The sequence below is a fragment of the Citrobacter sp. MGH104 genome (assembly GCF_001034485.1).
Classification (GTDB): domain Bacteria; phylum Pseudomonadota; class Gammaproteobacteria; order Enterobacterales; family Enterobacteriaceae; genus Citrobacter; species Citrobacter freundii.
The window spans coordinates 3,420,384-3,534,349 of sequence record NZ_KQ089818.1 but is presented as its reverse complement, the minus strand read 5'-3'; the positions used below and the strand labels follow the sequence as shown (position 1 = coordinate 3,534,349).

The window sequence follows — 113,966 nt, the reverse complement described above, 5'->3', positions numbered from 1 at the left end:
CATTGTTGAGAGCACCAGAGTTCGCGCTGATATGGCCGCTGATATCCGCATTACGGGCGGTCAGTTTGCCGTCAGGTGTCAGCATAAAGGTCGGCGGGTTACCGCCGCTGGTGATGCTCGGCGCTGTCAGATATTTGAGGAATACCTCGTTCATAAATATCTGGTCACCCTGCATCACGAAGGCGGGAGTTTCATTGCCATTCGCCGGATTGATAAACGCGATACGGTCAGCGGCCACCAGAAACTGGCTCACCTTTCCCTCTTCCGTGTCCTCCATACTCAGGCCCAGACCAGCCACATAGTGCTTCCCGTCTTCGGTCTGCTCTATCTTCACTCCCCACATGGCATTCCATTTGCCGTTCGCGTCCTGCCATTCTTTCGAAAACTCATCCAGCTGGCTGGCGTTGTCTTCCGTCAGCTCCACCTTCTCCAGCAGTTCTTTCCCCAGGTGGCTTTCGGTGATTTCCCCTTTGAAGAAATCCAGGTAGCCCGCCGCATCATTGCTGGCCTGGCCTTTAGCCTCCACGAACGCCGATTTCCCGACCTGGTTCACAGCCCGGATATAGAAGTAATAATCCTTGCCGGGTTTGATACCGCTGCTGGCCGCAATCCAGTACAGCGCCGTGCCGAGATAACACGCATCGGTTTCCACCTGGCGGATATCGGCAATCTGCGTATCCGTAAACCAGAACTCATACTGCACCGTAGGGTCGTATACCGCCTGGCGCGGGGTGGCGGTTATCTGGAAATAGCCGGGGGTCAGCTCAACATAAGACGGTACAGCCGGCGCGGCGATGCTGAAATCCGTGCTGGCGGGGTCGCCCTGCTGGCCCTGGCTGTTCACTGCCCGGACCGTCAGGGTGTAACGCCCCGGCGTCAAGTTGCGGAAGGTGTGCTCCGTTTCGCTCAGGGTCAGGCTGCTGGTCAGGCGGTCGCTGTTATCTTCCGCTTTCACCGTCAGACGCAGAGAGAAGTTAACGCCTTTCACCACGCGCGGCGTATCCCAGCGCGCCCGCGCCTGATACTGCCCGTCCTCTGCCAGAATCTCCGTGGTGAGATGCTGCACGGCGGGCGGTGTGTTCGTGATGCTGGTTCCGGGCAACGGATCAAACTTCGCCCCGTTGTCCACGATGCTCTCTTTCTCCGGAACATGCTGCACGGCGGTGATGGCATACGTCCCGTCATCGTTCTCCCGTATAGCCACGCAGCGGAACAGGCGCTGGCGCAGGGTCGGCAGTTTCAGCCCCCACACGCTGTACGCCGCCCCCCCCTCGGGCAACTGGCTGACGGTCACACGGTCCGGGGCGGGGTGCGCGGTGATCGAGACGGTAACAGGCTGGCCATCGCTGCCCACCAGGTTCAGCACCACATTGCCGCCTGCGGGTATCTCCACCTCACGGTCCAGCGTAAGCGTCCGGGACAGGCTGTCGACCGACAGGACGCGTCCGCCCACGGTCACGCCGGCATAATCACTGTCGCAGACCTCGATGATATCGCCGGGTACATGTCGCAGCCCCTCAGCCCCTACGGAAAAATCCACCGTCTGCGTTTCCAGCAATTCGGTGGTGATAGCCCACAGTCCGGCGCGGTGCGCCTGCCCCCGGCTGGTACAGGCGAATGCATCCATCTTCAGCACGTTGCGACCGTAGCGCCGGATGGCAGCATCGTTTTCCACCAGTTCGGTGGATGTTTCCCAGCCGTTGTCCGGGTCGGTGTAACGGACCTCAGCGGCATTGTGGCGCTCTTTCAGGGCGCTGAAGCTGTAGACGAACGGCGCACCGTCAGCAGGCATCACCACATTACTCTGCGTATAGGTCCAGACTTTATCTGCGGGGCGGTCCTGCACAAACGTCAGGGTACTGCCGTTCCAGACCGGCATGCAGCGCATCAGGGAACAGAAATCCCCCAGCACGTCCCACGCCTTACGCTGGTCCGTCAGATACGCATTGCAGGTGATGCGCGGCTCTGTCCCGCCGAAGCCATCCGGTACGGACTGATCACAATATTGCGCGATGGCGTACAGCGCCCACTTGTCCACATCGGCAACACCAATGCGACTTCCCATGCCATAGCGCGGGTGGGTCAGCATATCCAGCACACACCAGGCCGGATTGTCTGTCCAGGCGGGTTTAAACGTCCCGTCCCACAGCCCGGAATACGTCCGTTTTACCGGATCATAATTCGACGGCACCTGTACGATACGCCCGCGCAGGAGATAGTTTCGCGTGACCTGCTGGCTGCCAAACTGCTCCGCGTCCACTTTTACCCCGATAACGGCGGTGTTCGGGTAGCGCTGTTTCACATCGATGATTTCGGTATAACCCGACCATACCGTTTTGTTCTGCAGCAGGTCTGACGTGCTGTCATCGGTGAGACGCAGCATGCGGACTTCAAACGGGCGCGGCGGCAAATTATCAATCACCACGGACGCCAGAAACTGCGTGGTCGTTTTCCCCGTAATGGTGATATCCCGTTCCACCTGCCACTGGCCATCCCGGCGAAACTGGATCAGTATCTGTACACTGGAAGGATTACGATCGCCTTTGGTGCTGGTACTGACCAGCGACTGCACACCAAAGGTAAAGCGCAGGCGGTCCAGCGTTTTAGTGGTAATGGTGCGGGTCACAGGCTCTGACTTCTTCACCTCCACATTCAGCAGGGTTTCCGCACCGGAGTCTTCGAACCCCTCCATCGCGGTCTGCTCATCCTCCCCCACGCGGTAAACCACAGTGACACCGTGAACCATCGCATTACCGTCGCTGTCGAGGACCGGCGTTTTGTTAATTCTGACACTTTTCAGCCCGTCCACCGGACCTTCAATCGGTCCCTCGCAGATGGCATCAACAACGGTCAGCATCTGGCTGGATTTCAGGTCGTCAGGAGCCTCATGCGGCGTTTTACTGCTGCCACCACCCTTACCCATAATCTGTTCCCTCTGAAACGAAAAAACCGCCCGGAGGCGGTTCTGTGCAAATATAAATATGCTGCAATAATGTCAGCGACCGATGATCACCACCTGCCCGCCGCCACCTTCATCCCGTGTGCTGATTTCCTGGGAAATTGTGCGGGAGCCGACCAGCATTTCACCGTACAACACCGGCAGGGCATTACCCTGTGCCACCATGTTGTCCAGTGACGAAAAATACGTGTTCTGTTTGCCGTTATCGGTCTGCCTGGACGAGGGGATTTTTGCCTGCAGCGTCAGCATCTGCGCCACACCGCCCAGCATCATCGCTGCCCCCATAGAAAACAGGATCGAGGATGCCGAAATAGCACCGGCAGATAACGCGGATCCCCACAGAGCGAGGCTTCCCCCCGCCGTAAAAAATGATGCGCCGATTGCCACAGCACCCAGCACCACCTGGAACAGACCACCGGATTTTGCCCCTGCCATACGCGGGACAATATGAATAATGGCCCCGTCCGGCAGCGGCTCATGCAGACGGGCTGACAGGCTGGTTTCATCCACATCCAGACCTGCAATGCGTATCTGATACCAGCCATCATTCATTTTCTGCCGGAACCCCGGAACCTGCATGGCCAGCGCGTAAATAGCCTCGGCCCCCGTTTTTATACTGAGGCTGAAGCGGCGACCAAATCGTTGTAAATCCCCGTGAAGGCAGACTCGAGCCATGCCCGGTGTCGCCATATCGAGTGTGTGCGGCGTTGCCATTTGTCGGTATACCTCTCGCGTTTACTGAGCTGATCAGGAATATGGTGCAACAGCTCGCCATTGCCGCAGTAAATCGCGGCATGGTTGGCAACCGATGAACCAAAGCAACAAATCAGAATGTCTCCGGGCTGGGCCTCTGTGGCATTCACCCGGTAAAAACCGGTCGCGGCCAGATTATCCAGATACAGATTATCTCCCTGCTTCCACCAGTCCTCCTTCCGCACAAAATCCGGCATCTCAATCCCCGCCAGATGGTACGCATCGCGGAACAGGGTGTAACAGTCCGTCACGCCATGCTCAAATGCCCGCCCTGTGAGGAATGGCACGCAGCGAAATTTGTATATCCGGTCATCGCAGACCAGCCACCACGGCAGGCCACTCTGCACCTGCAGGCGGCGATCAACATCGCTGAGAAACGGCTGACCATCGGGATGGCTGTGTACCAGGGCCACCACATCACCTGCCGCCTGTGCATGAAGGTAATCTGCCGGATCCATACGGAAATACAGGGTCGGTTCAGCGGAAAGATTCTGGCAGGGAAAATACCGCACCCCGGCAGACGTGTTCACCACCCAGCCGCACGATTCAGCCGGCGCGCATGCAGCGGCATGCGCCAGGAGTGTTTTTTTCATGGGTGTACCTGTCAGGAAAGACGGTTAATGGAGAGGAAGCAGCCGATGCGCGGCAGGTTATTACGCAGCTCGCAGCCGGTACGGCATTTGCTGCAGGCATCTTTTGCCGGGTCTGCCGTGGGCTTGTCAAACTCATCCGCCACAGGCGGCCCGGCATAGCCACACTCCTGCGAACGGTAGGTCCAGTTGCAGACATCAGCCAGCATGATCCGCGCCGGAAACACGCTGCCGTCCGTTTCGGTCGGTGTGGCCAGCACGAAGGTTGCCGTGGTGGCTTTCAGCTCCGACAGCTGTTCTATCATCCAGCGGCTGACCACTTCCTGTTCCGGGTCGGCCTCCGGATTGTCGCCTGTAAAGTTCACCGCATCGAGAAAACGGGCGTATACCACGCGCCTTACCACCGTGGCCCCCACCAGGCTCTGCACATCTTCTGCGAGTCCCGTGACCATGCCAAACAGGTTCGACACCGCCAGCGTCGGTCGGGCAGATGTCCCTTTCCCTACAAGGTCGAATCCGGTTCCCTGTATCGGGTAAACGTCATACTTCCGGCCCTGCCAGGTGACCGGCTCGCCCTTCTCATTCAGTTCATTTGAAAAATAGTAACGCTGGCCACCAAAAGCCGTCAGGTCGATTTCCCACAAATCAATACGGGCAGACTGCTCGGTTTTCGTGGTTTCGTTGAGGGTGTTCTGAGGAATATCCTGCATAAGGATCCTTAAGCAATAACCTGCTCAAATTTACAGCTGAAATCAGAATACGTGACGTTGTCCGTAACAGACCATTCCCGGCAGACAACTTTAATCGTGCGGTTGTATTTTGGCGGTCGCCACAGAAAGGCTTTATATCCTCCGTGCTCCGCCAGAAACGCTTCAAGTGCGGTGCGGGAATTGTCCGACGTGATACGGAAAACAGGCTGGAAATTAATTAACTGATGGTTAAGTCCGGTCGGGCGACGTTGCTCATAGCCATCCCCAAATTTAATGGTTGTCACCGAAGGGGAAACAGAAGACTGCATCCCCTCCCTGGGTGCCCAATGAAAGGTTTTCACTTATCCTCCCGCCAGCATGCCGCCATCGCGGCCCTGAGTTCTCAGGATACTCATGACACGCGTGTCGACCATTTTGACCAGCATCTGCGATGCCTGCGGCCCTATCTGCCCGTTTTGCCCGTCATTCTGAATGGTAATGTGATACTCAGGTGAATAAACAATCCCACCATTCATACCACCACCAGAGGAACCCGGGTCACCCAGCGCCCTGACACCCAGCGTACCGTCAGTCGTTTTTGCCAGAGGCATAATGGCTTCCGGACCTGCTTCACCAAACACGCCTGCCCCCTTTGCAAAAGCAAACAGGGTCGGGCTGTCATAGATGCCGTTACTGTAGGCACTTAATGAAGGTGAATCATAAACACCGCCTTTCTCGTTAAAACTAAAACTGCTGCCAAAACTGCTGATGGCCGTGCCGGTACTCGCGCTGGCTGCGCCGCCAAAAAGACTGCCGCCGATGCCCATAATGGATTTCAGGATGGTGTTGGTAATCAGCGCCTGCGTTGCCATATCGACAAGGTTTTTAATCACCGACTGAGTCAGGGAGGAAAATAACCCAATCATCCCGTCCCGGAGTGATTGGGTGTTTACCAGCATGCCGGTCAGCATGTTGGTGGAACGCTCCTGGGTGGTCTCTAACATGCCAATAGCGAGGCTGTTCAGGTTTCCCTGCGACTTATACAGCTCCACCGCCGTCTGGTACTGCGCATCAGCGGAATCTTTATCCGCCTTTTGCTTCAGCAGTTCGTACTGCTCTTTGTTGATTGCATCATTCTGGTAAAACGCCTGCAGCAGTGACTGACGTTCGGCCAGTTGATTGCGCAGTTCTGCCAGCGGATCAACCGTCCCGGCGATATCAATCAGAGGGGCAGACATTGCCGCTGCCTGTGCCTGTAACAGTTCGCGGGCCGTACTTTGTGCCAGCGTGATTCTGGCCGTCTGGTATTCCTTTTCATCCAGAAGACGGGCATCTAGGAGCGACTTCAGCTCCTGGCTCGCTTCGCGCTCTTTCGTAAGAGTTGCTCTGGCTGGCGCATACTGTTCTGCCAGTTCGAGGCGCTGTTTCTGATAGTTTTCAGCATTCAGCAGCAGCGTCTTCTGAATATCGGCCTCGCTGGCTCCGTCAGCGCGGGCGGCTTCAAGGAGTTTTCTGGCGCTTTCCTGCTCCTGCAGGCTGATTCGTCCGAGACTGGAGGCATGCGCCGCTTCGATTTCACGCCGCACTTGCTCATACTGGTTAACCTTCGCCTTTTGCCCCTTACCTGTATCCCCGCCTTCTCCGGTCCAAGGGGTATCAGGTTTATCGCTCCCTGTTTCATTCCCTGGTTTATCCGGCTTCGGCGTGGGATCGGTTTTCCCTGATTTAGCCTGTTCTATCGCCTCTCTGACAATCTTTTGCCGTTCTTTGAGGAGTTTTAACCCCTGCTCAACGGCATCCAGATCCCCTTTGTAGCGGGTTTTATCGTTCTGTACGCCTTTAAGTTGACCAAAAATGTCAACGCCACTAAGAACATCGATACGGCTGTCTGCATCCTGAATTTGCTTAATCAGTTTATTTCGCTGAATAACCTGATTCTCAAACTGTTCATCAATGTCCAGCTGCTTCACGTTGAGCTGGTTAAGCGACAGTTTTTTGAGTTCTTCATTCGTTTCAACAACAGCATTTTTCAGGTCAATCGCCGACTGGCGGGCGTTCTTCGCCTGATTATGGAAATAGAGCAGCGCCGAACCGGCCAGCATCGCTGCGCCCACAGGACCGCCCACCAGTGCCAGCGCCCCTCTGGCCATACCTACCGCTGCAGAGGCTGCGCGGGCTGAAACGGAAAGCTGTTTATTGGCTGCATTCAGCTGGCTCTTTGCCTGGGTACAGAGCAGTGTCTGCTCGGTTTCCTGGCGAATTAAGCGGTTAAACTCGCTCTGGTAACTCACGTTAAGGCCAAATTGCCTGGCGCTTTTCTCCATTTCCCGATAACGCCCGAATTCTGCGTTATTCTGCGCCAGCGTGGCAGCGGTACTTTCCAGCGTTTTCCGCGCCATATCGGCCTGCGCCATCGCGCTGGCCCTGACTGCCTGCTGCTGCTCAACCCAGGCACCGATGTTCCCCCTGATACCTGCCGTCAGTTTTGTCGCCAGAACAGGAATCAGCGTATACAGCGCAACGTTAGCGACCGTATTAAAATTATCCGTCAGGCCATTAATGGCATCGGTAACGGTCTGAACACCACTGCGCAGCGGACCGTTTCCGCTCTGTCCTACCTTAATAATCAGACCTTCAAAAGCCGAAGTCAGGCTGAGAAGATCGCCGTTCAGGTTATTTACCCTGATTTCGGCCTGCTCATGCGCGGTCTGCGTACCGGTCAGGGCGGCGGTCAGCGACTCCACCTTTTCGCGGTTCTGCACCAGGATGGATGCCGCGCTGAGGTTTTCCACCCCGAACAGCTTTACGGCCTGCCTGGTTGACAGGTTTTTTCCCGCCAGGTTCTCCAGCGCCTGGCTCAGCCCGACAACAGAAGGCTTCAGGGTTTTATCGGTTCCCTTCTCCAGATTCAGGATCACGTTACGCAGCGCGGTCCCGGCCTCGCCGCCTTTCACCTCGCGCTCTGCCAGTACCTGTATGGCAGCATTGAGGGTTTCAAAACCCACGCCAGCCTGTGCCGCTGCCACCCCGCCATTTTTAATCGCGGCAGCAGTATCGGCTATCTCCGATGAGCCAAATTTCGCGCCAGCAGCCAGCACGTTGATATACCGGTCGGCTTCACTGGCTCCCGCACCAAACTGGTTTAACGACAGCGCCAGCGTTCGGGTGGCATCCGGAAGCGTCGTCCCTGCCGCCTGGGCCAGCGTTAACGCGCTTTTGGTCGCCGCCGTCAGCCCCGCAGAGGTACTCAGCAGTTCAGGCTTTGCCGATGCCATCAGCTTAATGGCCTCAGCAGCCTGTGATGCGCTGTATTCCGTTGTGCGGCCCATTTCCTGCGCCGCCTGATCGTACAGTTTCATCTGCGCACTGGTGGCACCGGTGATGGCCTGCAAATCCGACAACGACTGGCTGTATTGCCGCGTGGTGCTGATAATAGTGCCCAGCGATAACCCCGCTCCGGCAAAACCTGCCAGCCGGCCAACCAGCCCCGATACCGAAGCAGAAACACGCTTATAGGCATCCTCTGTCTTTTTCGCATCAGCCTGGGCATTGCGGTTAAACTGGCGTGACTGACTCTCAGCGCTGCCGTAGGCGCTCATCAGCTGCGATTTAAAGTTCGCTGCATTCAGATGCAGCCCAACGGCAAGAGAGGCAACGTCACCCATTACATTAATACCTTCATGACTGCCGCACACTGCGCATCCAGACTCTGGTTCGCTGCTGCGGGTGATTTAACAGGGGGCGGGTTATTGTCAGAACCTTCTGGCGAAGGCTTTTTGAAAATGCCCTGTTTGATGAAGAAAGCACGCCAGTGGAAAAGCGTGTCTGCCGGAAGCGCCGCAATTTTGGACGGGTCAGGCTCGCCCCAGCGGTCGGCCAGCCAGAAAATCAGCTCCAGCCAGGGCGAGTCACTCAGTTTTTTTCGGCGGTTTCCAGCTTACCGATGGCGTGTTTTTTCACTTTGTCGATGGCATCCAGAAGCACAACGTTATCGTGTGCCGCCAGCAGCTCCTTCGCCGTGGGTTTGTCTTTGGCTTTAATCGGCGAGCCGTCAGGCTGAACCAGGCTGTCGATAACAATCTGTACGCTCAGCTCAGACGCCATGCGGGCATTGCCAGAGGTCTGCGCCTCGATGAGTGCATCTTCATGATCAATAAGCTCAGCCGCCGTCAGCCGACGCAGGTAAACCTTTGTGCCTAAAATTTCAGTTTCAGTCGGCGTGGATTTCGTTTTGAGCAGTGCATTTTTCAGTGCGGAGAGGCTAAATTCAGACATGGTGTATCCTGTTTTTCAGACGAAAAAAAACCGCCCGGAGGCGGTGTGTAACGGGAAACGGATTACGCGCCGGCATCTGGCGCCGGGGCGGCGATCCCCCATTTAATGTTGTTTTGCTTACCCTGCACCGTAATCTGGATAACTTCACTGGCAGGGGCGGTGATTTCGTTCATCTGCCAGCCTGAAAGCGCAAGGATCATTGAAGCCGTTCGTTTGTTCGGCAGCTCAATATAAAACTGAACGGTCTTACGCTGTTCTGCAGCATTGAGGAACGCGGTGAAATCTTCGTTTTCCGGGTCGTCAATGAATCCCAGCGATTTCTCCGGCCCTTCCGGCAGGTCTGACACCGACTGCTTACTCTTGTCCAGCAGGGTGGTACAGTCGACAAATCCTCCCGTCTGACCTGTCGCGCCCAGTGCCTTACAGTTAATCAGGGGTTTGAGCGCCGCCACAGCGGCCCCCACCTCGCCGAACTTCACCACCGTCCCGGCAGGAAGCATTGCGTACTCAGGGGATGATTTTGGCGTGTTATTTTCATCAGCCATAATGATTCTCTCTTAAATAGTGGGCAGCGGTTGCTACCTGTTCTGAATGCCATTGCGGATTTCTACGGTCAGAATGCGCAGAACCTGCTGGACGTTGTAATCCAGTGCCGGACGGATGAACGGATCGGCAACCTGTTTAACCGTACCGAACTCCTGGGCCAGCGCTTTCATGTAATGCTTCTTGCTGGGGCCAACCCGAAGGGTGACCACCGTATTTCCGCGACCTTTCCGCGTGGATGCGCGAATTTTGATGGAATCACGCATATGCTCTGCAGAGGACGCATCATCGAAGCCGGCATGTTGTTTCATGTCTTCTTCAACCACTTTCAGCGCCTCACGCCCCGCGTCACGTAACACCTTCGTGCCGACCTTTTCACCGAGTGCGATAAGCTGCCGCTCCAGCTCGTCCAGCCCTTTTACATCCATAGTGATCATGGTGAGGTGTCCCGGTAGTGAAAGGTGAAATCCCGGACGAGCCGGTACTGAATATTGCCGCTGGTCAGTACCGATTTACTCTGCTGTATTCCACCCCGAATCACATTCTGCACGGGAAAGCCCTCCAGCTGGCCATGCACGATAGCGGTCCATTCCACGCTGATTTTCTTATCCAGCTGTAACAGGCGGGTGTAGTCATTAAGCAGATGAATCGCTATCTGGAAGCGGCCTGCAATCAGGCCTGTGCGCAACAGTCCGGCGTACAACTCCGGATCGGAGATACACTGGTAAGTAATTCCCTCCTGCAGCTCATCAGGCAGGAGCAGAGGGTAAACATCCAGCCCGGTCAGGCGTTCAAGTGCTGTCTTTAATGCCAGCTCGATCATGACGTGCGTCTGCCTCCCCTGTGATGATGAAGCGGTCCGCAAGACGTTCGACGTTACGAACGGTATAAACCCGGTCAGACGTCGTTATTTTCCAGTCGATATCAATATTCAGGTTCGGATGAGTGGCAAAAAGACACGTTTCAATAACCTGTTGTTGATCCAGTGTGCGGACCTTTCTGCCCGATACCAGCTCGCGCTTCGCCCAGGCTTTCCCGGTCGTGACCAGTTGCTCCGGCAGGTGTTCACCCAGCGGTCCCCGACCGGATTGCATATACCCAATCGAAAGACGGCAGGTCATCTCTTCCGGTTTCAGGCTCATACCGTATTCTCCTGCAACGGGAAAAGAAGATGCCGGACCGCAGCCGTCTCCAGCCACTGACCGGTGAAGCCATTCAGATACGCATCCCCGACCAGATACTGCATGGCCAGCTGGATATCTTCATCTGCCACAAAACCGCGTACACCTTCCGGCAGCGCCTGCAGTTCGTCGTCGCTTCCCACCAGTTTGCAGTAGTAGTCACGCTCAATACTCTTCTGCGCAGCCGCCACCATTTTAGTGAGCATGCTGTCATGCTCCGTGAAATCCGGCTCCAGACGGAGCTGGGTTTTCACGTCATCCAATGTCAATATCATGGTCATCGGCTCCCTTGCGGGGACTCAGCGCCTTTTCCGCATCTTCTGGCCATACCGCGATATGGCGTTCAACCAGTTTCTCTGCGTACTCAGCATCAAAACAGGCCATATCGCCGCGCGAATAACGATGATAGGGTCCCAGAAAAAAAACCGCTTTCCGCACCATTTCTGCTCCCGTCAGGCTCGTGGCCACGTTTGTTTCACTTCCGGTCAGATCAACACCTGTATCACCTGAACCCGCTGCAGTATTCTGACCGCCATCCCCGTCCACTGTATTTTCCGGCGTCAGTTCATCCGGCTTTTTCACATCACCGGCTGCAGCCGCTGCTGCCGCTGCTTTTGCCGCTTTCGTCGTCATCGTTTTGCTCCTGAAAAGAAAAAACCCGCTGCTGCGGGCCTGGGGAATTACGTGCTTTTACTCTGTGCGACCGTGGTCGCACAGAGTGCAGGACCGGTTAAAACAGCACTTTTGTCCCGAGAACAAGACCTTCCGGATGACGGAAGCCGATATCGTGCTCCGTCACCACGCGGATCAACGACTGGTTACGAGAGAACGCGGAAACCAGATTGCCGTCCCCGTCCTGGTAGGAGGCTTCCTGCGAGAAGGACACCTTCATGTTGCCGTCTTCACCGATTACCACGTCATTAAAGTCAGCGAAGTAAATTTCTGACTCCTTGCCGCCGTCACCGAGGTTTGCCGGGATAGCGCTGGTACGCTGAATCTGAAATCCCTTGAGGATCCCCTGGGCCATTTCCGGGTAGACCTTGATACCGTTACCGTCGCGCAGACCGAACAGTTTCATGTAGGTACGGTTCGACATACCCCAGCCGCAGCTGATCATGTTGCTGTTGCCGTCCATAGCCATCAGGATGATGCTGTCGAGATAGGTATCAATCGTCTGCAGATTAACCTCTGCAGCAGCTTCCCACGGCAGCAGGCGGTTCCACTCAGTTGCCCGCGCTTTCATACCGACAGGCGTATCACCGGTACCGTCATCGCGCATAAAGGCTTTATCTTCACGAACAGAAATCGCGGTCAGAATATCCTGCAGGACCAGCTGCTCTACGTTGTAGCCAGCACGGCCAATCAGCTGGTTGGAGATTGGCACCATCGCAATCATGGTTTTCGCAGTGAGTTTCACATCATCAAAGCGGGCTTCTGATACTTTCGCATCCTTGCCTTCCCCGGTGTAGCTCGCCGTCGCACCACCGGCCAGACGCGGCAGCGCCATATTACCGTTCGGCAGCGGAATGGAGCGCGCGCCCAGCTTACGAACGATAGTGCGATCACGCAGCAGTTCGATCACCTCGCTGTGCAGGTTTTGCGGAATAAGAACGCCACCTGACGCTGCGGCAGTGTTGATGGCCATCGAGACAGACGGGTCATTCAGTTCTTCAGCTGCAAATTTTGCAGCGTCCTGGACGTTACCCTGTGCTGCCGCAATCGACATCACCAGACGGGTCATGCCTGCGCCGGTATATTGCTTTGGCTCTGCCTTAATGCTGATACCAGGAGCCTGCTGTGTGGCTTTAACCGGTTTGGCGACAAGCGCAGCAGCACGTTCAGCCGCTTCCAGACGCTCAATCTTAGCGCTGATATCCGTGAACTGCTGCTGCAGGCTGGCAAATTCGGTTAACTGCTCCGCTGTCAGCGTACCGCCACCAGTTTCTACTGCCGCCAGTACCTGAACCTTCTGATTAATACCCGCACGTTCACGACGCAATTCTTCAATATGATCCATGTTTTTTCTCTCTTTTTGGCATAAAAAAAGCAGCCAACAGGCTGCTTTCTGGTAATGACGCGTTAGCGCCGGGTCACATTCTGGTTTGCAGGTCCATCGCGGCGGCCTGCAACTTTATGGAAGTGGTTTGTTGAGGTTGTTTGTACTTTGCCGCAATGGCATTAATCGCAGACTGAGGATCCGATATTTCATCGGCAAGACCAGCAGAAATGGCATCGCCACCGAAATACAGACCAGCTTGAGTATCAACGACTGCCTGCTGTTTGAGGCCACGATATTCGGCAACTGATGAGGTAAATATTTCGTACATGTCGTCGAGCATTTTGTCGATCATTGCAAGGGCCGATTCGCTCAACGGTGCATGTGGCGTTGCATTATTTTTGTTATCTCCCCGGTATAGCGCAGTAAATTTTACCCCCACGTTTTCTTCCAGCTTTGACGTATCCAGGTGCTCCATGATGACGCCGATGGAACCGACGCCGCTGGTCTGACTGATGACGATTTTGCTGCATGCTGAAGCAATGAAATACGCAGCAGAAAAAGCGTTGAAATTCACAATCGCGGTGATCGGTTTCGTTTCTCGCGACTGGTAAATATAATCCGCCAGCTCTTTGCAACCTGCCGCTGCACCACCTCCGGAATTGATATCCAGAACAATTTCACTGATGGAGGGGTCATTTAATGCTGAATGCAGCTGGCTGCGGATACGCTCATAACTCGTCAGTTCGGTACACATCGCTGTAATTTGCCCGCGACGAGGAACCAGTATCCCGTGAACAGGTATCACAGCAATACCCCCTGCTGGCTGAACATCTTCAGGGGATGGCGAATCATCTGGATTTAACGCCATCGTAATGACCGGATCCGTCAGCGTTCCCTGAATACGGGGAAGCAACACCGCCTTCACGGCGTCCATCGTTTGTTGTGTAGCGTAATGAGGAACGCCAAAGACCATCTCTGCCAGATGCGGCAGATTAATTAATTTTGTTGTCATGAGATATACCAGGTCAGCCCGCAGCGCGGGAAATAATCAGGCTCTGGCCAGAATAGTTTCGATTTCTGCCAGTTGTTTAGCTGTTGGCGCTTTATCGCCGGGGAAGATTTGCTTACTGTCGACCATATTCAGAGGCGTCAGGTATTTGTCTCCTCCGGTGATGGGTGGAAGGTTCTCCATGCGGCGAATGTCATTAACCGATAACCAGCCCCACTGGCGGCCTAGCGCATAAGATTCATAGCGTGACTTCTGATCCCCGCGCAGCAGGCCAGAAACATTGAATTCAATGTACAGATCACCGCGCTCGCTGGGTAAAAGCAGATCGCGCATTAATGCGCCTTCATGACGCTTCAGCCAGGCTAACAGCGTGTACATCACAAACTGCAGTCCCTGGTGCTCAATGTTGTTATTCGTGGCTTTCGCCAGCATCTGCACCATATGAGGCGGGATTTTATAGAGCCGGCACACTTCTTCCACGCCCCATTGTCGGGACTGCAACAACTGCGCTTTCTCATTATCCTGAGATAACTGCTTGTAACTCATTCCCTCCTGAAGCAATGCAACAGAAAAGGCATTCCTGACGCCGGAATATCTGTCCGTCCACTTTGCCAGTAGTCGGTCGATAGCATCCTGGCTTTTGATTGTCGCGGCTTCTTTTGGGCGCTCAATAACGCCGCTCATCGTACAGCCACGGCGAAAAACTTGAGAAGCATGTTCTTCCACCGCCAGGTTTAACCCAAGAACATCCGCGTTCGTCTGGATTGGAGAACTGCCGATATAACCATCCAGCGAGAAAACCTTCACATGATGCATCATGCGCATTGGCAATGTTTCGCCAATTTCGGGTAGTTCATAATAGGGCATCCCGTCAGGCCCTTTCAGGACAATGACCTTTTGGGGATTAACCGGGATTAATTCGCGGGGATACCCTTTTCCATCCCTGTCGATGATCGAGTAGCAATTCCCCTCCAGCCCAAGCAGGCCCTGCTGCTGCTCAAAGTATTCGAACGAGGTGTCTTTTTTGTTGGGCTGGGAATGAATCAGATCATAAACAGGGTGGTCAGTCGCCCGCTCACGGCCTCCGTTAGCTCCTCGCCTGTAAAGTTCACACGGCAGCTGCGCCACCGATTCTGCCAGAAGTGTTACACATGCGCGGACCGCCGATAAAGCCATTGCTGTTTCAGGTGTAACCATTATTCCCGCCTTGCTGTGGCTTGAACTTACTCCACCCAGCATCGCCTGCCAAAAACCACCAGACGGAGATTTACCCCGAAACATCTGGGGAATGAACATTATTCACCCCCCGATTTAATTATGCTGGCGGACATCGATTTCGCAATTAAAAAAGACCACAGCAGGCAAATCAAACCGCCAGTAATAAGTCCTGCTGCAGGTGAAATAAGCCAGGCACCGGCAGACAGTAACGCGGCTCCGGCGAGGCCGATAAAAAAACTCAAAAACGTCATTAGCATGCTATATCTTCCTCGTCATAAGCCGATTTACTTACTGTACTGTTCAGCATGGCCCGTCCGATCCCCATAAGTAATCCCACAGCACCATCAATTTTATTTTGTTTTCCCTCCTTTCCGGGGCGAACAATATCATCGCTTCCCGGCAAATAACGCCCAATTACATTCTGGATGCACCAGTTCATGATAGGGTTACCGTCATGATGAAAACGCCCTGATGCCAGCGCAGCCTCAATTTCACGCATTGGGTCACTCATGTTTGTAAAATTCTGCCTGATTTCGACTGCCTCCAGCCCTTCCTCCTCAAGCATATGCCGTAAAGATGTCGCACCGTAAGGATCAATCGGACACTGAACGATTTTGACGCGCTGACGTAATTGAAGAATTGACTCAAAAATAAGCCGATAATCTACCTCCGCGCCTTCTGTCGGTATCAGAATCTCCTGCTTAACAAAAGACTGATAACGATCAGAGGTGGTTTTCAACGTGGGGTCGGGTGAGTAAACCGTATCTTCAGGCACCCAGAACATCGGACTGACACAGTAGAAATGCGTAATACCATTCACTTCTCGGCGGAATACCGGTACAACCGCATTCAGGTCAACCTTGGATGCAAGGTCTATCCCCAGCCAGCAATCCTCATCGGCGAAATCAGACAACTTGAGACTATTGTCCGCAGCAGCCATCCATTTTTGCAGATCATAGAAAACCGTCTTGGCACTTACCCACCGGTTAAAATGTTTGGTAAGGATTTTGTTTGTCTGGCTGGGGTTAGATATTCCAAGTAATTGTTTTGCGCGCAGGAAGTGTTCTTTTACGGAAATACCAAAGTTTGGATTCGCTTTGATTAATGCATCCGGTTTTGTCCAGTCGTCATCATCATCAAGACCGTAAATAATACCGAAAATCGTTTCATTTTCTTCCCCCACCCGATTCCGGCGTAGAATTTCCACCACCTGTGCACGTTTCTCATAACACGGAGAGGTGATGTCATAACCCGCAGTTGTAATGATCAGAGTGATGGGCTGCTCCCTTGCCCCCATCCCTGTTGTCATAGTCGTATAAAGAGCATCTGTTTGATGTTCATGGTATTCATCAATAATTGCACAGGAAGGAGAATCGCCGTCACCAGGATCGCCGATGACTGGCGAGAATACAGAGCCATCCGGACGAGTCATTTTCTTCGCCCAGGGTTTGACTGAGTATTTTTGTCGCAATGCCGGGAGTTTTTTTACCATTTGTAGAGCTGGGGAGAAGACTTTCCAGGCCTGTTTTTCAGTTGTGGCGCCGCAGTACACCTCTGCACCATGTTCACCATCAGCACAAAACATATAATTACCAACGGCAGCGGCTATTGCGGACTTCCCATTTTTCCTGGGAACTTCGATATATATTTCAGAAAATCGCCGGAATCCGGACTTCTTATTAACCCATCCAAATGGCACCCCAAGAGCAAACTTTTGCCAGGGCTCAAATTCTATTCGTAGTTTCCTCCTGGCCCATTCACCGGCTGTATGAGGCATCTTCTGAGCAAAACGTAAAAATCGCTCGGCCTTGTTTTTATCAAACCGATAAGGCCAGGCAGGATCCTTCGCACGTTCCAAATCATCAAGGTGTCGTTGACAGGCAAGCACCGTTAACTGACAAGCAAGGATCTTCCCGCCAACAACATCTCTTGCATACTGGTTCGCTGCATTGACGTTCGGATATGTAGCCATCAGTCAAACTCATCAAATTCATTCCCGTCATCGTCAGGAGCGTTTCTGCCACTGGTCATTCGGATACGGCTGAGCGGATCTAATCCCAGAAGTGAGCCCAGACGGGCTATCTGGGAAACTGAATCATTTCTGACGTTAACTGCAGGGTGCTTTTTTAATCCTCCCATTTCACTTTCAGTTGTCAGCCCTGAAGCCAGTAATTTTTCAGCTTCTAGCATCAGATGGAAGGCATTGCAGTAGGCTAAAAGTAAGGGGGCATCTTCAAGTTCAAATACTCCTCTTTCGATCAGGATTTTGCTCTGAGTCTTCCACATTCTTATAGCAGCCTCCCCCATTAACTCTGCAGGAGGTGCAATTCGGGTTAATTTACTTTTTTGTCCGGCGGGCAAAATGGGTTTTCTTCCCCCTCCAGACGATCGAATTCCACCAGCCATAACTCCTCTTTTAATAGGTGAAACCTACCGGAAAAAAGATCCTTATTTATGACGTGTAAAAATGGCCTTCAAGCGGCAGTCCTGAAGCGCGAAAGGGGTCAGGGATTTGATCCCCCCTCCCCTTGAAGATGACAGCAAGAAAGCATGCAAAAGCAGATACTGGTCATCCATCAGGATGTTCAGCATAGTGTCTTCAGTTAATCTCAATAAATAAACGATGGAGTCTAAGAAATGGATAAAACCAGAAAATATGATAGAGCCTTACAACTTGAAATCCTCAACGCTCTTATAGATTGTGCTCCTAACTCTTTAAACAAGGCACAGGAGCGAGACCTCATTGAGAAGTTTGATAACTATGATCACTTTGTGGCGTGCATGCTATATCTTGAAATGCATGGCCTTGTTTCTACACCCTTCGTACGCAGCGAAACCATGGCTGGCGTTGATTTTATCTTCAGCGCCCCATACTGCAACATTACAGAGAAAGGAATTGATTTTCTTCTTGATGATGGCGGCTTAAGTGCGATCCTTAAGGTTCAAACCGTTCGATTACACAATGACACGATTGTTGCCCTTGAGGATATAATCCGTGTCGCAAATATATCTGAAGATCAGAAGAAGGGATTGATTTCAAAACTCCGAGAGCTTCCGGGAGACGCCATAAAACATTTGACCCTACAGTTACTGACTCAGGGGGTTCTGAATCTGCCGAACGCACTTCGACTAATTCAAACAACCCTCCAGTAGGACTAAACTCGTCAGAGGGGCGAATTAACTCAAATTTGCCCCATCCCAGTGTTTTACTTAAAACCACCCAAAATTCCTTCCGGGTATCTGCATGAATGTAGAAACTGTTTTTATGCATTACAGCAGTGAAAATTATCATCGAATACGTTCTCTTGATGTCTTTGCTCTGTGGCATTCCCAGCACAACGACTCAAGATTGGAATCGTCATCAGTACCGCCATGAGCTTTTGGAATGATGTGGTCAACGCTGGTCGCTTTCTTAGCGATCTTCTGTCGGCGATGGTTCTGGCAAAGGTATTTATCACGCTGAAGGATACGCGCTCGTTTAATTTCCCAGAGTCGCCCATATCCACGCTCTTGCCTGCTCTTTCCTGACTGATAACTCCGCCAGCCGTCACCAGCATGTTGCTGTCGGTGTTGGTCACAATATCCGCTGACATCATTGGTGATTGCCGCACAGCCTTTGTGTCGGCATGGGCGTTTAGCGCGTGCTGGCATCGGTATTGTCCTGTTTCATTGATAAAAATTGTGTAATGTGGGGAAATAAAACGGTAGATGAAAATGCTCATAAAACGCGAGAAGCTGCCCAGTCTCCCCGTAGCAGGGCTGATAGCTGGAAAGGCCCCATAAAAGACAATAACTATCATTATCAGTTTGAGATATGAGCGACACCTGCGAGATAAGTCAAAACGACAATTCACCTTACCAAAGCTTACTAGTGAAAGATTGTCTTTGATATGCAGGCATTATGTGCATAAAAAGCCACCGGCGGATGCTAGTGGCCTTTTAAGAAGGATGTTGTAATACTATGTATTATATAGGGAAACACAATATTCTTTCACATCAGTTTTTGATATTTTTTTTTCCATATACCCATTATGGTATTCGAGTGAAAAACGCCCCCATTTTTCTGAATACAATTCTTCATATTGAGACTTCTTTTTTTCACTTAACTCAAGATACGTCTGGAAAACTTTCCAACGTTTAATGCATTCATACATAAGCGCTGCAACCCGTTCTAAATGAACATTGTCATTTGGGTCATCCCAGTAGATAGTGTCAGGAAGAAACGATATATTTGATGCATAATCAACCAGTGCTGCGATCCACTTGGCTTTAGCTACCTCGATTTTCTCTTCTTTCCATGCGTTTAAAGTTCTCTTGGCGAAAACTAAAGCAACTACCGCTGCAATAGCAGCAACCCATGTCCCAACCATAGACCATATAGCAATTTTATCAGTTAATGACATACACCCTCCAAACGAAAGGGGAATATTAGCACTATCCCAAGCACTCCATGAAAGCCTGATAGTTTAAGAGAAGCAATGACCCAAATTAACCAGTACTGCTTTCTTTTCCTAAATACGGCGGTCAAGTTCAGTTATTGCATGTGGGCGAATGGCATCGAGAAAGGTATCATCCTGTGCCCCACCGAGTCGTAAATGCGCTCACACGTCATTCCCGCCCGGTAGCGTTCGTCAGCGATTGCAGCATATCGTTTAGCTTCTTCTGCAAGACTTCCGAGCATGTTGGCAAGCAATCCTGCGTTGGCTCCGGCTGTTTTGCTTCTGACGGCAGCGGCAAGATCTGAGGTGTGCTTTGCGGCGTCCAGGCGGGCGGCAAGCTTTGTTGCTTCGGCGCGCAACTGGCTAACAGCGGCAGACAGGCCAGCAGCAGTGGCAGCATATTTAGCGGCTTGTGCTTGTGCATCTTTTACAGCCTCATCACGGGCAATAATTCGCCCTTGTTCAATCATGCGGGCTGCGGTCTGCGCGTTCGCTGTTTGCGATGATTCTGCGCTATCGCGTTCCGCCCACTTTTTTTCCCAACCGCGGCTGCTCCATACACTACCCGCGCTGAATGCAACGGCCACCAACAGCAAAATTGCAATGAATTGATAGCGCAGGCTCACTGGTCTATCCCCCAGCACGCCAGCGCGCTTTCCTGGTCTCGTCTTTCTACCTGCCCATAGCAGCCGTTTTTCTGGCCTTTGGTCAGACGACAATCGCGGCCGCCGTCTTTAATCCACCAGCGGATCGCTTCACAGGCACCTCTACGGTCGCCAGCATTAATTCGCTTATAGAACGTAGACGGGAAACATTTTCCGGGGCCGATGTTGTATGGGCAGAAAGACGCAATCCCGACTTTCTGTGGTTCGGTCAGTGGTACCTTGATATTTCGCTCAACCCACGCCAGCGCCTTGTCGCGTTCTATAGCGTTGACCTGGGCGCATTTCTCAGCAAACAGCTTCATACCCTGAACTACTGGCTTACCATCAACCATCGTGGCGCCGCGGCAAATCGTCCAGAGCCCTCCGCTGTCGCGATACGCTGTCAGACTATTACCCTCTTTCTCATCCAGAAACTGATCGAGAATCACGGGTGCGGAAGCCCCGGCAAGAATCAAACCTATGACCGCTGCGCTCAGTTTATTCTTCAGCTTTTGTGGCATAGCCATTGCGACGGTCCTCCCGTTCTTTCCAGCGGAAATACCAGTTCACTGCACAGGTGATAACTGTGCATGCGATACCGACAATAATTGCCCAGTCGCTCAGGTTTAACCCTGCAATTCTGTCGGCCAACATCCAGGACACCTCTTTTGCTGTTTTAGCTGTTTCGGCATATGCCTTCGCTGATACACCGCAGCCGGTCAGCGTGGTTCCTGTTCCATATGAAAGTCTGCTGTAAATGGTGCTCATTCTGGTCATAGCCTCACCTCCGATTCTTCGGATGGCGCTGTGTGATTAAAGGATCAGGCTTCACGGGCTGGATCTATCAACAAAGCACATAGCGGATGATTCCCGTGAGCCTGAAATGAAAAAGGCCGCTTTGGTAGCCTAAAAATGATGTTTGATAATTTTTCCATCGAGCAAGGTTAGACTAGCCAATTACATTAGCTTGCTCTCCAATTCAATTCCTGATCTACTACTTGGTTCTAGCAACCAATGAAAAAGGATAGATCGTGAATAATGGGAAAAATGAACGATTCAGAGTGTATTTATCCAGTTTTGATGCGGATATTGCAGCACTAACAGAAGCCTGTAAAAGTATCAGCAACAGTCTTAACTCTGTTTTGGAGAGCACAAAAAGAGAGGGATTTATAAACCCGATTCAAGTTTTCATAGATTCTTTAACACTGAATCAGCCAGAAACACATTCTAATATCTGGGTAGCCGTTAATTCATCATGGCAGATCGCAGAAGAAGCCAGGCTAAAACTTGAGAAATTTGGTTATAAGACTGGTGAAATTATTTAAATATCCTCCGGCATAGCCGGAGGTTTTTCTGATTCGCCTATAAGGCTCTATTTCCAGTTGCGTCCTAACAGGCGCATACGATCTTACATATACATCACACTTCGTTACTTATGACCCGTGAACGGGCTACCCGGATAAATGCGCCAAACACCACACCGTAATCGGTTCCGGTTAACAGTTCATAGACACTGGCCCCCGTCAGGACACCACCAGCCAGCCCAGTACCGGAAATCGGATCGGACATTTAGCCCCCTCTTAATTTATGTGTGTCTTCTCAGAAATGAGGGGAATGGCTCCAGATGCAGGCGCTTATACGATACCCTTCTAAGGAGTAAAGAACCTGCAATAGATTAATTACTAAATAATTTTTGAGACTGACCGATTTAAGATCTCTGCCAATCACAATAAGGAAATTTTATGCAACTTTTTCACGGTACGATCCATTCCCTTTCAACTGAAATAGAAAATAGTGGGACGATTGCACACCTGGTTGCTCGCCCCTTTTATGAAGGTGACGATGTAAGCACAACCGATGGTTTTGTTTACTTAACTGACAATATTGGTTACGCCATATATCTGGCACAAAGAAATGCTGTCTACAAAGGAGAGGACATGTGCGCCGTCTATTCAGTAGATGTGAATTACTCAGAATTACTTGCGGACATTGACCAACTAAGAATGAAGCATGGGATGACAGTAGACGATGCAAAAAAATTGACAGCAACTCAGTCTTTACAGATTTCTCAAAGCTGTGCGATTGCACGAAGCTTAGCCATTGGAGGCGATGTAAAAGCCAAGCTATTGCTCCCCTCGGGAAGCAATAGCCAACACCAAGACTACAAATTTATGGCGCAGCTAAGACAACTAAGAAAAACAGGTGACGCCGGACAGGCCTTAAGCTTAGTAAAAGCTGACAATTGGCATCATTTTTGATTGTCTAACGCGGGTCTGTTTATATGCAGACCCGCATCAGGCGATCGTAGTGGTCCCATGAGAACTTTTGCTTCGCCATTGTGACAAATGTCGTCTCCTCTTGTCAGATGCCAAACTCCTGTGATTGTTTTACCCGTTTCCAGATCATCAACAGTGTCATTCGTGTAATACGCTACCTGTACAATGCCTACATGCTGAATCCAGTAATACCCTTCTTTCATACATTCCTCCGCAATACTAAGCAAACAGTATAGAACGGAGCAGATGATGCAGCGTTGCAAGAAACCACAACAAACTCAATGTTTGCTGTCCAAGGTGCACATCCTGGCCTTAGAGCCTCACATCCGATTCTTCGGATGGCGCTGTGTGTATGAAAAGGGTCGCCATATGGCGACCTCTAAACTTTAAATAGGATTTTCTCAATGAACGGCTTCGTGATAAATAATCTGCCCGCCCATACCTGAAATCAGCTTATCTACTCGAATATAATCCGTATAGAAAAAAGATGGAGCATAATCCCAGTGACAGAGTGCGATTTCACGCTTCAGATATGTGTCATAGTAGATAACATGAGCCTTACATGACCTGGTTTTTCCTCCAGATTGCGTGGGGTATCTCATTTTGAATCGGTAATTGTCACTCACATGCTTATTAGCTGATGAGATCATTATTAACTCTGGAACGTTCCAAAAGGTAAAAGTCAGGTACATCATAACGGTGAGACAAACGCCAAAAAGCCTCTTAACCAGACCTGTTGAGAACTTATTACTTAGGTACACACGCCAAGCAATGAAAACTCCTATCACGAAGGAAGTCCCCACAATAACTGACTTATAAAGCACCCCATCAAAAAGGTATGTGTCGTGAGTTGTTTTGTCTGCCCATGCACACCAGATAACCCAAATGACTACGAAGCAGAATGAAATCAGCTCTACCTTTGTTGGCAACCTCATTATCATTAATCCATTTCTCAACTTCTTTGAAGCGAAATATATCAAATTGACAACTACCTTTGATACCTCGAAGTGAACTTAGACTTGACGCGTCTGGCAGGGATTTAGCCAGCGAGAATTCAATTATGGCTTGAGTGCTTTACCGCTTGTCTACATTCAAATAAAAAAGCCCAAGGCGTCAACCTCAGGCTTGAAAACTCATTTACTGCCAGTGCATACAACAATGGCACAATATCAGATTTACACGAAACATATCCACTTCAGTTCGGTTTTGCAAGACTTACATCCAAATTTGTCGACTTTTGTTGTGAACGTGATCGCGAAACAGAAAGGAGCGCCTGATTATCAAGGTGCACGAATTCTTGTTTCATCGCCAGCCAGTGCGGGAGGTAGGTTTCAGTCCAAGTTGGCTTTGATACCCCTACCAATTTCGCCAACTGCTGGAACTCGTATGTATTGCGCCCCGCCAATTCCACTTTCACATCCTGTGCAGCAAGCCAGATTAGCTGGCGTAAACGGTCTATCGTCTTCTTCGCTATTCGCTTCTCTTCCAACTGTTGGCTGAACTGCTCCCAAGCCCAGCGTGTTATGGCGACCTGATTGTCCCAACCGGTGTTTTCGCTGTAGCTCCACAGCAACCAGGCCTTCTGGTGCTCTTCGAGTGACATCAGAGCACGGCGCCACGATGCGGTGGAATATTCAACCGGCTGCACCAGAGGGATATGTGAACCCTTGGCATGCGATTGTTTGCCCGGTATTGGTGGATTATCCAGCGTAATCATTTTCCCGGTCACTTCATCCAGCACTCGAGGCTTTTTACGTTTAAACGTTCCCGTATCGAACTGTGCATTCTCAAGCCACGCCATCAACTGCCCTTTCGTCGCACCACTTAAATCGGCGGTGGCCACCATCAGCTGCTGGCGCACGTATTCGAGAAATTGAGTGTTCATACAGCACCGCCTATGGTTTTGATGTAGTTCTTCAGTATCCGGTAGTCCGTCAGCACAGAGCCGGGGAAATGGTATAAGCGCAATCGCTGCCAGCGAACGCGAATGATCTCGTTCAGTTCTGGTGTCATGCCGCCTCCCTGCTCTTAATTAACTCGCGACGCAGTGCGCTGTAATACTTCCTGACAGCTTCGAGTTCTTCGATGGTGTATCGATACGGTACGTTGTTGTTTTCGAGATCCTCAACACGCTCAGGCCCAATTTTTTTGATAAGGCCAAGGCGGTACTGCTGCTGATTGCCCGACAGTTGCACATTGCAGTGGTGACATTGTTTATTGATATTGTCTTCGTGGTACCGCAGTTGTGATGCCTTACCTCGCGATCGGTAATGCCCGGCTTCCCACTGGACGGTATCAAACGTCCCGCAACTGATGCACGGAAGGTCATGGTCACGCTCTCGAATGTAATCATTGACGACGCGCTGCGTTAAATCTTCCCAGTGCTTCAGCGGCTTAACCGCAGCTTTACGCTGGCGCCAGGCGGCTCGCTCTTTTTTCTCAGTGGCGCGCTTTTTGGCAGACTCCTTGCGTTGTGCCGCCTCCCTGACCTTTCTGGTCTGCTCTTTTCCAACCGCACTGGCGCACTCATAACCGCAGACAGTCTGCGTATCACGCACCGGATGGAACCACTGGCGGCATTCTTTGTTGGCGCACTTCCGGCGCGGTAACTTAGCCATAATCACCCCCAGACCTTTTGTCGAAAGGTTCTTGGTGTACGCGCCGGATGCTCGCATTCAGGTAATTTTGCACTGACAGTCCAGGTTATGTTGTCGCGATTAAGGCTGCGTTCTACCGTGGCGCCACGGCGGCGGTAACTTGCCACCAGTTCGTCGGCCTGCTCGGTTGTGCATTCGTGATGGTGGAACCAGGAAAATTTCATCGCCATCACCCCGCAAAGCTCATAAGCTGTGCAGCGGCGTTTTCCGCTTCTCGCTGCGTCTTGAATGCCCGGGACAATACCCAGCGCCACAGAACATCGAGCGCTGCTTTGTACAACTGCTGGAACTCGGTTTCGTCCATGTTGGCAAAGGCTATGCTGCGAGGATGTTTACGAAGAGTGCCGTCAGGGAGCTGTATGGCGTCGTAGTGGCCAGACTCGACTATCACCCATGCACGGTATGCGTCATAGGATTTGCAGATGCTGATGCTACCGGCACGCTTATCGGCGATACGGTCGAGATATTGCTCGGCAGCATCCAGGAGCGCGGCTTCGCTTCCCGCGAATGAGGCAAGAAATTTGGCGTAGCCGGTTACCAGCTTGCGCTCGTTGGAAGAGATAGCCCCGCCGGTGGGTTCCCAGTATTCGAAACCGAGATTGAGTAATGCAAAGAAGCGGCGGTGAAAGGCTGGGTTGCGTACCCGCCTGAACTCGGCAACAAGAACATCGCCGAGCCGGGTTTTGGATTGCAGGATATCGCTGGTCTCGGGCGTTGCCGGGATCAGTATTCCTGAGTGGTGTTTTATAAGTTGCAATTCTAGCGCCATGGTTCTCTCCGTGGCGCATCAGGTATAGGGTGTTCAGGCCTATGAAAGAATAATATCAGACGGTGGTGTAATTCGGTACCCAAGCCGTTTTGCAAATTGCATGAACCCGTTGAGAGTGAAGATTTCTTCCTCTTCGAGTAACGGTCGTAATGAAACTATTCCATTTACTCGATAAACCAGATATCTCCCTTCCGCCGGGAAGCTATAGATAACTGCTTTATCGGCCCTTCTGACCACGTCGTACCATTGATCATATGCATTAAATGCATTTGCACTACACACTATTTCCCCCAGAGCGACTTATTGACGCGGTAAACAGTAATCGGGAACAGCCAGGGGAACGCAAACAGCGATACTCTTTGAAACTGCTCCAGTGAAATTCACGCGATTAATAAAACCACTCGTCCGCGCTTTCCCAGATCTCCTGCACGATATGTTCGACCTCTTTCTTGTCGCCTCCGAAAACAGTCAAACCGTCATTACTGGCACGCTTAATCGTAAGTTGGCATTCATCGAACTGTTTGCTGAGTCTTTTGAGCAGTTCTGACTCGAGCGCAGGTATAGCTCCATCAGGAAGTTTCTTCATGCGATCAATGGTTAGCTCGATTTTCATTTTTCCCTCCGCAATGAACAACTGTATGTGCATACAGTACGTTTATAAACGTATGTAACGGATTTTGCAACGTTTCAAGGGTACAAAATTAAATCATGACCTTCGATTGATGCTAATGGTTTTGCGTTGGCCTACAACATGCTCCATTTATTCACAATTCTGGCGCACTTTACGATGATGGGATACGTAAGGACCAAGAACCAACTTACACTATTTTAAATCTAAAATAAGATGTTGGAATAAGTGATAAGAGTATTATTTAGCATTACTTCGTTCCAACTAGGAAACGTAGCACCGGTGAGAAGGTTTTCTTTTGGTGAATATCGCTGTTCTCAAGTTTCGTAAGGGGGGGGCTATAACTCTGTGCAATAAATGATAAGTTGTATTTCATGCGTCATTTTTTACGTTGCGCATTTGGCCGTTTATTTTTTGCAAGAATGGACTATTATTTTTAGTTAATTACCCAAAAAACAAAGCATCTTTTTTCTCATCAACCGCCTAGCCAACCTTTTCCGAAGACAGTTTTTATTTTTTTAGCGTTAAATAAATGTATATCTTAATCGGTAATATCTCTTACCGTTGCTACGAAAACCATATTATGTAGTTTTTTAAAAACAGGCTTCATCTGAAACTTGACATAATCTTTTTACCCCTGTCATCAAAAGCCATTGTCATTATCTCTACTTATTCATCAATTGGTCAAAGATATAACCAGGTTAAAGTTAAAATGCGACATTCATCATATAATGCACTCAAACCTTTTTTATTTTTTCCTCAAGATAAAAGGCCAAAAATCCGCAATACTCCCGTAACTTACCAAGTGCGTCAACACTATTGACGGCCGAAAGTAGCTTACCAAGTTCTGCCTTGGTTCTGTTGCCAGGTTTTTCATCGAGTCTATGTCGTATATTTTGCAGTAGTTCCTTTCTATTATCTTTTAGACGGCTTTTGTTAAGATTTAAGACATTATTTATCTGATAGTTAAATTCTTCATCATTCGAGAAAACAACCCCATTACCATCGTAGCTGATTACTCTACCTATATGATCCTGTGGATTACTTGGGTTGAATTTAATATCTAAGTTTCCTTTTCTACTATCGCACGTTAATTTATCATAACCTCTTTCATTATCCGCATCTTCTCCTCCTTTACAACAACCCAACATATTTGAGTACACTAACTGAAGATTGCCATAACGGTCTTGACATGCCCAGTGTTCAACTTTCATATTATCCGCTGATATTCTTGCCATACAGTAAGCACATAAATATCCTTGCTCAGCAAGAAGTGACGACTTAATATCATTTTTAACAGGAGAAAATCCAGGGCCATCATATTCCGAATTTTGCAGTCGATATTCTGTTAAAGTTCTAGGTTCTCTACCTTTAACAATTGATTTCATTTTTCATCCCATCCGAACATATCAATATCAAACTTCGCGCTAACCAATTCCGGAATTTCACCGTTAATATCATGTTCTAATTCTTCAATTTCAGATTTTGCATCTTCTAAATTATGATCTGCAATCAATTTAAAAATGTGGTCAATCCTTTCTTGTATTTCTGGTGCTCTATCTAACTTAATATCCTCCGAGTCCATAAGTTCGTTGAGAATTTGATTAGAAGTTAAACCATAAGATTGTTTAGGTGAAAAGTAACTAAGTTTACCTCTGTTATTTTTCTCAAGAATTAATATATTATCATTTTTGACTTCACTGATTACTTGTGGAGAATGGGTTGATATAATAAACTGACAGTTAGGGAATATAGAGTTTAAGCTATTAAGCACATTTCTCTGCCATTTAGGATGCAAATGAAGCTCCAATTCATCGATTAGTATAATGCCATGAGCTTTAAATGGATCGTCTAAATGAGGATTAAGTATCATCATTCTACGGCTTATATCAAATACTAGAGCAATAAGAGATTTCTCACCTTGAGATAATTGTAAAATATTTAATTTATTTCCATTCTTTATTATCGATATGTGTAAATAAGGATTTAACTCTACTTTAAGATCACTAAATCCATCCATAAAGCTTGGAATAATATTATTTACCATTTCTTGAGCCTTTAACGCCCAAGATTTCGAAACTTGGTTCTGCTGCTCTTGAACCCTATTGATAATATCTAATAAATTTTGTTTTGAATTATCACCACTGAAATCAATACTTTTCAATTCTGATACTATTTTTAAATCTAAATCTATCGAATTGCTTTTTTGATGTTTAACTTGATCATCAAGTCTTTTATACCAACGGAAAAAACTCTTGAAATCAGCTTTACCCGACAAACAGCCATTATATCCATCAAATCGATTAGATGAATCAATATTTGCTGTATCATCAAATTCAGTAAAATCTTTCGATGAAACGTCAACTGACCGCATTACCCCATAATATGCAAATACAGGCAATTCAAAACTGATATCTTTTTCGCAAGCTAATTTATATAAAGCACCAAGTCTATTGAATTCCAAGTAATAGCTCTTTTTGCCCACAGCACTGCCGGAGATAGCTTCACACAATTCAATTTTTGGTTTAAATTTATCGTTTAATGTTAATTCTGCAATAATAGAGCTATATCCATCTTGATTACCGACCGTAATATCGCTCATATCAATTTCCTTGCCTTTACCTCCAACATGGACAATCCTTTGAACAAGCCATGAAAGGCACAAATAAATAGCATCAAGAATAGTCGTTTTACCGGCACCATTATTACCAATAATAACTTGATTTTTTTTAATCTGATAAGTTAGGCGCTCAATACCCCTGAAATTAAGTAACGAAAGAGATGATAAATGTACTTCTTGCTTTTTGAAATTATCAAGCGCAATATTTAAATATTGCTCAGCTATTTGAAGATCTATATCAACAAACTTACCTTTTTTGAAATAATCATGTATTTGGAATGCCGCAACCACATCACCTTGCTGGGCAAGTCGAATAATCTTCTGGATTTTAGGATGTTGATTCAACATTTTTTTTCCTAATAGGCATTAAGTTAAATATAGTTTCGGAAGAATATTTTCGTTTCATGCTTTCATAGAAGGCCGGCTCAATATGAAAAGCAAAAGCAAGCATTCCTTGCAAGTAAGATAATGTATCTGATTCAAGTATGCCAAGCGTATATTTATGAATAAGCACAGAAATTAATCTTTTCCGTTCCCTCCCTAATGACAGAGTTCCGAGGGGTGTTATTGTAATCCCTGTAACTCGACGATTATGAGCCTTAGAGGTAAAAACCGTCTTACGTTCATTTAAAGTTATGCTGTTTTTATAATACTCATTCAAGTATTTCCTAACTATATCAGGAATCTTAAAAAGAATGCCCTTAATATTGGTAGAGAAAGTTAAATCATCAGCATATCTGGTAAAATGAATACCATGTTGTTTGCAAAAGTTAGCAAAAAAGGCATCAAATGAATACATAACAATGTTTGATATTAAAGGAGAACTAGGAGCTCCAACACTTAAAGCCAATCTTGAATTAACAGTTTTGGATTTATTCCAAAAAAGAGATTTTGAAAGAACCCTTTCTTCTGCCTTAGTAACATTCAAATTATTATCCGTTAATGCTTTAAATAGCATCTCAGGTGTAATGCTGTTAAAAAAATCTGAAAAATCCAATTTTAATATATATTGATTATGGGCGTGCGAAAAAGCATTCTCTTTTATACTCTTACCTTTAGTATATGCCATCGCACAAGGATGTATTTCACAAATTTCTTCCATAATATCAACTATATGGTATTGGAATTGTTTCAACCTTTTTGCTGGGTGAGCGATAATTCGTTCCCCGCCGCTTCTTTTGGGGATACTATAAACTTTGTATTTATCAGGGGCATTAGCTAAGAAACTATCAATTTGTTTCCGAGTCAATGATTGGACGCCATCCAATTTTGCATAAAGATTTAAATGCATGAGGCCCCTCCAGTTGTTTAAAGCTAGTAAAATGTGGCAAGCCTGAGACAGGCTTGCCACTGTCCTTTACTAAAGGATGCGGTGGTTGTTCTCCGCAGCCGTGATTGGCTAATCGCGGCTGCGGAGAACAACTACCGCAACCACGAATCCGACCAATAAATTTGAGTCTGGCTTATCGCCCGACTAGACGTAACCGTCTGAACGCTAAAGGACTTTGTCATTATAAAACATCAAACCTATGACTTCAATCCTAATAGCCATTAGACGGTTTATAGCGACCGACTAAGTTGCTATGATTTGCTTTTTTTGTATTCATTCCAGCAACATAAGGTTACGCGAAAAGCTCTAACAAGCCATCGTTCACAAAAGTTCACATCTGAAGATTATCTTGGACTTAGCCACCGTAAGTTTTTTAGTAGACATAACCTCGCTGCTTTGAAAATATGTACAACATAGGTACCTTCCATTGCTCTTCAACTGCAAAATGTCTAAAGCTTTCATAGTTCAGATTGTTAAATCAGAGCAGCCTTAATCCGCTCATATTTAGCTTTCAAAAGCTCGGCTGGTGTAGGCCCCTTCGGCGATACAGGAGCCGCCAACGCCCGACGAACAGGCGGGATCGGCTTTCCTGACAGCACCCTCTTTTCCCACATATCCAAGATGTCGCTGGCTTCACGCTCAAGCTCTTTCTGGCTCAGTTGGCCATCAGTTCCGCGGCGCCGTAGCTCGAGGCAGATATGGTAAAAAACCGGCTTTGGCCACGGATAGTGCTCACTTCCCGGGTAGCGGAACACCAGCTTGCGCCACTTCCAGTATTCAGCCATCACGTCTGCGGTGGTGATCCCCAGCACGCAGCGCCCTTCCCTGCACCACTTGATGAACTGGCCCGGAGACGGCAGGAACGGATGCTCCTGACGGCGTACCATGCGCATCCCGGCTTCAACTTGGTCCAGGGTGGTAATACCGTTTTCTTTGAAGGCCAGCACCCACTGCCGGCGGATCTCGTTCACGTCTTCCTGGCTTCGATTAACCAGGCTTGCCGGAAACGCGGCCGCCAGTTGTACGAAAAGCCCGTTGATAATCTGCGCCACCTGCTGCGTTTGTTCGCGTTCGGTGTACTGCTCAGGCATGTTGTGTGCCACGCGGCGAGCCTCTTCCCGGTCAAAATTGCGAATGCTCTCTGCGAGGTTTTTCATTCCAGCACCCCGTCAATCCAGTCGGTGTTATGCAGGTCAATGCCGCCCCGGGATGGTTTTACCATTCCGGTTGCGCGCAGCCGTTTGGTAGTGAGTTGATCCCACTGCTTACGCAGACTTGAAGGGCTTAGGATGTTGTCTTTCCAGAACTCATCCCGGTTAGCCCACTGGAACAGGTCGCAGATTTCGTAGTGAGTGCGATTGTCCTGGACACGCATCAGCCTGATTGTGTTTGCCCATTCAGCCCAGTTTGGCTCGGATAGCGATGCGTTGACGGTGAGAAGCCTGTCGTAAATCCAGCGGGCTGCCTTGAGGTCGTCAGCGGATCCCCATGATTTACCTGCCGGGGTGTATATCCCGGCGGCAGCTTCGGGATGGCGAGAGAGAAACTTTTGAGTTTTCTGGTTTCGGGATTCGTCAGAATTCCGAGACGAGGATATTTTATTATTGTTCTTGTTATCGTCTTGGGTGTCTACCGTTTCCGGGAAGGTTTTTCCCGTTTTCGGTAAAACTTTTCCCGATTTCGGGAAGGCTTTTCCCGTTTTCGGTTTGTCTAAAATCCAGGCGGAAAGGTCAGTATTTATACCGACCGTTTTCATCACACCCTGCTTCTGACTGAAGATAATTTTGCGATCTGCGAGCGATTTGAGCGCATCAGAAACGTGGGAATCATTCAGCCCTGTAAGCTCGGCAATCACCGTGTTCGTAACGCGGTCCTGTTTCTTGTTCCAGCCGTAGGTAAGCCAGATCACCGCTTCAAAACACTGCCACTCCCGGCCTGACAATCTCAGGCGCGGTTTGAGCTGTTGGATCTCGTTTGCGACCTTGGTATACCCGTTCGACAGGTCGGCCATACGACCTCCCGGTTGTTCGGTTCTGTGGGGGAAATTGATAATTTCAGCTGTGTTTGACATACTTAGCTCCGCAATTACACTCCGTTTTTGCACCTGAAAGTCGGTTCTGTTAGCGCAGACCGGCTTTCGCCTTTTCTGAAGTCTTCACATTGCCCCCAGCATGGTTGTGACCATCGCCAGTAAAGGCGCCGTTAGGTCAGGGTCGACTCTGAACATTTCGAAAATCCCCTCGCCTAACTCCTTCAGCTTTTCCTTCTTCGGTGCATCGAGCATCAGAGCTTGCTTCGCCTCACTCACCTCTTTTTCCAACCTAGCCATCCGGTAGTCAAACGAGTCGTTCTTTACGACACGGTCGCGGTATCGAAGTGGTAATACAGACATGATCGCGGGCACCAGCTGTTCGACGTTTTTTCGGTACAATGCGGAGTCTTCTTTGTTATCCAGCCAACGGAACAACTTCACGTTCCAGACATCGGCCTGGCCTGAAAAATCCACGCCAACAACTTGAAGTTCTTCAGCTGCTTCTTGGATTTGAAGCGCAACAGCTACGCGCCCTTCTGCCGCTGCCCAAGCTCGTACCGCTGAGCAGATATCGCGATGATCGATATCCTTCACTGCCGATTCGCTTTGATGACACTGGAATATCAGTGAATTAGAGGAAGCTCTGCTACTCTGTTGAAATGAAACAGTTTGCATTGTTAAGGCTCCTGTTTAGGTAAACCGTCAGTTGGGTTTGGATAGAGGTCGGGGCGCAGCTCGTGTGGGGTGACGCCAGTGGCGTTGTATATTCGAAGAACACGATCGGCGGGAACAATCCCCTTATAGCGGTTCCGCCAATGACTAATAGTCATTGCACTAACTTCCAGCAGTTCTGCTAACCGGGTTGCGGTTCCTGCTCTAGTAATGGCTTTATCAATTGCTTTCATAGTTAACTCCAATGGTAACCATCAAATTAAACTAAATGTTTATTTTAATGTCAACATTTTGAATATTGAGCTAATAAACTTTTGGTTTAGAATTCTGTTATGAAAGAAAAAACTCATCAGATTAATCATCCGCAAGTGCAAAGGCTCAACGAGATCCTTGAGCTTAAGAATTTGACCAAGTCAGACATGGCTCGCATTTGCGGTGTCAGTGCTCAATCGGTCAATAACTGGTTCGTGCGCGGCACTATCGGGAAAAGCTCGGCGATAAAACTGGCAGATGCGCTTGGGGTGAGTCTTGAGTGGGTCCTTGGCCAAGAGGTCAATGAGAAGGACGGTTTAAAAGATGATGAACGGAAACTACTCGAGCTCTACCGACAACTTCCCGACGATGAAGAAAAACAGAATTTCCTTCGAGTGTTGTCGCTCCGTCTGAAAGAACTAGATGCTCTGTACGAGAAGTACATGAAGGGTCGGATTACGAAGCTAGAATAGTTCAATAAAAATCAATGAATTGAAGTTGAAATTTTGTCGATTTTAGAATGATTTTAAAGGATCGCCATTGACTACATTGACCACCCCACTTTGGAATTCGATGGGAGTGATTCCACCAATAGACGAGGCTGACCCAACCAGCCACGCACGCTCTCCATACGTGATGGATATAGTGAATTTTGTTAACATGTTTGCTCTTACAGCAACGCGAAGAAAAATTCTTAAGGGGTTTTTGGCTTACCGTTCATGCTTGAGTCAGGTTGGGCTAACAGATGGATTTCAGTGGGTTGACGGGAGTTTTACAGAGAATATTGAGCTTACTGAGCGGCGCGCACCCAATGACGTCGATGTTGTTACTTTTTTCAAATTTCTCCCTGGTGATGACGATTCATCAGTAATAAATCGAAATCCAGACTTGTTTGATCATGAGTATGTTAAAAAAAATTACCTTGTAGATTCTTACTATGAGGGACTTGACGCACCAGGTCATTACCTTGTCGATAGGACTGTATATTGGTACAGTATGTGGGCGCATAAACGTGATTTATCATGGAAGGGGTTTATCCAAATCCCATTAAACCCGCAACTCGATGTTGTTGCGTTAACTATACTTAATGCAAGTGAGGCTGAGGAGGGAAACAATGAATCGTAACGATTATATGTTCGCTCTCAGTGAACGCGAACAACTTAGCAACCTATTGAAAAGCACACCAGAAAGCTCTTCCATAAGCAGAAGAAGCTTAGAAACTCGTCTAAAGAAAGTAGAGAGTATTATCTCAGAAGCAAACCTGTTAGAACACGAGCCAACCAGTGCAGTACTTACATTCAAAGGTCCTACAGTAATGGGGACTCATGGTATTTCTGCATCATTCGGTACAAAAGCACTCTCATTTTTCAATGATGCAATTGCATATGTTGCAAGCGCATTTAATGGCCCGCTTCCATCATCGGGTAAAGTGCCGAATATAGAAAACAATCACTTAATGATTACAGCAGCTGCCAGGGGGTCTTTTGGTTTTGTCTTAGAGGAGTTCAGACCAGATGCACCGCTGGGCTTTGATGAACAAACTCCTGTTTCTAAGGCTTTAGAAAAGACACAACAGATTTTACAGGCAAGCTTAGATGGTGATAATGAAAAGCTCTCCGATGCCCTTGAAGAACTAGATCAAAGAGCCTTAGATAAAATCAGGGGATTCATTCATTATCTATATGAAAATAAAACAGTATTTACTCTAAAAAATAACAACTATAGCATCTCATTTAGAGAGCCAAAACAGTTGGAGAATACCTATCAGCAACTAGGTAGTGATAACATAAAACAGGAGATTATCGAGGCAGATATTTTCTTCTTAGGCACTCTTCCAAATAAACGCCAATGTGAATTTATTGAACTAGGTTTTACCGAGATAAAAACAGCAAAAATCGACAAGTCCATTGAAGACCCGAATGTTATCAACCTACACCTCGGTGTGAAGGCCAGAGCAACATTTTCTAAAAAGACTATCGGTGAAGGAAAACCAAGATTCACTCTTATCAAACTACCTGAATGGGTAAACAACGCTCAAAATTGATAGTTTTGTAGTCATCATGCAAGTGTAAACAACCCCAAATCCCAGCCCTCGCTGGGATTTTTTTTATCCCAACCCCGCAAATTATGCATCACTCCTTACCCGAACTAAACATTTTGTTTATTATGGAATACTCATTATGTTGACACGATTTTAAACTTTGTGTTTAATGAATTCACCAAGACGCACTACGAACCACCAAGGCAGGACGCCCACGAAGTAGCCGCCGACGGCACATGAACAGTCGGATGAGGTGGAGAGATTAACGCGCATCAGGTGTAAACGTTCCGCTGGCCGGCGATAAGGCAAACGAGGGTGAGAATGATTGATTTCGCACGCAAACCAGGACGGCAGCAAGCCGTAAAACTTAACTTGTTCGAAGTGATTCTTCGCCGCCTGTGCTACCTGTTGGCGCAAAAGGGGAATCCAGATGTGTAACTCAACGAAATGCGGGTACTGCGGCAATCCGGTTAAATCGGAAGAAGTAGTCAAAAGTACCCTTCTCTATCGCAACGGCGCACAGCTGGCGCGCAAAGAAAAAGAATACTGCTCTAAACGTTGTGCTTCGTACGACCAGATGGCACACGAGGCATAACGTAAAAGCCGCGCAAGGCGGCCCGTACGTCCGGTGCTCCCGACCAAAGTTACACCGGAAAACTACTTAAAAAACCAAAGTTCACCCAATGGGCGCTTTCTCTGGCCCGGGGATCTTACATCCAAAAAAGAGGATCTCACATGGAATTTTTCTATGTCGTTAAGGCTACGCAGAAATCCGGCAAAGAAGACGCAGTGATTTGGTTCACTGCGAAATCAGAAGCCCGTGCCAACCTGCAGCTCGATGTTGAGCTGGAAGATGCCGGTATTGAAACCGGACGCGGTAAGGATTACGCCAAACCGGTTCGCACCGATTTCCCGGTGTATAGCGACCTCCCGGAAGAAAGCACCGTGGATTACACCTGGTGCAAACGCTACGAACTGCAGGACGATGGACGCACCTGGCTGCCAAAGGCTGGTGCTGAGTCGACTGGCCCCGTGTACAACTCTGCCGCACCGGAAACGTCCCTTAATGTCGAAACTACCGTCGAGAGTGTCCCGCTTGAAAACCGCACTCCAGCGGTCCGCTATGCCATCCACCTAACCAGCGATAAATATCAGACGCATATCAGCAAAGAGCAGCAGCTGGCTGCTAGTGAAATGTCACTGGATGAAGGCAACACCCATCTCCAGAACCTGCTGCTGGCGAAGAACGATATCCCTGAAGTTGCCGAACTCAGCCTGAACGCTGAGTGGAAACTGGTTCAGGCGATTAAGCAGGTATTCGCTCCAGATGAAGCGCACGAAACTGAAATTATCGCTGCATTCATGGCTGACTGGGCGAGAGCAGATGCCGGCGACCGCAATCAGTTAGTTGAAGAGTGGAGAAGCGGAAAGCTTACTCTTCTCAAATCAGAAAGCACCAGCAAAACCGGCGTTACAACCGATCAGGATCCAGAACCTGATAACGGTATCCAGATTGACGAGAATGATGACGAAACCACTCGTTATCCAGTCGTTCGTATGCCCTTCCGCAAGCAGCTACTCGCCCAGTTCACCGCCGACGAACTGCGCCACCACTTAACCCGCGAAGAATACGAAGGTATCAGCGCGCTGGAGATGGACACTGACAACAGCTATGTCCAGAACCTGCTGCTGGCGGCAGAAAACTGCGAAGAGGTTAAGGGTTACGACACCAAAGACCTGTGGCGCTATACCGACGCCATTCGCAAAGTGTTCAGCCAGGAAAAGCGTCACGAACTCGCTTTGGTTCTCCGATTCACCAGAATCTGGGCGACGACTGAGTATATTGACCGCGGCATTCTCGTTCGCGAGTGGGCAGCAGGAAGTCGCATCAGTAATGTCCAACGCACCGATTCTGGTATCAATGCCGACGGCGGCTATGTAACGGATCGCGGTGAAGGCGCGCATCACACTCTGGACACTCTCGATCTTGAGATCGCATGTGCCCTGCTGCCTATGGACTTCCACCACTTCGAAATTCCTTCGAGCGTGTTACGACGTGCCAAAGAAATCGTGGCTAAGAAAGAAGAACCATGGAAGTCATGGAGCGCAATCTTACGCAATCAACCAGGCATATTGGCGGTGAACCGTGCGGCAATCTTCAATCTGATCCGCATCGCACCAGAAAACATCCACCACACGCCAGCGGCTCATCTTGAGTTTGTGAATAAAACCATGACGGCTGAATTTAACTCTGCTGTGGAATTACTGCCGTTGCCTACTCCTGTAGTTGAGACTGAAGCCCCAACTGAGCAACCGCAGGTTGAAAATCTCGGCAGTGGCGTGTTCTCCATCGGTGGCCTGATGGGTGGAAATATCGATCCGGTCATCAATACCACCTCAAATGAAATCGAAAAAACGGAAAACACAGCGGAGACCACCAGCAATGTGCAGATGGAAACGGCTAAGCCAGAGAAAGACGAAGATGTTGGTTCGGTACCACCGGGCGAAAGCACTGATGCAGCTAATTCGCAGACAGATTCCGTAGCGTTGGAAGAACAGCAAGCAGAACCAGTAATTGAATACCCGGCTTACTTCGAGCCTGGCCGCTACGAAGGTCTGCCGAATGATGTTTATCACGCAGCAAACGCCATCAGCTCAACTCAGGTGAAAGATGCCCGTGTGTCGCTGATGTACTTCAATGCGCGCCACGTTGAGAAAACCATCGTCAAAGAGCGCTCCGCGGTGCTGGACATGGGCAACTTGGTGCATGCGCTGGCGTTGCAGCCTGAACAACTGGACGCAGAATTCAGCGTTGAACCGGTAATCCCGGAAGGCGCATTCACAACGGCCGCGACCCTGCGCGCCTTTATCGATGAGCACAATGCCAGCCTGCCGGCACTGCTGTCTGCCGACGACATTAAGGTGTTACTGGAAGAGTACAACGCCACTCTGCCGCCGCAGGTTCCGCTTGGCGCTAACCTGGAAGAAACGGCGCAGAACTATATGGCGCTGCCAGCTGACTTCCAGCGTATTGATGGTGACCAGAAGCAGACGGCGACGGCAATGAAGGTTTGCATCAAAGAGTACAACACCACCCTGCCGACGCCGGTTAAAACCAGCGGCAGCCGTGACGCGTTGCTGGAGCAGTTGGCACTCATCAACCCTGACCTTGTGGCTAAGGAAGCACAGAAACCGGCGCCACTGAAAGTGTCCGGTACCAAAGCAGACATGATCCAGGCCGTGAAGGCAGTCAAACCAGATGCCGTGTTTGCCGACGAGTTGCTAGATGCCTGGCGCGATAACCCGGAAGGGAAAGTACTGGTCACCCGCCAGCAACTCAGCACCGCGCTGGATATTCAAAAAGCTCTTCTGGCACACCCGACCGCTGGCATGCTGCTGACCCACCCGAGCCGAGCCGTCGAGGTGAGTTACTTCGGCTTTGACGACGAAACCGGACTCGAAGTCCGTGTACGCCCGGATCTGGAAATCGATCTGGACGGGGTGCGCATCGGCGCCGACCTGAAAACCATCAGCATGTGGAACATTAAGCAGGAAGGCCTGCGCGCCAAACTGCACCGCGAAATCATCGACCGTGACTACCATCTGAGCGCGGCTATGTATTGCGAGACCGCAGCACTGGACCAGTTCTTCTGGATTTTCGTCAACAAAGACGAGAACTACCACTGGATCGCCATCATCGAGGCTTCCGCCGAACTACTGGAACTGGGCATGCTCGAGTACCGCAAGTCGATGCGCGCTATCGCTACCGGCTTTGACACTGGCGAATGGCCAGCGCCGATCACCGCTGATTACACCGACGAACTGAACGACTTCGACCTGCGCCGCCTTGAAGCGCTGCGTACTCAGGCATAAGGGGAATGAATATGCAAAACACTAACGTAACTGTAGCTGACCAGAACGCCGTAATTAACTCCAACGTGGCCCTGTTTGATTCCCAGTATCTGAACGCCATCAGCGCATTTGCTCAAATTATGGCGCAGGGTGCGGCGACAGTCCCCAGACACCTGCAGGGAAATCAGGCTGACTGCATGGCAGTAGCGATGCAGGCGGCACAATGGCAGATGAATCCCTTTGCCGTAGCACAGAAAACGCACCTGATTAACGGCGTTCTCGGATACGAGGCGCAACTGGTAAATGCCGTGATTTCACGCAGCGGCGTGCTGGCAAACCGCTTTGAATATGAGTGGTACGGGCCATGGGAAAAAGTAGTCGGGAAATTCCAGATTCGTAAAGGAGACAAAGGAGACAAAGGAGACAAAGGAGACAAAGGAGAATACCGTGTTCCTGGCTGGACCCTTGCTGACGAAACGGGCATTGGCATCATCATCCGCGCAACGCTGAAAGGTGAAGATCAACCGAGAGAACTTGACCTGTTACTGGCACAGGCCAGGACTCGTAATTCAACGCTTTGGGCTGACGACCCTCGCCAGCAACTCGCTTATCTCGCAGTTAAACGCTGGGCAAGACTGTTCTGCCCGGATGTAATTCTCGGCGTGTATACCCCCGATGAACTGGATGATCGCCGTGAAGAGCGAGAAGTTAACCCTGCTCCAGTGCAACACGTTAGTCTGTCTGATATTTCAGGTGACACTGTCACAACCACACAAAGTGCACAGGAATCGTCGGTAAATATCGACTCACTGGCTGATGATATCCGCGAACGCATCGATGCTGCTCAGGATGTTGATAGCGCCAAAGCACTGCGCGCTGATATCGAAAGCGCGAAAGTTACGCTGGGTTCAGCCCTGTTCACTGAGCTGAAGAACAAGGCGGTGAAACGTTATTACCTGGTTGATTCACGTAACAAGGTTGAGGCAGCCATCAACTCCCTACCATCTCCGGACGAGCCGGATGCCGCAACGCGTTTCGGGGAAGTTGAGCGAGTTCTGGCAGCGGCGAAACGTCATCTGGGCGACGAGCTGCACGATCAGTTCAGTATCACCCTGGCGGATATGAAACCGGAATACGTGGGCTAACAGATTTGGGAGGGTTCGCCCTCCCATTGAGGAGATGTAATGCGACTGATTAACCGAGGCAATCAGTAATCCCCGTTAGCGCGCCAGGCATGCGATATCGCTCTGGCCACTCATCACGAACGCTACGGTGACTACGGGCGGAGCAAGATGAAGGAGACATACACGGTGAGAGTTGAAGGCGTGAAGGTCTGGGTTGAGGTGGTTAACCGTAAGGCGAGCTACGTGGCCACGGCGATGACAGGTATGCATCGGTTGCGCGCGCGGCCTGGACAGGTGAGTTGATATTGAATTATCAGTGTAAGGCGGCAGGCCTGTTTATACTCGGCTTGCTGCCTGTGAGGTAAGCATGGCGCAGCTAATTTTTAATGAAGAGTGGATGGTTGAAGCGCGATTAGCAGAAAAGACCGGCTTGTCTGAAAGACAAATTAAAAGTTATCGGTTGAATTTGTGGATCGAAGGCGTGCATTTCAAACATCTGACAGCTCTCGGGGAAACTGACAATTCTAAAGGTCTGCTTTGGTACAACTATCCAAAGATTAACCAATTAGTACAGGAAGCATGATGGACTTTCCAACCGGCGTTGAGCTGCATAATGGAAAAATACGGATCACATTTACCTATCGCGGCAAACGTTGCCGCGAAGTCCTTCGGGGCTGGACGGTTAACAGCAGCAACATCAAAAAAGCCGGAAATCTTCGTGCGCTCATAACAAGTGAAATACAGCTCGGTAAGTTCGACTATGCGGAACGTTTCCCGGAATCCAAAGCGCTTAAGAAGTTCATCACAACCAAAAAAATCACCACGTTTAAAGAACTGAGTGATTTTTTTACAGACACCAAAGCCTTAGAGGTATCTGGTGCAACACTGCTATCGCTTACTTCGGTCGTAAATACGTTACTACGTGTAATCGGAGAAAATACCCGTCTGGTAGATATTGAGCATGCCGATATTTTGCATTACCGAAAGGAGTTATTAACCGGGACAATTATTAACCCGGCAATGCCGAATCTGGCCAGGCAGGGCCGCGCGCCCTCAACAGTCAATAAACAGATGGCAGTTTTATCAGAAATGCTTAAGCTCGCAAACCGAAGCCAGTTTATATTGCATGCTCCTTATGAAGGAGTGTCGCGACTCAAGTTATCTAAAAATGATCCCGACCCACTTTTACTTCATGAGTACCAGGCACTGATAGCCGCCCTTCCCCGTAGCCAAGCATTAATCATCATTGTTGCCGTTCATACGGGGATGAGGCCGGGCGAGATATGCGCCCTGGCATGGGAAGACATTGATTTGGTAAAAGGTGAAATCCACGTATCCAGAAGTTTGACGAATAAGCGAGTATTTGTACCCCCTAAGACAGATGCCGGAATAAGGACGATAACGTTGCTTAAACCTGCTCTGGATGCACTGAAGGAACAATACGAAGTCACCGGCGCTAATCCGAAGCAAGAAATTCGATTTCACCATCGGGAGATCGGAAAAACTGAGCAGCAATCTCTTCGCTTCGTTTTTTCACCAACAGCATATTCGTCAAAAAAAGGCAGTTACTTCTCCAAGAACTCGATTGCCTATAGCTGGAAGCGAGGCACTAAACTTGCCAATATCCGCGAAAGGAATCCTTATCAGTCACGGCATACCTACGCATGCTGGACGTTGATGGCCGGAGCGAACCCATCATTCATAGCGAGTCAGATGGGACATGAAGATGCGCGCATGGTGTACGAGGTTTACTCCAAGTGGATTGGCGACATGAACCAGGATCAGGTCAACATGCTGAACAATCAGATGCCAACAGCACTGCCCCCAGGGCGCCCCCACGGGCAGGGGAGCATGAGAAAAGTTATTTAATTTCATAGCGCTGCTTTCAATCCACATAATCAGCGTTAAACTATTTATACCATTATTTTAGGGAGAAACGATGATGCGCGTACTGGTTGTCGAGGATAATGCTTTATTACGCCACCACCTCAAGGTTCAGTTACAGGATTTAGGGCATCAGGTGGATGATGCAGAAGATGCGAAGGAAGCGGACTATTATCTGAATGAGCATCTGCCGGATATCGCGATCGTTGATTTAGGACTCCCCGATGAAGATGGTTTGTCGCTAATCCGCCGCTGGCGCAGTAATGAGGTTTCGCTGCCAATTCTGGTATTAACCGCGCGCGAAGGCTGGCAGGACAAAGTGGAAGTTCTCAGTGCAGGCGCTGACGATTATGTCACCAAACCGTTTCACATCGAAGAAGTGGCTGCACGCATGCAGGCACTGATGCGGCGAAACAGCGGTCTGGCATCGCAAATTATCTCCCTTCCGCCTTTTCAGGTGGACCTCTCCCGACGCGAGTTATCCGTCAATGATGAGGTTATCAAGCTCACGGCGTTTGAATATACCATTATGGAAACTCTCATCCGTAATAATGGCAAAGTGGTCAGTAAAGATTCGCTCATGTTGCAGCTTTATCCGGATGCCGAGCTGCGCGAAAGTCACACTATTGATGTCCTGATGGGGCGTCTACGTAAAAAAATTCAGGCGCAGTATCCGCATGAGGTGATCACTACCGTACGTGGACAAGGCTATCTTTTCGAACTGCGCTAATGAATAAACTATTGCGTCATTTTTTCCCGTTATCGCTGCGGCTGCGCTTTTTACTGGCCACCGCGGGCGTGGTATTGGTGCTTTCACTGGCCTACGGCATGGTTGCCCTGGTAGGCTATAGCGTCAGCTTTGATAAGACAACGTTCCGCCTGCTGCGGGGCGAAAGTAATCTGTTTTATACCCTGGCGAAATGGGAAAACGGCAAGATTAACATCGAGCTGCCCGAGAACCTCGACATGCAAAGCCCAACAATGTCGCTGATTTACAATGAAGCGGGTGAACTTCTGTGGGCGCAGCGCAATGTTCCCTGGCTGACGAAAAGTATCCAACCGGACTGGCTAAAAACCAACGGATTTCATGAGATTGAAGCCAACGTAGACGCTACCAGCACCCTGCTGGGCGAAGATCACTCCGCGCAGCAGCAGTTAAAAGAAGTCAGAGAAGATGACGACGACGCCGAAATGACCCACTCCGTGGCGGTAAACGTCTATCCTGCTACTGCCAGAATGCCGCAACTGACCATTGTGGTTGTCGATACCATTCCGATAGAGCTAAAGCGCTCGTATATGGTCTGGAGCTGGTTTATTTATGTGCTGGTCGCCAATCTGTTGCTGGTCATTCCGCTGTTATGGGTGGCCGCGTGGTGGAGCCTGCGGCCGATTGAATCGCTGGCGCGTGAAGTCCGTGAGCTTGAGGAACATCATCGTGAGATGCTAAACCCCGCCACCACACGCGAATTGACCAGCCTGGTTCGTAATCTCAATCGGCTGTTAAAAAGCGAACGTGAGCGTTATGACAAATACCGCACCACGTTAACAGACCTCACCCATAGCCTGAAAACACCACTGGCGGTATTGCAGAGTACTCTGCGCTCAATGCGTAATGAAAAGATGAGCGTCAGCGACGCAGAGCCTGTCATGCTGGAACAAATCAGCCGTATTTCCCAACAGATAGGTTATTACCTGCATCGCGCGAGCATGCGTGGCAGCAGTGCCCTACTCAGCCGCGAACTGCACCCGATCGCGCCGTTGCTGGATAAACTGACCTCGGCACTGAATAAGGTGTATCAGCGTAAAGGCGTCAACATTAATCTCGATATCTCACCTGAAATCAGCTTTGTGGGCGAACAGAATGATTTTGTCGAGGTGTTGGGCAACGTACTGGATAACGCCTGTAAATATTGTCTGGAGTTTGTCGAGATTTCAGCGCAACTGTCTGAGGATCAGCTGCATATTCTGGTTGAAGATGATGGTCCTGGTATTCCGCAAAGCAAACGGGAAGTGGTGTTTGACCGTGGACAGCGCGTAGATACGCTACGTCCAGGACAAGGCGTCGGTCTGGCGGTGGCGCGAGAAATCACCGAACAGTATGACGGGCAGATTATTGCCGGTGATAGCCTGCTGGGTGGTGCGCGCATGGAAGTTATTTTTGGTCGCCAGCAGCCGGGCCAGAAAGACGAGTAATCGTCGCATGTAATAAATATGTACTGACTTCACGCTTGAGGTTAAGTATCCGTTATAATCGGTTGCAGATACCAGCCTGCGGGATGCTCATTATGGAATACCAACTCACACTTAACTGGCCCGATTTTCTTGAACGCCACTGGCAGAAACGCCCGGTGGTCTTAAAACGCGGGTTTAACAATTTTATTGATCCTCTCTCTCCTGACGAACTGGCTGGACTGGCAATGGAAAGCGAAGTCGACAGCCGACTCGTCAGCCACCAGGACGGAAAATGGCAGGTTAGCCACGGTCCTTTCGAAAGCTACGACCATCTTGGCGAGAACAACTGGTCTTTGCTGGTGCAGGCGGTCAACCACTGGCACGAGCCAACTGCCGCGCTGATGCGCCCGTTCCGTGAATTACCGGACTGGCGCATCGACGACCTGATGATTTCTTTCTCTGTCCCCGGCGGCGGCGTTGGCCCGCACCTGGATCAGTACGATGTATTTATCATTCAGGGAACAGGTCGTCGTCGCTGGCGCGTAGGTGAAAAACTGCAGTTGAAACAACACTGCCCTCACCCGGATCTCCTTCAGGTCGACCCGTTTGAAGCTATCATCGATGAAGAGCTGGAACCCGGCGATATCCTGTACATTCCACCGGGATTCCCGCACGAAGGTTATGCGCTGGAAAACGCGATGAACTATTCGGTCGGTTTCCGTGCGCCAAACACTCGCGAGCTGATCAGCGGGTTCGCCGATTACGTTTTACAACGTGAACTGGGTAGTACCTATTACAGCGATCCTGACCTGCCGCCACGCGATCATCCGGCCGACGTTCTGCCGCAGGAGATGGATAAGCTGCGCGAAATGATGCTCGGGCTGATTAATCAACCAGAACATTTCCAGCAGTGGTTTGGCGAGTTTATTTCTCAGTCTCGTCATGAACTGGATATTGCCCCGCCGGAGCCACCATATCAGCCAGACGAAATTTACGATGCCCTGAAGCAAGGTGATGTGTTAGTGCGTCTGGGCGGATTGCGTGTATTGCGTATTGGCGACGACGTCTACGCTAACGGTGAGAAAATTGATTCACCGCATCGTCCTGCCCTGGAAGCGCTGGCCAGTCATATTGTGTTGACGGCTGAGAACTTTGAGGATGCGCTGGAAGATCCTTCTTTCCTTGCCATGCTTGCCGCGCTGGTCAACAGCGGGTACTGGTTCTTCGAAGGGTAATGCGAAGTGTGCCTGATGCGACGCTACGCGTCTTATCAGGCCTACTGGAGTGTAATAATGTAGGCCGGATAAGCGAAGCGCCATCCGGCAACTACACATACTTTATTTTTGTTGCGCGGCCAGTTCAGCAATACGCACAATCACTTGTACCGCTTTTTCCATTCCTTCCAGGGTTACAAACTCATGTTTACCATGATAGTTGTAGCCGCCGGTGAACAGATTCGGACACGGTAATCCCATAAACGACAGCTGCGCGCCGTCAGTGCCGCCACGGATCGGTTTTAGCACCGGCTCAATATCGCAATCGCGCATCGCCTGCTGGGCGATATCCAGTACGTGCGGATGCTCAATCACTTTTTCGCGCATATTGTAGTAACTGTCTTCAATCACCAGTTCGATATAGCAGTCGGGGTGTAACCCTTTACCGACCTTCTTGGCGATATCCATGATCTTGCGTTTACGCGCTTCAAACTGCTTACGGTCAAAATCACGAATAATGTAGTGCATATCCGCCCGATCGACCGTCCCTTTCATGCTCGCCAGATGATAAAAGCCTTCGTAGCCTTCCGTCTTTTCCGGGCTTTCATCTGCCGGAACCTCTGCATGAATACGCGCCGCCAGCGACAGCGCATTTACCATCACACCTTTTGCGGTGCCGGGATGCACATTGTTGCCAACAATTTTAATATTTACCGACGCGGCGTTGAAGTTTTCAAACTCCAACTCACCTACGCCACCACCGTCAACGGTATAGGCCCACTGCGCATCGAATGCAGCAACGTCAAAATGCTTCGCCCCTTTACCCACCTCTTCGTCCGGCGTAAAGGCCACGCGGATATCACCGTGCGGAATATCTTTTTGGATAAGCACAGCCAGTGCGGTCATGATTTCCGCCACGCCTGCTTTATCATCCGCGCCCAGCAACGTTTTACCATCTGTGGTGATCAGCGTCTGACCCAGAAGTTGATGCAGCACCGGGAACATCACTGGCGATAAAACTTCATCACCGATGCCTAACGCAATATCGCCACCGCGATAGTTTTCAACAATTTGCGGGTTGACATTTTTACCACTGAAATCCGGTGAGGTATCCACATGGGAAATAAAGCCGATCGCAGGAATATTGCCAGCAACGTTAGCGAGTAACGTTGCCATCAGCGTGCCTTTTTCGCTCAGTGAAATATTAACCAGCCCCATCTCTTCGAGCTGTTGTTTGAGCAGTTGTAATAATTTCCACTGTCCTTCGGTGCTGGGTACCTGCCGCACGCCCGATTTTGATTGGGTGTCCAGCGACACGTAGTGTAAAAAACGCTCAAGTAGTTTATCCATGCAGTCACCCTCACTTTTTGTGACAACATTATCAATAAGCAACAAAAGACAAATATTGCGTCAGGTCACTTTTATCCCCGCAAGTGAGAATATTTCGCCCTGACATCCCCTCTGACTATAGGGCTAAGTCAGTAATTCGCAACAAGGATTGGCGATTACAATGGTTTGCCGTAGAATAACGGCCCTCATTAAGAGTCATCAAGGTGGTTAACCACAAACCCCGCATCGGTCAGCCATCCGTTGCGTTTACATGGGACAGAGTAAAAAATTGAATAAACAACCGCGTTCGCTTTCTCCACTGGTGCAATTAGCGGGAATTCGCAAAAGTTTCGATGGCAAAGAGGTGATTTCCAGCCTGGATTTGACCATCAATAATGGCGAGTTTCTTACGCTGCTTGGCCCCTCTGGCTGCGGTAAAACAACCGTTCTTCGCCTGATTGCCGGTCTGGAAACGGTTGATTCCGGTCATATTATGTTGGACAACGAGGACATTACTCACGTTCCAGCGGAAAACCGCTACGTGAATACCGTCTTCCAAAGCTATGCGTTATTCCCCCACATGACCGTATTTGAGAATGTGGCCTTTGGTTTACGTATGCAAAAAACGCCCGCAGCCGACATTTCTCCCCGCGTTACCGAAGCCCTGCGCATGGTGCAACTGGAAGAGTTCGCCCAGCGAAAACCGCATCAACTTTCCGGCGGCCAGCAGCAGCGCGTAGCGATTGCCCGAGCTGTGGTCAACAAACCCCGCTTACTCTTGTTAGATGAATCCCTCTCTGCGCTGGACTACAAACTGCGTAAGCAGATGCAGAATGAACTGAAAGCGCTGCAGCGTAAGCTTGGTATCACTTTTGTCTTTGTCACACACGATCAGGAAGAAGCGCTGACTATGTCCGACCGCATCGTGGTGATGCGCGATGGTAAGATTGAGCAGGACGGTACGCCGCGCGAAATCTACGAAGAGCCCAAGAATCTGTTCGTCGCCGGGTTTATCGGCGAGATCAATATGTTTAACGCCACGGTGATTGAACGTCTGGATGAACAGCGTGTTCGTGCTAACGTTGAAGGTCGCGAGTGCAATATTTATGTCAACTTCGCGGTGGTTCCCGGACAAAAGCTGCACGTCCTGTTACGTCCTGAAGATTTGCGCGTAGATGAAATCAACGATGATAATCATATCGAAGGCCTGATCGGCTACGTGCGCGAACGCAACTACAAAGGCATGACGCTGGAGTCGGTTGTGGAACTGGAAAATGGCAAGATGGTGATGGTCAGCGAATTCTTCAATGAAGACGATCCTGACTTTGACCACTCTCTCGACCAGAAAATGGCGATTAACTGGGTAGAAAGCTGGGAGGTAGTACTGGCTGATGAAGAACACAAGTAAATTCCAGAGTGTGGTGATCGTCACCATTGTCGGTTGGCTTGTGTTATTTGTCTTTCTGCCCAACCTGATGATCATCGGTACCAGCTTTTTGACCCGCGACGACGCCAATTTCGTCAAAATGGTCTTTACGCTGGAGAACTATACGCGCCTGCTCGATCCGCTCTATTTTGAGGTGCTGGTTCACTCCCTCAATATGGCGCTGATTGCCACGCTCGCCTGTCTGGTACTCGGCTACCCGTTTGCCTGGTTTTTGGTGAAACTGCCGGAAAAAGTGCGCCCGCTGCTGCTGTTCCTGCTGATTGTTCCGTTCTGGACCAATTCACTTATTCGCATCTACGGACTCAAAATTTTCCTCAGTACCAAAGGCTATCTCAACGAGTTTCTGTTATGGCTCGGGGTTATCGACACACCCATTCGCATCATGTTTACCCCCAGCGCGGTGATTATCGGGCTGGTATACATCCTGCTACCGTTTATGGTGATGCCGCTCTATTCCAGCATTGAAAAACTCGATAAACCGCTGCTGGAAGCCGCACGCGATTTAGGTGCCAGTAAACTTCAGACCTTCACCCGCATCATTATTCCGTTGACGATGCCGGGGATTATCGCCGGATGCCTGCTGGTTATGCTGCCCGCAATGGGGCTGTTTTATGTTTCCGACTTAATGGGCGGTGCGAAAAACCTGCTGATTGGCAACGTAATTAAAGTTCAGTTCCTGAACATCCGTGACTGGCCGTTTGGTGCAGCCACCAGCATTACGCTGACCATCGTGATGGGTCTGATGCTGCTGATCTACTGGCGTGCCTCGCGCTTGCTGAACAAGAAGGTGGAACTCGAATGATCGGTCGACTGCTCCGCGGCGGTTTTATGACCGCTATCTACGCGTATCTGTATATTCCAATCATCATTCTGATTGTGAACTCCTTTAACAGCTCGCGCTTCGGCATCAACTGGCAGGGTTTTACTACCAAATGGTACGGCCTGCTGATGAATAACGACAGCCTGTTGCAGGCGGCGCAGCACTCGCTGACGATGGCGGTGCTATCCGCCACGTTTGCCACCTTGATCGGCTCACTCACTGCGGTTGCGCTGTACCGCTACCGTTTTCGCGGTAAACCGTTTGTCAGTGGCATGCTGTTCGTGGTGATGATGTCGCCAGATATTGTGATGGCAATATCTCTGCTGGTGCTGTTTATGCTGATCGGCATTCAACTGGGTTTCTGGTCGCTGTTGTTCTCACATATCACTTTTTGTCTGCCTTTTGTGGTGGTGACAGTTTACTCACGCCTGAAAGGTTTTGATGTACGCATGCTTGAGGCTGCTAAAGATTTGGGTGCCAGCGAAGTAACTATTCTACGCAAGATTATACTGCCACTGGCTATGCCTGCGGTGGCTGCGGGTTGGTTGTTGAGCTTTACGCTGTCGATGGATGATGTCGTCGTTTCGTCCTTCGTTACCGGACCGGGTTATGAAATTCTGCCATTAAAAATCTACTCAATGGTCAAAGTCGGCGTATCACCAGAGGTGAACGCGCTGGCGACCATTTTGTTGGTTCTGTCGCTGGTTATGGTGATCGCCAGCCAGCTTATTGCACGTGATAAAACCAAGGGCCGCTGAGGCCCTTAATTCAGGGGACGTTAAATGATGAAAAAATGGTCACGCCACCTGCTCGCGGCGGGTGCTCTGGCACTGGGCATGAGCGCCGCTCACGCGAATGACAACAACACGCTCTATTTCTATAACTGGACCGAGTATGTCCCGCCAGGGCTGCTGGAACAGTTCACCAAAGAGACCGGCATTAAGGTTATCTATTCGACCTACGAGTCGAACGAAACCATGTACGCCAAGCTCAAAACCTATAAAGACGGCGCATACGATCTGGTGGTTCCGTCCACCTATTACGTCGATAAAATGCGTAAAGAAGGTATGATCCAGAAGATCGACAAGTCGACGTTGACCAACTTCCACAACCTCGATCCGGAAATGCTCAACAAGCCGTTTGACCCGAACAATGACTACTCCATCCCGTATATCTGGGGTGCGACGGCCATTGGCGTAAACAGCGATGCTATCGATCCGAAAACCGTCACCAGTTGGGCCGATCTATGGAAACCGGAGTACAAAGGCAGTCTGCTGTTAACGGATGATGCGCGTGAAGTGTTCCAGATGGCGCTGCGCAAGCTGGGATACTCCGGCAATACCACCGAACCGAAAGAGATTGAAGCTGCCTATAACGAGCTGAAGAAACTGATGCCTAACGTCGCGGCGTTTAACTCTGACAACCCGGCCAACCCGTATATGGAAGGTGAAGTCAATCTGGGGATGGTGTGGAACGGCTCCGCATATGTTGCGCGTCAGGCAGGTACACCGCTGGAAGTGGTATGGCCTAAAGAAGGTGGCATTTTCTGGATGGATAGCCTGTCTATTCCGGCTAACGCGAAAAACAAAGAAGGTGCGCTGAAGCTGATTAACTTCCTGCTGCGCCCGGACGTGGCGAAAGAAGTTGCGGAAACTATTGGTTATCCGACGCCAAACCTGGCAGCACGTAAGCTGTTAAGCCCTGAAGTCGCAAATGATAAAACCCTGTACCCTGACGCAGAAACCATCAACAAAGGGGAATGGCAGAACGACGTCGGTTCCGCCAGCGCTATCTATGAAGAGTATTATCAGAAGCTAAAAGCAGGACGTTAATTGCCCTCCTCATAGGCCGGATAAGACGCGCCAGCGTCGCATCCGGCGCATCATCATTGCCCGATGGCGCTACGCTTATCGGGCCTACGCCATCCGTTCTCACAGACCTTTCAATAACTTCTCAACAAACTCTGGCACCACCTGGCTTGCCGGACCGTAATACTTCTCTTCAAACTCGCTGCCAACCTGGCTCGGTTCGAGATTTAGTTCTACCGTATGTGCCCCATGCAGTCGCGCCTCATGCACAAAACCCGCAGCCGGATAAACATGTCCCGATGTGCCAATCGCAATGAATACATCCGCCATTGCCAGCGCCATGTAAATTTCATCCATGCCCAGCGGCATTTCACCAAACCACACCACGTGTGGTCGCAACGGTGCCGGAAATTGACAGCAGTGACATTTATCTTCCGGGGTCACATCGTCCTTCCATTCCAGAATCTGCCCGCTTTGCGAGCAGCGAACCTTGAGCAGTTCGCCGTGCATATGGATAACGTTCTGGCTGCCCGCACGCTCATGCAGGTTATCAATGTTCTGCGTCACCAGTAAAAAACGGTCGCCCAGTTCGGCTTCGAGTTTTGCCAGTGCGATATGCGCCGCGTTGGGCTGGATTTCTGGCTGTTGCAATTGATGGCGACGGGCGTTATAAAACGACTGAACCAGTTCCGGGTTTCGACTAAATCCTTCCGGAGTCGCAACGTCCTCAACCCGATGTTCTTCCCAGAGACCATCCGCCGCGCGGAAGGTTCGAATTCCTGACTCAGCGGAGATTCCCGCTCCCGTCAGTACCAGCACTCTTGGTTTTTCCATCAATTCAGGCACCACTCTGTCTCTGAAAAAGATTCGTTGACGCAGGCGATCGCGCAAATGGCGTTTATTTTTACGAAAGCGGCTTAACCGATGACCCCGACGCGACAGCATAACAACCTCTTTGTATTAATCGGTAAGATGTAGGAAAGCAGCCCCGCGCATCCCGCCGGCATCACCGTGCCGTGCCTGCTCAATACGCGGTACCCGGGCAACCGGCAACAGATGACGTGGCAGTCGGTCCGTCAGTTGCGTCGTAATAGCGGTAAAATTCGATAAGCCTCCGCCAATCACCACCAAATCAGGATCGACGATAGTCAGGATATTCCCAAGACACACCGCCAGCAAATCCAGATAGCGTTCTACGTGTGCACGCGCATGTTCATCGCCCTGCTCCCACAACGCGATAATTTCACGGGCATCCAGCGGTTGATGGTAGTAATGCTGATACAACCACGCAAATCCACCGCCGGAAAGATAGCTTTCGATGCATCCCAGTTGGCCGCATCCGCAGCGGCGCAGCGGGAAATCAAAGCCCATCAGCGTCAGCGCATCGACCGGCAAACGAATATGACCAAACTCGCCGGTGATATAGCTACGTCCGGTGATGGATTTCCCGTTAAGCACCAGGCCGCCGCCAACGCCCGTACCGAGGATCAACCCCATCACCAGCGGATATTGGGTAAACTCGTCATCCCAGGCTTCGGAGAGAGCAAAACAGTTCGCATCGTTATCCAGACGCACATCGCGGTCAAGGCGAGCGCTAAGATCTGCGCGGAGCGGTTTGCCACTGGCGGCAGGAACGTTGGCCGCGTACAACGTGCCGTCTTCCGTTTCCGGCATGCCAGGAATCCCGATACCGACCGAACCTTTGATACCAAAACGCTGGTCAGCTTCCGTCACCAGATTGCAGACCGCATCAAGGAAAGCGTCGTAGCTGTCGCGAGGTGTAGGGACGCGAGTTTCCCATTGCAGACGACGTTGCTTATCAAACACGCCCAGCGCAATTTTGGTCCCGCCGATGTCAAATCCGTAATACATCACCGCTCCTTGATACACGTCATCCTTCAAGATGCCTCTGCGTTGGCTACGCCTTGATGCAGCATGAATGCTGTCGTGTATTATTGTTGTTATTGGCCGCTAAGTACTCTCGCAGGATCAATATTGCTGGCGCGACGCGCCGGATACCAACTTGCCAAAAGACTCAGCACGAGTGCTGTCACCAGCACGTAAATCACATCCAGCCAGTGTAATTCCGATGGCAGGAAGTCAATGAAATAGATATCGCCGGACAGGAACTGATGACCGATAAGCGCCTCGATTCCGTTGATGATCGGCGTCAGTTGCAACGAGACAACCACCCCGATGACGACGCCTATCAGGCTACCGAACAGACCCGCCAGCAGGCCGTACCAGACAAAAATGGCACGGATCAACCCATCTTTCGCCCCGAGGGTTCTTAATACCGCAATATCGCCGCTTTTGTCTTTTACCGCCATCACTAACGTGGAAACGATATTAAAGCAGGCCACACCAATCACCAGCACCATCGCCAGATACATAATGGCGCGAATCATCTGGATATCGCGATACATATAGCCGTAAGTACCGATCCAGCTCTTAATATAAACATAGTTATTGGTGACTTCACCCGCGTCCCGCACCAGCTTATTGGCGTTAAACACGTCGTTAACCTTCAGCGCAATCCCGGAAACGCTGGTTCCCATATCCAGATATTGCTGCGCATCTTCCATTGGGATCATGGCAAAGCTGTGATCGAGCTGACCGCTCAGCTGCAGAATTCCCGTTACGTGCAAACGCACGCGTTTAGGCTGCTGTAATTTATGATCCGCGCTGGCGTTAGGGATCATAATCGACACCCAGTCGCCCTGCTTCACCTTCAGCGCATCGGCAATACCCTTACCAATGATGATTTGTTGTTCACCGGCTTTAAAATTATCCCAGGCATGGTTTTGCACGAAGGATGGCAGTGCGCTTAAACGCTGTTCCTGTTTCGGGTCAACGCCCTTCACCTGCACCGCGCGTAAGTTCGCCCCGCTCTCTACCAGTCCGGTAAAGTTGATATAAGGCGCCGCGGCGACAATACCCGGCACTTTTTGTACTTTGTCGAGCGCTTCCTGCCAGTTATTCCACGGCTGATTTACGGCTTCAATCTCTCCGTGTGGGACTACGGCCAGAATACGGTTGTTCAGCTCACGCTCAAATCCGTTCATGGCACTTAAACCAACGATCAACACCGCCACACCCAACGCGATGCCAACGGTGGAAATCACTGATATCAGCGAAACCATACCGCCGCGCCGCCGACCACGGCTAAAGCGCAGACCAATCAATAATGATAAAGGCGAAGCCATTACTCAGCTCCCATCAGGCTCAGTTCAGCCGTCAGGCGACCATCGCGCATTTCAAGCTGGCGGCTCATCCGCTTCGCCAGTTGCAGATCGTGCGTCACCACCAGAAATGCCGTGCCCTGAGAACGGTTCAGCTCGCCCAGAAGCTCGAAAATGCTATCCGCGTTACGCGCATCCAGGTTACCCGTTGGCTCATCCGCCAGGACCAGACGCGGGTTATTCACCAGCGCACGAGCGATGGCCACACGCTGGCGTTCGCCGCCAGACAGTTCAGACGGGCGATGACTGGCACGATGATCCAGTCCTACGGCTTTCAGCATATCCCGTGCACGCTCGGTTATTTCAGCCGGTTTTTTCTTGCCTATCAGCAGCGGCATCGCTACGTTTTCCAGCGCGGTAAAGTCCGGCAGTAAATGGTGGAACTGGTAAATAAAGCCCAGCTTCTGATTACGCAGTTCCGCTTTCGCCGCCGACGAGAGCTTGCTCATTGGCTGACCGCTAAAAATGACGTCGCCGGAAGTCGGGGTATCCAACCCGCCTAACAGATGCAGCAGCGTACTCTTGCCGGAGCCAGAGCTGCCGACAATCGCCATCATCTCACCTTCGCCGACGCTAAAACTGACATCGTGCAGGACATCGGTCTGCACAGTGCCTTCCTGATAGCGTTTGCACAGGTTGTCGCATTGCAACAGGATCTTATTCATAACGTAAAGCCTCAGCGGGTTGAGTGGCGGCAGCGCGCCAGGAAGGATAAAGCGTAGACAGCAGCGCGATGGCCATCGCCACCAGCGCAATGACGATAACCTGAAGCGGCTCGATAGCGACCGGCAGCGCCGCGCCATCCAGCAGCACACCAATAATTGGCATTAAATTGTTCAGTTGACTGGCGAGCAATGCGCCCAGCACCGCGCCAAGCAGCGCGCCGATAATCCCGGCACTGGCCCCCTGAACCATAAACACCATCATTATCTGCCGCGGCGTTAGCCCCTGCGTTTGTAGAATCGCCACTTCCCCTTGCTTCTCCATTACCATCAGACCCAGCGAGGTAATAATATTAAAAGCCGCCACAGCCACGATCAGGCTAAGCAGTAGCCCCATCATGTTCTTCTCCATGCGCACGGCCTGGAACAGTTCCCCTTTGCGCTCGCGCCAGTCCTGCCATTTGGTGCCCTGCGGCAGCGTTTGCTGGCTCAGCGTATCAACTTTTAACGGTTCGTTCAGCCACAGACGCCAGCCGGTAATATTGCCCACCGGATAGCGCATCAGGCGGGAAGCATCCTGAATGTTGGTCAGCATCTGGTAACCGTCTACTTCGCTGTTGGCGGCGAAGGTGCCAATCACCGTAAACAGACGCTGGCTCGGCAAACGCCCCATTGGCGTAAACTGGCTGGCCGAAGGCACCATCACGCGAATTTGATCGCCACGGTTCACGCCCAACTGCCCGGCAAGCTGCTCGCCGAGGATGACATTATACTTACCCGGTTGCAGATCTGTTTGTTTCACATTGACCAGATACGGCGTTAACGGATCTTTTTGCGCCGGATCGATACCGAGCATCACGCCGACCGCCACGCTACGCGCGCTTTGCAGCACCACATCTCCCGTAGTTATGGGTGCAACTCGGTTGACGCCGTTCAACACCACCGCTTTTTCCGGCAGTTGTTGCGGGTTGAGGGAACCCTGTTCAGACGAGAGGACGGCCTGAGGCATCAGGCCAAGAATATTGTTTTGCAGCTCGCGCTCAAAACCGTTCATCACCGACAACACCGTGACCAGCGCCATCACCCCGAGGGTAATGCCAATGGTGGAGAGCCAGGAAACGAAGCGACCGAAGCGATCTGCTGCACGCCCACGCATATAACGCAGGCCGATGAATAGAGCGACAGGTTGGTACATGAAATCCGTCTGGTTGCTGTTAGCAAAGTCACGAGTATATAAGCGAAAGCGGAATGGGTAAATGACTGAACCGTAAGTGTTCGTCAGCACTATTCCTAAAAGTATAAATAAATCAATTCGCTAAAGCTGTCCCTCTTCCCTTCCATCCTGGTCCCTGATCTTTATCTTAAAAAATCAAAATGCAGACAGTTACGCATTACAGCGCACAGCGGGTTGCGCAGGATGGCAGGCTATAACCAACAATATGGATACGCCGTCTCGATGAATAAAAAAGAACTATGGATTAATCAAATCAAAGGGTTATGTATTTGCCTGGTGGTGATTTACCACTCGGTAATCACATTTTACCCGCACCTCACTACTTTTCAGCATCCGCTTTCAGAGCTGCTGAGCAAATGCTGGATTTACCTCAATTTGTACCTGGCGCCGTTTCGCATGCCGGTATTTTTCTTTATTTCGGGATATCTGATCCGTCGCTACATTGATAGCGTCCCGTGGACCACCTGCGTGGATAAACGGATCTGGAGTATTGCCTGGGTGCTGATACTCTGGGGTGTGGTGCAATGGCTGGCGTTAGTGACGCTCAATAACTGGCTGGCCCCACAGCGCGATCTGAGCCATGCTGCCAACGCCGCTTATGCTGGTTCGATCGCAGGTTTTACCCACGGGATGCTGACCGCCAGTACCAGCTTGTGGTATCTGTACGCGCTGATTGTCTATTTTGTTCTGTGTAAAATTTTCAGCCGTTGGGCGGTGCCGCTGTTGGCGTTATTTGTGGCGCTGAGCGTGGCGATCAACTTTGTCCCGACGCCGTGGTGGGGAATGAACAGCGTGATTCGCAATCTGCCCTGGTACAGCCTCGGTGCATGGTTTGGCGCAACGCTGATGGTATGGATTAAGGAGGTGCCCCTGCGCCGCCATGCGCTCATTGTTCTGGTTAGCGCAATCGCCGCCATCGTCGCGTGGCTGGCAAATGTCTCACTATTACTTTCTCTTCTTTCCATTGTGCTGATCATGAAGCTGTTTTATCAATTTGAGCTGCGCTTTGGTATGCGTGAGTCCGGCCCGTTAAGCGTGATTGGTGCCAATACCATCGCCATCTACACCACCCACCGAATTCTGGTTGAGCTATTCAGCTTAACGCTAATCCCCAACATTAATCATGCCGCCTGGCCTGCATATGCAGAGCTGGCCCTGCTGCTGGTGTATCCATTCGCCTGCCTGCTGCTGTGCACCTTGTTTGGCCTGTTGGTGCGTAAAATTTCACAAAAAACAGTGGCCGACCTGCTCTTTTCCCCGCCTTCTTTATCGGTCGTTTCGCGCTAACCCCAACGCGCTTTTTGCCCCCATCAGGGGGCGAATCAATTTGCTTATGAGAAACGATCACGGATAATAAAGAACATTGCTTATCAGATGTATATCTAAACGAGAACCTGACAACCGAATGCCTGAACAACATCGTTACACGCTCCCAGCGAAAGCTGGCGATCAGCGCCAGTTGGGTGAGCTTACCGGTGCCGCCTGCGCAACGCTGGTCGCCGAAATCGCCGAACATCACGCCGGTCCAGTGGTACTGATCGCGCCGGACATGCAAAATGCTTTGCGCCTGCATGATGAAATTCGTCAGTTCACCGACCAGATGGTGATGAACCTGGCCGACTGGGAAACGCTGCCCTATGACAGTTTTTCTCCCCATCAGGAGATTATCTCTTCGCGTCTCTCTACGCTGTATCAACTGCCTGCCATGCAGCGAGGCGTGCTGATCGTTCCGGTAAATACTCTGATGCAGCGTGTCTGTCCGCACAGCTATCTGCACGGGCATGCGCTGGTCATGAAAAAAGGTCAGCGGCTTTCGCGCGACGCCCTGCGCGAACAGCTGGATAGCGCTGGCTATCGCCATGTTGATCAGGTCATGGAACACGGCGAATACGCCACGCGCGGCGCGTTGTTGGATCTGTTCCCGATGGGCAGCGAGTTGCCTTATCGTCTGGATTTCTTTGATGACGAAATCGACAGCCTGCGTCTGTTTGATACCGACACCCAGCGCACGCTGGAAGAAGTCGATGCCATTAATTTGCTTCCCGCGCACGAATTCCCGACTGACAAAACGGCCATCGAGCTATTCCGTAGTCAGTGGCGCGATACCTTTGAGGTTAAACGCGACGCCGAACATATTTATCAGCAGGTCAGCAAAGGCACGTTACCTGCGGGTATTGAATACTGGCAACCGCTGTTTTTCAGCGAGCCGCTGCCGCCGCTGTTCAGCTACTTCCCTGCCAATACGTTATTGGTCAATACCGGTGATATCGAGACCAGCGCAGAACGCTTCCAGGCCGATACCCTGTCACGCTTTGAAAATCGCGGTGTTGATCCAATGCGCCCGCTTCTGCCGCCGGAATCGCTGTGGCTGCGGGTTGATGAGCTGTTTTCTGAACTTAAACGCTGGCCGCGCGTTCAACTGAAAACCGAGAGTCTGGCGAACAAAGCTGCGAATACCAACCTCGGGTTCCAGAAGCTGCCGGACATCGCCGTGCAGGCACAGCAAAAATCACCGTTAGATGCGTTACGTAAATTCCTTGAGGGCTTTACCGGCCCGGTGATTTTCTCGGTCGAAAGTGAAGGCCGACGTGAAGCGCTTGGCGAGTTGCTCGCTCGTATCAAAGTGGCACCGAAGCGGATATTGCGACTCGATGAAGCCGTAGCTAACGGTCGTTATCTGATGATTGGCGCAGCTGAGCACGGCTTCATCGATAGCAAACGCAATCTGGCACTGATTTGTGAAAGCGATCTGCTTGGGGAACGCGTGGCGCGTCGCCGCCAGGATTCGCGTCGCACCATCAACCCGGATACATTAATTCGTAACCTTGCAGAGCTGCATCCCGGTCAGCCGGTAGTGCATCTGGAACACGGCGTGGGTCGCTATGCCGGGATGACCACGCTGGAAGCGGGCGGTATCACCGGTGAATATCTGATGCTCACCTATGCCAACGATGCCAAACTGTACGTGCCGGTGTCGTCACTGCATCTGATCAGCCGCTATGCAGGCGGTGCAGAAGAGAATGCACCGCTGCATAAACTGGGCGGCGATGCCTGGTCACGCGCCCGACAGAAAGCCGCTGAGAAGGTGCGCGATGTCGCGGCAGAGCTGCTGGATATTTATGCCCAGCGCGCGGCGAAAGAAGGCTTTGCCTTTAAGCATGACCGTGAACAGTATCAGCTGTTTTGCGACAGCTTCCCGTTTGAAACCACGCCTGACCAGGCGCAGGCGATCAACGCTGTACTCAGCGATATGTGCCAACCTCTGGCCATGGACCGCCTGGTGTGCGGTGACGTCGGTTTTGGTAAAACCGAAGTCGCGATGCGCGCCGCTTTCCTTGCCGTAGAGAACCACAAACAGGTTGCCGTGCTGGTTCCGACTACCCTGCTCGCACAGCAGCACTTCGACAACTTCCGCGATCGTTTTGCCAACTGGCCGGTACGCATTGAGATGTTGTCCCGTTTCCGTAGCGCCAAAGAGCAAGCGCAGATTCTGGAACAGGTTGCCGAGGGGAAAATTGATATTCTCATCGGCACGCACAAACTGCTGCAAGCGGATGTGAAGTTAAAAGATCTGGGTCTGCTGATTGTCGATGAAGAGCACCGTTTCGGCGTTCGCCACAAAGAACGCATCAAGGCGATGCGTGCGGATGTCGATATTCTGACCCTGACGGCAACGCCTATTCCGCGTACGCTCAATATGGCGATGAGCGGCATGCGCGATCTGTCGATTATCGCCACGCCGCCTGCTCGTCGTCTGGCGGTCAAAACCTTCGTGCGCGAATACGACAGCCTGGTGGTACGCGAGGCGATCCTGCGTGAAGTTCTGCGCGGGGGACAAGTTTATTATCTGTTTAACGACGTCGAAAATATCCAGAAAACCGCTGACAGATTAGCAGAACTGGTGCCGGAAGCGCGTATTGGTATCGGCCACGGGCAAATGCGCGAGCGCGAGCTGGAACGCGTGATGAACGATTTCCACCATCAGCGTTTTAACGTGCTGGTGTGTACCACCATTATCGAAACCGGGATCGACATTCCGACCGCCAACACTATTATCATCGAACGCGCCGATCACTTTGGTTTAGCGCAATTGCACCAGCTACGCGGTCGTGTGGGACGCTCACACCATCAGGCGTACGCCTGGCTGCTGACGCCGCATCCAAAAGCAATGACCACCGACGCGCAAAAGCGTCTGGAAGCCATCGCTTCGCTGGAAGATTTGGGTGCAGGATTTGCGCTGGCGACCCACGACCTTGAAATTCGCGGCGCCGGGGAACTGTTGGGTGAAGATCAAAGTGGTTCCATGGAAAGCATCGGCTTCTCGCTGTATATGGAGCTGCTGGAAAACGCGGTCGATGCGCTCAAAGAAGGGCGTGAGCCGTCACTGGAAGATCTCACCAGCCAGCAAACCGAAGTTGAATTGCGTATGCCGTCTCTGCTGCCGGATGACTATATACCGGATGTTAACACCCGACTATCGTTCTACAAGCGCATTGCCAGCGCGAAAGGCGAAAACGAACTGGAAGAGATTAAGGTCGAGCTGATAGATCGTTTTGGCCTGCTTCCCGACCCGGCTCGTACGTTGCTGGATATCGCTCGTTTACGCCAGCAGGCGCAGAAACTGGGGATCAGAAAGCTCGAAGGTCATGACAAAGGCGGTACCATTGAATTTGCCGAGAAAAACCACGTCAACCCGGTCTGGCTGATTGGTTTACTGCAAAAACAACCGCAACACTTCCGTCTGGACGGCCCAACCCGACTGAAATTTATGCAGGATCTGGGCGAGCGTAAAACGCGGATCGACTGGGTCCGCCAGTTTATGCGTCAGCTTGAAGAAAACGCCGTAGCATAGTGAACAGGCCGGGTGAGCACACCACTCACCCGGCCTGATGAATTTACAAACTCTTTGCACTTCCCTGCACTTCCAGACACAGCAAACCGCCATAATTCTCGTTTACTTTTACATAATAAAAACCACGTAAAAACAATGGATTTATGGTGATGTTAAACAATAAACGACTCTCTCGCTGGCTCGCGTTTTTTACGCTGGCAGCGACCTTCGCGTTAGCACTTCCGGCTCAGGCAAACACCTGGCCGCTGCCACCGCCGGGAAGCCGTCTGGTGGGCCAGAATACCGTTCACGTTGTTGAAGACAATGGCGGTTCTCTGGAGGCGATTGCGAAAAAATATAATGTCGGCTTTTTAGCGCTGCTGCAGGCCAACCCCGGCGTTGACCCTTACGTACCACGTCCGGGCAGCGTGCTGACTATACCGTTACAAACTCTGCTACCTGACGCCCCGCGCGAAGGTATTGTTATCAACCTCGCCGAACTGCGTCTTTATTATTACCAGCCGGGGACCAATTCGGTGACCGTTTATCCTATTGGTATTGGCCAGTTAGGTGGTGACACGCTGACGCCTACGATGGTAACCACCATTTCTGATAAACGCGCCAACCCCACCTGGACGCCGACGGCAAATATCCGCGCGCGATACAAAGCAAACGGAATTGACCTGCCTGCCGTTGTACCTGCCGGTCCGGATAACCCGATGGGCCATCATGCAATTCGCTTAGCGGCATACGGCGGCGTTTATCTGCTGCACGGCACCAATGCTGACTTTGGCATCGGCATGCGCGTCAGTTCCGGCTGTATTCGTCTGCGCGACGGTGATATCGAAACCCTGTTCCGTCAGGTAACGCCCGGAACTAAGGTCAATATTATCAATACGCCGATCAAAGCATCCGTTGAGCCTAACGGCGTGCGGCTGGTAGAAGTACATCAGCCGCTGTCCGAAAAAATCAATGACGACCCGCAACTGTTGCCAATCGTGCTGAACGCGTCCATGCAGACATTTAAAAATGCGGCGCAAACAGATGCCGCCGTCATGGATCATGCGATGGAGATTCGCTCAGGCATGCCGGTCGATGTGACCCGTCATCACGACGTTGCTCAACAGCCGATGTAAACTCCGCACATAAAAAAACCCCCGCTGGATTTTATTCCGCGGGGGTTTTTTATTTAACTCGCAGTGGCATTGCGATGGGTTAAATCTTATTTGTAGATAACAGCAGTCCCATGAAGGGTGTTAGGGCCGGTAACGGAAGTAATACGGAAAGACTTCGCACCCATCTCATCGGCTTTCTGCGCCAGTTGATCTTCCAGTGAACCTAAGTTAGTCCCCGCATTCGCAGAAATAGTACCGACTTTCTCTTGACCCGCAGGTGTGGACTGAACTTCAACAGCGGCGAAGCTTGCAAATGACAGTGAGCTAAGAACAGCAGCAACAAACAGGGTTTTTACGTTTTTCATGATAGTGACCTTTAGCAGATGAATGGGTGTCGGAAAGATTAACTTAACGATCGATAGGTAAATCATAGATGTGATCCAGGTCACACGTCAATACTTTTTTATAATGATCGTTATATAAAATATAAAGGTCTTATTTTTCATGACAATAGATATAATTTATTTTTATCGTGAATCCGCTGGAGTGTGCAGTCGAATATTTTTATAATGGTTATTCAATAAACCCAACAAAGGTACATCGGCGCCATGACAACTGAAACGACAGGTTGTGCAAAAAAAAGCCGTGGCCGACCAAAAGTGTTCGACAGGGAAGCCGCGCTTGATAAGGCCATGACACTCTTCTGGCAGCACGGATATGAAGCGACCTCGCTCGCCGATCTCGTAGAAGCTACCGGCGCAAAAGCGCCCACGCTGTATGCGGAGTTCACCAATAAAGAAGGGTTGTTCCGTGCCGTACTGGACCGCTACATCACCCGCTTTGCGGCGAAACACGAAGCCCAGCTGTTTTGTGAAGAAAAAAGCCTTGAGTCCGCACTGGAAGACTATTTCACCGCCATAGCGACCTGCTTTACCAGCAAGGACACCCCGGCGGGATGTTTCATGATTAACACTTCTGCGACGCTGGCAGCCTCTTCCCGTGATATTGCGCACACGGTGAAATCCCGCCATGCAATGCAGGAACAGACGCTTACTCAGTTTCTTCATCAGCGTCAGCAACGAGGTGAAATCCCCGCCTACTGTGACGTGCAAAAACTGGCTGAATACCTGAACTGTATTTTACAAGGTATGTCGATCAGCGCCCGTGAAGGTGCAACGTTTGAAAAACTGATGCAGATCGCACGTACCACCCTGCGGCTGTGGCCCGAACTCGTCAAAGCTTAACCCTTTCCCGCAATTCCCCCACTGTACTAACACCCCCGGGAGCTGATAAAGCCCCCGGTTAGATTCCCGTTCCATTGCCCCTACATTTCTCATTGTTTTCATCGTGTTATCCGATCATTTTTTGTAAAGGGTATTGATAACGACAATTGTTATCAGCAATATTCGCATTTGTTTTAATGCCTGTTTCACAATGTAACCATCGGTTTCTCTACCGCCATAACAAAAACAGATCGACTCTTTTTAAAAGGAATACAAATGAATAAGCGTCTCTGGGTGCTCAATCCTCTCCTGTTGTCTTTAACCCTCCCGGCCATTGCGGCTGAGGAAGAGAACCTTATCGTCAGCGCCAACCGTAGCCAACGCACCGTGGCAGAAATGGCGCAAACGACCTGGGTTATTGAAGGAAGCGAGATTGAACAACAGGTTCAGGGGGGGAAAGAGTTCAAGGATGTTCTTGCTCAGTTAATCCCAGGAATCGATGTGAGTAGCCAGGGGCGTACAAACTACGGCATGAACATGCGTGGTCGCGCCATTGTCGTGCTCATTGACGGTGTCCGTCTGAACTCCTCGCGAACCGACAGCCGTCAGCTTGACTCCATTGACCCGTTTAACATTGCGCACATTGAAGTCATTTCAGGCGCAACCTCACTTTATGGCGGTGGCAGTACCGGCGGATTAATCAACATCGTCACCAAAAAAGGCCAGCCGGAGCGTGAAGTAGAACTCGAACTGGGGAGCAAAAGCGGCTTCAACAACAGTAACGATCATGATGAACGCGTTGCCGCGGCGGTGAGTGGAGGAACAGATCGCGCTTCCGGGCGTATGTCCGTCGCGTATCAACGATTTGGCGGCTGGTATGACGGTAATCACGATGCCCTGCTGCTGGATAACACCCAAACCGGGCTACAGCACTCCGATCGTCTGGACGTGATGGGCACCGGGACGATTGAACTTGACGACAACCGTCAGTTGCAACTGGTTACACAGTATTACAAGAGCCAGGGGGATGATGATTACGGGCTGGATCTCGGCGAGAATATGTCCGCCGTAACCGGAAACGGTAAAGCTTATACCAGCAGCGGACTGAATTCCGATCGTATTCCCGGCACCGAACGTCATCTGATCAGCCTGCAATATTCAGATGCGGATTTTTTCGGCCAGAACCTGGTCAGCCAAATCTATTACCGCGACGAATCGCTGAAATTCTATCCTTTCCCGACGCTCAGCAAAGGTAAGGTCACCAGTTTCTCCGCATCACAGCAGGACACAGACCAGTTTGGCGCCAAAATTACCCTCAACAGTCAGTTGATGGATAACTGGGAGCTGACGTGGGGTATCGATGCCGATCACGAGACCTTCGATTCCAATCAGAAATTCTTCGATCTGGCCTGGTCCCTGCCCTCCGGCGGCATGGATAACCGCACCGCTTATACCACCGGGCGTTACCCCGGTTACAGCATCACCAACTTTGCGCCTTTCCTGCAAAACAGCTATGACATTAACGACATCTTTACCCTCAGCGGCGGCGTGCGCTATCAATGGACCGAAAACAGGGTTGATGATTTCGTTGGCTATGCTCAACAGCAGGGAATCGCGACCGGGCTTGCGAACTCTGCCGATACCATTCCGGGCGGCAAAACCGATTACGATAATTTCCTGTTCAACGCCGGTATCCTCGCCCATCTGACTGACCGTCAGCAAACGTGGTTTAATTTCTCTCAGGGCGTGGAGCTTCCGGATCCAGGGAAATATTACGGTAACGGCACCTATTCGCTGGTTGGCGATCATTACCAGCTCCAGCGCAGCGTCAACGTGGCGGATTCACGTCTGGAAGGGATTAAAGTTAACTCGTACGAACTGGGATGGCGCTACACCGGCGATAGTCTGCGCACGCAACTGGCCGCTTACTACTCGACTTCGGATAAATCGATCGTTATCAACCGTAGCGATATGACCATTAACGTTCAACCCGACGATCGCCGCATTTATGGCCTTGAAGGCGCGGTGGATTATTTCATTGCGGATACGGACTGGAGCCTGGGCGGCAACTTCAATGTCATTAAATCGGAAGTGAAACAGAACGGTAAATGGCAAAAATGGGATGTGACTCTGGCCTCACCGTCGAAAGCAACCGCGTGGGTCGGCTGGGCACCAGAACCGTGGACCTTACGCGTACAGAGCCAGCAAACATTTGATCTGACCGACGCCAGCGGCAATAAGCTGGATGGCTATAACACCATGGACTTTATCGGCAGCTATCAGCTCCCGTTGGGTAAGCTGACCTTTAGCGTGGAAAACCTGCTGAATGAAGAGTACACCACGCTGTGGGGACAACGTGCGCCACTGCTGTACAGCCCAACCTACGGCAGTCCGTCACTGTATGAGTACAAGGGCCGGGGCCGCACCTTTGGTCTGAACTATGCCTTAACCTTCTGATAAAAAAAGCCCCCCAGCCTGAGCGAATGGGGGGCTAATGTTCAGGATAATGCTATTTTACGCTTTGTTATTCAGTATCAACTGTCCGTTGTTATCCAACGGAATTTGCGCGCCGGGGTCCTTATCCATACGGATTTTCCCCTGCTGATCGCCAATTTTGTACGTCACGTCGTAGCCCAGCATCTTTTCAGATTTGTCATACACCGTTTTACAACGCTGCTGCGTGGTGGTGTAAGTATCGTTTTCCTGCATCGAACCCTGAATCTGATTACCTGCATAGCCGCCGCCTAAAGCCCCGGCCACGGTGGCAATATCTTTACCACGTCCGCCGCCAAACTGATGGCCAATAACGCCACCCGCAACCGCACCCAATACGGAACCCGCAATACGGTTTTCATCTTGAACCGGCTTACGGTGCGTGACAGTTACGTTCCGGCACTCCTGACGCGGTGTTTTTACCGACTCTTTAATCGGTGTTGCAGAGACAACTTGCGCATACTGTGGGCCACGCTCGAAAACGTTCAGACTGGCCACTGCTGCAACACCCAGCGCAGCAGCTACGCCAATCCCTATACCCGCCAACATTGATTTATTCACGGGACTTCCTCCTTTTTTGCTATTAGCAACAACTTTGCAACAGAAGGTAAGGAATGCCAATCAGATTACGGATGAAAATAGCAGGATGAGGCACGAACGCAGGATGATTCGGAGAACTCTGAAGGAAGGCGCCGGATGCGTAAAATCATCCGGCGCCACAAGTCGATATTAATGCAGTTTCAGACGCGGGCGAATCACCCGGTTGATACTGCCGACCAGCATCATCAGGCCGGTTTTGAAGTAGCCGTGTAAAGCAATCTGGTGCATGCGGTACAGTGAGATGTATACAAAGCGCGCAATACGCCCTTCCACCATCATCGAACCACGGGTCAGGTTGCCCATCAGGCTACCCACGGTAGAAAAGTTAGAGAGCGAGACCAGAGAGCCGTGATCTTTGTACTGATACGCTTTCAGTGGCTTGCCGTTCATCTGTGCCAGAATATTGTTCATCGCACAGGTCGCCATCTGGTGTGCTGCCTGAGCGCGCGGAGGCACAAAACCCCCTTCCGGGCGCGCGCAGGAAGCGCAGTCGCCAATCGCGTACACGTCAGGATCGCGCGTGCTCTGCAGAGTTGGCTCAACCACCAGTTGGTTAATACGGTTCGTTTCCAGACCGCCAATGTCTTTCATAAAGTCTGGCGCTTTGATACCCGCCGCCCACACCATCAGGTCGGCTTTAATGTATTCGCCATCTTTGGTGTGCAGTCCGCCTTCGTCAGCGCTGGTGACCATCGTCTGGGTCAGTACGCGTACGCCCAGTTTGGTTAACTCATTATGCGCAGCACCGGAAATACGCGGCGGCAACGCAGGCAGAATGCGCTCGCCAGCTTCCACCAGCGTAACGTTCAGCGCATCGTTGGTCAGCCCTTTGTAACCATAGCTGTGCAGCTGTTTTACCGCATTGTGCAGCTCAGCGGAGAGCTCAACCCCCGTCGCACCACCGCCCACAATGGCGATATTCACTTTTCCGTTAGCGCCCAGATTCGCGGAATACTTCAGGAACAGATTCAGCATCTCCTGGTGGAAACGACGCGCCTGATGCGGGTTATCGAGGAAAATGCAGTTTTCTTTCACGCCAGGAGTGTTGAAATCGTTGGAGGTACTGCCCAACGCCATCACCAGCGTGTCATACGGCACTTTACGCTCAGGAACCAGCAGATCTCCCTTCTCATCGCGCAGCTCAGCGAGAGTAATGGTCTTCGCTTCACGATCGATATCTATCACCGAACCTAACTGAAACTGGAAACCATGGTTACGGGCATGTGCCAGATAGCTCAGCGCATCCACGCCTTCATCCAGTGAACCCGTCGCCACTTCATGCAGTAACGGTTTCCACAAATGACTGTGGTTTCTGTCTACCAGTGTGATTTTGGCCTTTTTCTTACGCCCGAGTTTTTTACCCAACTGCGTCGCCATTTCCAGTCCGCCAGCACCGCCGCCGACAATCACGATCCTTTTCAATGGTGTAGTCAACGTGACCCCCTCAAATTTATTAACCAATTGTTAATTAAAAGTTATTAATATAGCTCTTAATTAACAACAAGTTACAGTAATGAAAATGTTCTTCGAGAGTGAGAATAACACGAACGGTGCATTGGTCATACCAAAATTGATGTGTATCAAGTTTTGATGCTGAAAAGATAGACAACCGGAACTTTAAGAACAAAAAAACCAGCCCGATGGCTGGTTTTTTACGCACTCAATAAGGATTAACCTAACGTCTTGAACGCTTTGATGCGCTGCAAATGCGGAGAGATATTCTTAAACTTATGCGTCTGCTCTTCGTCCCAGACTATCTCGTAAAAGTGATGCAGCTCTTCCGACGAACGCTGGCTATTGAGCGCTTCATCATGACGCGACAGGATAACCAGACAGCGATCGCGATTCTTTTCGCGGAAATTGGTCACGCATTTTGTTGCGATGTCTGCATACTCCTCAGGTCTGTCAATTTTGCCTTCCATGTTCTCATACGGAAACAGGTTAGGATTAAACACGACCTGACGAATATCACACAGAAAACCAATCCGTTCAGCCCAATATCCCCCGAGCCCCACACCACAAATCAGCGGACGGTCATCCACATTCAGCTGTAGCATTTTGTCCACTTCTTTTAGCAGATGCTGCATATCATGTTTGGGATGCCGCGTACTGTAGCTAATCAGCCTGACATCCGGGTCGATGAATTGCAGCTGCAACACCTTCTCATGGTTGCCCGGGCTGTTAGAGTCAAAACCGTGTAAATAGATAATCATCGCATCCTCGCCAAACTTGCGTTAATGACCTGCTTTCTCTTCCTGCCAGCGCTCATGAAGCTGGTTTAGCTGAGCGCTTACCGTCTTCCAGCGTGCCGAATCCATCAGTTCCTGACGTGAAAATGAACCTTTATGATACAAACGTGTAACACGTTCTGCATTGATCAGCGACAGATTATCTAACACACTGACCGCTCCCTTACGATTATTGCAGACCAGGATCATATCGCAACCTGCATCCAGCGATGCCTGTCCACGCTGGGCATAGCTTCCCATAATCGCCGCCCCTTCCATCGACAAATCGTCGGAGAAAATGACACCATCGAAGCCAAGCTCCTGGCGCAGCACCGTTTTCAGCCAGTGAGATGAGCCACTCGCCGGACGCGGATCTACATCACTGTAGATGACGTGCGCAGGCATAATGGCATCCAGTTTGTTCTCCGTAATCAACGTCTGGAACACGGACATATCTTTCGCACGAATCTCGGCTTCTGAGCGAGGATCGGTTGGGGTTTCTTTGTGTGAATCCGCCGTCACGGCCCCATGACCAGGGAAATGTTTACCGGTCGTTTTCATGCCTGCGGCATGCATACCGTCAATGAAGCGGGTCGCCATCGCCAATGCTTTTAGCGGATCGGCGTGGTAAGAACGCTCGCCGATTGCGGCGCTGATATGGCCCACATCCAGTACCGGTGCAAAGCTGATATCAATGTCCATCGCGATCATTTCGCTGGCCATCAACCATCCGGCGTCCTGAGCCAGTTTGCCGCCCTCTTCCAGACCGTGCAGCGCAGCAAACGATTGAGCCGCAGGCAGGCGAGTAAAGCCTTCTCGAAAACGCTGTACACGTCCGCCTTCCTGATCTACCGCCACCACCAGATGGTTACGTGACGCAGTCCGGATTTGTCGCACTAATTCACGCAGCTGTTCCGGGTCATGATAATTTCGGGTAAAGAGGATCAACCCACCTACCAGCGGATGCGCCAGAATCTCACGCTCTTCTGCGTCCAGCTCATACCCTTCGACATCCAACATTACTGGGCCCACACTGCTCTCCTTATCCTTTCATTGTTAGCTGCCGCCAGGTTTCATCGGCCAGCCTGATAAATTGTCTATCGCCGGTTTGCCGCCAGCGATACTCAAACCACCCCGCCTTCAGCATCATTATCCAGGGTTGCCATTGTCTGACTTGTCGCCACAAAACGTCTGGCTCAATGTGCGCTCGTTGAGCGTAGGTGCTAACCAGCTGTTGGTGCTGGGATTCATCGCTGACCCATACCGCCGCCAGCTCCAGGGCAATATCACCGTCTCCGGCGTATTCCCAGTCAATCAGCCGCAGCCCTGAGGCTGTGCGTACGATGTTGTCACCGTGAACATCCATATGCAGCGGCCCCAGACGCAAAGGTCGAGGCTCACCTCGTTTCCTTAGCCGCTTCAGCGCGCGCAGCCAGCATGGTGTACGACGCGCCAGATCGCCACACTGCCAGTACTGTTCAAGTAGCGGCAGCAAGCTGATTCGCCAGCCCAATCTGGGTTGCTGGTGCAGATGATACAGTAAGCCTGCGAGTTCGTCGGCGTCCGGTAATCTGGATTCTACCTTACCGTGAAAAAACTCGACGGCCATCCACCCACGCGTATAAAAATGAGGACGTGGTGCAAGGTTTTCTGGCAGGTGTTTTAACGCATGATATTGGCGTAAGAAATGCGATTCCGGCGCATCAGGGTCGTGATGACAACGCAGTACCAGCCGGTGAGAATGATGCTCAATGATGCAGCTCCCGCCGCTCAGGCCAGTTTGGCTGGCTGCGACGGGATGATACTGCGGGAAATAGCGCGACAACACTTCGCCGCGTGTGAGTCTGTTATTGTTGCTGAACGGCACCTTTACCTGACCAGATTATCTCGCCAGTTTGTACCAGCATTAATTGCATTTGCAGCGCAGGCGAATTGACGTTGCCGGATGCGCTGGAATAAAGCACATACTGCGCGCCAACGTTACGGGCGATACCAATCGCTTTACTGCGCGTTCCGAGGCTATCGTTCGGCGACAGACCTAACTGCTGCTTGGCGACTGCCAGTTGCTGAGCGGAAACCAGAGTAAACTTACCGTTATTCGCAAGAGCATTACGTAAGGTTTCGGTGGCTTCACCCGCGTTCAGCGAGCCGTTGGTGCGGTTATTCACGCTATCAACCAGCAGAACGCCGCCCGCTTTGACGCCGTCGGCCTGCAGCATTTTTCCGACCATCGGCTGCATAGCCCCATTCCAGTCATAATGACGTTGACGTGGCGTCGGCTGCGCCGTTTGGTCCTCGTGCTCAATCGGACCCGGCTGCTGCGGTATGGTTGGCACCGTTGGCACTACCGGCACCGGCTGTTGCGGCTGCACAGGCTGTTCCGGCACCGGCTTGACTTCCTCTACCGGTGCGGGCTCTCGTTGCACCACACAGCCAGAGAGAAACATCGCCAGCGCGGCAATCAGTGCGTAGCGATTCATTTTGATCATCAAGATTCACCCCTTACAAATAAAGATAAAGTCTAACCTTGTGCGCCCCCAGAAAATTGGCGCTGCCGTACAGCGTCACCGACGAATGAGCCGGAATAGTCACACTGCGTGGCGCTTCTAGAGGATGCATTTCCAGTCCTCTGGCGTCATACCAGTAAAACCGATAATGAACGGTGACGGGTTCTTGTCTTTCGTTATAGAGTCGCGAGGATGCCGAGGCCTGAATATCAGACGTGGTTAACGTGGGCTGTTCTGCTGTTATACCTGCCGCCAGAATCGTTGACTCCATCACCAGCGACTGTTCATCACTTACCGGAATTTCTGGGTGTGTTCGACAACCCGCCAGTAGCAGCAAGCCCAGTGAAAGTGCAATGCATCCTCTGATCATGCCTACAGACCTTTATGCGCGAGCATTGGGCCAAGCGCACGGCCACCCAGCAGGTGCATATGAATGTGATACACCTCCTGACCCCCGTGGCGGTTGGTGTTCATGATTAAGCGGTACCCATCTGCAGCAATGCCTTCCTGCTCAGCAATTTTCGCTGCAACGGTGATCATGCGGCCCAATGCCTGTTCATGTTCAGCCGTCACATCGTTGACGGTTGGGATCAGGATGTTAGGAATGATCAGAATATGCGTAGGTGCCTGAGGGGAAATATCACGAAACGCAGTGACCAGTTCATCCTGGTATACGATATCCGACGGAATTTCACGACGAATAATTTTGCTGAATATAGTTTCTTCTGCCACGACGTTTTCCTTTTTTCATTAACAGCCCAAGCGTTTTGCCATGCTACGCCGGGTAACTCTGCGAGTATAGAGTATGAGCGAGTTACTCACGCTCTTTCAACTTTAACCCTCGATTTTTTAAGCGAAAACCCCAGTCAGTGCTGCTCTTATAACCATTTCCCTGCGCTATTGCTTAAGCATAGTACTGAAATCCTATTTCATTTATGCCCAAAGCGGTTTACACGTCAGGCATCAATGCGTGGCCGTTACCTTCTCGTCAGGGCGTATAACGGCTACATGACGATATCGGCCTCCCCGGCCATCACCAGGCGCAAGAAATCGTCCCGCCGATGGTTTTTAATTTTGGGATTCCATGCCACACCAATGTTCCAGCGAATTTGTTTTTCAGCGAGCATCAATAGTCTCGCTTCGGCAGGCAAAAAATGCCGGACACTTGTGGGTAAAAAGGCGACTCCGTTCCCCCCGGCAACCAATGCCAATAGCGTAGTCATGTCATTTGTTACAGAGACCGGTTCAGCGCTAAGTTGGATGCTTTGTAGAAAGAGTGAGGTTTGTTCCGCAAGACATGGGCTGGTTGATGGATCCAACTGGAGTAAGGGATATGCCGATAGCGCACTCTGAATAGTCATGCTTTCCATATAACCCTCCATCGGAACAGCAAGAGCCAGCGTTTCCTCATAAAAAATATATGAAGCCAGGCCTTTACTGACCGGCATCCGGACAAAACCGATATGCAAGCGTCCTTCCAACAACATTTTCATCTGAGCGCTGGAGGGAAGATGATTAATAACCACTTCACACTCGGAAAATTGCTGATGGAATTGATTTATCCACTTAGGTACTTGCTGAAAAGAGGAAAGACCAAATCCCATAAATAACTTTTCACGATTTCTGGTATTTATTTCTTTCGCATAGTTTAGAAATTCAATATGGGATTGTAAAAGTTCATTGGCTTTTGAAAAAATCTGTTGACCAAATACTGTCAAACTCGCGCCATGGCGTCCGCGCAAAAAAAGCTCACCACCGGTCAAATGCTCTAGCGTTTGTATCTGCTTTGACAGTGCTGGCTGAGTCAGGAAAAGTTCCTTTGCAGCATTGCTATAACTTCCTTTTATCGCCAACGTAACAAAGGCACGCAGCAATTTCATATCTATTCCTTTCATTTATCGAACCTTGAAAAAAATGGAATTATACAAATACCTATAATAAGCACATGATAGCAAAGCATGGCAATAAATAAACATAACTCTCCATAGAGAAATCGCAAAAAAAATTACGCCCATTATTTTAATGATAAAAGAATATAAATATGCCAAATGTAGCTGTGTTAACAAATGATCTGCAATATGAATTTACATATAAAATAACCCATTCGACTCAGGAATTAGAACAAAAATTGACTGCATTTAATCAGTTTCTTGACGGCATCAGAAATCAAAACCAGGCAGTCATCCATTTGCAGTTAATAAATGATCCTGCCGATCCCGCAGTACAACGGCGCTATAAAAATCGCGATGCAGGTATTCCCGCCCTCGCAGGACGACCTGAAAACCGAATAATCGACAGTATTTGCGCCCCCTCCGATCTCATCGTAGTAAAAGGCAGAGATAGCGGTTTCTTTAATAATAATCTTGATGAAACACTGCAAAAACTGGGTGTAAAAACGGTCATCGTGACCGGCTTACAAACGCATGTTTGCGTACAAACCACGGCCGCAGATGCATTTTTCCGCGGATACAATGTTTGGGTGCCGGAAGATTGCGTATTTGCCCCTTCTGCCGATGATACCACTCGCGCCTTAGAGTGGCTTGCCAGCTATTGCGCAACCGTTGCCCCCTCGGCTGAGATTTTATCGCTGCTAGCAAAACATGACGATCTTCCTGAGCGCAACGAAAGGAAAACCGCATGAAAAGTCCATTAACACAAGCAATGAAACCAACAGATACCGTCGTTCTGGACCATGGCACGGGCGCTCGCCTGAGCAGGGAACTGGTCGAATTAATTGCGGAAATTTTGGGCGATACTTATCTGGGAACCATGGAAGACAGCGCGTTACTGGAGTTACCGTCCCGACAAATTGCATTTACTACAGATTCTTTTGTTGTCACTCCGCTGATCTTTGGCAATGGGGATATCGGTAAAATTGCCGTATGCGGTACCGTTAACGATCTTGCGGTAAGTGGCGCACGTCCGCTGTATCTGACGCTGAGTCTCATTATTGAAGACGGTATGCCCATATCTGAACTGAGCGCCATTATTGAGTCAGTTCGCGATACAGCCATTGCTGCGGACGTCAAAATTGTTGCCGGAGACACGAAAGTTGTCGGCAAGGGTGAGGCAGATCGCTTGTTCATCAATACAGCAGGCGTCGGCGTTATTGAGCGCGCCCCCGTCTCAATCAAAAACGTGCGCCCAGGACAAAAAATCATCCTCAGTGGTTTTATTGGGAATCACTCCATTCATTTGTTATCTCTGCGTGAAGGTCTGGGGTTTGAACGAAATATTCTCAGCGACTGCGCCCCTCTCAACGCGATGATTCACCAGCTTATCGATGCCGTTCCTGCCGGGAAAATTGCCTCGATGAGAGATGTCACTCGCGGTGGACTTTCCGCGGTACTCCATGAACATGCCCGTGCAGCAAAGCATGAAATGCGCTGCGAACGGCAATCTTTACCCATCCAGCCTGAAACGGCGATGGCGGCAAATATGCTGGGCGTCGATGTCATCAATCTTGCAAACGAGGGATGCCTTTGCCTGTTTGTCGAACCAGACAGCGCAGAAGACGTGCTCAGACTATTAAAGACGCACCCACTTGGCCAAAAAGCCGCCATTATTGGCGAGGTATTAGCAACGCCAGAAGTGAGAGTCAGCATGCTTGAGCAGGATGGAACCGTATCGACAATAGAGGAGCTCTATGGTGCAGAATTGCCACGACTCTGCTGAGCAAGGCGGCGCTCTGGAAACCCGACGTTACCGCATTTGCGGAATTGTCCAGGGAGTCGGGTTTCGTCCTTTTGTCCATCGACTGGCTCGCACCTTTGCCGCGACCGGCTGGGTTCTCAATGATTCCGAAGGCGTGTTACTGGAACTACAGGCTACATCAGACAATATCGCGCAGCTTATTGATGAGCTGGCATCTAACCCGCCGCCAATGGCCCGCATAAATGGTATTGTGGAGGTACCGCGAGAAAATTCGGATCAACGTTACGCAGAGTTTAGTATCCGTAAAAGCCGTCAGCTTGCGAAGATGGATACCATTATCCCGCCAGACTCAAACGTCTGTCAGGATTGTCTGAACGAAATGTTTGATCCGCAGAACCCGCGCTATCGGTACGCTTTTATTAATTGCACAAACTGCGGGCCGCGATATTCAATTATCCAGGCAATGCCCTATGACCGTTCACAAACAACAATGCAAGCCTTTGCAATGTGCCCGGCCTGTCAGCATGAGTATGACGATCTCGATAATCGTCGTTATCACGCGCAACCCAATGCCTGCCCCGCATGCGGACCAAAACTGGATCTGAGGTCGCGTAATGGCGAGACCGTAATAACAGATGATATCGTCAAATTTGCCATAGCAAGGCTACACGAAGGGGCGATTATTGCGATTAAAAGCCTTGGCGGTTTTCATCTGGTTGTTGATGCGAGTAATGAAGATGCGGTTTCGCAACTGAGGCAACGCAAACGTAGAGATGCAAAACCTTTTGCCATTATGGTAAGGGACGCGGACAACGCGGCACAAATAGTCCACGTCAACGCTCAGGAAAGAAAACACCTGGAAAGTGTAGAGCGCCCCATCGTACTGCTGCGTAAACGCCGCAGTACGATGCCGGAAATCATCGCACCGCATAATCCGAATATTGGCGTCATGCTGCCATCAACGCCGCTTCAGTATTTAATGCTAGAAGATGCCACAATGCCAGCGCTGGTGATGACCAGCGGCAATCTTTCAGGCCACCCTATCGTATTTGATAATGTGAGTGCAATTGCGCAGTTGGGCGAAATCGCGGACTATTTTATTCTTAACGATCGTGATATTCACACGCGTATCGATGATTCAGTGGTCCGCGTTATGGCTCATCGTAACCACCTTTCATTCCTGCGACGTTCACGAGGTTATGCCCCCTATCCTGTCCACCTTCCTTTCAACGTTGATCCGATCATCGCTCTCGGGGCGGAACTGAAAACCACCGTTAGCATTGCTAAAGGTAATAAGGTGTTTATGAGTCAACACATTGGCGATCTCAAAAATGACCTTACGTTTAAATCACACCTTGCGTGCGTCAATCACCTGCAAAAGCTCCTCGATATTGAGCCAACGATTGTGGCCTGTGACCTTCATCCGGCATTTCGCTCAACGCGCAATGCGCTGGAGCAATCGCAGCTGCGGGTTATTCAGGTACAGCATCATCATGCGCATATGGCTGCGTGTATGGCCGAGAACGGACTCAGAGGAAAAACAATTGGCGTAGTATTCGACGGTACGGGTTACGGCACTGATGGCACAATCTGGGGTGGCGAATTTCTTGTGGGGGATACCAGAAGCGTTGAACGTGCAGCACATCTGCGCCACATCGCTTTACCAGGCGGTGACAGCGCGGGTAAAGAACCCATCCGGATCGCTATTTCGCTATTAACAGAAATTTTCGGCGAGCATATTCCTGAATCCTCAATTCCAGGTCTAAGCACGTTGCCGGCTCAACAGCGTGACGTCTTCGCCAAAATGGCTATGCGCAGGATCAACACGCCTGTAACCAGCAGCATCGGTCGACTTTTCGATGGCATCTCCGCATTAATGGGTATTTGTACGCATATTGAATACGAAGCGCAGGCCGCCATTGAATTAGAAGCGTTGTTGCAATGCGATCTTCATATGGCACAACCTTTTGCCTTCTCGATTGTGGAATCAGAAGGCCATCTCGAAGTGGATTATCGCCCGTTGGTCCACGAACTGATTTCAGCACTGACAACACGGCCTCTCGATTTACCTGAGTTAAGCCGACGCTTTCATTCGACCATCGTAGAGATTATTACCGCGGTCTGTATCCGTTTGTCTGTGCACGCAAAAACACGGCAAGTGGTATTAAGCGGCGGGGTTTTTTGTAATGAGTTTCTTCTCATCAATGCTCTTGACCGATTACACGCGGCAGGATTTGAAGCTTACTGCCATCAACTTGTACCCACTAATGATGGAGGGATCTCTTTAGGACAAATTGCCGTCGCGTCCAGACTAAGTCAAACGAGTCAAACTAATAATAAGGAAACCGAGTATGCATAATATCACCAACAGAGCTGCCGCCGTGTTATTTGACATGGATGGTGTGCTTATTGATTCAAATGAGGTTATAGAAAGAGCCTGGCGCGAAGCAGCAGATATGTATGGTAAGACAATATCTGAAGACGAGATTATCAAACATATCCACGGGCAACCTGGTCCACATACTATTAGGGCACTGTTCAGTGACCTACCGCTCGTGGATCAGCAAAAAGTTCAGGCTCATATTATTCATGTCGAAAACACGGCTTCCTACAACCCTATTCCCGGTGTCTCTGAGCTTATCACTGCGCTGGATGCAGCAGGCGTCCGGGTTGGTATTGTAACCAGTGGCTGGCGTGAGAAAATCGACCGTGTGACGGCGATGCTTCAGGTTCAGTCTTGCATTTCCGTTATTGTTGAACGCGATGACGTCTCCCGGGGAAAACCCTTCCCTGACCCGTATCTTCTCGCAGCCGAACGTCTTGATCTTCCTGCGGAGAAAACAATCGTCTTTGAAGATTCTAAAAGTGGCGTAACGTCCGCAGTTGCCGCTGGCGCGTTTTGCGTTGGCATCGGTGGCGTTGAATTGATTCCATGTGGTGCCAGACTTGCTATTCCAGACTTTACCGGTGTTGAGGTCATATCACGACTGGACGGAAACACCGCGATTTCATTTTGTCCGGACCACATTTTGATCATCGATAAAAAAGATATGTCTCAGGCATCAGAGTAGAATTAAAAGGATCACTAATGGAAGTCGCGCAAAAAGGGCGCTGGGCTGTTACAACATTATTTTCAGTGAATGGGTTTGTAACCGGTGCCTGGGCAGTACAAATTGCCCAACTGGTTTCACGCTTTCACATTACTGATAAAGTAATTGGCCACCTGATATTGATTTTCGGGCTTGGCGCATTATTTATGATGCCGATGTCCGGCATGGCCATGGAAAAATACGGCTCACAGCGTGTCGTGCGCATTTTTTCCATTGCGGCATCCGTCGCCCTTATTCCTGTTGGATTCGCACCTGATATCTACTGGTTAGCACCAGTGCTATTTTTGCTGGGTGCTATGATTGGAGCAATGAACGTCGCAATGAACTCGAATGCCGTGGCAGTCGAAAAAGCACTGTCACGCACGGTGTTATCTTCATGCCACTGTTTCTGGAGCATTGGGCTTTTCATTTCAGGTCTTATTGGGGGGTATCTGGTTAAGCAATTCGGCTTTCTCATGCACCTGTTTTTAATTAGTGCTATTTCCTTAGCGATCACGCTGTCGGTATATCCACATATCATCAAAGATAAATCGATAAAAATAAAACGGTTAATCAAAGGAAAGCAGCCACATCGCTCATGCACGATCTACTTTATAGGCGTTATTGCCCTGCTCGCCATGATCCCGGAATGTGCTGTTGTGGACTGGTCGTCACGTTATTTATTGAAAAATCTCAATGCGACTACAGAAACGGCAAGCCTTTCCTTTGCCTGCTTTGCGGGAACAATGGCAATCTTTCGCTTCATGGGAGACTTCATTCGTAACCGCTTTAATGCCATTCTCGTGATGCGCTCATCCAGTCTGTTAGCTGGGATTGGGCTGCTGGCAGCCGCAATGGCTAGTCATCCCTGGCAAGCCACCGTTGCCTTCGCTATTGCCGGTATTGGCATAGCCAATCTGGTACCGATTGCTTTTTCCGCTGCGGGAAACCAGCCTGATATCTCGACCAACACGGGAATGAGCATCGTCACCACGATCGGTTATCTGGGTACGCTACTGGCCCCTGCACCTATAGGCCTGGTGGCTGAAATCACAGGTTTTCCTGCTGTATATACCGGGATGGCCGCCATGTTGGGCATGATTATGCTGCTTGCTCCCCTGATTAGGGTAAAGGCCAGCGTCAAATTTGATGCCAATTTGATGCGTTGAAAACAAAAAGCCTGCTTAGTTTCCTAAGCAGGCTTCTTAAATATGGCTCCTCTGACTGGACTCGAACCAGTGACATACGGATTAACAGTCCGCCGTTCTACCGACTGAACTACAGAGGAATCGTTGTGGAGGCTTATCTTAGCGGCGAAAAAATTTTTGTCAAACCTCATTTCTTCGAATGCGAATCAATTGATGCTTCTCTCGACAGTTTGTTGCATTTACAGACATTTTAAATAGAAAAAACTTTGCAGCTTTTTTGATTCTCCCTCATCATTTGAAATGAGGTTTCAACTTTCTTCGTTAAGGTCCACTTTGAACGTCTCCGCTGCCTTACGCCAGGTCGCTTCCCGCACGCCCTGGTATGCCAAACGCAAGAGTTATAAGGTTCTCTTTTGGCGCGAAATCACTCCGCTGGCTGTCCCCATTTTCCTGGAAAACACCTGTGTGCTATTGATGGGTGTTCTGAGTACCTTCCTGGTAAGTTGGTTGGGAAAAGAAGCAATGGCCGGTGTCGGACTCGCCGACAGTTTTAATATGGTCATCATGGCATTTTTCGCCGCCATCGATCTGGGTACCACCGTAGTTGTAGCATTTAGCCTCGGGAAACGAGATCGTCGACGGGCCAGAGCCGCAGCCAGACAATCGCTGGTGATCATGACAATTTTTGCTACCGTGCTGGCAGCGGTCATTCACTATTTTGGTCAACAGATTATTGACGTTGTTGCAGGTGAAGCAACGCCAGACGTTAAAGCTTTGGCACTTACCTATCTGGGGCTGACGGTGCTCAGCTACCCGGCGGCAGCCATTGCGCTGATCGGCAGTGGCGCACTACGTGGAGCCGGAAATACTAAAATACCGTTGTTGATAAACGGCGGTATGAACATCCTGAATATCATCATCAGTAGCATCCTGATTTACGGGATCTTTTCCTGGCAAGGTCTGGGATTTGTGGGAGCAGGCCTGGGACTGACCATTTCGCGCTACATCGGGGCGATTGCCATCATCTGGGTACTGATGATTGGTTTTAACCCCGCGCTGCGAATTCCCTTCAAAAGCTATTTTAAGCCACTCAATCTCGCCATTATATGGGAAGTGATGGGGATCGGCATTCCGGCAAGTATCGAGTCGGTGCTGTTCAACGGCGGTAAACTTTTGACGCAGATGTTTGTTTCAGGCATGGGAACCAGCGTTATCGCCGGGAACTTTATTGCATTTTCTATCGCCGCGCTTATCAATTTACCGGGGAATGCTTTAGGTTCCGCGTCGACAATCATTACCGGCAGGCGTCTGGGAAATGGCCAGATTGCCCAGGCTGAAATCCAGCTACGGCATGTGTTCTGGCTGTCGACGATTGGGCTAACGGCAATTGCCTGGCTAACCGCACCTTTCGCCGGGGTGATGGCCTCATTTTATACCCACGATCAGGATGTAAAAGAGGTCATAGTCATCCTGATTTGGCTCAACGCAGCATTTATGCCGATATGGGCAGCCTCCTGGGTGTTACCAGCGGGCTTTAAAGGTGCGCGAGATGCACGTTTTGCTATGTGGGTATCGATGCTGGGCATGTGGGGCTGCCGCGTAGTCGCGGGCTACACTCTGGGTATCGTATTAGGATGGGGAGTTGTCGGCGTTTGGTTAGGTATGTTCTTCGACTGGGCCGTGCGCGCCGCGTTATTTTACTGGCGTATGGTCACAGGCCGCTGGTTGTGGAAATACCCACGCCCCGAACGCGAAAAGTGCATAAAACAACCGGTTGCGTCTGAATAATCGGCGAAATGAGGAATATTTCAGCAAACGATCGCATTTATCCATTCAGGCTTTGACAACGCTGAGCGGCATCGCTAATATTCGCCTCGTTCAAACGATTCCTCTGTAGTTCAGTCGGTAGAACGGCGGACTGTTAATCCGTATGTCACTGGTTCGAGTCCAGTCAGAGGAGCCATATTTAAGAAGCCTGCTCAGGAAACTAAGCAGGCTTTTTGCTTTTCTGCGATCCCATTAGCCAGGTAGAGCGCTTCACTTCACACCCAGGCTTTTCCATACTGGCGACGATAGAAGCCCGTTTCTCACGGGCTTTTATTGTTAAATCTGATAATCAATCACCGCTTCATCTGGCTCCATCGCCTGACGCTTAATTTCATCGACGGATAACCCTGCGTTGCATAGCTCGATGAATCGCCAGACGTAGTTGCGCTGCAGTTGTCCGCGTTTAAGCCCTAGCCAAACGGTATTTGCATCAAACAAATGCCGGGTATCCAGACGGGTTAACGTCCCCTCTTCCTGCTCGCCGCTGGATTGCTCTGCCACCAGCCCAATCCCCAATCCCAGTGACACGTAAGTTTTAATCACATCCGAGTCCTGGGCACTGAGAATAATATCAGGTATCAGCCCCTTGCGAGCAAACGCCTCATCGATGCGGGAACGCCCTGTAATCCCCTGACGATAGGTAATTAACGGCCAGTGAGCGATGGACTCCAGCGTTAGCGGAGAAGCCTTCACTAATGGATGGTCCTGAGGAACAAGCAGGCTGTGGTGCCAACGAAACCAGGGAAAAGCCACCAACAATGGATCGCTGCTCAGCCGCTCACTGGCAATTCCGATATCTGCCCCGCCATTTTGTAGCAGGACATCAATCTCCTGTGGTGTGCCCTGAATAAGTTCCAGACGCACCTCAGGGAACAGCTCACGAAAGGCTTTTATCACCGCAGGCAAGCTATAGCGTGCCTGCGTATGCGTGGTGGCAATCGTCAAAACGCCGGACGTATCATTGGTAAACAGATCCGCCAGTCGACGAACATTGCTGGCCTCATTCAGAATACGTTCGGCAATGATCAGCAAGGCTTTACCCGGTTCAGTCATGCCCAACAGGCGTTTACCGCGACGGATAAAAATTTCGATGCCAAGTTCATCTTCAAGTTCACGAATGTGTCGGCTGACGCCCGACTGCGAGGTGTACAGTATATTCGCGACCTCCGTCAGGTTGTAATCCTGACGGGCCGCCTCGCGGATTATTTTGAGTTGCTGGAAATTCACGTTTCACTCCGGGCACATCAGACATTACGCTATTGTTAAAGTCTGATGCCCGGCATAACAAATAATAAAAACCTGCATCTTATTCCTCGCGGGAATAAGGTTTAGCTGACCAGCTGCAGTTCGCGATTTTCCAGCGCCGGACGGCTAACCAGCGATAGCAGGATCTCCTTCACTGCCTGCGCCTGGGGCGACAAGCTCCCTCTGGCTGATACGTTCAACGATAATGGCAGATTCATCGATGGGGTTGTGATGCGCGCCATCCAGCCGTTCGCTGCATTGCATAATGAACGGGCGGCCGACTCGGGCAACACTGTGACGCCCATACCACTGGCAATGGCGGCCGTCAGGGTGGAGATAGATTCAATTTCGCCAATCACTTTAGCCGTTAAGCGACGTAGCGAAAAAGCTTCATCCACGCGCAGGCGAACCGCGCTGTAATCCCGTGGCAAGAACAAATTCATCTGCGCCACCGCGGCTAAATCGACGCTTTGCCCCGGGCACTCACGCGTGCCGACCAGATACAGATCCTCTTTAAGCAACGGTTGACTGCTGATGCCCGCCACGGGTGAACGCTCATAGAGCACTGCCATATCTAATTGCCCGCTGAGCAGCTTGTCATTCAGCACTGCCCCACTATTTTCATGCAGATAAACCTGCACATCGGGCAGTTCGGCACGTAGCGTCTGTAATAACGGCATGGTAATGGATGACGCTGCTGTCCCCGGCGCAAGGCCGATAGAGACCTGGCCTGTCAAGGTCTGTCCCACGTTATTAACCGCAAGTTGCGCCTGTTCACACTGACGTAAAATCGTCCGGGCGTGGGTATATAACACTTTTCCTGCTTCCGTCGGCGTGACGCCACGCTTGGTACGAATCAGCAATTGCTGATCAAGCTCACCTTCCAGCGTGGCGACCTGCTGGCTCAGCGCGGGTTGCGCAATGTGCAATACTTCCGCTGCCTGGGTCAGGCTACCAATATCGACGATTTTCACGAAATATTTCAGTCGTCTAAAGTTCATTTTGCCTCCTGTCGGAATACCAGAACCCGTGCTGGCAGTCATTGAATTCAGGATTGCAAGATACTTGCCACTTTCGTCTAAAACGGTGTTTTATGGTTAAAGCCGCACAAAGTCAGGAGTAAAAGCGAAGGAAGATCATTCTGCACACCTAAATATCTCATTCAGGCTGCCCTGGAAGAGGTAGACACGCACCAGAATGGGGCAAAAGCATAAAAAGACGGAAAGATCGCCGCTTTGCTGATTTTGTCAGCAAACGAACACACAAATGTATTTACCCCTTTGACAAGCCTCACCACCCTCGCTAATATGCGCCTCGTTCAAACGATTCCTCTGTAGTTCAGTCGGTAGAACGGCGGACTGTTAATCCGTATGTCACTGGTTCGAGTCCAGTCAGAGGAGCCATATTTAAGAAGCCTGCTTAGGAAACTAAGCAGGCTTTTTGCTTTTATGCTATTGCTCATTGCGCATATCAAAGCCCCAGCTCAGTCTGGCCAACACTTCATTCATAATGACCGCAGGTATTTGTTCCAGGCGCTTGCCGTTCCGAGGTTCCATATCAATAGTTCTGGGCTGATCACGACGAATAACGCCCGTCGTTTTAGTGCCCGCATCATCCAGATAAACGCTAACACCAGCAGCATGAGCAAGGTTTCCGCCACTGGTGACAGGAAGTGAGGTGTCCGATTCTCACTCACAACAGGCATGGTCAGATGTCATTCCAACCATCACATGCCAAATCAGACGCCTCTTTCCCATCCAATATCCACATCATAAGATTTTTATAAAAAACAATGCGTTAATACGTTCAACGTAATACAATTATATTTCCAATTGTAATGATAACCATTCTCATATTACTATAATCGCGTGATAATTAACTTTTGATACATTCCGCATGTCTGACCACGCCACTACCACTGCTTCCTTTACGCTCGAGTCGCTTTATGGCGCACATCACGGCTGGCTGAAAAGCTGGCTGACGCGCAAACTCCAGTCCGCCTTTGATGCAGATGACATTGCCCAGGACACTTTTCTACGGGTAATGGGCAGCGGCTCGCTCTCGACGATCCGCGATCCGCGCTCCTTTCTGTGCACTCTCGCTAAACGGGTGATGGTCGACCTGTTTCGTCGAAACGCGCTGGAAAAAGCCTATCTGGAGATGCTGGCGCTTATGCCAGAGGCGCTCGCGCCTTCGCCCGAGGAACGCGAGAGCCAGCTCGAAACCCTGCAACTCATCGACAGCATGCTTGACGGGCTGAACGGAAAAACACGCGAAGCGTTTCTGCTTTCGCAACTGGATGGTCTGACATACAGCGAGATCGCGCTGAAGCTCGGTATCTCCGTCAGCTCGGTGAAAAAATATATGGCAAAGGCTATCGAGCATTGTCTGCTGTTTCGTCTGGAGCACGGCCTGTGAATGCCTCTATCACCGATTCTCGCCGCCAGGCATTGCGCTCGGCATCACACTGGTATGCTGTATTGAGCGGCGAACGAGTCAGCCCACAGCAGGAGGCGCGCTGGCAACAATGGTACGAAGAGGACAAAGATCATCAGTGGGCCTGGCAACAGGTTGAAAACCTGCGTAGCCAGCTCAGCCGCGTACCGGGTGATATCGCCAGCCGGGCGCTGCACGATACGCGCCTTACCCGTCGTCATGTTATGAAAGGGCTACTGCTGCTGCTCGGCGTGGGCGGCGGCTGGCAGCTCTGGCAATCTGATGCCGGTGAAGGTCTGCGCGCGGATTACCGCACCGCCAAAGGCGCTGTCAGTCATCAGCGGCTGGAAGATGGCTCGCTGCTGACGCTCAACACACAAAGCGCCGCGGACGTTCGTTTTGATACACGTCAACGCGCTGTCCATCTCTGGTACGGCGAAATTGCTATTACCACTGCAAAAGACGCGCAGCAGAGACCTTTTCGCGTTGTGACCCGCCAGGGCCAGCTCACCGCATTAGGCACAAAATTTACCGTCTACCAGCAGGACAACGTCACACGCGTTGTCGTTCAACAACACGCTGTTGAAGTTTTACTCGCAAACCGTCCGCAGGAAAAACGCATCGTCAGCGCTGGCGAGAGCCTGCAGTTTAGCGCGTCTGAATTTGGTGCAATTACCTCTGCGGATGATGAAAGCGCCGCCTGGACGCAGGGCATTCTGAGCTTCAGCGATAAACCTTTGGATGAAGTGATTGCCACGCTGAGCCGTTATCGTAACGGCGTGCTGCGCTGCGATCCGGCTGTGGCCGGGTTACGCCTGAGTGGCACTTTTCCGCTGAAAAATACCGATGCGATTCTGGATATTATTGCCAAGACTCTTCCAGTGAAAATTCAGTCAGTTACGCGATACTGGGTAAATATTTCTGCATTGTAAGAAAAATAATTCTCATTTCGATTGTCCTTTTCCCCCTTCTCATTCGACTCATAGATGAACACAACAAAAATGATGATGGAGAAGGTATGACGCCTTTACGCGTTTTTCGCAAAACAACACCTTTGGTTAACGCCGTTCGCCTGAGCCTGCTGCCGCTGGCTGGGCTCTCGTTATCCGCTTTCGCCGCGCAGATTGATATTGCACCAGGCTCACTCGATAAAGCGCTAAACCAATATGCCGCACGCAGCGGAATTACCCTGTCTGTTGATGCCAGCCTGACGCGCGGCAAACAGAGTAACGGTCTTCACGGTGACTACGATGTTGAGAGTGGTTTGCAGCAGCTGCTCCTGGGCAGTGGCCTGCAGGTGAAGCCGTTAGGGAATAACAGCTGGACGCTCGAACAGGTTCCTGCGCCGCAGGAAGATGCGCTCACGGTTGTGGGCGACTGGCTGGGCGATGCGCGCGAAAACGACGTATTCGAACATGCCGGCGCGCGTGACGTTATCCGCCGTGAAGATTTCGCCAAAACCGGCGCGACGACCATGCGCGAGGTGCTGAACCGCATTCCTGGCGTTACCGCCCCAGAAAACAACGGTACCGGTAGCCACGATCTGGCGATGAACTTTGGTATTCGCGGCCTGAACCCGCGCCTGGCCAGCCGTTCAACGGTACTGATGGACGGTATTCCGGTGCCGTTTGCCCCTTACGGCCAGCCGCAGCTTTCCCTGGCACCTGTTTCGCTCGGAAATATGGACGCCATCGATGTGGTACGCGGCGGCGGTGCTGTACGTTACGGGCCGCAGAGCGTGGGCGGCGTGGTGAACTTTGTCACCCGCGCCATTCCGCAAGACTTCGGTATCGAAGCCGGCATGGAAGGCCAGCTCAGCCCAACGTCCTCACAAAATAATCCAAAAGAGACGCACAACCTGATGGTGGGCGGCACGGCGGATAACGGTTTTGGTACCGCCCTGCTTTACTCCGGCACGCGCGGCAGCGACTGGCGCGAGCACAGCGCGACGCGCATCGACGACCTGATGCTGAAAAGCAAATATGCGCCGAATGACGTGCATACTTTCAACAGCCTGCTGCAATACTACGACGGAGAAGCCGACATGCCCGGCGGCCTGTCGCGCGCGGATTACAACGCCGACCGCTGGCAGTCCACGCGCCCTTACGATCGCTTCTGGGGGCGCCGCAAGCTGGCAAGCCTCGGCTATCAGTTCCAGCCGGACAGCCAGCATAAATTCAATATTCAGGGCTTCTACACCGAAACCCTGCGTAGCGGCTACCTGGAACAGGGCAAACGCATCACCCTTTCACCGCGTAACTACTGGGTACGCGGCATTGAACCGCGCTACAGCCAGAGCTTTATGCTTGGCTCTTCCGCGCACGAAGTCGGAGTGGGATATCGCTATGTGAGCGAGTCGACGCATGAAATGCGTTACTACACCGCCACCAGCAGCGGACAACTCCCGTCCAGCGCTAGCCCATACGATCGCGACACCCGTTCCGGCACCGAAGCGCACGCCTGGTATCTGGATGACAAAATCGACATTGGCAACTGGACTATCACACCGGGTATGCGCTTTGAACATATCGAGTCATACCAGAACAACGCCATCAAAGGCACACATGAAGAAGTGAGTTACAACGCCCCACTTCCGGCGCTAAACGTGCTTTATCACCTGACTGATAGCTGGAATCTTTATGCAAACACTGAAGGCTCATTCGGCACCGTACAGTACAGCCAAATTGGCAAGGCTGTGCAAAGCGGCAATGTGGAACCGGAAAAAGCGCGAACCTGGGAGCTCGGAACCCGATACGACGATGGCGCGCTGACCGCGGAAATGGGGCTGTTCCTGATTAACTTTAATAATCAGTACGACTCCAACCAGACCAACGACACCGTAACCGCACGGGGTAAAACGCGCCATACCGGGCTGGAAACCCAGGCCCGCTATGACCTCGGCACGCTGACGCCAACGCTCGACAACGTTTCGGTCTACGCAAGCTATGCGTATGTGAACGCCGAGATCCGCGAGAAAGGCGACACCTACGGCAACCAGGTGCCGTTCTCGCCGAAACACAAAGGCACATTGGGCGTGGACTATAAACCGGGTAGCTGGACGTTCAACCTGAACAGTGATTTCCAGTCCAGCCAGTTTGCGGATAACGCCAACACCGTTAAAGAGAGTGCCGACGGCAGCACCGGCCGCATCCCGGGCTTCATGCTCTGGGGCGCACGCGTCGCCTATGACTTTGGTCCGCAGATGGCAGACCTGAACCTTGCGTTCGGCGTGAAAAATATCTTCGACCAGGCGTACTTCACCCGCTCTTACGACGACAACAACAAAGGCATCTACGCAGGCCAGCCGCGCACGCTGTATATGCAGGGGTCGTTGAAGTTCTAATTTACACCGATTTCGTAGGCCGGGTAAGCGCAGCGCCACCCGGCTTTCAGGAGCACCGATGTTCACATTTATCCGCACACTTTTCGCCGCTCTGCTGCTGGTCACCAGCCACGCTTTTGCCGCCACGGTTCAGGACGAACATGGCACCTTTACGCTTGATAAAACGCCACAGCGGATAGTGGTACTGGAGCTGTCGTTCGCGGACGCGCTGGCTGCCGTCGATGTTAGTCCGGTCGGCATTGCCGACGATAACGATGCCACGCGCATTCTTCCCGAAGTTCGCGCCCATCTTAAACCCTGGCAGTCTGTCGGCACGCGTGCGCAGCCGAGTTTAGAAGCCATCAGCGCGCTGAAACCGGACCTGATCATTGCCGACAGCAGCCGTCATGCGGGTATTTACAGCGCCTTACAGCAAATAGCACCGGTGCTGCTGCTTAAGTCCCGCAATGAAACCTACGCCGAAAATCTGCAATCTGCAGCCATTATCGGCGAAGTCGTAGGCCAAAAGACACAGATGCAGTCACGTCTGGCGCAACACCAACAACAGATGTCAGCGTGGGCCAGCCAGTTGCCAAAAGGCACGCTGGTGTTATTTGGTACGTCCCGGGAGCAGCAGTTTAACCTTCATACGCAGGGGACCTGGACCGGGGGCGTCCTGACCTCTCTGGGGCTGAAGGTACCTGCGGCGATGGCTGGTGCGTCTATGCCGTCCATCGGCCTGGAACAGCTGCTGGCGCTCAATCCTGCATGGCTGCTGGTCGCCCACTACCGCAAAGAGAGCATCGTCAAACGCTGGCAGCAAGACCCGCTGTGGCAGATGTTAACGGCTGCGCAAAAACAGCAGACGGCGTCGGTCGACAGTAACGCCTGGGCGCGGATGCGCGGTATTTTTGCGGCCGAACGTATTGCCAGCGACACGGTAAAAATCTTCCATCACCAGCCTTTATCCGATGTGAAATGACAGTTCTCAGACATCCGGCGTTGCAATGGGGGCTACCCCTTGCCGCGCTTTTCGCAGTTTTCTGGCTGAGTCTGTTTTGCTACTCGGCCATTCCTGTTTCTGGCGTTGATGCTATTCGCGCCCTGCTGCCGGGCCACGCGCCGACGCTTCCACAAGCGCTGGTGCAAAACCTACGTCTGCCGCGAAGTCTGGTCGCCATTCTGATCGGCGCAAGCCTGGCCCTCGCGGGCACGCTGCTGCAGACCCTGACGCATAATTCAATGGCCTCCCCTTCGCTGCTCGGCATTAACAGCGGCGCGGCGCTGGCTATGGCGCTCACCAGCGCCATCAGCCCTGTGCCCGTTTCGGGTTACTCCATCTCCTTTATCGCCGCCTGTGGCGGCGGCGTAAGCTGGCTGCTGGTGATGACCGCAGGCGGCGGATTTCGCCACACCCAGGACCGAAACAAACTGATCCTCGCGGGTATCGCTTTCTCGGCGTTTTGCATGGCCCTGACCCGCATCACCCTGCTGCTGACGGAAGATCACGCCTACGGCATTTTTTACTGGCTCGCAGGGGGGGTATCTCACGCACGCTGGCAGGAGTTCTGGCAGCTTTTACCGGTGGTGGCGGTCGCTGTACCGGTGGTGTTGCTGCTGGCCAATCAACTGAACCTGCTTAACGTCAGCGACAGCACCGCCCGCACGCTGGGGGTGAATCTGCCGAAGCTGCGTTTGATCATCAACATTCTGGTGCTGCTTCTGGTCGGTACCTGCGTCAGCGTGGCTGGCCCGGTGGCGTTTATCGGTCTGTTGATGCCGCATCTGGCTCGCTTCTGGGTAGGATTCGACCAGCGCAAGGTCCTGCCGATGAGCATACTGATGGGCGCCACACTGATGCTAGTGGCGGATGTTCTGGCCCGCGCGCTGGCCTTCCCTGGCGAATTACCCGCGGGGGCCGTGGTGGCTCTGATTGGTGCGCCCTGCTTTGTCTGGCTGGTCAGGAGGCGTGGATGAAAGTTACGCTAGTCATTTTTATCGCCCTCGCACTGGCAGGATTTTCGCTGCTGTCGCTGCAAATGGGGGTGATCGCCGTTCCCTGGCGCGCCCTGCTGACCGACTGGCAGGCCGGGCGTGAGTATCATTACGTGTTAACGGCGTACCGCCTGCCGCGACTGCTGCTGGCGCTGTTTGTCGGTGCAGCCCTCACGGTGGCAGGCGTTCTGGTACAAGGGATTGTGCGTAACCCTCTGGCATCGCCGGATATTCTCGGCGTAAACCATGCCGCCAGCCTTGCCTCTGTAGGCGCACTGCTTCTCGTACCGTCACTGCCGGTGATTGCTCTGCCGCTGCTGGCCTTTGCCGGTGGCATGGTGGGCCTGATCCTGCTGAGAATGCTGGTGAATACCAGCCAGCCGATGAAGCTCGCGCTCACGGGTGTTGCGCTTTCTGCCTGCTGGGCCAGCCTGACGGACTGGCTGATGCTTTCGCGCCCGCAGGATGTGAACAGCGCCCTGCTGTGGCTGACCGGCAGCTTATGGGGCCGTGACTGGAGCTTTGTGAAGATTGCCGTCCCGCTACTGATGTTGTTTCTGCCGCTGAGCCTGGTTTTTTGCCGCGATCTCGACCTTCTGGCACTGGGCGATGCGCGCGCCACCACGCTCGGGGTGTCGGTGCCGCGTATCCGGCTCCTGGCTTTGCTACTGGCCGTCGCCATGACATCTACCGGTGTGGCCGTCTGCGGCCCGATCAGCTTTATTGGTCTCGTGGTGCCGCATATGGTGCGCAGTATTACCGGTGGGCGTCACCGCTGGCTGCTGCCTGTTTCGGCGCTAGCAGGTGCGTTGCTGTTGGTAGTTGCCGATCTGCTGGCGCGAATTATTCATCCCCCGCTGGAACTTCCGGCTGGCGTACTGACCGCCATTATCGGTGCACCGTGGTTTGTCTGGCTGCTTGTGAGAATGCGATAAATGACATTACGAACTGAAAATCTGACTGTCTGTTACGGTACAAACAAGGTCCTTGATGGCGTTTCACTCGCCCTACCAACGGGGAAGACAACCGCCCTGCTCGGCCCTAACGGCTGCGGGAAATCGACGTTGCTAAACTGTTTTTCACGGCTGTTAACGCCGCAATCCGGTGGCGTATTTCTCGGCGATAATGCCATCAACACGCTCTCATCACGCCAGCTAGCCCGCAGGCTGGCGCTGCTGCCCCAACATCATTTAACTCCCGAGGGGATCACCGTCCAGGAGCTTGTTTCGTACGGTCGCAACCCGTGGTTGTCACTCTGGGGGCGCCTCTCCGTTGAAGACAATGCGCGGGTCCAAGATGCTATGCACCAGACCCGGATCCAACATCTTGCCGACCGACGGTTAACCGAACTTTCCGGCGGTCAGCGCCAGCGCGCCTTTCTGGCGATGGTCCTGGCCCAGAATACACCCGTCGTACTACTCGATGAGCCAACCACCTATCTCGATATCAATCACCAGGTGGAACTGATGCGGTTGATGGGCGAACTCCGGGCTCAGGGGAAAACGGTGGTCGCAGTGCTGCACGACCTTAATCAGGCCAGTCGGTACTGCGATCATCTGGTGGTAATGGAGAACGGGCATATTATGGCGCAAGGCACACCAGAAGCGGTGATGAACCCTGGATTGCTGAGAACCGTATTCAACGTGGATACGGAAATACACCCCGAACCAGTATCTGGCAGGCCGATGTGTGTAGTGAGGTAGATGACACAGTCTGTAATGGTAACATGGTCTCAACAGGTCGCCGTCATATCACTCGCGCGGTGATGACTTCACTCTGCCCAGGTAACATTTCAACTGTTCTGAGCTGAATAATATTGCAGCGTTCTGTCATCAATCATCATGCGTTTAGGACCAGTCAAAACCATGTTAATCATCGGTTCATAAACTGCAGACAGGCGGTGTTCAGGGATTACTCTCAGCACCATAGCAACCCGTGAAATGCAGGTTTCGGTACGCTGATTATCCGTGGCTAATGCAAGTTTTCGTAACTTCGGTAATTTTTGCATTTACCGAGTGATAACACGTCGCTGTATGCACAGCAAGAGAGGCAGGATAAAGGAAAAAGCGAAGAGGATGGAGAAACGGGGAGACGCGTTAATTCATGTTTCCGCTTAATATTAACGGGCGCCGGGTTGCTTCATACCAACGTCCGCTGAGTGCCAAAAGCGGAAGTTAACTACGGATAAAATTCAGCGCCTCACACCCAGAGCCGCTGCATAACGGCAATAAGCTACACTTGTTCATTATTTCCAAAACAGGAAAGCCTTCTGCTGCTTCAACGGTGTGTGTTTGACATCGCGCTGTTGGGGCATTTTGATCAACAACGAGCATGGCCCGCTAACGATGAAATTGATACTTGTTCGACACGCAGAAACAGAGTGGAATTTGGAAGGAATTATTCAGGGGCACAGCGATAGCTCCTTGACCTGTCGGGGTTTGCGTGAAACATCCGTCCTACTAGCAGCCTTTAGTGCAAGTGAGTATCAAATAGAGCGTGTTTACGCTTCTCCGCTTGGACGTGCCTGGCAAATGGGGCAAAGCCTGGCTGAACACTTTCGCTGTTCACTGACGGCTGAACCGGCCCTTAAAGAGCAGGCCTTTGGTCAGTTTGAAGGTATGCCGTTAGAACTACTCAGACAAAAACATCCGAACGATGCAAATGCATTATTCAGGCTTGATGCAGAGTATTGTCCACCTGGGGGGGAGTCACTGGCGCATGCTTCTCAGCGAGTTATGCGTTTTTTACAAAACCTGGAAGATACTTCATCACATCAACAAACAATATGTATTGTGTCTCACGGGCATGTCAGTCAGGGCACTCTGGCAATTCTTAAAGAAGGGACTGTCAATAGTTTCCCTCGCTATGCTCACCCCAATGCAAGTTATTCTGTTATCGACCTGATTAATGGAAAATGTATCGGCCTAAAGTGGGGGATTGCTACACATTTACGTCACCTGAATTAGTGGTCACCTTGCAATCATTGAACACCCATCCAGCCAGAGCCATCATTATTATTTAAGCACAATGTCAGCTCCTCGCTCAAAGTTGCCCCTCAGCTCCACACCAGGTGTTGAGTAAACGCATCCGTGTAAGTGCACAATTTTCATGTGCCACTAAAGCAGTGTGTTCCCATCGACATTCAGTCAGCTTTATACGCCTGCCACTCGCGCCAGACATTCTCAGGATCAATATCGCGGTAGCCACGCTCTCTGATTATATCCTCGGCTGCTTCGGCCGGCAGGCGGGTGGCTGTAGCACCATCGCGAATGGACTCAACCTCATCGCGGGTCAATTCCCGTCCTATGTCCTGTTCTTTATCAATCAGGACTACGATCAACGCAGGGATAAAAACAATCTTCATACTGACAAGCCTCTGAAATATTCGCATCCCACTGTATCACTGACAGTTTTGATATAATTTAGTAATCGTCAATTTATTACCAGGACGGGAATCATTCATGACATTACAAATCCGTGACGCCACATCGGCCGACGCGATGTTGCTTAATGCGCTGGGCTACCGCATCTACCGCGCACATTTTGAACAAAAGGTACTGGAGCTTCGCTTATATGTCCACGGAGATAACGGGCGTGCGATTCGTGCTTATGTGCGATGTGGTTTCACTGAATCTCCGTATACCATTATGAAAGTGGGTTTATAGCTTCCCCAAATACAGTACTCCTAATGCTCCGCCTGAAATCAGAACACTCCTGACAGGCCACGATTCCACCTGATTCAGATTTTTCATTCATCTTATTTTTCATGTTGCCATCAGATGAGGGAGATAATCGTTTTCACTTCCCGTCTGTCGCGGTAATCTCATAACGGTCGTTAATATTGCGACTGCAATGTGTGTAACCCAACTCAAATACTAATAACTAAAAAACAGTACAGACAGGATAACTATGGATTCCACCCTCACCTCCACGGGTCCCCAACAGGACGCCTCTTCGCTTAACCGCGCCCGACGCGCTGCGCTTGGCAGCTTCGCGGGTGCCGTGGTCGACTGGTATGATTTTCTGCTTTATGGCATTACTGCCGCACTGGTCTTTAACCGCGAGTTCTTCCCGCAAGTCAGCCCAGCGATGGGGACACTTGCCGCATTTGCTACCTTTGGCGTCGGATTTTTGTTCCGTCCGTTAGGCGGGGTGATCTTCGGCCACTTCGGCGATCGTCTGGGCCGTAAACGTATGCTGATGCTCACCGTCTGGATGATGGGTATTGCCACTGCGCTGATCGGGATTATTCCCTCTTTTGACACCATTGGCTGGTGGGCTCCCGTTCTGCTGGTGACGCTGCGTGCTATTCAGGGATTCGCCGTTGGCGGTGAATGGGGCGGCGCAGCGTTGCTCTCGGTCGAAAGCGCGCCGAAAAATAAAAAAGCCTTCTACAGCAGCGGCGTTCAGGTTGGTTACGGCGTCGGACTGTTACTTTCTACCGGCCTGGTCTCGCTGATTAGCTCGCAAACCACCGATGAGCAGTTCCTGAGTTGGGGCTGGCGTATTCCATTCCTGTTCAGCATCGTGCTGGTATTGGGCGCGTTTTGGATGCGTAACCGAATGGATGAATCGGCCGAATTCGAACAGCAGCAGCAGGCACCGCAACCAGAGAAAAAGAGACTACCGGTAGTCGAGGCATTAATCCGTCATCCAGGGGCGTTTTTGAAAATTATCGCTCTGCGCCTGTGTGAACTGCTGACGATGTATATCGTCACCGCGTTTGCCCTTAATTACTCCACGCAGAATCTGGGCTTACCTCGCGAACTGTTTCTGAATATCGGGTTGTTAGTTGGTGGACTGAGCTGTCTGACCATCCCCTGCTTTGCCTGGCTCGCCGACCGCTTTGGTCGCCGGCGCGTTTACATTACTGGCGCACTGGTCGGGACGCTTAGCGCATTCCCGTTCTTTATGGCGTTAGAAGCGCAATCCATTTTCTGGATCGTGTTCTTCGCGATTATGTTGGCCAACATTGCACACGATATGGTGGTCTGCGTACAGCAGCCTATGTTTACCGGTTTGTTTGGCGCAAGCTATCGCTACAGCGGCGCAGGCGTTGGTTATCAGGTAGCAAGCGTAGTTGGCGGCGGTTTTACCCCCTTCATTGCTGCTGCACTGGTAACATTCTCCGGCGGAGACTGGCACAGTGTAGCCATTTATCTGATGGCGGGTTGTCTTATTTCCGCGACTACAGCATTGCTGATGCGGGATAAGCAGCACGGTTAAGCCAGGGTGCGGAGGCCGTCCGGTCTTCGCGCAATCTTCCTCAACGTCTGACTTTTGTTTCACATTCCTGTGACATACTATCGGGAGAGCAGTACATCTGTGGAACAAGGAGACAGACATGAACAATAAGGGCTCCAGCCTGACCCCAACTCAGGCACTGGATAAACTGGACGCGCTGTACGAGCAGTCGGTTAAAGCACTGCGTAGCGCCATTGGTAAGTATATTGAAACAGGGACGCTCCCTGATGTAATCGCCCGCCATAACGGTCTTTTTGTTTACCCATCACTGTGTGTCACCTGGGATGGCATCGCCACCAATCCCCCGAAAACCCGAGCCTATGGTCGTTTTACCCATGCGGGCAGCTACACCACTACGATTACCCGTCCGTCGCTTTTTCGTCCGTATCTTGAAGAACAGCTCACGCTGCTGTATCAGGATTATGATGCGCATATCTCGGTCGAGCCGTCGCAGCATGAAATCCCCTATCCCTATGTGATTGACGGTTCAGAACTGACGCTGGATCGCTCGATGAGCGCCGGATTAACGCGCCATTTCCCCACCACTGAATTGTCGCAGATTGGTGACGAAACGGCAGACGGGATTTTTCATCCGGCGGAATTTTCTCCGCTGTCTCACTTCGATGCCCGACGCGTAGATTTTTCGCTGGCGCGACTACGTCATTACACGGGAACGCCGGTTGAACATTTTCAACCTTTTGTGCTGTTCACCAACTACACCCGCTACGTCGATGAGTTTGTGCGTTGGGGTTGCAGCCAGATCCTCGACCCGGACAGCCCATATATCGCGCTTTCTTGTGCGGGCGGGATCTGGATCACCGCCGAAACCGAAGCGCCAGAAGAAGCCATCTCCGATCTCGCCTGGAAGAAACACCAGATGCCCGCCTGGCATTTAATCACGGCTGACGGTCAGGGGATCACGCTGGTCAATATCGGCGTTGGCCCGTCTAACGCCAAAACCATTTGCGATCATCTGGCCGTACTGCGTCCTGACGTCTGGCTGATGATTGGTCACTGCGGTGGTCTGCGTGAAAGCCAGGCAATTGGCGACTATGTTCTGGCCCACGCTTATCTGCGTGACGATCACGTTCTGGATGCCGTACTACCGCCGGATATTCCGATTCCGAGCATTGCGGAAGTACAACGCGCCCTGTATGACGCCACCAAAGAAGTCAGCGGTATGCCCGGTGAAGAAGTTAAACAGCGCTTGCGTACCGGTACTGTCGTCACCACCGACGATCGTAACTGGGAGCTACGCTATTCCGCTTCTGCGCTGCGTTTCAACCTCAGTCGCGCGGTGGCTATCGATATGGAAAGCGCCACCATCGCCGCTCAGGGATACCGTTTCCGCGTTCCGTACGGCACGCTGCTGTGCGTTTCCGACAAGCCGCTGCACGGTGAGATCAAACTACCTGGTCAGGCCAACCGTTTTTATGAAGGTGCTATTTCTGAGCATCTGCAAATAGGTATCCGGGCTATCGATCGTCTGCGTGCTGAAGGCGACCGACTGCACTCCCGTAAATTACGTACATTCAACGAACCGCCGTTCCGTTAAGACCTGAAGGTTAACTATGCACAACTCAACTCCTCTTTCCGCCCTGCGCAACCTGCTGATAGCGCAGGGGCTGGATGGCATGATTGTTCCACGCGCCGACGCTCATCAAAGCGAAGATTGTACGCCGCATGACAATAAACTGGCCTGGCTGACCGGATTTAGCGGCTCAGCCGGCCTCGCGTTGGTCCTTCAGGACCGTGCGTTAATGTTTGTCGATGGACGCTATCAGGTCCAGGTACGCAATGAAGTCTCTCTGGATGATTTTGAAATTCATCATTTACACGATGAACCGCTGGCCGACTATTTGCAGTCTCACGTTGCAGCGGGTACACGTATCGGCTTTGAACCGCTGCTGATGGTCAACAGCCAGTTTGAAGCCTTGTCGGCAACTCATTGCGAGCTGGTACCTCTTGAGCAAGATCCTTTTGACCAGGTGTGGCTTGACCGACCGGCAGCCCCCTGCGGCATCATTCGTGAAATGCCCATTGAAATCAGCGGGGAAAGCAGCACGCAAAAGCGTGCCCGCGTCGTGGAACAACTCGCTCAACATGAGGCTGACGTACTGGCAATTACCCTGCCGGATAACATTGCCTGGCTGTTGAATGTACGCGGTTCAGATCTGGCTATGGTGCCAGTACCGTTTTCGTTTGCCCTGCTCCATCGCAGCGGTGAGCTGGAATGGTTTGTGGATAGCAACAAAACGCAGCAACTCCCCGTATCACTGCTGAACACGCTCACGCTGGCCCCGCAAGAGAGTTTCCTGGTACGTTGCCAGCAACTGGCCAGTGGGAAACGCTTCCTGGTCGATAAAGACTACGCCCCGGTTGCGTTGCGTTTTGCCATTGAAGAACACGGTGGCAACGTCTTATGGGCCCCTGATCCCATCACCTTGATGAAAGCCCACAAAAATGACGTTGAACTGGCGGGCTATCGGGAATGCCATGAACAAGATGGCGCAGCCTGGGTTAATTTCCTTGCCTGGCTGGCCCATGAAGTCCCTTTGCGCGAAGCGGCTGGCAATCCGGTCACCGAACTGGAAGCCCAGGCAAAGCAACTGGAATTTCGCCAGCAGCAGCCGGGATTTATTGAGCAAAGCTTCAGCACGATATCGGCCTCTGCCAGCAATGCGGCGATGTGTCATTACCACTCCAGTGAAAAAACCAATACGCCAATTACCTCGCAGGCCATGTATCTGAATGATTCCGGCGGCCAGTACCACAATGGTACGACGGATACGACGCGTACCTTCGCGTTTGGTCCACAGGATCCGCAACGTCGTCTGCATTACACCGCCGTGCTGAAAGGCTTTTTGTCGCTTATTTCACTGCAGTTTCCCAGCGGCACTCAGGGCCATCAACTGGATGCCTTTAGCCGTCGGGCGTTGTGGGATTTAGGCCTGGATTTTGATCATGGAACAGGACACGGCGTAGGCCACCAGTTGCTTATCCATGAACAACCCCATCGCATTGCCAAGAAAGTAAACCCCTGGCCTCTGGTCGCGGGCAATATCATCACTATCGAACCGGGTTACTATCTGGCCGGGCAATATGGGATCCGTATTGAGAACCAGGTGGAAATAATCAACAGCCGCCCTGGCTTCTGTCGTTTCTCAACGCTGACGCTGGTGCCGATTGATTTGAATCTGGTTGAACTGCATCTGTTGAGTGAAGCTGAAAAGCAATGGATTGATGATTACCACCAGCAGGTCAGAGAGACGTTATCCCCGCGCGTGAACGCAGAGGCACGTCCCTGGCTGTTCGCTGCCACCGCACCAATTCGCGTTCAGGCTAATTAATGCAATAAAAAAGGCAGCCCGCAGGCTGCCTTAGTTCTCCCCAACTTCTTACTGCTTAGCTGTTACGGATGTACTCATCCATTTCAGTTTTCAGGTTATCGGACTTAGTCCCGAAGATAGCCTGAACACCGGAACCAGCTACCACAACGCCTGCCGCACCCAGTTTCTTCAGGCCAGCCTGATCCACTTTAGCAACGTCAGCCACGCTGACACGCAGACGAGTGATGCACGCATCGAGGTTAGTGATGTTTTCTTTACCGCCGAATGCAGCAACCAGAGCCGGAGCCATTTCGCCTGACGCACCTGCTTTGCTGTCTTCGGTGGCATCTTCACGACCCGGAGTTTTCAGGTCCAGCGCTTTAATCAGCACACGGAAGATGGTGTAGTAAACGATCGCATAACCGATACCAACAATCGGGAACAGCCACAGCTTGCTGCTGTTACCGGACAGAACGATAAAGTCGATCAGACCGTGGGAGAACGACGTACCGTCACGCATACCCAGCAGGATACAGATCGGGAATGCCAGACCAGCCAGAATCGCGTGGATGATGTACAGGATCGGCGCCACGAACATGAAGGAGAACTCGATCGGCTCGGTAATACCGGTCAGGAACGAGGTCAGCGCAGCGGAGATCATGATACCGCCCACTTTCGCGCGGTTTTCTGGTTTAGCAGAGTGCCAGATAGCGATAGCGGCAGCCGGCAGACCGTACATTTTGAACAGGAAGCCACCGGACAGTTTGCCCGCAGTCGGGTCACCCGCCATATAGCGAGGAATGTCGCCGTGGAACACCTGACCTGCAGCGTTGGTGTATTCACCGATCTGCATCTGGAATGGAACGTTCCAGATATGGTGCAGACCAAACGGCACCAGGCAGCGTTCAATGAAGCCATAGATACCGAACGCCACGACCGGGTTCTGGTATGCAGCCCACTGGGAGAACGTCTGAATAGCAGTACCGATTGGTGGCCAAATGAAGGACAGAACCACACCTGTGAAGATAGCAGCCAGACCAGAAATGATAGGAACGAAGCGCTTACCCGCAAAGAAGCCAAGATACTCAGGCAATTTAATACGGTAGAAGCGGTTGAACATATACGCTGCAATCGCACCGGAGATAATCCCCCCGAGAACACCCGTATCAGCAAGGTGTTTAGCTGCGATCTCTTCAGCAGGTAAATGCAGAACCAACGGCGCAACAACAGCCATGGTCTTAACCATGATGCCGTAAGCAACAACGGATGCCAGTGCAGATACACCGTCATTATTAGTGAAGCCTAACGCAACACCGATAGCAAAAATCAGCGGCATGTTCGCAAAAACAGAACCGCCCGCTTCTGCCATTACGTGCGATACAACGGCTGGCAGCCAGCTGAAGTTAGCGGAACCGACGCCCAGCAGGATACCTGCAATTGGGAGTACGGATACCGGCAGCATCAGCGATTTACCGACCTTTTGCAGGTTAGCAAATGCATTCTTAAACATAATTAGGAGTGCTCCTGAGTATTTGTGCTTTTCTACGTTCTCACGCATTAGCGAGGGGGGAGAACCTCGCCGTGTACAGGGCATCTAAGTACCCTTTATTTATTACACAGAGTAAAATAATTCAGTTTGTTTTTGTTTGACGGCTATCACAGTTCAGTCGTGAATGGCCGCAAAATCCGCACATTCCGATAAAATGCGTTTCTGAATGTGTCAAGCTGGTTATTCACCGCCCATTTTGTGGCGGTGAACTTTACTCGCATTAGTGATTAATTACGAGCTTTAAAAAAAGTCAGTTAACGAACAGATTGCAGGCGAGAAGCGTCGATGTGAAACAGGCGGGCAAAGTTATCAGTGGTTGCCTGCGCCAGTTCTTCAACGGCAACACCTTTCACTACGGCCACGTACTCTGCAACGTCACGAGTCATGGCGGGCTGGTTCTCTTTTCCACGATGCGGTACAGGCGCAAGGTAGGGAGAATCCGTCTCGACCAATAACCGGTCCAGAGGAACATAGCGGGCGGCATCACGGAGCTGCTCTGCATTTCGGAACGTGACGATGCCGGAAAACGAGATATAGAATCCAAGGTCCAGTAGTTTGCCCGCCGTTTCTCTGTCCTCTGTAAAACAGTGTAGTACGCCGCCACAATCCGTCACTTTTTCTTCGCGCAGAATAGACAGCGTGTCGGCTCGCGCATCGCGGGTATGCACGATAACTGGCTTCTGTAACTCACGGCCAATCTGAATATGGTGGATAAAAGATTCCTGCTGGCGCACCTTTGTTTCCGGCGTGTAAAAATAGTCCAGCCCGGTTTCTCCCATCGCCACAACCCCCTCTTCGGCGGCAAAACGACGCAGCTCCTCAACATCATAGGTTTCATCCTGATTTAACGGATGCACTCCGCAGGAAAAAACCACATTGTCACGCTCACCAACCAGTTCACGCATACTGCGGTATCCTGGCAAGGTGGTTGCAACGGCAAGACAGAATTTCACATCGCGTGCGGCCGCTTTCGCCAGCACGTCGTCCACGTCCTTATGCAGAGATTGATAATCCAGGCCATCAAGATGGCAGTGTGAGTCGACTAAAAACATAATGTCTCTCTCAAAGATGGGGAACAGGCAGTACGGTGCCTGGTTGCAGGTAATGCTCAATACGAAGAATAAGATCGGTTAATACCAGCTCGCGGTTTACGCCCGTCACGTTCAGCAACTGCTGACGGCAATGACAAACGTCACCGAGTATCGCCTGTATCTGGGCAACGGATAACCGTTCTGCGATGGAAGATATCAGGTCCAGGGCATCGGGATTGGTTAAATGGGCAATCCCATACGGACGTTTCAACGCATCCGTAAACAACGTTGCCAGCCAGTGTAAACGGGCGGCAGACTGATCGTGGTTTAACGCCGCGAGCAAGATATACCAATCACCGGCGTTTAATGTATTCACCAGTGCCGCACAAAAATCTGTACGGTGTGCCCAGCTTTCAGCCTGTAACAGCGTGAGTGCCGCGCCTGGCGAACCGGCACTTAGACGTAACGCGCTAAGCAGCGCTTCTGACGACGCAGTCACTTCACGAGCAAGCCAGGAGATAGCATACGACTCCGGAGGTGGCGCAAGATGATGTAACCGACAACGGCTGCGTAATGTCGCCAGCAAACGAGCTGGCTCTGTGCTGGCGAGGAAAAACCAGGTCTGTGCCGGGGGCTCTTCCAGCGTTTTCAACAGGGCATTGGCGGCAGCATCGGTTAACTGGGCGGCATCAGGGATCCACACGACCTTCGCACCGCCGAGACGCGAATGCTCGTACAGCTTTTCACTGACTTCGCGTACAGCATCAACCCCCAGCGTGCTTTTGCCTTTTTCTGGCAGCAGCGAATAGTAGTCAGGGTGCGTCCCCGCCTGCATCAGCTGACAGCCACGGCACTGTCCGCAGCTTTTATGTCCTTCCGGCTGCTGGCACATTAAATAGCGGCTGAGAGCGTAAATAAGCGCCTCGTCGCCCATTCCGGGTAACGCCTGAATCAGTAACGCATGGTGACCACGACCCGCCTGGTAGCTGGCCACCAGTTTTTCAAAATCCGGTCGTAACCATGGGTACCATTTCATGCGCCCTGCTCCTTCACCCATTGGGTGATGGTATTGCGAATATCAGCCATCACAGCCTCCAGCGGCTGCGTAGCGTCTATAGTGCGAATGCTGGCGTCTTTGGCAGCCAGCTCAAGATAGCGCGCGCGGGTACGATTAAAGAAATCGAAAGATTCCTGCTCAATACGATCCAGCTCGCCGCGTGCACGGGCACGCTTCAACCCGACTTCTGGCGTCACATCCAGATAGATAGTCAGATCCGGGCGAAAATCGCCGAGTACTGCATCGCGCAGGGTTGCCAGCATGTTTTGATCGATACCACGTCCACCGCCCTGATACGCCTGAGTAGACAGATCGTGACGATCGCCAATTACCCACGCGCCTTTCGCCAGCGCAGGTTTAATAACGGTTTCGACCAGCTGTACACGCGCAGCGTAAAACATCAGAACTTCGGCTTTGTCGGTGATAACCTCGTCACCCACCGACTTAATGTCCAGCACCAGGCTTCTTAGTTTCTCAGCCAGTTGCGTGCCGCCAGGTTCGCGGGTGAAAACCATGTCACGAATACCGAGTTGCTCAAGTGTCTCTACCACTACGTTACGCGCGGTGGTTTTTCCGGCGCCTTCCAGGCCCTCGATGACGATATAGTTACTGCCCATTTTTTTCCTTAAGCACTTTCAGGTAATCCTGCACGGACCGGTTGTGGCTGGCAAGATTGGTGTTAAACGTGTGGCCACCTTTACCGTCAGCCACAAAATAAAGATACGGCGTTTTTGCCGGATGTGCCGCGGCCTGCAACGATGCCTCTCCCGGCATGGCAATCGGGCCAGGTGGCAGTCCTGTAATGGTATAGGTGTTATAAGCGGTCGGGGTGTCTAAATCCACGCGCGACAATTTGCCATTATACCGTGACCCCATACCGTAAATCACCGTCGGATCGGTTTGTAAACGCATACCGATACGTAAACGGTTAATAAACACCGAAGCCACCTGGTCACGCTCGCTGGCAACCGCAGTCTCTTTTTCAATAATAGAAGCCATGGTTACCAGCTGATTTTTGTCCTGATAAGGCAGGCCATCAGCGCGCCCTTCCCAGACAGTATCCACCGCTTTAACCATTTTCTGATGCGCGCGTTTTAGCAACGCTACGTCAGTCGTATTGGCGGTATACATCCAGGTATCTGGCCAGAACCAACCTTCCACCCATTGCGGGTTTTCCAGTTTCAGCGCCTGGGCCACGGTCTCATAGCTATCGTCGCTTAACGTATGTTTGATATACGGGGCATCGCGCAGCTGTTTCAGGTAATCGCTTAGGCGCATCCCTTCAACCAGACGTAAAGGGAACTGCGCCTCTTTTCCGCTTTCCAGCAGGTGCAGCATATCCCGAACCGTCATGTCGGGTGTAAAACGGTAGGTTCCGGCCTTAAAATGCGACAGTTCGGGTTCCACACGCAGCAGCCATTGGAACACGCGCGGACGGTTAATAACCTTGTCCGCATACAGCTGTTCGCCCAGGGCCAGGCGGCCCGTCCCCGCTTTCAGCGTAAAAATCGTCTCTTCTTTAATCAATAATTTACTGTCCGCCAGATGGCGAACCTTCCACATTCCCACTCCCGCGGCAATGCCCAGCACAACCAGCAATAACAGGACAACGAGTAACAGTTTTTTCATGACTAATTCGGGTGCTCACAAAGTGGGGCTAAAAAATCGAATAACAAACGTGAAGACAGCAATGTGTCGCCACAGGCACGCACGGGAATAATGGGCATTAACGCGTTACAGACGACGATTTCATCAGCCTGCATAACCTCCTCCAACCCGGCATACACTTCGACAATACTGAATGGCGATTGTGCCAGCATCCGGATACAGAATTGTCGCATAATGCCGTTTACTCCGGCCTGATCCAGGCGGGGCGTGTAAACCACATCACCTTTACGCCAGAACAAATTAGCCGCACAGCATTCCGTAACCCATCCCTCGCTGTCAAGAACCAGTGCTTCATCTGCGTCCGTCTGTTCAAGATGAGAGCGAATCAACACCTGCTCCAGTCGATTCAGATGCTTAAGTCCGGCAAGCAGTGGATTACGTCCCAGACGTACTGGGCTTAGCGCCAGCACAATGCCATCTTGCCGCCAACGATCGTAATGAACGGGCCAGGCTGAAACGGAGAGGATGCGTGTGGCGCTGTGACAACTTTTGCCACTGTAGCCCCGGCCTCCAGTGCCACGGCTGATAATCACTTTCAACACCCCGCGTACGTGCCCTTTCGCCAGCATTTTCATTTCATTTTGCAGCTCGGGCCAATTTTCAAAAGAGATCAGCAGTTTTTGGCAAGCGTCTTGTAAACGCTCAAGATGCGCTGCAAAGAGAGGGATTTCGCCGTCGATAATACAGGCAGTGGTAAAACAGCCATCACCAAATTGGGTCGCTCGATCGCTTGCTGCCAGCATATTCTGCTCGCAGCCATTAATTAAGAACATGGTGGCTCCTTATTTCTGGTCCGCTAGTTTGGCAGGATGAGTAACACAGGACAAGGGCGGAAAACCGAATAAAAAAAGGCCCGACAAGCGGACCTTTTCAATTTGCTATCGATGCTAGCGCATCACCTAACAGGCTTAAATCTTTTTAAAGATCAAAGAGCCGTTGGTACCACCGAAGCCAAAGGAGTTACACAGTGCATACTCCAGACCACTAACCTGACGCGCTTCGTGAGGTACGAAGTCCAGATCACAACCTTCATCCGGGTTATCCAGGTTGATGGTTGGCGGAATAGCCTGATCGCGCAGCGCCAGGATAGAGAAAATAGACTCTACCGCGCCCGCCGCACCCAACAGGTGTCCGGTCATAGATTTGGTGGAGCTTACCATTACACGGCTTGCCGCATCACCAAAGACAGATTTCACTGCCTGGGTTTCTGCTTTATCGCCTGCAGGCGTAGACGTACCATGCGCGTTGACATAGCCAATCTGACCCGCTTCGATAGCCGCATCACGCAGCGCGTTGACCATTGCCAGCGCAGCACCTGCACCGTTTTCCGGTGGTGACGTCATGTGGTAAGCATCACTGCTCATACCGAAGCCAACGACTTCAGCATAGATTTTTGCACCGCGCGCTTTCGCATGTTCGTACTCTTCCAGTACAACCATGCCTGCGCCGTCGCCCAGCACAAAGCCATCACGTTCTTTGTCCCACGGACGGCTTGCCGCTTGCGGGTTATCATTACGCGTAGACAGCGCACGTGCCGCGCCAAAACCACCCACGCCCAGCGGCGTACTGGCTTTTTCTGCACCACCCGCAACCATCGCGTCCGCATCGCCGTATGCAATGATACGTGCAGCATGACCGATGTTATGCACGCCTGAAGTACAGGCGGTCGCGATGGAGATGCTTGGCCCTTGCAGGCCGTACATGATGGTCAGGTGACCTGCCACCATGTTAACAATCGTCGACGGAACGAAGAACGGGCTGATCTTACGCGGTCCACCATTTACCAGAGAGGTATGGTTTTCTTCGATAAGACCGAGACCGCCAATACCAGAGCCGATAGCGGCGCCAATACGGTGGGCGTTCTCTTCCGTTATTTCGAGGCCAGAATCCTGCATGGCCTGAACGCCAGCGACAATTCCATATTGAATGAAAGCATCCATCTTGCGCTGTTCTTTGCGCGAGATAATGTCTTCACAGTTAAAATCCTTTACTAAGCCAGCAAATTTCGTTGCATAGGCGCTAGTATCGAAATGGTCGATCAGGCTGATGCCACTCTGACCGGCAAGGAGAGCTTTCCAGGTAGACTCTACGGTATTGCCGACAGGAGACAACATGCCCAGTCCGGTCACAACTACACGACGCTTAGACACGGTTGTCCTCCAGGGAGGGAAAATAATTCAAGTGGGATAAAAAGATAAAACTCAGGCGGTCGAATGACCGCCTGGAGATGTTCACTTACGCCTGGTGGCCGTTGATGTAATCAATGGCAGCCTGAACGGTAGTGATTTTCTCAGCTTCTTCGTCCGGAATCTCAGTATCAAACTCTTCTTCCAGAGCCATTACCAGCTCAACGGTGTCAAGAGAATCTGCGCCCAGGTCTTCAACGAAGGAAGCATTGTTGGTTACTTCTTCCTGCTTAACGCCCAGCTGTTCGCCGATAATTTTCTTAACGCGTTCTTCGATAGTGCTCATACTCTTAAATTTCCTATCAAAACTCGCTTTCGCGATGGTTTTCGTAGTGTATAAAATGTTGAAAAATTTGCAACTAAATCCCGGCAGGTCTTACCACGATTTTGCGCTATTTTGAGGCCATTCACCCTAATAACGCAAATATTTTTCAATCGTGGTTAAACCATGTACATCCCGCCGTTGACGTGCAAAGTCTCACCTGTGATGTAACTTGCTTCGTCAGAAGCTAAAAATGCAACCGCACTGGCGATTTCCTGAGCGCCGCCAAGGCGACCCGCAGGAACCTGCGCCAGAATACCCGCACGCTGATCATCAGACAGCGCACGCGTCATGTCCGTTTCAATAAAGCCCGGAGCAACAACGTTTACAGTAATGCCACGAGACGCAACTTCGCGCGCCAGTGATTTACTGAAGCCGATCAGACCCGCTTTCGCCGCAGCGTAGTTAGCCTGACCTGCATTTCCCATGGTACCAACCACAGAACCGATAGTGATAATACGCCCATGACGCTTTTTCATCATAGCTCGCATTACCGCTTTTGACAGACGGAAAACAGATGACAGGTTGGTTTCGATGATATCGTTCCACTCGTCATCTTTCATGCGCATTAACAGGTTATCACGAGTAATCCCGGCATTATTGACCAGGATATCGACTTCACCAAATTCTGCGCGAATATTTTCCAGAACAGATTCGATAGATGCAGGATCGGTCACATTCAACATCAGACCTTTACCATTTGCACCTAAATAATCGCTAATGGCCTGCGCGCCGCTTTCGCTGGTAGCAGTACCGATAACTTTCGCGCCACGGGCAACGAGTGTCTCAGCAATTGCGCGGCCAATGCCACGGCTTGCACCGGTAACCAGCGCGATTTTTCCTTCAAAACTCATGGTCTTCCTCTTTTATTGCTCTAGCGCCGCAGACAGTGCCGCCGGCTCATTCAGTGCCGAAGCAGTCAGGGTGTCAACAATACGTTTCGTCAAACCGGTCAGAACTTTACCCGGACCGACTTCATACAGGTGCTCTACGCCCTGGGATGCCATAAATTCAACAGTTTTAGTCCACTGAACCGGGCTATACAGCTGACGAACCAACGCATCGCGAATAGCGTCTGCCGTGGTTTCACACTTCACATCGACATTGTTCACGACCGGAACCGTCGGTACGTTAAAGGTGATTTTCTGCAGCTCAACGGCCAGTTTCTCAGCAGCAGGCTTCATCAGCGCACAGTGAGACGGCACGCTAACTGGCAGTGGCAGAGCACGTTTCGCACCCGCAGCTTTACAGGCAGCGCCCGCACGTTCAACCGCTTCTTTATGACCCGCGATAACCACCTGGCCTGGCGAGTTGAAGTTGACCGGAGAAACGACCTGACCTTCTGCTGACTCTTCACATGCTTTAGCGATAGACGCATCATCAAGACCGATAATCGCAGACATACCGCCTGTGCCTTCTGGTACAGCTTCCTGCATGAACTTACCGCGCAGTTCTACCAGACGTACGGCATCAGCAAATGCGATCACGCCTGCGCAGACCAGCGCAGAATATTCGCCCAGACTGTGACCCGCCATCAGCGCAGGTGTTTTACCACCCTGCTGCTGCCATACGCGATAAAGCGCGACAGATGCGGTCAACAGCGCTGGCTGCGTCTGCCAGGTTTTATTCAGTTCTTCGGCCGGACCCTGCTGAGTCAACGCCCACAGATCATAGCCCAGCGCAGCTGATGCTTCAGCAAATGTTTCTTCAACAATCGGGTAGCTTGCTGCCATTTCAGACAACATCCCAACGGTCTGGGAACCCTGCCCCGGAAACACAAATGCAAATTGCGTCATGTTTAAATCCTTATACTAGAAACGAACCAGCGCGGAGCCCCAGGTGAATCCCCCCCCGAAGGCTTCAAGCAATATCAACTGCCCAGCTTTAATACGCCCGTCGCGGACGGCTTCGTCCAGCGCGCACGGTACGGAGGCAGCAGAGGTATTACCATGTCTGTCGAGCGTCACGACAACATTATCCATCGACATACCCAGCTTTTTCGCCGTCGCGCTGATAATGCGCAGGTTAGCCTGATGCGGTACCAGCCAGTCCAGCGCAGAACGGTCGAGATTATTGGCTTCCAGCGTTTCATCAACGATGTGCGCAAGCTCGGTCACCGCGACTTTAAATACTTCGTTACCCGCCATCGTCAGATGAATCGGGTTTTCTGGGTTCACGCGATCGGCGTTAGGCAGCGTCAACAGTTCGCCATAGCGACCGTCAGCGTGCAGATGCGTGGAGAGAATGCCTGGCTCTTCCGATGCGCTCAGTACAACCGCGCCCGCCCCATCACCGAAAATGATGATCGTTCCGCGATCGGTTGGATCACAGGTGCGCGCCAGAACATCAGAGCCAACGACCAGAGCATGCTTAACTGCGCCAGATTTAACATACTGGTCGGCAACGCTCAGGGCGTAAGTGAAACCAGCGCAAGCGGCTGCAACGTCAAACGCCGGACAGCCTTTGATCCCCAGCATACTTTGGATCTGGCACGCCGCGCTTGGAAATGCGTGAGTGGATGATGTGGTAGCAACCACAATCAGACCAATTTGCTCTTTGTCGATGCCCGCCATTTCAATCGCACGGTTTGCGGCGGCAAAGCCCATCGTCGCAACTGTTTCATTTGGCGCTGCAATATGGCGTTCACGGATACCTGTACGAGTGACGATCCACTCATCAGATGTCTCAACCATTTTTTCCAAATCGGCGTTAGTACGCACTTGTTCAGGCAGATAGCTGCCAGTACCAATAATCTTCGTATACATGTACGCTCAGTCACTTTTTGGTTATATACCGCCACGAGCAAATCGCTGATACGTTGGCCACATTCACAAACGCACCGTTATCTGTGTGCTCGTGAGGTTGCGCTTTCGCCACCGTCCAGCAGTTCGAATCCAGCTGGGTATACAGATTCCAGGCGAGCGGCAATTCGCTGAGGAACTTGTCGCTGCACCGCCTGCACTGCCTGTTCAATCGCGACTTCAAATGCTCGCTGATTGGCCGCACCATGACTCTTAATCACCGTGCCGCGCAATCCTAACAGACAGGCGCCATTATACTGGTCGGGGTTGAGGTGACTAAATCGCCTTGTCAGGCTTTTTTGTAACCAACGTTTTAATAACAGAAGCCACCACGACCGTTTTTTGCCCTCACCCTGAGATTTCAGCAGTGAAAGGAACATTCTGACAACACCTTCCATCGTCTTTAATGTGACATTACCTGTAAAACCGTCACAGACCAACACATCGGTTTTGCCAGTCAGTAACTCATTGGCTTCAAGATAGCCGATATAATTAATGGAAGGGATTGTTTTTAGCACAGCTGAAGCATCTCGAATACTGTCGAGACCTTTCGTTTCTTCTTCGCCGATGTTGAGTAACGCTACGCGAGGATTGGCAATACCAACAACCTCTTCTGCCAGCACGGAACCCATGACGGCAAATTGCACCAACATAGTGCTATCACAATCTACGTTGGCGCCCAAATCCAGCACCACCGTTTTGCCCTTTTGCTGATGCGGTAAAACCGTCACCAACGCCGGACGCTCAATCCCATCAAGGGGTTTGAGCAATAACTTCGCAAGTCCCATAAGTGCGCCCGTATTACCGGCGCTGACACAAGCTTGTGCCTGACCTTCTTTCACGAGCTCCAGGGCAACACGCATTGAGCTTCCACGACTGGCGCGAATAGCTTGCGAGGGCCGGGCATCACTGGCAATAACTGACTGAGCAGGGATAATCTGCAGACGCGAACGTTGTTCGAAGTCAGCTTTGGCAAGTAATGGCGTGATTGTATCGGGATCCCCGACTAAAAGAAGTGTGAGTTGCGAATTAGAATTCAGTGCCTGCAATGCTGCAGGCACTGTCACGGTAGGGCCAAAATCTCCCCCCATGACATCTAACGCCAGGGTTAGACGTGTCAAGGTATCGTCGCTGCCCGGTTAGGTGTTTCCCCAGTTACCCGGGGAAAGCCTCACTAAGCTTCATCACGCGTTCACTCTTTGTCTTTCTCACCAGGGGTGGGAAAGCCATTGAGTCATGCGTGATTACTTAGCGATTACCTTACGGCCACGGTAGAAACCGTCGGCAGTGATGTGGTGACGCAGGTGTTGTTCACCAGAAGTTTTGTCTACAGACAGGCTGGTGACTGCGGTCAGAGCGTCATGAGAACGACGCATGCCACGTTTGGAACGGGTTGGTTTATTCTGTTGTACGGCCATGGACCTTACTCCTCAATTACTTACGCTTTAAGCTGGCTAATACGGCAAATGGGTTTGGTTTTTGCGCTTCATCAGGCAATTCGCCAAAGACCATGTCCGCCTCGGACACTTCACAGTGTTCAGAATCATGCACCGGAACTACCGGCAAGGAGAGGATAATCTCATCTTCAACCATTGCAAGCAGATCGATTTCACCGAATTCGTTAACCTCAATCGGCTCATACGCTTCCGGGAGTGCTTCAGCCTGCTCGTCAGAACGGACAGGACTAAAACAATATGTTGTGTGAACATGAAGTGGGAACGGTTTCCCGCAACGCTGACATTCGAGCGTAACCGATACCTTCGCATCACCGGTTATAACGGCGAGACGCTGGTTATCGATAGCGAACGACATGGAGCATTCCACATCACTGTCCACACTGACTACAGAATCGGCGACGCGCTCAACCAGATCAGAAGTATAGATACCTTCATAATCGAGGCGTTTTTGAGCCGTACGAACCGGATCAAGAGTCAGGGGTAATTTTACCTTTTGCATAGGGCGCGCATATTAACTTTGTAACGTCATATAGTCAAAGAAAAAGGCAGCCTGTGGTTGCCTTTTGCCAATAATTCGCACACATTGCGGGTCATCGACTTAAAATCGCTCAAGACAAGCCACTACAGCCAGCTTGTAGGTCGAAGTCCATAGTTTAAAATGGCTCTCATCAATACGCTATATGCGAGGGAAAAAATATGCCTCAACTTATTCTTGCTTCCACCTCTCCCTGGCGTCGCGCTTTACTCGAAAAACTGGCAATTCCGTTCGAATGCGCAGCACCAGAGGTTGATGAAACACCATTACCAGGCGAGGCGCCACGTCATCTGGTGTTGCGACTGGCGCAGCAAAAAGCGCAATCACTCGCCCACCGTTATCCCTCGCATCTGATTATTGGCTCCGATCAAATTTGTGTTCTTGATGGTGAAATAACCGGTAAACCATTAACAGAAGAAAATGCGCGCCAACAGTTACTCAAAGCCCGTGGCAATATTGTGACGTTTTACACCGGACTGGCGCTGTATAATTCTGCGACCGGACATTTACAAACTGAAGTAGAACCTTTTGACGTCCATTTCCGTCATTTAAGCGAGGCGGAAATTGATGATTATCTGCGCAAAGAGCGTCCGCTCCATTGTGCAGGTAGTTTCAAAAGTGAAGGATTAGGTATTGCACTCTTTGAACGCCTGGAGGGTCGTGACCCAAATACCTTGGTAGGTTTGCCGCTGATCGCGTTGTGTCAAATGCTGCGGCGGGAAGAAATGAACCCGTTGAACGCCTGATTAATCTGCCTGATGTCGACGCGATGCGTCTTATCAGGCCTACGGTTCATCACACGATTGTAGGCCTGATAAGCAACGCGCATCAGGCTTTGCTGCGTAATACCTCGAGGCAGCGCTTCAACTGTTTATCCATTGGCGCTTCAATACGCATCACTTCCCCCGTACCCGGATGAGTAAACTTCAACGCTGCGGCATGCAGGAAAAGTCGGTTCAACCCCGTATCCGCCAGTTGCTTATCGAACTCACGGTCACCGTAGCGATCGTCAAAAGCAATTGGATGACCGGCATACTGGGTATGCACACGGATCTGGTGCGTACGGCCGGTCACCGGGCTACAGCGCACAAGCGTGGCAAACGCATAGCGCTCTTCCACTTTAAAACGTGTTTCTGACGGTTTGCCTTCCTGATTCACCCGCACGATACGCTCGCCGCTTTGCAGAATGTTCTTTAACAGCGGCGCCTGCACGGTTTTGACATGCGACTGCCATTGGCCTCGAACCAGCGCGAGGTAATCTTTCTGCATGCCTTTTTCACGCAGTTGTTCATGCAATGAACGCAAGGCTGAGCGTTTTTTGGCAACCAGCAGCACACCGGAGGTATCCCGGTCGAGGCGATGCACCAGCTCAAGGAAACGCGCTTCCGGACGCAACGCACGTAATCCTTCAATGACGCCAAAGCTTAACCCGCTTCCGCCATGCACGGCCGTACCTGAAGGTTTGTTCAGCACCAGAATGTGGTCATCTTCATATAAAATGACATCGGTCAGCGCCGCAACCTTCTGCAGGTTTGGCGAAATGGCCTCTTCTTCACGTTCAGCGACACGCACAGGTGGAATACGCACAATATCCCCATCTTCGAGTTTGTACTCGGGTTTAATGCGTTTTTTATTCACCCGCACTTCGCCTTTACGCAAAATGCGATAAATCATACTTTTCGGCACACCCTTAAGCTGGGTGCGCAAAAAGTTGTCGATGCGTTGCCCTGCTTCGTCGGCAGTAATGGCAACTGTTTTTACGGCTGGAGTCTCTGTTTTCATGGGGGCCGATTTTAAATAGCCATCAAGATTCGCGCCACACATTTTTCTATGCTTATATTAACTGCTATACCTTATTACTTAAGTTTGACATAGCCGATTTGGTGGTTATTAAAGCAATCACTACGCGGAAGTGAAAAAACTGTGAGTAACCGGGTGATAAATGGCAAAAGTCATCTTGCTATAACAAGGTTAGCAGTGGAATAATGCGGTTGTTTCCGTGTTGAATCTTGTTAAAACAAGAACTTTTCCGGAATGACCCAATTTTGCCCGACCGATCATCAACGCAGCAATGGCGTAAGACGTATTGATCTTTCAGGCAGTTAGCGGGCTGCGGGTTGCAGTCCTTACCGGTAAGTGCTCTATGGATTTCACATTGTAGGAAGGCGGCAAGTCTGGATACCCCCAGGTTCTTACTCCTGTAAGTGACCAGGGTGAGAAGATAAAGCCAACGCACCGACAGCGTGAAAGACGACAAGCACAATGGAAGCTTCTCTGGAGAGTAACACCCAGACTGTTCCCCTGATAATTGCGCTGTGTTTCCGTATGAAATACAGGCAACCGACACTCTGCGCCTCTTTGAGCTGACGATAACCGTGAGGTTGGCGACGCGAATAGACACGAGGCCATCGGTTCACACCCGGAAAGGCATTACTCTGCCCGCAGCTTAGTCGTCAATGTAAGAATAATGAGTAAGTTACGATGAAAAGAATGTTAATTAACGCGACTCAGCAGGAAGAGTTGCGTGTCGCCCTTGTAGATGGGCAACGTCTGTACGATCTGGATATCGAAAGTCCTGGACACGAACAGAAAAAAGCCAACATCTATAAAGGCAAAATTACCCGTATTGAACCGAGTCTGGAAGCTGCTTTTGTTGATTACGGCGCTGAACGTCACGGTTTCCTCCCGTTAAAAGAAATTGCCCGCGAAT

General features: G+C 51.1%; 117 protein-coding genes, 3 tRNA genes and 4 pseudogenes (2 of these 124 cut by a window edge). 48 read left to right on the top strand and 76 right to left on the bottom strand.

Annotation, left to right across the window (positions count from 1 at the left end; genetic code table 11):
- The 19 genes from gpJ to SK34_RS16555 form a co-directional block, all read right to left on the bottom strand.
- Window positions 1-2,923, bottom strand: partial view of a phage attachment tail tip protein J gene (gene gpJ, locus SK34_RS16645; RefSeq protein ID WP_048233545.1) — the 5' portion only. 482 nt of this gene lie to the left of the window's left edge; 2,923 of the gene's 3,405 nt are visible here — the first part of the coding sequence; the start codon lies at window positions 2,921-2,923; the stop codon falls past the left edge of the window.
- Window positions 2,924-2,995: 72 nt separating this feature from the next.
- Entirely contained in the window at window positions 2,996-3,673 is a 678-nt protein-coding gene (locus SK34_RS16640; RefSeq protein ID WP_075262644.1) for a tail assembly protein, read from the bottom strand.
- Window positions 3,571-4,305 (bottom strand): C40 family peptidase, encoded by a 735-nt coding sequence (locus tag SK34_RS16635; protein WP_048233544.1) that lies wholly within the window; start codon window positions 4,303-4,305, stop codon window positions 3,571-3,573. The genes SK34_RS16640 and SK34_RS16635 overlap by 103 nt, the downstream gene beginning before the upstream one ends.
- 11 nt (window positions 4,306-4,316) lie before the next feature.
- On the bottom strand, window positions 4,317-5,012 hold the full coding sequence (locus SK34_RS16630) for a phage minor tail protein L (RefSeq protein ID WP_048233543.1): 696 nt from the start codon (window positions 5,010-5,012) through the stop codon (window positions 4,317-4,319).
- Between the two features lie 8 nt (window positions 5,013-5,020).
- On the bottom strand, window positions 5,021-5,353 hold the full coding sequence (locus SK34_RS16625) for a phage tail protein (RefSeq protein WP_032949490.1): 333 nt from the start codon (window positions 5,351-5,353) through the stop codon (window positions 5,021-5,023).
- The gene (locus SK34_RS16620; protein WP_048233842.1) at window positions 5,354-8,656 is read right to left on the bottom strand and encodes a phage tail tape measure protein; all 3,303 of its coding nucleotides are present in this window, start codon (window positions 8,654-8,656) and stop codon (window positions 5,354-5,356) included. It abuts the gene before it with no gap.
- Window positions 8,657-8,903: 247 nt separating this feature from the next.
- The gene (locus tag SK34_RS16615) at window positions 8,904-9,266 is read right to left on the bottom strand and encodes a phage tail protein (protein ID WP_032949492.1); all 363 of its coding nucleotides are present in this window, start codon (window positions 9,264-9,266) and stop codon (window positions 8,904-8,906) included.
- Window positions 9,267-9,328: 62 nt separating this feature from the next.
- A complete protein-coding gene (locus SK34_RS16610) occupies window positions 9,329-9,811 on the bottom strand; it encodes a hypothetical protein (protein WP_003832379.1) in 483 nt (160 codons plus the stop codon).
- 33 nt (window positions 9,812-9,844) lie between these two features.
- Window positions 9,845-10,246: an HK97-gp10 family putative phage morphogenesis protein gene (locus tag SK34_RS16605; RefSeq protein WP_048233541.1), complete on the bottom strand. Its 402-nt coding sequence runs from the start codon at window positions 10,244-10,246 to the stop codon at window positions 9,845-9,847.
- Window positions 10,243-10,632, bottom strand: coding sequence for a hypothetical protein (locus SK34_RS16600; protein ID WP_044711884.1), 390 nt, complete (start codon window positions 10,630-10,632; stop codon window positions 10,243-10,245). The genes SK34_RS16605 and SK34_RS16600 overlap by 4 nt, the downstream gene beginning before the upstream one ends.
- Window positions 10,601-10,951, bottom strand: coding sequence for a head-tail adaptor protein (locus SK34_RS16595; RefSeq protein ID WP_048233538.1), 351 nt, complete (start codon window positions 10,949-10,951; stop codon window positions 10,601-10,603). Before SK34_RS16595 ends, SK34_RS16600 begins: the two co-directional genes overlap by 32 nt.
- Complete coding sequence (locus SK34_RS16590) at window positions 10,948-11,265, bottom strand: head-tail connector protein (RefSeq protein WP_044711926.1); 318 nt, start codon at window positions 11,263-11,265, stop codon at window positions 10,948-10,950. Before SK34_RS16590 ends, SK34_RS16595 begins: the two co-directional genes overlap by 4 nt.
- Window positions 11,246-11,623, bottom strand: a complete 378-nt coding sequence (locus tag SK34_RS16585; protein ID WP_048233536.1) for a hypothetical protein — start codon at window positions 11,621-11,623, stop codon at window positions 11,246-11,248. The genes SK34_RS16590 and SK34_RS16585 overlap by 20 nt, the downstream gene beginning before the upstream one ends.
- A 97-nt stretch (window positions 11,624-11,720) precedes the next feature.
- Window positions 11,721-13,007 carry a phage major capsid protein gene (locus tag SK34_RS16580; RefSeq protein WP_048233535.1) on the bottom strand — a complete coding sequence of 429 codons (1,287 nt, stop codon included), beginning with the start codon at window positions 13,005-13,007 and terminating at the stop codon, window positions 11,721-11,723.
- A gap of 73 nt (window positions 13,008-13,080) precedes the next feature.
- Window positions 13,081-14,001, bottom strand: coding sequence for a S49 family peptidase (locus tag SK34_RS16575; protein ID WP_048233534.1), 921 nt, complete (start codon window positions 13,999-14,001; stop codon window positions 13,081-13,083).
- Window positions 14,002-14,037: 36 nt separating this feature from the next.
- Window positions 14,038-15,294: a phage portal protein gene (locus SK34_RS16570; RefSeq protein WP_048233533.1), complete on the bottom strand. Its 1,257-nt coding sequence runs from the start codon at window positions 15,292-15,294 to the stop codon at window positions 14,038-14,040.
- Window positions 15,294-15,473, bottom strand: coding sequence for a hypothetical protein (locus SK34_RS16565; RefSeq protein WP_048233531.1), 180 nt, complete (start codon window positions 15,471-15,473; stop codon window positions 15,294-15,296). Before SK34_RS16565 ends, SK34_RS16570 begins: the two co-directional genes overlap by 1 nt.
- The gene (locus SK34_RS16560; protein WP_048233529.1) at window positions 15,467-17,188 is read right to left on the bottom strand and encodes a terminase large subunit; all 1,722 of its coding nucleotides are present in this window, start codon (window positions 17,186-17,188) and stop codon (window positions 15,467-15,469) included. The genes SK34_RS16565 and SK34_RS16560 overlap by 7 nt, the downstream gene beginning before the upstream one ends.
- Entirely contained in the window at window positions 17,188-17,622 is a 435-nt protein-coding gene (locus SK34_RS16555; protein WP_042309017.1) for a phage terminase small subunit P27 family, read from the bottom strand. Before SK34_RS16555 ends, SK34_RS16560 begins: the two co-directional genes overlap by 1 nt.
- A 231-nt stretch (window positions 17,623-17,853) precedes the next feature.
- On the opposite strand from SK34_RS16555, the gene SK34_RS16550 reads away from it, so the two are divergent.
- On the top strand, window positions 17,854-18,369 hold the full coding sequence (locus tag SK34_RS16550; RefSeq protein ID WP_048233527.1) for a hypothetical protein: 516 nt from the start codon (window positions 17,854-17,856) through the stop codon (window positions 18,367-18,369).
- Between the two features lie 135 nt (window positions 18,370-18,504).
- On the opposite strand, the gene SK34_RS16545 is transcribed toward SK34_RS16550, so the two are convergent.
- From SK34_RS16545 to SK34_RS16525, 5 genes are all read right to left on the bottom strand, one after another.
- Window positions 18,505-18,867, bottom strand: a complete 363-nt coding sequence (locus tag SK34_RS16545; RefSeq protein WP_075262643.1) for an HNH endonuclease — start codon at window positions 18,865-18,867, stop codon at window positions 18,505-18,507.
- A gap of 308 nt (window positions 18,868-19,175) precedes the next feature.
- Complete coding sequence (locus tag SK34_RS16540) at window positions 19,176-19,619, bottom strand: hypothetical protein (protein WP_048233523.1); 444 nt, start codon at window positions 19,617-19,619, stop codon at window positions 19,176-19,178.
- A 131-nt stretch (window positions 19,620-19,750) separates the two neighbouring features.
- The gene (locus tag SK34_RS16535; protein ID WP_048233522.1) at window positions 19,751-20,281 is read right to left on the bottom strand and encodes a DUF2514 domain-containing protein; all 531 of its coding nucleotides are present in this window, start codon (window positions 20,279-20,281) and stop codon (window positions 19,751-19,753) included.
- Window positions 20,278-20,826 (bottom strand): lysozyme, encoded by a 549-nt coding sequence (locus SK34_RS16530; protein ID WP_048233520.1) that lies wholly within the window; start codon window positions 20,824-20,826, stop codon window positions 20,278-20,280. The genes SK34_RS16535 and SK34_RS16530 overlap by 4 nt, the downstream gene beginning before the upstream one ends.
- The gene (locus SK34_RS16525) at window positions 20,798-21,076 is read right to left on the bottom strand and encodes a phage holin (protein ID WP_048233840.1); all 279 of its coding nucleotides are present in this window, start codon (window positions 21,074-21,076) and stop codon (window positions 20,798-20,800) included. Before SK34_RS16525 ends, SK34_RS16530 begins: the two co-directional genes overlap by 29 nt.
- Before the next feature lie 254 nt (window positions 21,077-21,330).
- Here SK34_RS16525 and SK34_RS16520 point away from each other — a divergent pair, with 254 nt between their 5' ends.
- The gene (locus SK34_RS16520) at window positions 21,331-21,624 is read left to right on the top strand and encodes a hypothetical protein (protein WP_048233519.1); all 294 of its coding nucleotides are present in this window, start codon (window positions 21,331-21,333) and stop codon (window positions 21,622-21,624) included.
- Between the two features lie 136 nt (window positions 21,625-21,760).
- On the opposite strand, the pseudogene SK34_RS24090 reads toward SK34_RS16520, so the two are convergent.
- Window positions 21,761-21,868 (bottom strand): annotated as a pseudogene (locus SK34_RS24090) (putative holin); the annotation flags it as partial.
- Window positions 21,869-22,041: 173 nt separating this feature from the next.
- Between SK34_RS24090 and SK34_RS16515 the strand changes: the two are divergent.
- Window positions 22,042-22,557, top strand: coding sequence for a hypothetical protein (locus tag SK34_RS16515; RefSeq protein WP_048233517.1), 516 nt, complete (start codon window positions 22,042-22,044; stop codon window positions 22,555-22,557).
- Here SK34_RS16515 and SK34_RS16510 read toward each other — a convergent pair.
- From SK34_RS16510 to SK34_RS16445, 14 genes are all read right to left on the bottom strand, one after another.
- On the bottom strand, window positions 22,548-22,778 hold the full coding sequence (locus SK34_RS16510) for a hypothetical protein (protein ID WP_048233515.1): 231 nt from the start codon (window positions 22,776-22,778) through the stop codon (window positions 22,548-22,550). The two genes, SK34_RS16515 and SK34_RS16510, sit on opposite strands and share 10 nt — an antisense overlap.
- Before the next feature lie 992 nt (window positions 22,779-23,770).
- Entirely contained in the window at window positions 23,771-24,460 is a 690-nt protein-coding gene (locus SK34_RS16500) for a bacteriophage antitermination protein Q (protein ID WP_048233513.1), read from the bottom strand.
- Entirely contained in the window at window positions 24,457-24,588 is a 132-nt protein-coding gene (locus SK34_RS24685; protein ID WP_087878715.1) for a YlcG family protein, read from the bottom strand. The genes SK34_RS16500 and SK34_RS24685 overlap by 4 nt, the downstream gene beginning before the upstream one ends.
- Window positions 24,585-25,193 carry a recombination protein NinG gene (locus SK34_RS16495; RefSeq protein ID WP_048233512.1) on the bottom strand — a complete coding sequence of 203 codons (609 nt, stop codon included), beginning with the start codon at window positions 25,191-25,193 and terminating at the stop codon, window positions 24,585-24,587. The genes SK34_RS24685 and SK34_RS16495 overlap by 4 nt, the downstream gene beginning before the upstream one ends.
- Before the next feature lie 2 nt (window positions 25,194-25,195).
- Window positions 25,196-25,402, bottom strand: a complete 207-nt coding sequence (locus SK34_RS16490; RefSeq protein WP_048233510.1) for a hypothetical protein — start codon at window positions 25,400-25,402, stop codon at window positions 25,196-25,198.
- On the bottom strand, window positions 25,402-26,001 hold the full coding sequence (locus SK34_RS16485; protein WP_048233508.1) for a DUF1367 family protein: 600 nt from the start codon (window positions 25,999-26,001) through the stop codon (window positions 25,402-25,404). The genes SK34_RS16490 and SK34_RS16485 overlap by 1 nt, the downstream gene beginning before the upstream one ends.
- A gap of 388 nt (window positions 26,002-26,389) precedes the next feature.
- Window positions 26,390-26,614 carry a DinI family protein gene (locus SK34_RS16480; protein ID WP_048233506.1) on the bottom strand — a complete coding sequence of 75 codons (225 nt, stop codon included), beginning with the start codon at window positions 26,612-26,614 and terminating at the stop codon, window positions 26,390-26,392.
- Between the two features lie 752 nt (window positions 26,615-27,366).
- Window positions 27,367-28,017 carry a retron system putative HNH endonuclease gene (locus SK34_RS16475; protein WP_048233505.1) on the bottom strand — a complete coding sequence of 217 codons (651 nt, stop codon included), beginning with the start codon at window positions 28,015-28,017 and terminating at the stop codon, window positions 27,367-27,369.
- On the bottom strand, window positions 28,014-29,597 hold the full coding sequence (locus tag SK34_RS16470; protein WP_048233503.1) for an AAA family ATPase: 1,584 nt from the start codon (window positions 29,595-29,597) through the stop codon (window positions 28,014-28,016). Before SK34_RS16470 ends, SK34_RS16475 begins: the two co-directional genes overlap by 4 nt.
- Window positions 29,578-30,540 (bottom strand): retron St85 family RNA-directed DNA polymerase, encoded by a 963-nt coding sequence (locus SK34_RS16465; RefSeq protein WP_048233501.1) that lies wholly within the window; start codon window positions 30,538-30,540, stop codon window positions 29,578-29,580. The genes SK34_RS16470 and SK34_RS16465 overlap by 20 nt, the downstream gene beginning before the upstream one ends.
- A 512-nt stretch (window positions 30,541-31,052) precedes the next feature.
- The gene (locus SK34_RS16460) at window positions 31,053-31,736 is read right to left on the bottom strand and encodes a replication protein P (RefSeq protein ID WP_048233499.1); all 684 of its coding nucleotides are present in this window, start codon (window positions 31,734-31,736) and stop codon (window positions 31,053-31,055) included.
- Window positions 31,733-32,650, bottom strand: a complete 918-nt coding sequence (locus tag SK34_RS16455) for a replication protein (protein ID WP_048233497.1) — start codon at window positions 32,648-32,650, stop codon at window positions 31,733-31,735. Before SK34_RS16455 ends, SK34_RS16460 begins: the two co-directional genes overlap by 4 nt.
- Window positions 32,651-32,734: 84 nt before the next feature.
- Window positions 32,735-33,286 (bottom strand): toxin YdaT family protein, encoded by a 552-nt coding sequence (locus SK34_RS16450; protein ID WP_048233495.1) that lies wholly within the window; start codon window positions 33,284-33,286, stop codon window positions 32,735-32,737.
- Between the two features lie 2 nt (window positions 33,287-33,288).
- Window positions 33,289-33,516 carry a transcriptional regulator gene (locus SK34_RS16445; RefSeq protein ID WP_028016003.1) on the bottom strand — a complete coding sequence of 76 codons (228 nt, stop codon included), beginning with the start codon at window positions 33,514-33,516 and terminating at the stop codon, window positions 33,289-33,291.
- 99 nt (window positions 33,517-33,615) lie between these two features.
- On the opposite strand from SK34_RS16445, the gene SK34_RS16440 reads away from it, so the two are divergent.
- The 13 genes and pseudogenes from SK34_RS16440 (at window position 33,616) to roxA (ending at window position 45,843) form a co-directional block, all read left to right on the top strand.
- Complete coding sequence (locus SK34_RS16440; protein ID WP_028016004.1) at window positions 33,616-34,008, top strand: helix-turn-helix domain-containing protein; 393 nt, start codon at window positions 33,616-33,618, stop codon at window positions 34,006-34,008.
- 67 nt (window positions 34,009-34,075) lie between these two features.
- Window positions 34,076-34,660 carry a DUF6932 family protein gene (locus SK34_RS16435; RefSeq protein WP_197081267.1) on the top strand — a complete coding sequence of 195 codons (585 nt, stop codon included), beginning with the start codon at window positions 34,076-34,078 and terminating at the stop codon, window positions 34,658-34,660.
- Window positions 34,650-35,579: a hypothetical protein gene (locus tag SK34_RS16430; RefSeq protein ID WP_048233490.1), complete on the top strand. Its 930-nt coding sequence runs from the start codon at window positions 34,650-34,652 to the stop codon at window positions 35,577-35,579. The genes SK34_RS16435 and SK34_RS16430 overlap by 11 nt, the downstream gene beginning before the upstream one ends.
- A 279-nt stretch (window positions 35,580-35,858) precedes the next feature.
- Window positions 35,859-36,014: pseudogene (locus SK34_RS24995) on the top strand (hypothetical protein); the annotation flags it as partial.
- Window positions 36,007-36,171 carry a YdaE family protein gene (locus tag SK34_RS24990; protein WP_048233487.1) on the top strand — a complete coding sequence of 55 codons (165 nt, stop codon included), beginning with the start codon at window positions 36,007-36,009 and terminating at the stop codon, window positions 36,169-36,171. The pseudogene SK34_RS24995 and the gene SK34_RS24990, both read left to right, overlap by 8 nt.
- Before the next feature lie 140 nt (window positions 36,172-36,311).
- A complete protein-coding gene (locus SK34_RS16415) occupies window positions 36,312-39,449 on the top strand; it encodes a RecE family exodeoxyribonuclease (protein WP_048233486.1) in 3,138 nt (1,045 codons plus the stop codon).
- A gap of 11 nt (window positions 39,450-39,460) precedes the next feature.
- Window positions 39,461-40,573 carry a RecT family recombinase gene (locus SK34_RS16410; protein ID WP_048233485.1) on the top strand — a complete coding sequence of 371 codons (1,113 nt, stop codon included), beginning with the start codon at window positions 39,461-39,463 and terminating at the stop codon, window positions 40,571-40,573.
- 39 nt (window positions 40,574-40,612) lie between these two features.
- Window positions 40,613-40,855: pseudogene (locus SK34_RS24080) on the top strand (DUF4060 family protein).
- Window positions 40,856-40,919: 64 nt separating this feature from the next.
- Window positions 40,920-41,135, top strand: coding sequence for an excisionase family protein (gene xisR, locus SK34_RS16405; RefSeq protein WP_042309077.1), 216 nt, complete (start codon window positions 40,920-40,922; stop codon window positions 41,133-41,135).
- Window positions 41,135-42,421, top strand: coding sequence for a site-specific integrase (locus SK34_RS16400; protein WP_048233483.1), 1,287 nt, complete (start codon window positions 41,135-41,137; stop codon window positions 42,419-42,421). Before xisR ends, SK34_RS16400 begins: the two co-directional genes overlap by 1 nt.
- Window positions 42,422-42,494: 73 nt before the next feature.
- Window positions 42,495-43,166, top strand: a complete 672-nt coding sequence (gene phoP, locus SK34_RS16395; protein ID WP_003030783.1) for a two-component system response regulator PhoP — start codon at window positions 42,495-42,497, stop codon at window positions 43,164-43,166.
- Window positions 43,166-44,629, top strand: coding sequence for a two-component system sensor histidine kinase PhoQ (gene phoQ / locus SK34_RS16390; protein WP_016150060.1), 1,464 nt, complete (start codon window positions 43,166-43,168; stop codon window positions 44,627-44,629). Before phoP ends, phoQ begins: the two co-directional genes overlap by 1 nt.
- Window positions 44,630-44,721: 92 nt before the next feature.
- Window positions 44,722-45,843, top strand: a complete 1,122-nt coding sequence (gene roxA, locus SK34_RS16385; RefSeq protein WP_003030786.1) for a [50S ribosomal protein L16]-arginine 3-hydroxylase — start codon at window positions 44,722-44,724, stop codon at window positions 45,841-45,843.
- A 102-nt stretch (window positions 45,844-45,945) separates the two neighbouring features.
- Here the strand turns inward: roxA and pepT are convergent, their stop codons facing one another.
- A complete protein-coding gene (gene pepT, locus SK34_RS16380; RefSeq protein WP_048233481.1) occupies window positions 45,946-47,172 on the bottom strand; it encodes a peptidase T in 1,227 nt (408 codons plus the stop codon).
- A gap of 250 nt (window positions 47,173-47,422) precedes the next feature.
- On the opposite strand from pepT, the gene potA reads away from it, so the two are divergent.
- From potA to potD, 4 genes are read left to right on the top strand one after another with little or no spacing between them, the layout of a single operon-like run.
- On the top strand, window positions 47,423-48,559 hold the full coding sequence (gene potA, locus SK34_RS16375; protein WP_003030791.1) for a spermidine/putrescine ABC transporter ATP-binding protein PotA: 1,137 nt from the start codon (window positions 47,423-47,425) through the stop codon (window positions 48,557-48,559).
- On the top strand, window positions 48,543-49,400 hold the full coding sequence (potB, locus tag SK34_RS16370) for a spermidine/putrescine ABC transporter permease PotB (RefSeq protein WP_003030793.1): 858 nt from the start codon (window positions 48,543-48,545) through the stop codon (window positions 49,398-49,400). Before potA ends, potB begins: the two co-directional genes overlap by 17 nt.
- Window positions 49,397-50,176 carry a spermidine/putrescine ABC transporter permease PotC gene (gene potC / locus SK34_RS16365; RefSeq protein ID WP_003030794.1) on the top strand — a complete coding sequence of 260 codons (780 nt, stop codon included), beginning with the start codon at window positions 49,397-49,399 and terminating at the stop codon, window positions 50,174-50,176. Before potB ends, potC begins: the two co-directional genes overlap by 4 nt.
- Before the next feature lie 27 nt (window positions 50,177-50,203).
- Window positions 50,204-51,250, top strand: a complete 1,047-nt coding sequence (gene potD, locus SK34_RS16360; RefSeq protein ID WP_048233838.1) for a spermidine/putrescine ABC transporter substrate-binding protein PotD — start codon at window positions 50,204-50,206, stop codon at window positions 51,248-51,250.
- Window positions 51,251-51,349: 99 nt separating this feature from the next.
- Here the strand turns inward: potD and cobB are convergent, their stop codons facing one another.
- The 5 genes from cobB to lolC all read right to left on the bottom strand — a co-directional run bounded on the left by cobB (window position 51,350) and on the right by lolC (window position 56,325).
- Window positions 51,350-52,171: a Sir2 family NAD+-dependent deacetylase gene (gene cobB / locus SK34_RS16355; protein WP_003030799.1), complete on the bottom strand. Its 822-nt coding sequence runs from the start codon at window positions 52,169-52,171 to the stop codon at window positions 51,350-51,352.
- 15 nt (window positions 52,172-52,186) lie between these two features.
- A complete protein-coding gene (nagK, locus tag SK34_RS16350; RefSeq protein ID WP_003030802.1) occupies window positions 52,187-53,098 on the bottom strand; it encodes an N-acetylglucosamine kinase in 912 nt (303 codons plus the stop codon).
- Window positions 53,099-53,187: 89 nt separating this feature from the next.
- Window positions 53,188-54,432, bottom strand: a complete 1,245-nt coding sequence (gene lolE, locus SK34_RS16345; protein WP_003030804.1) for a lipoprotein-releasing ABC transporter permease subunit LolE — start codon at window positions 54,430-54,432, stop codon at window positions 53,188-53,190.
- Window positions 54,432-55,133, bottom strand: coding sequence for a lipoprotein-releasing ABC transporter ATP-binding protein LolD (lolD, locus tag SK34_RS16340; protein WP_003030805.1), 702 nt, complete (start codon window positions 55,131-55,133; stop codon window positions 54,432-54,434). The genes lolE and lolD overlap by 1 nt, the downstream gene beginning before the upstream one ends.
- Complete coding sequence (gene lolC, locus SK34_RS16335; RefSeq protein ID WP_003030806.1) at window positions 55,126-56,325, bottom strand: lipoprotein-releasing ABC transporter permease subunit LolC; 1,200 nt, start codon at window positions 56,323-56,325, stop codon at window positions 55,126-55,128. Before lolC ends, lolD begins: the two co-directional genes overlap by 8 nt.
- Before the next feature lie 261 nt (window positions 56,326-56,586).
- On the opposite strand from lolC, the gene SK34_RS16330 reads away from it, so the two are divergent.
- From SK34_RS16330 to ldtC, 3 genes are all read left to right on the top strand, one after another.
- Window positions 56,587-57,651 carry an acyltransferase family protein gene (locus tag SK34_RS16330; RefSeq protein ID WP_003846719.1) on the top strand — a complete coding sequence of 355 codons (1,065 nt, stop codon included), beginning with the start codon at window positions 56,587-56,589 and terminating at the stop codon, window positions 57,649-57,651.
- Between the two features lie 118 nt (window positions 57,652-57,769).
- The gene (mfd, locus tag SK34_RS16325; protein WP_044711801.1) at window positions 57,770-61,216 is read left to right on the top strand and encodes a transcription-repair coupling factor; all 3,447 of its coding nucleotides are present in this window, start codon (window positions 57,770-57,772) and stop codon (window positions 61,214-61,216) included.
- A gap of 149 nt (window positions 61,217-61,365) precedes the next feature.
- Window positions 61,366-62,331: a L,D-transpeptidase LdtC gene (gene ldtC, locus SK34_RS16320; protein ID WP_016149995.1), complete on the top strand. Its 966-nt coding sequence runs from the start codon at window positions 61,366-61,368 to the stop codon at window positions 62,329-62,331.
- Window positions 62,332-62,417: 86 nt separating this feature from the next.
- Here ldtC and bhsA read toward each other — a convergent pair whose 3' ends face one another.
- Window positions 62,418-62,675 (bottom strand): multiple stress resistance protein BhsA, encoded by a 258-nt coding sequence (bhsA, locus tag SK34_RS16315; protein WP_003030810.1) that lies wholly within the window; start codon window positions 62,673-62,675, stop codon window positions 62,418-62,420.
- Between the two features lie 243 nt (window positions 62,676-62,918).
- On the opposite strand from bhsA, the gene comR reads away from it, so the two are divergent.
- Both comR and SK34_RS16305 read left to right on the top strand, forming a co-directional pair.
- Entirely contained in the window at window positions 62,919-63,554 is a 636-nt protein-coding gene (gene comR / locus SK34_RS16310) for a TetR family copper-responsive transcriptional repressor ComR (RefSeq protein WP_003030812.1), read from the top strand.
- Between the two features lie 255 nt (window positions 63,555-63,809).
- Window positions 63,810-65,990: a TonB-dependent siderophore receptor gene (locus SK34_RS16305; RefSeq protein ID WP_046670504.1), complete on the top strand. Its 2,181-nt coding sequence runs from the start codon at window positions 63,810-63,812 to the stop codon at window positions 65,988-65,990.
- 57 nt (window positions 65,991-66,047) lie between these two features.
- Here the strand turns inward: SK34_RS16305 and SK34_RS16300 are convergent, their stop codons facing one another.
- From SK34_RS16300 to SK34_RS16260, 9 genes are all read right to left on the bottom strand, one after another.
- Window positions 66,048-66,587: a glycine zipper 2TM domain-containing protein gene (locus tag SK34_RS16300; RefSeq protein WP_032936150.1), complete on the bottom strand. Its 540-nt coding sequence runs from the start codon at window positions 66,585-66,587 to the stop codon at window positions 66,048-66,050.
- Between the two features lie 168 nt (window positions 66,588-66,755).
- Window positions 66,756-68,060, bottom strand: coding sequence for an NADH-quinone dehydrogenase (gene ndh, locus SK34_RS16295; RefSeq protein ID WP_003030815.1), 1,305 nt, complete (start codon window positions 68,058-68,060; stop codon window positions 66,756-66,758).
- A gap of 236 nt (window positions 68,061-68,296) precedes the next feature.
- Window positions 68,297-68,839: an alpha/beta hydrolase YcfP gene (gene ycfP / locus SK34_RS16290; RefSeq protein WP_003030817.1), complete on the bottom strand. Its 543-nt coding sequence runs from the start codon at window positions 68,837-68,839 to the stop codon at window positions 68,297-68,299.
- A 21-nt stretch (window positions 68,840-68,860) separates the two neighbouring features.
- Window positions 68,861-69,886 carry a beta-N-acetylhexosaminidase gene (nagZ, locus tag SK34_RS16285; protein ID WP_048233479.1) on the bottom strand — a complete coding sequence of 342 codons (1,026 nt, stop codon included), beginning with the start codon at window positions 69,884-69,886 and terminating at the stop codon, window positions 68,861-68,863.
- Window positions 69,887-69,896: 10 nt separating this feature from the next.
- On the bottom strand, window positions 69,897-70,721 hold the full coding sequence (thiK, locus tag SK34_RS16280) for a thiamine kinase (protein WP_048233476.1): 825 nt from the start codon (window positions 70,719-70,721) through the stop codon (window positions 69,897-69,899).
- On the bottom strand, window positions 70,702-71,343 hold the full coding sequence (gene lpoB, locus SK34_RS16275; protein WP_003846732.1) for a penicillin-binding protein activator LpoB: 642 nt from the start codon (window positions 71,341-71,343) through the stop codon (window positions 70,702-70,704). Before lpoB ends, thiK begins: the two co-directional genes overlap by 20 nt.
- Window positions 71,344-71,356: 13 nt before the next feature.
- Window positions 71,357-71,731 carry a YcfL family putative periplasmic lipoprotein gene (locus SK34_RS16270; protein ID WP_003030823.1) on the bottom strand — a complete coding sequence of 125 codons (375 nt, stop codon included), beginning with the start codon at window positions 71,729-71,731 and terminating at the stop codon, window positions 71,357-71,359.
- A 2-nt stretch (window positions 71,732-71,733) separates the two neighbouring features.
- Window positions 71,734-72,093 carry a purine nucleoside phosphoramidase gene (gene hinT, locus SK34_RS16265; RefSeq protein ID WP_003030826.1) on the bottom strand — a complete coding sequence of 120 codons (360 nt, stop codon included), beginning with the start codon at window positions 72,091-72,093 and terminating at the stop codon, window positions 71,734-71,736.
- A 272-nt stretch (window positions 72,094-72,365) separates the two neighbouring features.
- Window positions 72,366-73,241, bottom strand: coding sequence for a LysR family transcriptional regulator (locus tag SK34_RS16260; RefSeq protein WP_016149990.1), 876 nt, complete (start codon window positions 73,239-73,241; stop codon window positions 72,366-72,368).
- Window positions 73,242-73,402: 161 nt separating this feature from the next.
- Here SK34_RS16260 and SK34_RS16255 point away from each other — a divergent pair, with 161 nt between their 5' ends.
- The 5 genes from SK34_RS16255 to SK34_RS16235 are packed head-to-tail and all read left to right on the top strand — an operon-like array spanning window position 73,403 to window position 79,273.
- Complete coding sequence (locus SK34_RS16255; RefSeq protein WP_016149989.1) at window positions 73,403-74,002, top strand: cysteine hydrolase family protein; 600 nt, start codon at window positions 73,403-73,405, stop codon at window positions 74,000-74,002.
- Window positions 73,999-75,036, top strand: coding sequence for a hydrogenase expression/formation protein HypE (hypE, locus tag SK34_RS16250; protein WP_003846740.1), 1,038 nt, complete (start codon window positions 73,999-74,001; stop codon window positions 75,034-75,036). Before SK34_RS16255 ends, hypE begins: the two co-directional genes overlap by 4 nt.
- Window positions 75,008-77,374, top strand: coding sequence for a carbamoyltransferase HypF (hypF, locus tag SK34_RS16245; RefSeq protein ID WP_048233474.1), 2,367 nt, complete (start codon window positions 75,008-75,010; stop codon window positions 77,372-77,374). The genes hypE and hypF overlap by 29 nt, the downstream gene beginning before the upstream one ends.
- A complete protein-coding gene (locus SK34_RS16240; RefSeq protein ID WP_016149987.1) occupies window positions 77,367-78,086 on the top strand; it encodes an HAD family hydrolase in 720 nt (239 codons plus the stop codon). The genes hypF and SK34_RS16240 overlap by 8 nt, the downstream gene beginning before the upstream one ends.
- A gap of 17 nt (window positions 78,087-78,103) precedes the next feature.
- Entirely contained in the window at window positions 78,104-79,273 is a 1,170-nt protein-coding gene (locus SK34_RS16235; protein ID WP_016149986.1) for an MFS transporter, read from the top strand.
- A 43-nt stretch (window positions 79,274-79,316) separates the two neighbouring features.
- Here the strand turns inward: SK34_RS16235 and SK34_RS16230 are convergent.
- Window positions 79,317-79,392, bottom strand: a tRNA-Asn gene (locus SK34_RS16230).
- 6 nt (window positions 79,393-79,398) lie between these two features.
- Here SK34_RS16230 and SK34_RS25195 point away from each other — a divergent pair.
- The 3 genes from SK34_RS25195 (at window position 79,399) to SK34_RS16220 (ending at window position 81,215) form a co-directional block, all read left to right on the top strand.
- Window positions 79,399-79,506: a DUF5951 family protein gene (locus tag SK34_RS25195; RefSeq protein WP_219339467.1), complete on the top strand. Its 108-nt coding sequence runs from the start codon at window positions 79,399-79,401 to the stop codon at window positions 79,504-79,506.
- Window positions 79,507-79,552: 46 nt separating this feature from the next.
- The gene (locus SK34_RS16225) at window positions 79,553-81,040 is read left to right on the top strand and encodes an EmmdR/YeeO family multidrug/toxin efflux MATE transporter (protein WP_146252132.1); all 1,488 of its coding nucleotides are present in this window, start codon (window positions 79,553-79,555) and stop codon (window positions 81,038-81,040) included.
- Window positions 81,041-81,139: 99 nt separating this feature from the next.
- Window positions 81,140-81,215: transfer RNA gene (locus tag SK34_RS16220), tRNA-Asn, on the top strand.
- 140 nt (window positions 81,216-81,355) lie between these two features.
- Here the strand turns inward: SK34_RS16220 and cbl are convergent.
- Window positions 81,356-82,306 (bottom strand): HTH-type transcriptional regulator Cbl, encoded by a 951-nt coding sequence (cbl, locus tag SK34_RS16215; RefSeq protein ID WP_003846751.1) that lies wholly within the window; start codon window positions 82,304-82,306, stop codon window positions 81,356-81,358.
- Between the two features lie 101 nt (window positions 82,307-82,407).
- The gene (gene nac, locus SK34_RS16210) at window positions 82,408-83,325 is read right to left on the bottom strand and encodes a nitrogen assimilation transcriptional regulator NAC (RefSeq protein ID WP_003030855.1); all 918 of its coding nucleotides are present in this window, start codon (window positions 83,323-83,325) and stop codon (window positions 82,408-82,410) included.
- Between the two features lie 326 nt (window positions 83,326-83,651).
- On the opposite strand from nac, the gene SK34_RS16205 reads away from it, so the two are divergent.
- A tRNA-Asn gene (locus tag SK34_RS16205) sits at window positions 83,652-83,727 on the top strand.
- A gap of 48 nt (window positions 83,728-83,775) precedes the next feature.
- Here SK34_RS16205 and SK34_RS24065 read toward each other — a convergent pair.
- Window positions 83,776-83,997: pseudogene (locus SK34_RS24065) on the bottom strand (type II toxin-antitoxin system PemK/MazF family toxin); the annotation flags it as partial.
- 223 nt (window positions 83,998-84,220) lie between these two features.
- On the opposite strand from SK34_RS24065, the gene fecI reads away from it, so the two are divergent.
- From fecI to fecE, 7 genes are all read left to right on the top strand, one after another.
- Window positions 84,221-84,742 carry a ferric citrate uptake sigma factor FecI gene (fecI, locus tag SK34_RS16195; protein ID WP_032949022.1) on the top strand — a complete coding sequence of 174 codons (522 nt, stop codon included), beginning with the start codon at window positions 84,221-84,223 and terminating at the stop codon, window positions 84,740-84,742.
- Entirely contained in the window at window positions 84,739-85,692 is a 954-nt protein-coding gene (gene fecR, locus SK34_RS16190) for a ferric citrate uptake sigma factor regulator FecR (protein ID WP_048233471.1), read from the top strand. The genes fecI and fecR overlap by 4 nt, the downstream gene beginning before the upstream one ends.
- An 86-nt stretch (window positions 85,693-85,778) precedes the next feature.
- A complete protein-coding gene (fecA, locus tag SK34_RS16185) occupies window positions 85,779-88,103 on the top strand; it encodes a TonB-dependent Fe(3+) dicitrate receptor FecA (protein ID WP_048233469.1) in 2,325 nt (774 codons plus the stop codon).
- A gap of 58 nt (window positions 88,104-88,161) precedes the next feature.
- Window positions 88,162-89,064, top strand: a complete 903-nt coding sequence (locus tag SK34_RS16180) for a Fe(3+) dicitrate ABC transporter substrate-binding protein FecB (RefSeq protein WP_048233468.1) — start codon at window positions 88,162-88,164, stop codon at window positions 89,062-89,064.
- Window positions 89,061-90,059, top strand: coding sequence for an iron-dicitrate ABC transporter permease FecC (gene fecC / locus SK34_RS16175; RefSeq protein WP_048233466.1), 999 nt, complete (start codon window positions 89,061-89,063; stop codon window positions 90,057-90,059). Before SK34_RS16180 ends, fecC begins: the two co-directional genes overlap by 4 nt.
- Window positions 90,056-91,012, top strand: coding sequence for a Fe(3+) dicitrate ABC transporter permease subunit FecD (fecD, locus tag SK34_RS16170; RefSeq protein ID WP_048233464.1), 957 nt, complete (start codon window positions 90,056-90,058; stop codon window positions 91,010-91,012). The genes fecC and fecD overlap by 4 nt, the downstream gene beginning before the upstream one ends.
- Window positions 91,013-91,780, top strand: a complete 768-nt coding sequence (fecE, locus tag SK34_RS16165) for a Fe(3+) dicitrate ABC transporter ATP-binding protein FecE (RefSeq protein ID WP_048233463.1) — start codon at window positions 91,013-91,015, stop codon at window positions 91,778-91,780.
- Window positions 91,781-91,869: 89 nt separating this feature from the next.
- Here the strand turns inward: fecE and SK34_RS25110 are convergent, their stop codons facing one another.
- On the bottom strand, window positions 91,870-92,004 hold the full coding sequence (locus tag SK34_RS25110; RefSeq protein ID WP_226791653.1) for an AraC family transcriptional regulator N-terminal domain-containing protein: 135 nt from the start codon (window positions 92,002-92,004) through the stop codon (window positions 91,870-91,872).
- A 418-nt stretch (window positions 92,005-92,422) separates the two neighbouring features.
- Here SK34_RS25110 and SK34_RS16155 point away from each other — a divergent pair, with 418 nt between their 5' ends.
- On the top strand, window positions 92,423-93,043 hold the full coding sequence (locus tag SK34_RS16155) for a histidine phosphatase family protein (RefSeq protein WP_042313085.1): 621 nt from the start codon (window positions 92,423-92,425) through the stop codon (window positions 93,041-93,043).
- Window positions 93,044-93,219: 176 nt separating this feature from the next.
- Here the strand turns inward: SK34_RS16155 and SK34_RS16150 are convergent, their stop codons facing one another.
- On the bottom strand, window positions 93,220-93,441 hold the full coding sequence (locus tag SK34_RS16150; RefSeq protein ID WP_048233459.1) for a hypothetical protein: 222 nt from the start codon (window positions 93,439-93,441) through the stop codon (window positions 93,220-93,222).
- A gap of 97 nt (window positions 93,442-93,538) precedes the next feature.
- On the opposite strand from SK34_RS16150, the gene SK34_RS16145 reads away from it, so the two are divergent.
- The 4 genes from SK34_RS16145 to SK34_RS16130 all read left to right on the top strand — a co-directional run bounded on the left by SK34_RS16145 (window position 93,539) and on the right by SK34_RS16130 (window position 98,671).
- Window positions 93,539-93,742, top strand: a complete 204-nt coding sequence (locus SK34_RS16145) for a hypothetical protein (protein WP_048233458.1) — start codon at window positions 93,539-93,541, stop codon at window positions 93,740-93,742.
- 244 nt (window positions 93,743-93,986) lie between these two features.
- Window positions 93,987-95,303 (top strand): shikimate transporter, encoded by a 1,317-nt coding sequence (gene shiA, locus SK34_RS16140; RefSeq protein ID WP_048233456.1) that lies wholly within the window; start codon window positions 93,987-93,989, stop codon window positions 95,301-95,303.
- A 118-nt stretch (window positions 95,304-95,421) separates the two neighbouring features.
- Window positions 95,422-96,876 carry an AMP nucleosidase gene (locus SK34_RS16135; RefSeq protein ID WP_003836722.1) on the top strand — a complete coding sequence of 485 codons (1,455 nt, stop codon included), beginning with the start codon at window positions 95,422-95,424 and terminating at the stop codon, window positions 96,874-96,876.
- Window positions 96,877-96,892: 16 nt separating this feature from the next.
- Entirely contained in the window at window positions 96,893-98,671 is a 1,779-nt protein-coding gene (locus SK34_RS16130; RefSeq protein WP_048233454.1) for an aminopeptidase P family protein, read from the top strand.
- A gap of 55 nt (window positions 98,672-98,726) precedes the next feature.
- On the opposite strand, the gene ptsG is transcribed toward SK34_RS16130, so the two are convergent.
- The 14 genes from ptsG to yceD form a co-directional block, all read right to left on the bottom strand.
- Window positions 98,727-100,160, bottom strand: a complete 1,434-nt coding sequence (ptsG, locus tag SK34_RS16125; RefSeq protein ID WP_003036277.1) for a PTS glucose transporter subunit IIBC — start codon at window positions 100,158-100,160, stop codon at window positions 98,727-98,729.
- A 293-nt stretch (window positions 100,161-100,453) separates the two neighbouring features.
- Complete coding sequence (locus SK34_RS16120) at window positions 100,454-101,251, bottom strand: metal-dependent hydrolase (protein WP_048233452.1); 798 nt, start codon at window positions 101,249-101,251, stop codon at window positions 100,454-100,456.
- Between the two features lie 10 nt (window positions 101,252-101,261).
- Window positions 101,262-102,266 carry a DNA polymerase III subunit delta' gene (gene holB, locus SK34_RS16115; protein ID WP_048233450.1) on the bottom strand — a complete coding sequence of 335 codons (1,005 nt, stop codon included), beginning with the start codon at window positions 102,264-102,266 and terminating at the stop codon, window positions 101,262-101,264.
- Complete coding sequence (gene tmk / locus SK34_RS16110) at window positions 102,263-102,904, bottom strand: dTMP kinase (RefSeq protein WP_003036268.1); 642 nt, start codon at window positions 102,902-102,904, stop codon at window positions 102,263-102,265. Before tmk ends, holB begins: the two co-directional genes overlap by 4 nt.
- Entirely contained in the window at window positions 102,894-103,916 is a 1,023-nt protein-coding gene (yceG, locus tag SK34_RS16105; protein WP_044711596.1) for a cell division protein YceG, read from the bottom strand. Before yceG ends, tmk begins: the two co-directional genes overlap by 11 nt.
- Window positions 103,917-103,918: 2 nt before the next feature.
- Window positions 103,919-104,728, bottom strand: coding sequence for an aminodeoxychorismate lyase (gene pabC / locus SK34_RS16100; RefSeq protein WP_048233449.1), 810 nt, complete (start codon window positions 104,726-104,728; stop codon window positions 103,919-103,921).
- 135 nt (window positions 104,729-104,863) lie between these two features.
- On the bottom strand, window positions 104,864-106,105 hold the full coding sequence (gene fabF, locus SK34_RS16095) for a beta-ketoacyl-ACP synthase II (protein ID WP_003036260.1): 1,242 nt from the start codon (window positions 106,103-106,105) through the stop codon (window positions 104,864-104,866).
- An 85-nt stretch (window positions 106,106-106,190) separates the two neighbouring features.
- Window positions 106,191-106,427 carry an acyl carrier protein gene (gene acpP / locus SK34_RS16090; RefSeq protein ID WP_000103754.1) on the bottom strand — a complete coding sequence of 79 codons (237 nt, stop codon included), beginning with the start codon at window positions 106,425-106,427 and terminating at the stop codon, window positions 106,191-106,193.
- A 155-nt stretch (window positions 106,428-106,582) separates the two neighbouring features.
- Window positions 106,583-107,317: a 3-oxoacyl-ACP reductase FabG gene (fabG, locus tag SK34_RS16085; protein ID WP_003036255.1), complete on the bottom strand. Its 735-nt coding sequence runs from the start codon at window positions 107,315-107,317 to the stop codon at window positions 106,583-106,585.
- 12 nt (window positions 107,318-107,329) lie between these two features.
- Window positions 107,330-108,259 carry an ACP S-malonyltransferase gene (fabD, locus tag SK34_RS16080; protein WP_048233447.1) on the bottom strand — a complete coding sequence of 310 codons (930 nt, stop codon included), beginning with the start codon at window positions 108,257-108,259 and terminating at the stop codon, window positions 107,330-107,332.
- A 15-nt stretch (window positions 108,260-108,274) separates the two neighbouring features.
- Complete coding sequence (gene fabH / locus SK34_RS16075; protein ID WP_003832181.1) at window positions 108,275-109,228, bottom strand: beta-ketoacyl-ACP synthase III; 954 nt, start codon at window positions 109,226-109,228, stop codon at window positions 108,275-108,277.
- A gap of 77 nt (window positions 109,229-109,305) precedes the next feature.
- Window positions 109,306-110,385: a phosphate acyltransferase PlsX gene (gene plsX, locus SK34_RS16070; RefSeq protein ID WP_003836738.1), complete on the bottom strand. Its 1,080-nt coding sequence runs from the start codon at window positions 110,383-110,385 to the stop codon at window positions 109,306-109,308.
- Between the two features lie 123 nt (window positions 110,386-110,508).
- A complete protein-coding gene (gene rpmF / locus SK34_RS16065) occupies window positions 110,509-110,682 on the bottom strand; it encodes a 50S ribosomal protein L32 (RefSeq protein ID WP_003036242.1) in 174 nt (57 codons plus the stop codon).
- A 16-nt stretch (window positions 110,683-110,698) separates the two neighbouring features.
- Complete coding sequence (gene yceD, locus SK34_RS16060) at window positions 110,699-111,220, bottom strand: 23S rRNA accumulation protein YceD (RefSeq protein ID WP_003036239.1); 522 nt, start codon at window positions 111,218-111,220, stop codon at window positions 110,699-110,701.
- Window positions 111,221-111,417: 197 nt separating this feature from the next.
- Between yceD and SK34_RS16055 the strand changes: the two genes are divergently transcribed.
- Window positions 111,418-112,002 (top strand): Maf family protein, encoded by a 585-nt coding sequence (locus tag SK34_RS16055; protein WP_003836743.1) that lies wholly within the window; start codon window positions 111,418-111,420, stop codon window positions 112,000-112,002.
- Window positions 112,003-112,084: 82 nt separating this feature from the next.
- Here SK34_RS16055 and rluC read toward each other — a convergent pair whose 3' ends face one another.
- Entirely contained in the window at window positions 112,085-113,038 is a 954-nt protein-coding gene (gene rluC / locus SK34_RS16050; RefSeq protein WP_003036228.1) for a 23S rRNA pseudouridine(955/2504/2580) synthase RluC, read from the bottom strand.
- Between the two features lie 699 nt (window positions 113,039-113,737).
- On the opposite strand from rluC, the gene rne reads away from it, so the two are divergent.
- Window positions 113,738-113,966 carry the beginning of a ribonuclease E gene (rne, locus tag SK34_RS16045; protein ID WP_048233444.1) on the top strand. 3,035 nt of this gene lie beyond the right edge of the window, so only the first 229 of its 3,264 coding nucleotides appear in the window; its start codon is at window positions 113,738-113,740; the stop codon falls past the right edge of the window.

What these genes read in the sequence shown, in the direction of transcription:
- comR (WP_003030812.1), top strand. Translation starts at nt 62,919, where the DNA reads ATGACAACTGAAACGACAGGTTGTGCAAAAAAAAGCCGTGGCCGACCA.
- tmk (WP_003036268.1), bottom strand. Translation starts at nt 102,904, where the DNA reads ATGGGCAGTAACTATATCGTCATCGAGGGCCTGGAAGGCGCCGGAAAA.
- SK34_RS16575 (WP_048233534.1), bottom strand. Translation starts at nt 14,001, where the DNA reads ATGACAACAAAATTAATTAATCTGCCGCATCTGGCAGAGATGGTCTTT.
- SK34_RS16580 (WP_048233535.1), bottom strand. Translation starts at nt 13,007, where the DNA reads ATGGATCATATTGAAGAATTGCGTCGTGAACGTGCGGGTATTAATCAG.
- SK34_RS16225 (WP_146252132.1), top strand. Translation starts at nt 79,553, where the DNA reads ATGAGGTTTCAACTTTCTTCGTTAAGGTCCACTTTGAACGTCTCCGCT.
- SK34_RS16415 (WP_048233486.1), top strand. Translation starts at nt 36,312, where the DNA reads ATGGAATTTTTCTATGTCGTTAAGGCTACGCAGAAATCCGGCAAAGAA.
- SK34_RS16530 (WP_048233520.1), bottom strand. Translation starts at nt 20,826, where the DNA reads ATGGCTATGCCACAAAAGCTGAAGAATAAACTGAGCGCAGCGGTCATA.
- SK34_RS16235 (WP_016149986.1), top strand. Translation starts at nt 78,104, where the DNA reads ATGGAAGTCGCGCAAAAAGGGCGCTGGGCTGTTACAACATTATTTTCA.
- nagK (WP_003030802.1), bottom strand. Translation starts at nt 53,098, where the DNA reads ATGTATTACGGATTTGACATCGGCGGGACCAAAATTGCGCTGGGCGTG.
- SK34_RS16330 (WP_003846719.1), top strand. Translation starts at nt 56,587, where the DNA reads ATGAATAAAAAAGAACTATGGATTAATCAAATCAAAGGGTTATGTATT.
- SK34_RS16445 (WP_028016003.1), bottom strand. Translation starts at nt 33,516, where the DNA reads ATGAAAGCAATTGATAAAGCCATTACTAGAGCAGGAACCGCAACCCGG.
- SK34_RS16590 (WP_044711926.1), bottom strand. Translation starts at nt 11,265, where the DNA reads ATGATATTGACATTGGATGACGTGAAAACCCAGCTCCGTCTGGAGCCG.
- SK34_RS16545 (WP_075262643.1), bottom strand. Translation starts at nt 18,867, where the DNA reads ATGCCAGCACGCGCTAAACGCCCATGCCGACACAAAGGCTGTGCGGCA.
- fecC (WP_048233466.1), top strand. Translation starts at nt 89,061, where the DNA reads ATGACAGTTCTCAGACATCCGGCGTTGCAATGGGGGCTACCCCTTGCC.
- SK34_RS24685 (WP_087878715.1), bottom strand. Translation starts at nt 24,588, where the DNA reads ATGACACCAGAACTGAACGAGATCATTCGCGTTCGCTGGCAGCGATTG.
- SK34_RS16500 (WP_048233513.1), bottom strand. Translation starts at nt 24,460, where the DNA reads ATGAACACTCAATTTCTCGAATACGTGCGCCAGCAGCTGATGGTGGCC.
- lolD (WP_003030805.1), bottom strand. Translation starts at nt 55,133, where the DNA reads ATGAATAAGATCCTGTTGCAATGCGACAACCTGTGCAAACGCTATCAG.
- SK34_RS16595 (WP_048233538.1), bottom strand. Translation starts at nt 10,951, where the DNA reads ATGAGCCTGAAACCGGAAGAGATGACCTGCCGTCTTTCGATTGGGTAT.
- mfd (WP_044711801.1), top strand. Translation starts at nt 57,770, where the DNA reads ATGCCTGAACAACATCGTTACACGCTCCCAGCGAAAGCTGGCGATCAG.
- pepT (WP_048233481.1), bottom strand. Translation starts at nt 47,172, where the DNA reads ATGGATAAACTACTTGAGCGTTTTTTACACTACGTGTCGCTGGACACC.
- SK34_RS16120 (WP_048233452.1), bottom strand. Translation starts at nt 101,251, where the DNA reads ATGTTTTTAGTCGACTCACACTGCCATCTTGATGGCCTGGATTATCAA.
- SK34_RS16470 (WP_048233503.1), bottom strand. Translation starts at nt 29,597, where the DNA reads ATGTTGAATCAACATCCTAAAATCCAGAAGATTATTCGACTTGCCCAG.
- SK34_RS16270 (WP_003030823.1), bottom strand. Translation starts at nt 71,731, where the DNA reads ATGATCAGAGGATGCATTGCACTTTCACTGGGCTTGCTGCTACTGGCG.
- SK34_RS16255 (WP_016149989.1), top strand. Translation starts at nt 73,403, where the DNA reads ATGCCAAATGTAGCTGTGTTAACAAATGATCTGCAATATGAATTTACA.
- rluC (WP_003036228.1), bottom strand. Translation starts at nt 113,038, where the DNA reads ATGAAAACAGAGACTCCAGCCGTAAAAACAGTTGCCATTACTGCCGAC.
- phoQ (WP_016150060.1), top strand. Translation starts at nt 43,166, where the DNA reads ATGAATAAACTATTGCGTCATTTTTTCCCGTTATCGCTGCGGCTGCGC.
- yceD (WP_003036239.1), bottom strand. Translation starts at nt 111,220, where the DNA reads ATGCAAAAGGTAAAATTACCCCTGACTCTTGATCCGGTTCGTACGGCT.
- SK34_RS16305 (WP_046670504.1), top strand. Translation starts at nt 63,810, where the DNA reads ATGAATAAGCGTCTCTGGGTGCTCAATCCTCTCCTGTTGTCTTTAACC.
- potD (WP_048233838.1), top strand. Translation starts at nt 50,204, where the DNA reads ATGAAAAAATGGTCACGCCACCTGCTCGCGGCGGGTGCTCTGGCACTG.
- SK34_RS16480 (WP_048233506.1), bottom strand. Translation starts at nt 26,614, where the DNA reads ATGAAAATCGAGCTAACCATTGATCGCATGAAGAAACTTCCTGATGGA.
- yceG (WP_044711596.1), bottom strand. Translation starts at nt 103,916, where the DNA reads ATGAAAAAACTGTTACTCGTTGTCCTGTTATTGCTGGTTGTGCTGGGC.
- potA (WP_003030791.1), top strand. Translation starts at nt 47,423, where the DNA reads ATGGGACAGAGTAAAAAATTGAATAAACAACCGCGTTCGCTTTCTCCA.
- SK34_RS16640 (WP_075262644.1), bottom strand. Translation starts at nt 3,673, where the DNA reads ATGGCAACGCCGCACACACTCGATATGGCGACACCGGGCATGGCTCGA.
- SK34_RS16615 (WP_032949492.1), bottom strand. Translation starts at nt 9,266, where the DNA reads ATGTCTGAATTTAGCCTCTCCGCACTGAAAAATGCACTGCTCAAAACG.
- SK34_RS16570 (WP_048233533.1), bottom strand. Translation starts at nt 15,294, where the DNA reads ATGTTCATTCCCCAGATGTTTCGGGGTAAATCTCCGTCTGGTGGTTTT.
- bhsA (WP_003030810.1), bottom strand. Translation starts at nt 62,675, where the DNA reads ATGAAAAACGTAAAAACCCTGTTTGTTGCTGCTGTTCTTAGCTCACTG.
- SK34_RS16605 (WP_048233541.1), bottom strand. Translation starts at nt 10,246, where the DNA reads ATGATCACTATGGATGTAAAAGGGCTGGACGAGCTGGAGCGGCAGCTT.
- SK34_RS16490 (WP_048233510.1), bottom strand. Translation starts at nt 25,402, where the DNA reads ATGGCGATGAAATTTTCCTGGTTCCACCATCACGAATGCACAACCGAG.
- SK34_RS16620 (WP_048233842.1), bottom strand. Translation starts at nt 8,656, where the DNA reads ATGGGTGACGTTGCCTCTCTTGCCGTTGGGCTGCATCTGAATGCAGCG.
- SK34_RS16495 (WP_048233512.1), bottom strand. Translation starts at nt 25,193, where the DNA reads ATGGCTAAGTTACCGCGCCGGAAGTGCGCCAACAAAGAATGCCGCCAG.
- SK34_RS16455 (WP_048233497.1), bottom strand. Translation starts at nt 32,650, where the DNA reads ATGTCAAACACAGCTGAAATTATCAATTTCCCCCACAGAACCGAACAA.
- lolC (WP_003030806.1), bottom strand. Translation starts at nt 56,325, where the DNA reads ATGTACCAACCTGTCGCTCTATTCATCGGCCTGCGTTATATGCGTGGG.
- SK34_RS16475 (WP_048233505.1), bottom strand. Translation starts at nt 28,017, where the DNA reads ATGAAATCAATTGTTAAAGGTAGAGAACCTAGAACTTTAACAGAATAT.
- ptsG (WP_003036277.1), bottom strand. Translation starts at nt 100,160, where the DNA reads ATGTTTAAGAATGCATTTGCTAACCTGCAAAAGGTCGGTAAATCGCTG.
- SK34_RS16585 (WP_048233536.1), bottom strand. Translation starts at nt 11,623, where the DNA reads ATGACGACGAAAGCGGCAAAAGCAGCGGCAGCAGCGGCTGCAGCCGGT.
- fecI (WP_032949022.1), top strand. Translation starts at nt 84,221, where the DNA reads ATGTCTGACCACGCCACTACCACTGCTTCCTTTACGCTCGAGTCGCTT.
- SK34_RS16130 (WP_048233454.1), top strand. Translation starts at nt 96,893, where the DNA reads ATGCACAACTCAACTCCTCTTTCCGCCCTGCGCAACCTGCTGATAGCG.
- SK34_RS16600 (WP_044711884.1), bottom strand. Translation starts at nt 10,632, where the DNA reads ATGATCGAGCTGGCATTAAAGACAGCACTTGAACGCCTGACCGGGCTG.
- fecE (WP_048233463.1), top strand. Translation starts at nt 91,013, where the DNA reads ATGACATTACGAACTGAAAATCTGACTGTCTGTTACGGTACAAACAAG.
- hypF (WP_048233474.1), top strand. Translation starts at nt 75,008, where the DNA reads ATGGTGCAGAATTGCCACGACTCTGCTGAGCAAGGCGGCGCTCTGGAA.
- SK34_RS16550 (WP_048233527.1), top strand. Translation starts at nt 17,854, where the DNA reads ATGGATAAAACCAGAAAATATGATAGAGCCTTACAACTTGAAATCCTC.
- SK34_RS16260 (WP_016149990.1), bottom strand. Translation starts at nt 73,241, where the DNA reads ATGAAATTGCTGCGTGCCTTTGTTACGTTGGCGATAAAAGGAAGTTAT.
- SK34_RS16440 (WP_028016004.1), top strand. Translation starts at nt 33,616, where the DNA reads ATGAAAGAAAAAACTCATCAGATTAATCATCCGCAAGTGCAAAGGCTC.
- SK34_RS16155 (WP_042313085.1), top strand. Translation starts at nt 92,423, where the DNA reads ATGAAATTGATACTTGTTCGACACGCAGAAACAGAGTGGAATTTGGAA.
- SK34_RS16150 (WP_048233459.1), bottom strand. Translation starts at nt 93,441, where the DNA reads ATGAAGATTGTTTTTATCCCTGCGTTGATCGTAGTCCTGATTGATAAA.
- SK34_RS16635 (WP_048233544.1), bottom strand. Translation starts at nt 4,305, where the DNA reads ATGAAAAAAACACTCCTGGCGCATGCCGCTGCATGCGCGCCGGCTGAA.
- pabC (WP_048233449.1), bottom strand. Translation starts at nt 104,728, where the DNA reads ATGTTCTTAATTAATGGCTGCGAGCAGAATATGCTGGCAGCAAGCGAT.
- SK34_RS16565 (WP_048233531.1), bottom strand. Translation starts at nt 15,473, where the DNA reads ATGCTAATGACGTTTTTGAGTTTTTTTATCGGCCTCGCCGGAGCCGCG.
- fecD (WP_048233464.1), top strand. Translation starts at nt 90,056, where the DNA reads ATGAAAGTTACGCTAGTCATTTTTATCGCCCTCGCACTGGCAGGATTT.
- SK34_RS16135 (WP_003836722.1), top strand. Translation starts at nt 95,422, where the DNA reads ATGAACAATAAGGGCTCCAGCCTGACCCCAACTCAGGCACTGGATAAA.
- lpoB (WP_003846732.1), bottom strand. Translation starts at nt 71,343, where the DNA reads ATGATCAAAATGAATCGCTACGCACTGATTGCCGCGCTGGCGATGTTT.
- cobB (WP_003030799.1), bottom strand. Translation starts at nt 52,171, where the DNA reads ATGCTGTCGCGTCGGGGTCATCGGTTAAGCCGCTTTCGTAAAAATAAA.
- hypE (WP_003846740.1), top strand. Translation starts at nt 73,999, where the DNA reads ATGAAAAGTCCATTAACACAAGCAATGAAACCAACAGATACCGTCGTT.
- nac (WP_003030855.1), bottom strand. Translation starts at nt 83,325, where the DNA reads ATGAACTTTAGACGACTGAAATATTTCGTGAAAATCGTCGATATTGGT.
- SK34_RS16450 (WP_048233495.1), bottom strand. Translation starts at nt 33,286, where the DNA reads ATGCAAACTGTTTCATTTCAACAGAGTAGCAGAGCTTCCTCTAATTCA.
- SK34_RS16630 (WP_048233543.1), bottom strand. Translation starts at nt 5,012, where the DNA reads ATGCAGGATATTCCTCAGAACACCCTCAACGAAACCACGAAAACCGAG.
- SK34_RS24990 (WP_048233487.1), top strand. Translation starts at nt 36,007, where the DNA reads ATGTGTAACTCAACGAAATGCGGGTACTGCGGCAATCCGGTTAAATCG.
- SK34_RS25110 (WP_226791653.1), bottom strand. Translation starts at nt 92,004, where the DNA reads ATGGTGCTGAGAGTAATCCCTGAACACCGCCTGTCTGCAGTTTATGAA.
- SK34_RS16560 (WP_048233529.1), bottom strand. Translation starts at nt 17,188, where the DNA reads ATGGCTACATATCCGAACGTCAATGCAGCGAACCAGTATGCAAGAGAT.
- holB (WP_048233450.1), bottom strand. Translation starts at nt 102,266, where the DNA reads ATGAAATGGTACCCATGGTTACGACCGGATTTTGAAAAACTGGTGGCC.
- acpP (WP_000103754.1), bottom strand. Translation starts at nt 106,427, where the DNA reads ATGAGCACTATCGAAGAACGCGTTAAGAAAATTATCGGCGAACAGCTG.
- shiA (WP_048233456.1), top strand. Translation starts at nt 93,987, where the DNA reads ATGGATTCCACCCTCACCTCCACGGGTCCCCAACAGGACGCCTCTTCG.
- SK34_RS16055 (WP_003836743.1), top strand. Translation starts at nt 111,418, where the DNA reads ATGCCTCAACTTATTCTTGCTTCCACCTCTCCCTGGCGTCGCGCTTTA.
- SK34_RS16240 (WP_016149987.1), top strand. Translation starts at nt 77,367, where the DNA reads ATGCATAATATCACCAACAGAGCTGCCGCCGTGTTATTTGACATGGAT.
- xisR (WP_042309077.1), top strand. Translation starts at nt 40,920, where the DNA reads ATGGCGCAGCTAATTTTTAATGAAGAGTGGATGGTTGAAGCGCGATTA.
- potB (WP_003030793.1), top strand. Translation starts at nt 48,543, where the DNA reads ATGAAGAACACAAGTAAATTCCAGAGTGTGGTGATCGTCACCATTGTC.
- roxA (WP_003030786.1), top strand. Translation starts at nt 44,722, where the DNA reads ATGGAATACCAACTCACACTTAACTGGCCCGATTTTCTTGAACGCCAC.
- SK34_RS16145 (WP_048233458.1), top strand. Translation starts at nt 93,539, where the DNA reads ATGACATTACAAATCCGTGACGCCACATCGGCCGACGCGATGTTGCTT.
- SK34_RS16555 (WP_042309017.1), bottom strand. Translation starts at nt 17,622, where the DNA reads ATGGCTGGTGGAATTCGATCGTCTGGAGGGGGAAGAAAACCCATTTTG.
- SK34_RS16485 (WP_048233508.1), bottom strand. Translation starts at nt 26,001, where the DNA reads ATGGCGCTAGAATTGCAACTTATAAAACACCACTCAGGAATACTGATC.
- SK34_RS16465 (WP_048233501.1), bottom strand. Translation starts at nt 30,540, where the DNA reads ATGCATTTAAATCTTTATGCAAAATTGGATGGCGTCCAATCATTGACT.
- SK34_RS16400 (WP_048233483.1), top strand. Translation starts at nt 41,135, where the DNA reads ATGGACTTTCCAACCGGCGTTGAGCTGCATAATGGAAAAATACGGATC.
- SK34_RS16510 (WP_048233515.1), bottom strand. Translation starts at nt 22,778, where the DNA reads ATGAAAGAAGGGTATTACTGGATTCAGCATGTAGGCATTGTACAGGTA.
- fabH (WP_003832181.1), bottom strand. Translation starts at nt 109,228, where the DNA reads ATGTATACGAAGATTATTGGTACTGGCAGCTATCTGCCTGAACAAGTG.
- lolE (WP_003030804.1), bottom strand. Translation starts at nt 54,432, where the DNA reads ATGGCTTCGCCTTTATCATTATTGATTGGTCTGCGCTTTAGCCGTGGT.
- fabG (WP_003036255.1), bottom strand. Translation starts at nt 107,317, where the DNA reads ATGAGTTTTGAAGGAAAAATCGCGCTGGTTACCGGTGCAAGCCGTGGC.
- SK34_RS16610 (WP_003832379.1), bottom strand. Translation starts at nt 9,811, where the DNA reads ATGGCTGATGAAAATAACACGCCAAAATCATCCCCTGAGTACGCAATG.
- SK34_RS16430 (WP_048233490.1), top strand. Translation starts at nt 34,650, where the DNA reads ATGAATCGTAACGATTATATGTTCGCTCTCAGTGAACGCGAACAACTT.
- ycfP (WP_003030817.1), bottom strand. Translation starts at nt 68,839, where the DNA reads ATGATTATCTATTTACACGGTTTTGACTCTAACAGCCCGGGCAACCAT.
- SK34_RS16515 (WP_048233517.1), top strand. Translation starts at nt 22,042, where the DNA reads ATGCAACTTTTTCACGGTACGATCCATTCCCTTTCAACTGAAATAGAA.
- fecA (WP_048233469.1), top strand. Translation starts at nt 85,779, where the DNA reads ATGACGCCTTTACGCGTTTTTCGCAAAACAACACCTTTGGTTAACGCC.
- fabD (WP_048233447.1), bottom strand. Translation starts at nt 108,259, where the DNA reads ATGACGCAATTTGCATTTGTGTTTCCGGGGCAGGGTTCCCAGACCGTT.
- ldtC (WP_016149995.1), top strand. Translation starts at nt 61,366, where the DNA reads ATGTTAAACAATAAACGACTCTCTCGCTGGCTCGCGTTTTTTACGCTG.
- SK34_RS16410 (WP_048233485.1), top strand. Translation starts at nt 39,461, where the DNA reads ATGCAAAACACTAACGTAACTGTAGCTGACCAGAACGCCGTAATTAAC.
- potC (WP_003030794.1), top strand. Translation starts at nt 49,397, where the DNA reads ATGATCGGTCGACTGCTCCGCGGCGGTTTTATGACCGCTATCTACGCG.
- rpmF (WP_003036242.1), bottom strand. Translation starts at nt 110,682, where the DNA reads ATGGCCGTACAACAGAATAAACCAACCCGTTCCAAACGTGGCATGCGT.
- SK34_RS16460 (WP_048233499.1), bottom strand. Translation starts at nt 31,736, where the DNA reads ATGAAAAACCTCGCAGAGAGCATTCGCAATTTTGACCGGGAAGAGGCT.
- SK34_RS16180 (WP_048233468.1), top strand. Translation starts at nt 88,162, where the DNA reads ATGTTCACATTTATCCGCACACTTTTCGCCGCTCTGCTGCTGGTCACC.
- SK34_RS16540 (WP_048233523.1), bottom strand. Translation starts at nt 19,619, where the DNA reads ATGTCATTAACTGATAAAATTGCTATATGGTCTATGGTTGGGACATGG.
- phoP (WP_003030783.1), top strand. Translation starts at nt 42,495, where the DNA reads ATGCGCGTACTGGTTGTCGAGGATAATGCTTTATTACGCCACCACCTC.
- SK34_RS16525 (WP_048233840.1), bottom strand. Translation starts at nt 21,076, where the DNA reads ATGACCAGAATGAGCACCATTTACAGCAGACTTTCATATGGAACAGGA.